This is a genomic window from Cytobacillus spartinae (assembly GCF_042865285.1).
Classification (GTDB): domain Bacteria; phylum Bacillota; class Bacilli; order Bacillales; family Cytobacillaceae; genus Robertmurraya_A; species Robertmurraya_A spartinae.
In genome coordinates, this window is record NZ_JBIACK010000003.1 from 1 (window position 1) to 115,343 (window position 115,343).

Annotated in this window: 110 protein-coding genes and 1 rRNA gene (1 of these 111 running past the window's edge); 39 read left to right on the top strand and 72 right to left on the bottom strand. The window is 37.0% G+C overall.

The genetic code is table 11. The features are described 5' to 3' along the window. A 16S ribosomal RNA gene (locus tag ACFYKX_RS07970) occupies nucleotides 1–109 on the bottom strand; the annotation flags it as partial. A gap of 247 nt (nucleotides 110–356) precedes the next feature. After that, on the bottom strand, nucleotides 357–1,229 hold the full coding sequence (locus ACFYKX_RS07975) for a nucleotidyltransferase-like protein (protein ID WP_389359849.1): 873 nt from the start codon (nucleotides 1,227–1,229) through the stop codon (nucleotides 357–359). A 149-nt stretch (nucleotides 1,230–1,378) separates the two neighbouring features. Between ACFYKX_RS07975 and ACFYKX_RS07980 the strand changes: the two genes are divergently transcribed. Next, on the top strand, nucleotides 1,379–1,726 hold the full coding sequence (locus ACFYKX_RS07980; RefSeq protein WP_389359851.1) for a YgzB family protein: 348 nt from the start codon (nucleotides 1,379–1,381) through the stop codon (nucleotides 1,724–1,726). 157 nt (nucleotides 1,727–1,883) lie between these two features. Here ACFYKX_RS07980 and perR read toward each other — a convergent pair whose 3' ends face one another. The 7 genes from perR to ACFYKX_RS08015 form a co-directional block, all read right to left on the bottom strand. Further along, nucleotides 1,884–2,321, bottom strand: a complete 438-nt coding sequence (gene perR / locus ACFYKX_RS07985; RefSeq protein ID WP_389359853.1) for a peroxide-responsive transcriptional repressor PerR — start codon at nucleotides 2,319–2,321, stop codon at nucleotides 1,884–1,886. A gap of 572 nt (nucleotides 2,322–2,893) precedes the next feature. Then, a complete protein-coding gene (locus ACFYKX_RS07990; protein WP_389359855.1) occupies nucleotides 2,894–3,469 on the bottom strand; it encodes a hypothetical protein in 576 nt (191 codons plus the stop codon). Between the two features lie 140 nt (nucleotides 3,470–3,609). Then, entirely contained in the window at nucleotides 3,610–4,074 is a 465-nt protein-coding gene (bcp, locus tag ACFYKX_RS07995) for a thioredoxin-dependent thiol peroxidase (protein WP_389359857.1), read from the bottom strand. A 72-nt stretch (nucleotides 4,075–4,146) separates the two neighbouring features. After that, nucleotides 4,147–4,554 (bottom strand): ion channel, encoded by a 408-nt coding sequence (locus tag ACFYKX_RS08000; protein ID WP_389359859.1) that lies wholly within the window; start codon nucleotides 4,552–4,554, stop codon nucleotides 4,147–4,149. Between the two features lie 165 nt (nucleotides 4,555–4,719). Continuing rightward, nucleotides 4,720–5,505, bottom strand: a complete 786-nt coding sequence (locus ACFYKX_RS08005) for an ABC transporter permease (RefSeq protein ID WP_389359861.1) — start codon at nucleotides 5,503–5,505, stop codon at nucleotides 4,720–4,722. Between the two features lie 3 nt (nucleotides 5,506–5,508). Further along, complete coding sequence (locus tag ACFYKX_RS08010) at nucleotides 5,509–6,300, bottom strand: ABC transporter permease (protein ID WP_389359863.1); 792 nt, start codon at nucleotides 6,298–6,300, stop codon at nucleotides 5,509–5,511. A 52-nt stretch (nucleotides 6,301–6,352) separates the two neighbouring features. After that, nucleotides 6,353–7,360, bottom strand: a complete 1,008-nt coding sequence (locus ACFYKX_RS08015; protein WP_389359865.1) for an ABC transporter ATP-binding protein — start codon at nucleotides 7,358–7,360, stop codon at nucleotides 6,353–6,355. Nucleotides 7,361–7,540: 180 nt separating this feature from the next. Here ACFYKX_RS08015 and ACFYKX_RS08020 point away from each other — a divergent pair, with 180 nt between their 5' ends. The 3 genes from ACFYKX_RS08020 (at nucleotide 7,541) to ACFYKX_RS08030 (ending at nucleotide 15,055) form a co-directional block, all read left to right on the top strand. Then, the gene (locus tag ACFYKX_RS08020; RefSeq protein WP_389359867.1) at nucleotides 7,541–8,836 is read left to right on the top strand and encodes a glutamate-1-semialdehyde 2,1-aminomutase; all 1,296 of its coding nucleotides are present in this window, start codon (nucleotides 7,541–7,543) and stop codon (nucleotides 8,834–8,836) included. A 438-nt stretch (nucleotides 8,837–9,274) separates the two neighbouring features. Beyond that, nucleotides 9,275–13,747, top strand: coding sequence for a glutamate synthase-related protein (locus ACFYKX_RS08025; protein WP_389359869.1), 4,473 nt, complete (start codon nucleotides 9,275–9,277; stop codon nucleotides 13,745–13,747). Nucleotides 13,748–13,981: 234 nt separating this feature from the next. After that, nucleotides 13,982–15,055 (top strand): FUSC family protein, encoded by a 1,074-nt coding sequence (locus tag ACFYKX_RS08030; protein ID WP_389359871.1) that lies wholly within the window; start codon nucleotides 13,982–13,984, stop codon nucleotides 15,053–15,055. Nucleotides 15,056–15,109: 54 nt separating this feature from the next. Here the strand turns inward: ACFYKX_RS08030 and ACFYKX_RS08035 are convergent, their stop codons facing one another. Then, the gene (locus ACFYKX_RS08035; protein ID WP_389359873.1) at nucleotides 15,110–16,702 is read right to left on the bottom strand and encodes a glutathione ABC transporter substrate-binding protein; all 1,593 of its coding nucleotides are present in this window, start codon (nucleotides 16,700–16,702) and stop codon (nucleotides 15,110–15,112) included. A 455-nt stretch (nucleotides 16,703–17,157) separates the two neighbouring features. Here ACFYKX_RS08035 and nikC point away from each other — a divergent pair, with 455 nt between their 5' ends. Genes nikC through ACFYKX_RS08055 form a run of 4 tightly spaced genes read left to right on the top strand, consistent with a single transcriptional unit; the run spans nucleotide 17,158 to nucleotide 21,053 of the window. Then, nucleotides 17,158–18,063 (top strand): nickel transporter permease, encoded by a 906-nt coding sequence (gene nikC, locus ACFYKX_RS08040; RefSeq protein ID WP_389359875.1) that lies wholly within the window; start codon nucleotides 17,158–17,160, stop codon nucleotides 18,061–18,063. Nucleotides 18,064–18,082: 19 nt separating this feature from the next. Further along, on the top strand, nucleotides 18,083–19,006 hold the full coding sequence (locus ACFYKX_RS08045; protein WP_389359877.1) for an ABC transporter permease: 924 nt from the start codon (nucleotides 18,083–18,085) through the stop codon (nucleotides 19,004–19,006). 15 nt (nucleotides 19,007–19,021) lie between these two features. Further along, the gene (locus ACFYKX_RS08050; protein WP_389359879.1) at nucleotides 19,022–20,047 is read left to right on the top strand and encodes an ABC transporter ATP-binding protein; all 1,026 of its coding nucleotides are present in this window, start codon (nucleotides 19,022–19,024) and stop codon (nucleotides 20,045–20,047) included. Next, nucleotides 20,040–21,053 (top strand): ABC transporter ATP-binding protein, encoded by a 1,014-nt coding sequence (locus ACFYKX_RS08055; RefSeq protein WP_389359881.1) that lies wholly within the window; start codon nucleotides 20,040–20,042, stop codon nucleotides 21,051–21,053. The genes ACFYKX_RS08050 and ACFYKX_RS08055 overlap by 8 nt, the downstream gene beginning before the upstream one ends. Nucleotides 21,054–21,228: 175 nt before the next feature. On the opposite strand, the gene ACFYKX_RS08060 is transcribed toward ACFYKX_RS08055, so the two are convergent. From ACFYKX_RS08060 to fabL, 5 genes are all read right to left on the bottom strand, one after another. Further along, nucleotides 21,229–22,977, bottom strand: coding sequence for an ABC transporter ATP-binding protein (locus ACFYKX_RS08060; protein WP_389359883.1), 1,749 nt, complete (start codon nucleotides 22,975–22,977; stop codon nucleotides 21,229–21,231). 106 nt (nucleotides 22,978–23,083) lie between these two features. After that, the gene (gene ntdP, locus ACFYKX_RS08065; protein WP_389359885.1) at nucleotides 23,084–23,614 is read right to left on the bottom strand and encodes a nucleoside tri-diphosphate phosphatase; all 531 of its coding nucleotides are present in this window, start codon (nucleotides 23,612–23,614) and stop codon (nucleotides 23,084–23,086) included. 264 nt (nucleotides 23,615–23,878) lie between these two features. Beyond that, nucleotides 23,879–24,133 carry a YgaB family protein gene (locus ACFYKX_RS08070; RefSeq protein WP_389359887.1) on the bottom strand — a complete coding sequence of 85 codons (255 nt, stop codon included), beginning with the start codon at nucleotides 24,131–24,133 and terminating at the stop codon, nucleotides 23,879–23,881. A gap of 365 nt (nucleotides 24,134–24,498) precedes the next feature. Further along, a complete protein-coding gene (locus ACFYKX_RS08075; protein WP_389359889.1) occupies nucleotides 24,499–24,693 on the bottom strand; it encodes a gamma-type small acid-soluble spore protein in 195 nt (64 codons plus the stop codon). 87 nt (nucleotides 24,694–24,780) lie between these two features. Continuing rightward, on the bottom strand, nucleotides 24,781–25,530 hold the full coding sequence (gene fabL / locus ACFYKX_RS08080) for an enoyl-[acyl-carrier-protein] reductase FabL (RefSeq protein ID WP_389359891.1): 750 nt from the start codon (nucleotides 25,528–25,530) through the stop codon (nucleotides 24,781–24,783). Between the two features lie 178 nt (nucleotides 25,531–25,708). Between fabL and ACFYKX_RS08085 the strand changes: the two genes are divergently transcribed. Beyond that, nucleotides 25,709–25,933 (top strand): hypothetical protein, encoded by a 225-nt coding sequence (locus ACFYKX_RS08085; protein WP_389359893.1) that lies wholly within the window; start codon nucleotides 25,709–25,711, stop codon nucleotides 25,931–25,933. Between the two features lie 40 nt (nucleotides 25,934–25,973). Here ACFYKX_RS08085 and mutY read toward each other — a convergent pair whose 3' ends face one another. Then, the gene (gene mutY, locus ACFYKX_RS08090) at nucleotides 25,974–27,065 is read right to left on the bottom strand and encodes an A/G-specific adenine glycosylase (RefSeq protein ID WP_389359895.1); all 1,092 of its coding nucleotides are present in this window, start codon (nucleotides 27,063–27,065) and stop codon (nucleotides 25,974–25,976) included. 180 nt (nucleotides 27,066–27,245) lie between these two features. Further along, nucleotides 27,246–27,548, bottom strand: coding sequence for a hypothetical protein (locus ACFYKX_RS08095; protein ID WP_389359897.1), 303 nt, complete (start codon nucleotides 27,546–27,548; stop codon nucleotides 27,246–27,248). 112 nt (nucleotides 27,549–27,660) lie between these two features. Between ACFYKX_RS08095 and ACFYKX_RS08100 the strand changes: the two genes are divergently transcribed. Continuing rightward, nucleotides 27,661–28,641, top strand: coding sequence for a metal-dependent hydrolase (locus ACFYKX_RS08100; RefSeq protein ID WP_389359899.1), 981 nt, complete (start codon nucleotides 27,661–27,663; stop codon nucleotides 28,639–28,641). 1,166 nt (nucleotides 28,642–29,807) lie between these two features. Here ACFYKX_RS08100 and ACFYKX_RS08105 read toward each other — a convergent pair. Then, entirely contained in the window at nucleotides 29,808–30,077 is a 270-nt protein-coding gene (locus tag ACFYKX_RS08105) for a YfhJ family protein (RefSeq protein ID WP_389359901.1), read from the bottom strand. A 141-nt stretch (nucleotides 30,078–30,218) separates the two neighbouring features. On the opposite strand from ACFYKX_RS08105, the gene ACFYKX_RS08110 reads away from it, so the two are divergent. Both ACFYKX_RS08110 and ACFYKX_RS08115 read left to right on the top strand, forming a co-directional pair. Next, nucleotides 30,219–30,395, top strand: a complete 177-nt coding sequence (locus tag ACFYKX_RS08110) for a small, acid-soluble spore protein K (protein WP_389360521.1) — start codon at nucleotides 30,219–30,221, stop codon at nucleotides 30,393–30,395. A 43-nt stretch (nucleotides 30,396–30,438) separates the two neighbouring features. Continuing rightward, a complete protein-coding gene (locus ACFYKX_RS08115) occupies nucleotides 30,439–30,609 on the top strand; it encodes a YpzG family protein (RefSeq protein ID WP_389359903.1) in 171 nt (56 codons plus the stop codon). Between the two features lie 21 nt (nucleotides 30,610–30,630). Here ACFYKX_RS08115 and ACFYKX_RS08120 read toward each other — a convergent pair whose 3' ends face one another. After that, on the bottom strand, nucleotides 30,631–30,954 hold the full coding sequence (locus ACFYKX_RS08120) for a YfhH family protein (protein ID WP_389360523.1): 324 nt from the start codon (nucleotides 30,952–30,954) through the stop codon (nucleotides 30,631–30,633). Between the two features lie 26 nt (nucleotides 30,955–30,980). Then, the gene (gene recX / locus ACFYKX_RS08125; RefSeq protein WP_389359905.1) at nucleotides 30,981–31,790 is read right to left on the bottom strand and encodes a recombination regulator RecX; all 810 of its coding nucleotides are present in this window, start codon (nucleotides 31,788–31,790) and stop codon (nucleotides 30,981–30,983) included. 148 nt (nucleotides 31,791–31,938) lie between these two features. On the opposite strand from recX, the gene ACFYKX_RS08130 reads away from it, so the two are divergent. The 3 genes from ACFYKX_RS08130 to ACFYKX_RS08140 all read left to right on the top strand — a co-directional run bounded on the left by ACFYKX_RS08130 (nucleotide 31,939) and on the right by ACFYKX_RS08140 (nucleotide 33,351). After that, on the top strand, nucleotides 31,939–32,841 hold the full coding sequence (locus tag ACFYKX_RS08130; RefSeq protein ID WP_389359907.1) for a TIGR01777 family oxidoreductase: 903 nt from the start codon (nucleotides 31,939–31,941) through the stop codon (nucleotides 32,839–32,841). Nucleotides 32,842–32,916: 75 nt separating this feature from the next. After that, entirely contained in the window at nucleotides 32,917–33,045 is a 129-nt protein-coding gene (locus ACFYKX_RS08135; protein ID WP_389359909.1) for a YfhE family protein, read from the top strand. A 114-nt stretch (nucleotides 33,046–33,159) separates the two neighbouring features. Continuing rightward, nucleotides 33,160–33,351 carry a YfhD family protein gene (locus tag ACFYKX_RS08140; RefSeq protein WP_389359911.1) on the top strand — a complete coding sequence of 64 codons (192 nt, stop codon included), beginning with the start codon at nucleotides 33,160–33,162 and terminating at the stop codon, nucleotides 33,349–33,351. A 467-nt stretch (nucleotides 33,352–33,818) separates the two neighbouring features. On the opposite strand, the gene ACFYKX_RS08145 is transcribed toward ACFYKX_RS08140, so the two are convergent. The 4 genes from ACFYKX_RS08145 to ACFYKX_RS08160 all read right to left on the bottom strand — a co-directional run bounded on the left by ACFYKX_RS08145 (nucleotide 33,819) and on the right by ACFYKX_RS08160 (nucleotide 37,498). Beyond that, on the bottom strand, nucleotides 33,819–34,004 hold the full coding sequence (locus tag ACFYKX_RS08145) for a hypothetical protein (protein ID WP_389359913.1): 186 nt from the start codon (nucleotides 34,002–34,004) through the stop codon (nucleotides 33,819–33,821). Nucleotides 34,005–34,096: 92 nt separating this feature from the next. Then, nucleotides 34,097–34,789, bottom strand: a complete 693-nt coding sequence (locus ACFYKX_RS08150; protein WP_389359915.1) for an HAD family hydrolase — start codon at nucleotides 34,787–34,789, stop codon at nucleotides 34,097–34,099. A 121-nt stretch (nucleotides 34,790–34,910) separates the two neighbouring features. After that, nucleotides 34,911–35,636, bottom strand: coding sequence for a ZIP family metal transporter (locus tag ACFYKX_RS08155; protein ID WP_389359917.1), 726 nt, complete (start codon nucleotides 35,634–35,636; stop codon nucleotides 34,911–34,913). 71 nt (nucleotides 35,637–35,707) lie between these two features. Then, nucleotides 35,708–37,498 (bottom strand): ABC transporter substrate-binding protein, encoded by a 1,791-nt coding sequence (locus ACFYKX_RS08160; protein WP_389359919.1) that lies wholly within the window; start codon nucleotides 37,496–37,498, stop codon nucleotides 35,708–35,710. A 98-nt stretch (nucleotides 37,499–37,596) separates the two neighbouring features. Here ACFYKX_RS08160 and ACFYKX_RS08165 point away from each other — a divergent pair, with 98 nt between their 5' ends. After that, nucleotides 37,597–38,862, top strand: coding sequence for an MDR family MFS transporter (locus ACFYKX_RS08165; RefSeq protein ID WP_389359921.1), 1,266 nt, complete (start codon nucleotides 37,597–37,599; stop codon nucleotides 38,860–38,862). Between the two features lie 89 nt (nucleotides 38,863–38,951). Here the strand turns inward: ACFYKX_RS08165 and ACFYKX_RS08170 are convergent, their stop codons facing one another. After that, nucleotides 38,952–41,726: a tetratricopeptide repeat protein gene (locus ACFYKX_RS08170; protein WP_389359923.1), complete on the bottom strand. Its 2,775-nt coding sequence runs from the start codon at nucleotides 41,724–41,726 to the stop codon at nucleotides 38,952–38,954. A gap of 377 nt (nucleotides 41,727–42,103) precedes the next feature. Between ACFYKX_RS08170 and pepT the strand changes: the two genes are divergently transcribed. The 3 genes from pepT to ACFYKX_RS08185 all read left to right on the top strand — a co-directional run bounded on the left by pepT (nucleotide 42,104) and on the right by ACFYKX_RS08185 (nucleotide 46,411). Continuing rightward, the gene (gene pepT / locus ACFYKX_RS08175) at nucleotides 42,104–43,336 is read left to right on the top strand and encodes a peptidase T (RefSeq protein WP_389359925.1); all 1,233 of its coding nucleotides are present in this window, start codon (nucleotides 42,104–42,106) and stop codon (nucleotides 43,334–43,336) included. Between the two features lie 403 nt (nucleotides 43,337–43,739). Next, a complete protein-coding gene (locus ACFYKX_RS08180) occupies nucleotides 43,740–45,047 on the top strand; it encodes an alkaline phosphatase family protein (protein WP_389360525.1) in 1,308 nt (435 codons plus the stop codon). Between the two features lie 86 nt (nucleotides 45,048–45,133). After that, on the top strand, nucleotides 45,134–46,411 hold the full coding sequence (locus ACFYKX_RS08185) for an MFS transporter (protein ID WP_389359927.1): 1,278 nt from the start codon (nucleotides 45,134–45,136) through the stop codon (nucleotides 46,409–46,411). A 40-nt stretch (nucleotides 46,412–46,451) separates the two neighbouring features. Here ACFYKX_RS08185 and ACFYKX_RS08190 read toward each other — a convergent pair whose 3' ends face one another. The 13 genes from ACFYKX_RS08190 to ACFYKX_RS08250 form a co-directional block, all read right to left on the bottom strand. After that, nucleotides 46,452–46,652, bottom strand: a complete 201-nt coding sequence (locus ACFYKX_RS08190) for a ChaB family protein (RefSeq protein WP_389359929.1) — start codon at nucleotides 46,650–46,652, stop codon at nucleotides 46,452–46,454. 71 nt (nucleotides 46,653–46,723) lie between these two features. After that, the gene (locus tag ACFYKX_RS08195; RefSeq protein WP_389359931.1) at nucleotides 46,724–47,185 is read right to left on the bottom strand and encodes a hypothetical protein; all 462 of its coding nucleotides are present in this window, start codon (nucleotides 47,183–47,185) and stop codon (nucleotides 46,724–46,726) included. A 137-nt stretch (nucleotides 47,186–47,322) separates the two neighbouring features. Then, nucleotides 47,323–49,965 carry a flavin-containing monooxygenase gene (locus tag ACFYKX_RS08200; RefSeq protein WP_389359933.1) on the bottom strand — a complete coding sequence of 881 codons (2,643 nt, stop codon included), beginning with the start codon at nucleotides 49,963–49,965 and terminating at the stop codon, nucleotides 47,323–47,325. Between the two features lie 181 nt (nucleotides 49,966–50,146). Next, on the bottom strand, nucleotides 50,147–51,802 hold the full coding sequence (locus tag ACFYKX_RS08205; protein WP_389359935.1) for an AAA family ATPase: 1,656 nt from the start codon (nucleotides 51,800–51,802) through the stop codon (nucleotides 50,147–50,149). Nucleotides 51,803–52,142: 340 nt separating this feature from the next. Beyond that, complete coding sequence (locus ACFYKX_RS08210; protein ID WP_389359936.1) at nucleotides 52,143–52,763, bottom strand: 4Fe-4S single cluster domain-containing protein; 621 nt, start codon at nucleotides 52,761–52,763, stop codon at nucleotides 52,143–52,145. After that, nucleotides 52,763–53,491 (bottom strand): ComEA family DNA-binding protein, encoded by a 729-nt coding sequence (locus tag ACFYKX_RS08215; RefSeq protein ID WP_389359938.1) that lies wholly within the window; start codon nucleotides 53,489–53,491, stop codon nucleotides 52,763–52,765. Before ACFYKX_RS08215 ends, ACFYKX_RS08210 begins: the two co-directional genes overlap by 1 nt. Then, nucleotides 53,492–53,701 carry a DUF2997 domain-containing protein gene (locus tag ACFYKX_RS08220; RefSeq protein WP_389359940.1) on the bottom strand — a complete coding sequence of 70 codons (210 nt, stop codon included), beginning with the start codon at nucleotides 53,699–53,701 and terminating at the stop codon, nucleotides 53,492–53,494. Between the two features lie 16 nt (nucleotides 53,702–53,717). Further along, nucleotides 53,718–54,038, bottom strand: a complete 321-nt coding sequence (locus tag ACFYKX_RS08225; protein WP_389359942.1) for a DUF1257 domain-containing protein — start codon at nucleotides 54,036–54,038, stop codon at nucleotides 53,718–53,720. 281 nt (nucleotides 54,039–54,319) lie between these two features. Next, on the bottom strand, nucleotides 54,320–54,772 hold the full coding sequence (locus ACFYKX_RS08230; RefSeq protein WP_389359944.1) for an OsmC family protein: 453 nt from the start codon (nucleotides 54,770–54,772) through the stop codon (nucleotides 54,320–54,322). Between the two features lie 14 nt (nucleotides 54,773–54,786). Next, nucleotides 54,787–55,944 carry a vitamin-B12 independent methionine synthase gene (locus ACFYKX_RS08235; RefSeq protein WP_389360527.1) on the bottom strand — a complete coding sequence of 386 codons (1,158 nt, stop codon included), beginning with the start codon at nucleotides 55,942–55,944 and terminating at the stop codon, nucleotides 54,787–54,789. A gap of 363 nt (nucleotides 55,945–56,307) precedes the next feature. Continuing rightward, nucleotides 56,308–57,021, bottom strand: a complete 714-nt coding sequence (locus ACFYKX_RS08240; RefSeq protein WP_389359946.1) for a sulfurtransferase TusA family protein — start codon at nucleotides 57,019–57,021, stop codon at nucleotides 56,308–56,310. Between the two features lie 14 nt (nucleotides 57,022–57,035). After that, entirely contained in the window at nucleotides 57,036–57,398 is a 363-nt protein-coding gene (locus tag ACFYKX_RS08245) for a DsrE family protein (RefSeq protein WP_389359948.1), read from the bottom strand. A gap of 19 nt (nucleotides 57,399–57,417) precedes the next feature. After that, the gene (locus ACFYKX_RS08250) at nucleotides 57,418–57,654 is read right to left on the bottom strand and encodes a sulfurtransferase TusA family protein (protein ID WP_389359950.1); all 237 of its coding nucleotides are present in this window, start codon (nucleotides 57,652–57,654) and stop codon (nucleotides 57,418–57,420) included. Between the two features lie 150 nt (nucleotides 57,655–57,804). Between ACFYKX_RS08250 and ACFYKX_RS08255 the strand changes: the two genes are divergently transcribed. Next, nucleotides 57,805–58,692: a selenium metabolism-associated LysR family transcriptional regulator gene (locus tag ACFYKX_RS08255; RefSeq protein ID WP_389359952.1), complete on the top strand. Its 888-nt coding sequence runs from the start codon at nucleotides 57,805–57,807 to the stop codon at nucleotides 58,690–58,692. Nucleotides 58,693–58,726: 34 nt separating this feature from the next. On the opposite strand, the gene ACFYKX_RS08260 is transcribed toward ACFYKX_RS08255, so the two are convergent. From ACFYKX_RS08260 to ACFYKX_RS08285, 6 genes are all read right to left on the bottom strand, one after another. Beyond that, complete coding sequence (locus tag ACFYKX_RS08260) at nucleotides 58,727–60,100, bottom strand: ABC transporter substrate-binding protein (RefSeq protein ID WP_389359954.1); 1,374 nt, start codon at nucleotides 60,098–60,100, stop codon at nucleotides 58,727–58,729. A 24-nt stretch (nucleotides 60,101–60,124) separates the two neighbouring features. Further along, entirely contained in the window at nucleotides 60,125–60,937 is an 813-nt protein-coding gene (locus ACFYKX_RS08265; RefSeq protein ID WP_389359956.1) for a carbohydrate ABC transporter permease, read from the bottom strand. Beyond that, nucleotides 60,934–61,800, bottom strand: a complete 867-nt coding sequence (locus ACFYKX_RS08270) for a carbohydrate ABC transporter permease (RefSeq protein WP_389360529.1) — start codon at nucleotides 61,798–61,800, stop codon at nucleotides 60,934–60,936. The genes ACFYKX_RS08265 and ACFYKX_RS08270 overlap by 4 nt, the downstream gene beginning before the upstream one ends. Nucleotides 61,801–61,868: 68 nt before the next feature. Beyond that, nucleotides 61,869–62,984 (bottom strand): ABC transporter ATP-binding protein, encoded by a 1,116-nt coding sequence (locus ACFYKX_RS08275; protein WP_389359958.1) that lies wholly within the window; start codon nucleotides 62,982–62,984, stop codon nucleotides 61,869–61,871. Between the two features lie 76 nt (nucleotides 62,985–63,060). Next, complete coding sequence (locus tag ACFYKX_RS08280; protein ID WP_389359960.1) at nucleotides 63,061–63,663, bottom strand: glycerol-3-phosphate responsive antiterminator; 603 nt, start codon at nucleotides 63,661–63,663, stop codon at nucleotides 63,061–63,063. A 255-nt stretch (nucleotides 63,664–63,918) separates the two neighbouring features. Next, nucleotides 63,919–64,854 carry an alpha/beta hydrolase gene (locus tag ACFYKX_RS08285; protein WP_389359962.1) on the bottom strand — a complete coding sequence of 312 codons (936 nt, stop codon included), beginning with the start codon at nucleotides 64,852–64,854 and terminating at the stop codon, nucleotides 63,919–63,921. Nucleotides 64,855–65,145: 291 nt separating this feature from the next. Here ACFYKX_RS08285 and ACFYKX_RS08290 point away from each other — a divergent pair, with 291 nt between their 5' ends. The 6 genes from ACFYKX_RS08290 (at nucleotide 65,146) to ACFYKX_RS08315 (ending at nucleotide 71,309) form a co-directional block, all read left to right on the top strand. Further along, complete coding sequence (locus tag ACFYKX_RS08290; protein WP_389359964.1) at nucleotides 65,146–65,562, top strand: ATP-binding protein; 417 nt, start codon at nucleotides 65,146–65,148, stop codon at nucleotides 65,560–65,562. A 30-nt stretch (nucleotides 65,563–65,592) separates the two neighbouring features. After that, complete coding sequence (locus ACFYKX_RS08295) at nucleotides 65,593–66,972, top strand: SpoIIE family protein phosphatase (protein WP_389359966.1); 1,380 nt, start codon at nucleotides 65,593–65,595, stop codon at nucleotides 66,970–66,972. Between the two features lie 97 nt (nucleotides 66,973–67,069). Next, nucleotides 67,070–69,088: a methyl-accepting chemotaxis protein gene (locus tag ACFYKX_RS08300; RefSeq protein WP_389359968.1), complete on the top strand. Its 2,019-nt coding sequence runs from the start codon at nucleotides 67,070–67,072 to the stop codon at nucleotides 69,086–69,088. Between the two features lie 2 nt (nucleotides 69,089–69,090). After that, nucleotides 69,091–69,393, top strand: a complete 303-nt coding sequence (locus ACFYKX_RS08305; protein WP_389359970.1) for an STAS domain-containing protein — start codon at nucleotides 69,091–69,093, stop codon at nucleotides 69,391–69,393. 91 nt (nucleotides 69,394–69,484) lie between these two features. Next, nucleotides 69,485–69,880 carry a hypothetical protein gene (locus tag ACFYKX_RS08310; protein ID WP_389359972.1) on the top strand — a complete coding sequence of 132 codons (396 nt, stop codon included), beginning with the start codon at nucleotides 69,485–69,487 and terminating at the stop codon, nucleotides 69,878–69,880. Nucleotides 69,881–70,097: 217 nt separating this feature from the next. After that, on the top strand, nucleotides 70,098–71,309 hold the full coding sequence (locus ACFYKX_RS08315) for a CynX/NimT family MFS transporter (RefSeq protein ID WP_389359974.1): 1,212 nt from the start codon (nucleotides 70,098–70,100) through the stop codon (nucleotides 71,307–71,309). Between the two features lie 64 nt (nucleotides 71,310–71,373). Here ACFYKX_RS08315 and ACFYKX_RS08320 read toward each other — a convergent pair whose 3' ends face one another. Then, nucleotides 71,374–72,138 (bottom strand): MerR family transcriptional regulator, encoded by a 765-nt coding sequence (locus tag ACFYKX_RS08320; protein WP_389359976.1) that lies wholly within the window; start codon nucleotides 72,136–72,138, stop codon nucleotides 71,374–71,376. Between the two features lie 314 nt (nucleotides 72,139–72,452). Between ACFYKX_RS08320 and ACFYKX_RS08325 the strand changes: the two genes are divergently transcribed. Then, entirely contained in the window at nucleotides 72,453–73,430 is a 978-nt protein-coding gene (locus ACFYKX_RS08325) for a nuclease-related domain-containing protein (protein WP_389359978.1), read from the top strand. A gap of 20 nt (nucleotides 73,431–73,450) precedes the next feature. On the opposite strand, the gene ACFYKX_RS08330 is transcribed toward ACFYKX_RS08325, so the two are convergent. The 3 genes from ACFYKX_RS08330 to ACFYKX_RS08340 form a co-directional block, all read right to left on the bottom strand. Further along, complete coding sequence (locus ACFYKX_RS08330; RefSeq protein WP_389359980.1) at nucleotides 73,451–73,894, bottom strand: VOC family protein; 444 nt, start codon at nucleotides 73,892–73,894, stop codon at nucleotides 73,451–73,453. Between the two features lie 15 nt (nucleotides 73,895–73,909). Then, nucleotides 73,910–74,341 carry an acyl-CoA thioesterase gene (locus ACFYKX_RS08335; protein ID WP_389359982.1) on the bottom strand — a complete coding sequence of 144 codons (432 nt, stop codon included), beginning with the start codon at nucleotides 74,339–74,341 and terminating at the stop codon, nucleotides 73,910–73,912. Nucleotides 74,342–74,439: 98 nt separating this feature from the next. After that, nucleotides 74,440–75,561, bottom strand: a complete 1,122-nt coding sequence (locus ACFYKX_RS08340) for an NAD(P)/FAD-dependent oxidoreductase (protein WP_389359984.1) — start codon at nucleotides 75,559–75,561, stop codon at nucleotides 74,440–74,442. A gap of 165 nt (nucleotides 75,562–75,726) precedes the next feature. On the opposite strand from ACFYKX_RS08340, the gene ACFYKX_RS08345 reads away from it, so the two are divergent. Further along, on the top strand, nucleotides 75,727–76,302 hold the full coding sequence (locus ACFYKX_RS08345; RefSeq protein WP_389359986.1) for a LysM peptidoglycan-binding domain-containing protein: 576 nt from the start codon (nucleotides 75,727–75,729) through the stop codon (nucleotides 76,300–76,302). 321 nt (nucleotides 76,303–76,623) lie between these two features. Beyond that, complete coding sequence (locus ACFYKX_RS08350) at nucleotides 76,624–77,328, top strand: TerC family protein (RefSeq protein ID WP_389359988.1); 705 nt, start codon at nucleotides 76,624–76,626, stop codon at nucleotides 77,326–77,328. A 78-nt stretch (nucleotides 77,329–77,406) separates the two neighbouring features. Here ACFYKX_RS08350 and ACFYKX_RS08355 read toward each other — a convergent pair whose 3' ends face one another. After that, entirely contained in the window at nucleotides 77,407–77,958 is a 552-nt protein-coding gene (locus ACFYKX_RS08355; RefSeq protein ID WP_389359990.1) for an HAD-IIIA family hydrolase, read from the bottom strand. Nucleotides 77,959–78,105: 147 nt separating this feature from the next. Between ACFYKX_RS08355 and ACFYKX_RS08360 the strand changes: the two genes are divergently transcribed. From ACFYKX_RS08360 to ACFYKX_RS08375, 4 genes are all read left to right on the top strand, one after another. Next, the gene (locus ACFYKX_RS08360; RefSeq protein WP_389359992.1) at nucleotides 78,106–78,636 is read left to right on the top strand and encodes a sigma-70 family RNA polymerase sigma factor; all 531 of its coding nucleotides are present in this window, start codon (nucleotides 78,106–78,108) and stop codon (nucleotides 78,634–78,636) included. 27 nt (nucleotides 78,637–78,663) lie between these two features. Beyond that, on the top strand, nucleotides 78,664–79,731 hold the full coding sequence (locus ACFYKX_RS08365; protein ID WP_389359994.1) for a DUF4030 domain-containing protein: 1,068 nt from the start codon (nucleotides 78,664–78,666) through the stop codon (nucleotides 79,729–79,731). 128 nt (nucleotides 79,732–79,859) lie between these two features. Further along, nucleotides 79,860–80,213: a secondary thiamine-phosphate synthase enzyme YjbQ gene (locus tag ACFYKX_RS08370; protein ID WP_389359996.1), complete on the top strand. Its 354-nt coding sequence runs from the start codon at nucleotides 79,860–79,862 to the stop codon at nucleotides 80,211–80,213. A gap of 154 nt (nucleotides 80,214–80,367) precedes the next feature. Next, a complete protein-coding gene (locus tag ACFYKX_RS08375) occupies nucleotides 80,368–81,567 on the top strand; it encodes an MFS transporter (protein WP_389359998.1) in 1,200 nt (399 codons plus the stop codon). Between the two features lie 58 nt (nucleotides 81,568–81,625). Here ACFYKX_RS08375 and ACFYKX_RS08380 read toward each other — a convergent pair whose 3' ends face one another. Beyond that, a complete protein-coding gene (locus ACFYKX_RS08380; RefSeq protein WP_389360000.1) occupies nucleotides 81,626–83,146 on the bottom strand; it encodes a DHA2 family efflux MFS transporter permease subunit in 1,521 nt (506 codons plus the stop codon). A 189-nt stretch (nucleotides 83,147–83,335) separates the two neighbouring features. Between ACFYKX_RS08380 and ACFYKX_RS08385 the strand changes: the two genes are divergently transcribed. Further along, nucleotides 83,336–84,238, top strand: coding sequence for a TetR/AcrR family transcriptional regulator (locus tag ACFYKX_RS08385; protein ID WP_389360002.1), 903 nt, complete (start codon nucleotides 83,336–83,338; stop codon nucleotides 84,236–84,238). 50 nt (nucleotides 84,239–84,288) lie between these two features. Here the strand turns inward: ACFYKX_RS08385 and ACFYKX_RS08390 are convergent, their stop codons facing one another. Further along, nucleotides 84,289–85,320, bottom strand: coding sequence for a VanW family protein (locus tag ACFYKX_RS08390; protein ID WP_389360004.1), 1,032 nt, complete (start codon nucleotides 85,318–85,320; stop codon nucleotides 84,289–84,291). 206 nt (nucleotides 85,321–85,526) lie between these two features. On the opposite strand from ACFYKX_RS08390, the gene ACFYKX_RS08395 reads away from it, so the two are divergent. Next, entirely contained in the window at nucleotides 85,527–85,928 is a 402-nt protein-coding gene (locus ACFYKX_RS08395) for a hypothetical protein (protein ID WP_389360006.1), read from the top strand. 57 nt (nucleotides 85,929–85,985) lie between these two features. On the opposite strand, the gene ACFYKX_RS08400 is transcribed toward ACFYKX_RS08395, so the two are convergent. The 5 genes from ACFYKX_RS08400 to ACFYKX_RS08420 form a co-directional block, all read right to left on the bottom strand. After that, nucleotides 85,986–86,462: a GNAT family N-acetyltransferase gene (locus tag ACFYKX_RS08400; RefSeq protein ID WP_389360008.1), complete on the bottom strand. Its 477-nt coding sequence runs from the start codon at nucleotides 86,460–86,462 to the stop codon at nucleotides 85,986–85,988. Nucleotides 86,463–86,928: 466 nt separating this feature from the next. Next, a complete protein-coding gene (locus tag ACFYKX_RS08405) occupies nucleotides 86,929–87,543 on the bottom strand; it encodes a histidine phosphatase family protein (protein WP_389360010.1) in 615 nt (204 codons plus the stop codon). A gap of 34 nt (nucleotides 87,544–87,577) precedes the next feature. Further along, a complete protein-coding gene (locus tag ACFYKX_RS08410) occupies nucleotides 87,578–90,163 on the bottom strand; it encodes a calcium-translocating P-type ATPase, PMCA-type (protein WP_389360530.1) in 2,586 nt (861 codons plus the stop codon). Nucleotides 90,164–90,483: 320 nt separating this feature from the next. Then, entirely contained in the window at nucleotides 90,484–93,090 is a 2,607-nt protein-coding gene (locus ACFYKX_RS08415) for a putative bifunctional diguanylate cyclase/phosphodiesterase (protein WP_389360012.1), read from the bottom strand. A gap of 206 nt (nucleotides 93,091–93,296) precedes the next feature. Continuing rightward, complete coding sequence (locus ACFYKX_RS08420) at nucleotides 93,297–94,376, bottom strand: diguanylate cyclase (protein ID WP_389360014.1); 1,080 nt, start codon at nucleotides 94,374–94,376, stop codon at nucleotides 93,297–93,299. Nucleotides 94,377–94,785: 409 nt separating this feature from the next. Here ACFYKX_RS08420 and ACFYKX_RS08425 point away from each other — a divergent pair, with 409 nt between their 5' ends. Together ACFYKX_RS08425 and ACFYKX_RS08430 are read left to right on the top strand one after the other, a co-directional pair. After that, nucleotides 94,786–95,217: a hypothetical protein gene (locus tag ACFYKX_RS08425; protein WP_389360015.1), complete on the top strand. Its 432-nt coding sequence runs from the start codon at nucleotides 94,786–94,788 to the stop codon at nucleotides 95,215–95,217. Next, nucleotides 95,205–95,492 (top strand): YxcD family protein, encoded by a 288-nt coding sequence (locus ACFYKX_RS08430; protein WP_389360017.1) that lies wholly within the window; start codon nucleotides 95,205–95,207, stop codon nucleotides 95,490–95,492. Before ACFYKX_RS08425 ends, ACFYKX_RS08430 begins: the two co-directional genes overlap by 13 nt. Before the next feature lie 51 nt (nucleotides 95,493–95,543). Here ACFYKX_RS08430 and ACFYKX_RS08435 read toward each other — a convergent pair whose 3' ends face one another. The 10 genes from ACFYKX_RS08435 to ACFYKX_RS08480 form a co-directional block, all read right to left on the bottom strand. After that, a complete protein-coding gene (locus ACFYKX_RS08435; RefSeq protein ID WP_389360019.1) occupies nucleotides 95,544–96,359 on the bottom strand; it encodes a serine hydrolase in 816 nt (271 codons plus the stop codon). Between the two features lie 15 nt (nucleotides 96,360–96,374). Further along, nucleotides 96,375–97,385 (bottom strand): ABC transporter ATP-binding protein, encoded by a 1,011-nt coding sequence (locus ACFYKX_RS08440; protein ID WP_389360021.1) that lies wholly within the window; start codon nucleotides 97,383–97,385, stop codon nucleotides 96,375–96,377. A 16-nt stretch (nucleotides 97,386–97,401) separates the two neighbouring features. Further along, nucleotides 97,402–98,343 (bottom strand): C40 family peptidase, encoded by a 942-nt coding sequence (locus ACFYKX_RS08445; RefSeq protein ID WP_389360023.1) that lies wholly within the window; start codon nucleotides 98,341–98,343, stop codon nucleotides 97,402–97,404. Next, entirely contained in the window at nucleotides 98,300–99,406 is a 1,107-nt protein-coding gene (locus tag ACFYKX_RS08450) for a mandelate racemase/muconate lactonizing enzyme family protein (protein ID WP_389360025.1), read from the bottom strand. Before ACFYKX_RS08450 ends, ACFYKX_RS08445 begins: the two co-directional genes overlap by 44 nt. After that, a complete protein-coding gene (locus ACFYKX_RS08455) occupies nucleotides 99,403–100,329 on the bottom strand; it encodes a S66 peptidase family protein (protein ID WP_389360027.1) in 927 nt (308 codons plus the stop codon). The genes ACFYKX_RS08450 and ACFYKX_RS08455 overlap by 4 nt, the downstream gene beginning before the upstream one ends. A gap of 152 nt (nucleotides 100,330–100,481) precedes the next feature. After that, complete coding sequence (locus ACFYKX_RS08460; RefSeq protein WP_389360029.1) at nucleotides 100,482–102,122, bottom strand: peptide ABC transporter substrate-binding protein; 1,641 nt, start codon at nucleotides 102,120–102,122, stop codon at nucleotides 100,482–100,484. Nucleotides 102,123–102,221: 99 nt separating this feature from the next. After that, the gene (locus tag ACFYKX_RS08465) at nucleotides 102,222–103,220 is read right to left on the bottom strand and encodes an ABC transporter ATP-binding protein (RefSeq protein ID WP_389360031.1); all 999 of its coding nucleotides are present in this window, start codon (nucleotides 103,218–103,220) and stop codon (nucleotides 102,222–102,224) included. Nucleotides 103,221–103,227: 7 nt separating this feature from the next. Further along, the gene (locus ACFYKX_RS08470; protein ID WP_389360033.1) at nucleotides 103,228–104,187 is read right to left on the bottom strand and encodes an ABC transporter permease; all 960 of its coding nucleotides are present in this window, start codon (nucleotides 104,185–104,187) and stop codon (nucleotides 103,228–103,230) included. Continuing rightward, on the bottom strand, nucleotides 104,187–105,119 hold the full coding sequence (locus tag ACFYKX_RS08475) for an ABC transporter permease (protein WP_389360035.1): 933 nt from the start codon (nucleotides 105,117–105,119) through the stop codon (nucleotides 104,187–104,189). The genes ACFYKX_RS08470 and ACFYKX_RS08475 overlap by 1 nt, the downstream gene beginning before the upstream one ends. 13 nt (nucleotides 105,120–105,132) lie before the next feature. Next, nucleotides 105,133–105,957 carry a M55 family metallopeptidase gene (locus ACFYKX_RS08480; protein ID WP_389360037.1) on the bottom strand — a complete coding sequence of 275 codons (825 nt, stop codon included), beginning with the start codon at nucleotides 105,955–105,957 and terminating at the stop codon, nucleotides 105,133–105,135. A 289-nt stretch (nucleotides 105,958–106,246) separates the two neighbouring features. On the opposite strand from ACFYKX_RS08480, the gene ACFYKX_RS08485 reads away from it, so the two are divergent. Further along, nucleotides 106,247–107,668: a cryptochrome/photolyase family protein gene (locus tag ACFYKX_RS08485; RefSeq protein ID WP_389360039.1), complete on the top strand. Its 1,422-nt coding sequence runs from the start codon at nucleotides 106,247–106,249 to the stop codon at nucleotides 107,666–107,668. A gap of 80 nt (nucleotides 107,669–107,748) precedes the next feature. Here ACFYKX_RS08485 and ACFYKX_RS08490 read toward each other — a convergent pair whose 3' ends face one another. From ACFYKX_RS08490 to ACFYKX_RS08500, 3 genes are all read right to left on the bottom strand, one after another. Then, nucleotides 107,749–109,218 carry a phytoene desaturase family protein gene (locus ACFYKX_RS08490; protein WP_389360041.1) on the bottom strand — a complete coding sequence of 490 codons (1,470 nt, stop codon included), beginning with the start codon at nucleotides 109,216–109,218 and terminating at the stop codon, nucleotides 107,749–107,751. Between the two features lie 13 nt (nucleotides 109,219–109,231). Then, a complete protein-coding gene (locus ACFYKX_RS08495; RefSeq protein ID WP_389360043.1) occupies nucleotides 109,232–110,539 on the bottom strand; it encodes a cytochrome P450 in 1,308 nt (435 codons plus the stop codon). Between the two features lie 207 nt (nucleotides 110,540–110,746). Further along, nucleotides 110,747–110,947 carry a DUF378 domain-containing protein gene (locus ACFYKX_RS08500; protein WP_389360045.1) on the bottom strand — a complete coding sequence of 67 codons (201 nt, stop codon included), beginning with the start codon at nucleotides 110,945–110,947 and terminating at the stop codon, nucleotides 110,747–110,749. A gap of 171 nt (nucleotides 110,948–111,118) precedes the next feature. Between ACFYKX_RS08500 and ACFYKX_RS08505 the strand changes: the two genes are divergently transcribed. After that, on the top strand, nucleotides 111,119–112,009 hold the full coding sequence (locus tag ACFYKX_RS08505; RefSeq protein WP_389360047.1) for a MerR family transcriptional regulator: 891 nt from the start codon (nucleotides 111,119–111,121) through the stop codon (nucleotides 112,007–112,009). 292 nt (nucleotides 112,010–112,301) lie between these two features. Here ACFYKX_RS08505 and ACFYKX_RS08510 read toward each other — a convergent pair whose 3' ends face one another. The 3 genes from ACFYKX_RS08510 to ACFYKX_RS08520 form a co-directional block, all read right to left on the bottom strand. Continuing rightward, complete coding sequence (locus ACFYKX_RS08510) at nucleotides 112,302–112,757, bottom strand: class F sortase (RefSeq protein ID WP_389360049.1); 456 nt, start codon at nucleotides 112,755–112,757, stop codon at nucleotides 112,302–112,304. A 139-nt stretch (nucleotides 112,758–112,896) separates the two neighbouring features. After that, nucleotides 112,897–113,703, bottom strand: coding sequence for a DUF4397 domain-containing protein (locus ACFYKX_RS08515; RefSeq protein ID WP_389360051.1), 807 nt, complete (start codon nucleotides 113,701–113,703; stop codon nucleotides 112,897–112,899). Between the two features lie 170 nt (nucleotides 113,704–113,873). Continuing rightward, nucleotides 113,874–115,343, bottom strand: partial view of a glycosyl hydrolase family 18 protein gene (locus ACFYKX_RS08520; RefSeq protein ID WP_389360053.1) — the 3' portion only. It continues 339 nt past the right edge of the window; 1,470 of the gene's 1,809 nt are visible here — the last part of the coding sequence; its start codon lies beyond the right edge, outside the window; its stop codon occupies nucleotides 113,874–113,876.

A 115,343-nucleotide genomic window follows, 5' to 3' on the forward strand; every position in this document is an offset into this window, starting at 1 on the left:
CCCGTCCGCCGCTAAGATTCAAAAGCAAGCTTTTAAATCTTCGCTCGACTTGCATGTATTAGGCACGCCGCCAGCGTTCGTCCTGAGCCAGGATCAAACTCTCCAATAAAGAGTAAGATTAGCTCTTGTTTAAAACCATTTAAAACTTACGTTGACGTATGATTTGTTTAGTTTTCAAAGAACAATTTGTTGTCATCGCTCAGAAGCGACTTTATTAATATATCACAAGGCGTTTTTGACGTCAACACCTTTTTAAAAATAAAATCCGCCTCACGAAAATGTTTTATGTTCATTTCGTGGCGACGGATACTAATATATCAAGTTTTCAAGAAAAGGTCAATACTTATTTTATTTTACTAAGATAACTTTTCTGCTGAGTAATTTCTATGATATACACCTTGACCTTTTGTTTCTACATTATTGATCTTCACAAGACCCTTTTCAATAAGATATTCAATTAATACTCCTAGATCTATCGAGTACTCTTTTAGCTCTACATGATTCATTATTTCATTAAAGGTCCATGAACTTTTTTCACTTAAGGTATCAATTATATGCGAGGCACCAACTTTTGTTCTTGAATGAATTAAGAATTCACTAGCTAAGAACAGTAGCTCTAACCTCTTATCTAGAGACTCTTCACTACTAACGAGTTCTTCATATAACTTATAGATTTCAGGCTCGATTTGTTTTACTTGATCCCAGACTGTCACTTCTGGATGAAATCCATTCTCAATAACCGCAAGCCTAGCTAAGTGGTGCAAAGAGTGAACTACATAATTATAAGCATCTAAATAATTCCGGTTATCAAAGAACGCTTTACCGTCTGTATATCTTCTAATTAGCTTAGCAAACTCTATGCCCATCTTTATTTTTCTACCATGGAACGGAAATTCCATAAGTTCAGTTCTTAAATCATTAATATACTCGTTACGATCAAACAAGATCTTTCCAATATATAACCACTCAAAAACTTTCCGATTGGATCCTAGCAAAAGCCATTTATTAAGCTGCTCTTGTGTTACGATGTGAAGAGCCGCTTTTTTTTCATCATATGTATAATGTTTGATGAATACTGGCTGTTCTGCTTCTTTTACGATGATAAGCAGTACCGCATCGAAAGTATCAGTTGTCATAATTGACTTTTGTTTCTTTTCTATTATAAGTACACCCAACGTGTTTGCCTGGCTAGCGCGTTCTTGATATATAGGACGAAGAATGTCTTCCATTATCATCCCTCCCAAATTAGTTTAAATTATTTCTTCGACAATAAAACAGAAAGTCCTCCTAATTTGCAAGACAAATTTCGACACAACTTCATTATATATTTATACTATAACAAGAGTTATGGTATAGTTATTCTTTAGGAGGGACAAGGATGGCAAAATACTCTAGTAAGATTAATAAAATACGCACATTTGCTTTAAGCTTAATTTTTATAGGTTTTATCGTTATGTACGGTGGGATCTTTTTTAAATCTTCACCTATATTAATGATGACCTTTATGTTACTCGGTATGCTTTGTATCATCGCAAGTACCGTTGTATACTTTTGGATTGGTATGCTCTCGACAAAGACAGTGCAGGTTGTTTGTCCGAACTGCGCAAGACAGACCAAGATGCTTGGAAGAGTTGATATGTGCATGTATTGTAATGAACCTTTAACACTTGACCCTAATTTAGAGGGTAAAGAGTTTGATGAAAAATACAATCGAAAATCAAATTAACAATGATGACTATAGATAATTTTAACTCGGCTTCTATAAGCCGGGTTATTTTTTTGATGAGTAATTACTTGTTTATAAAAACTCCAATAAATCTATGGGATAGAAAAAATAAAACTGATAGCATAGAACTATCAGTTGAATCTTTCTTACAAATAAATTAATGCGCTTCTTTACTCGCACAGTCTGGACATGTTCCGTAAATCTCCATTCTGTGATGACTTACCTTAAAGCCTGTAACATGAGAAGCAAGATGTTCTACTTCATCTAAACCAGGATAATGGAAGTCTACAATTTTCCCGCAGCTTTCACAGATTACATGGTAGTGATGAGTCGTAATAAAATCAAAACGACTTGAAGAATCTCCATACGTCAACTCTTTTACTAGGCCAACTTCACGAAATACTCTTAAATTGTTGTAAACAGTAGCCACACTCATGTTAGGAAATTTTCCTTCTAACGCTTTATATATATCATCTGCAGTTGGGTGTGACATTGAGTTTATTAAATATTCAAGTATCGCATGACGTTGTGGAGTTATTCGAACCCCAGTTTCTTTTAAGGTATCAAGCGCTTCTTTTAATTCACTATGCGACATCGCCATGCACCTCTTTTCTAGTAAAGATTATTACTTTATAATGTTTATAAATAGTGTACTTTGTGATTACTACTTTTGTCAATATTTCAACTTAGTTAATATAAAGAAATAGCACAAAACTCACGGTCTCTCTCCCTCAAAGAAGCTAGATGCTCTTAACGATCATAATATCGTTTGTTTTTAGGATGGACTTTCTTAAACGTATTATTATCATTAATTTTTCAGCTAATTTACATATTGACTTCTCACCGCAAGTACCAAGTTGTCCTTTTATGCCTTATAGCCCCCTCTCTTATGTTAGTTCACCATAGACTAAGCTTCTTTTTCTACTATGTATATGTAGGAATTGTTCAGATATTTCGAATGAACCTTATAATTACTTATCTTTTAGACAGAGGAATTTTGTCGCTACAGAATTTTTTAATAAAAAAAGCAGGCCTTCGAGAAAGACCTGCAAAAAAATATATCTGAGGAGGTATGCCCTAATAAAAGCATATTCAAAACTTGTTTGAGTGAATGGACAAAAGTCATGCGTTTATAAAAATAGGCTGATTTTTTTCAATCCCGTATCCCTATATTGCGTCAGGAACCCCATACAAAGATGTATCATCACGATCAGTTCGATATTCATGAAGTTTCCCTTCATAAATTAATTCCATCATTGGAACACACGCAAAATCATCAGGTCTGATTAATTCAGGGCACTTTTTCATTAATTCGATTCCACTCATCTTCAAAACAGTTGCTACAAATTGTGAGCAAGTATACGCATTTTGGCGCTTCCATCTCATATTCACCGCAATAGCAAATACACCAAGAAAATTATATTTATAATTCGTAGCAAAGTTCTCGAATTCATAGATTACGTTAATCATTTGGTTATATTGTTCTTGGTTCACTGTAAGTCTATATAGGACACATCTTGTATCTTGATGGTGAAAAAACACACCCTTGTCCATCCCTTCTTTTACAAATCCGCCTGAGAAAGGATTGTCATAAACAGTCCTTCCAAAGCTATATACACGATCCAACCTTTCATCTAGAGCAATGGAAGCATGATTATAAGGGGCCCTTGTATATAACTTGATCATTCTTGAGAACCATGTACCTGTATCAGTAAGAAGAATATAAATATGTTTATTATTCACAATTATCACCTAGTCAATGTTCTTATACTTATAGACGTATGAAATTGACATTTTACTTCAAAATTTACAAATTTTTATAATATTTTAAGAAAAAATTAAAGATTGACCCTAGTGAGCCAATCTTTTCATTATATTTTACCTTAATTTTGTTTTATAAAAGCCAACGCTTCTTCTACATGCCCTTTAACTTTCACCTTTCTCCACTCTTTAACTAATTTCCCTTCCTTATTAATAATAAAAGTGGAGCGCTCTATTCCCATATATTCTTTGCCAAAGTTTTTCTTCAACTTCCATACTCCGTATGCTTCGGATACACTATGATCCTCATCGGCAAGTAGCATAAAAGGTAGAGCATATTTTTCAATAAACTTTTCATGCTTCGCCACCGGGTCAGGACTTACACCTAAAATCACGGCATCTAATTCCTCAAAACTCTCATGTTGGTCTCTAAAATCACATGCTTCTGTTGTACAGCCCGGTGTCATATCTTTCGGGTAAAAGTACAAAACTACATTCTTACCTCTAAAATCGGACAACTTTACCGATTGTCCATTCGTAGCAGGCAGTTGAAAATCTGGGGCAATTTCTCCAGTAACCACTGACATATAAATACCTCCAACAACAAGTGTGTATAAGATAAGCGTATCGAAACTCATTCGAAAACACAAATGTTGTACTCAAGATTTTTCCTTATCAAACATCGCTTTTGCAACAAAGGCAGCAGGAAGAGTGTAGCCAATTAGCGCTTCGACAACTGCAATCCCTCTCCCAAACCCTACTGGAGCGATATCACCATATCCAACGGAGAACAATGTTACAGCACTAAAATAAAGACTTGTTTTTAACCTCTCAAAAAAGCTTTCATCTATATATACTGTATCTTCAACCATAACAGGGTAGCCATTGATCTCCAACAGGATATAAATCAACCCAAATCCAACAAGCACCGTCACATACGTAAATGCTAAATATAAGAAGTTCTCTAAAGAAATTCGCTTTCCTTTTATAACATTAGGGATAAAAAGGGTACGCAGGCTCATTATGATACAATAAATTGTAAACAGTAACGCTAGGAAAAAGATCATTCCCTTACCCTCTTTCATCATCCAGTCTGTTCATTTATACGCTATAAAGACAGGCTGTATGACTCCTCTATTATAGCTAGAGGAAGACTCTGTTTAGAATCCTTGGGGAACTTCGTTTTACTAACACTAAAGTAAAAAAACCAAGCGAAATCTCGCTTGGCCATATTAATTTCCTGCGCCTCTATATCTTTTGACACCTTCATTCCAAACAAATACCGATATACAAAAGAAGGTAATTCCGATGAAAGGTGTTAAAAACGCATATAAATACCATTCTGTTCGCCCTAAGAAAAACGCCGCAGGATATACTCCTACAAAAGCAAAAGGTAAAATCCAAGTCAACACAAAACGGATTATTTTGTTATAGATATCTACCGGATAACGTCCGTAGTTTCCAATGTTATACATCATAGGCATAATAGACGTTCTTGCGTCTGCCCAAAAACTTATACATGCAATCATCACAAAAATAGCCGCATACACAAGAGCTCCACCTAACACAAACACAATAAAAACAAACGGGTCGTACCAATTGATAGTCAACCCTAATTGACTCCCAGCATAAAACATAATCACTAATCCCGTGATGGCTCCAAATAACGACTCAAGCTCCATCCGCTCTAGAATAATTTGAAATAAGCTATGAATGGGCCTTGTTAAGATTCTGTCTAGTTCACCTTTTACAATGTATCTTTCATTAAAGTCCCATATATTAAAGAAGGAAGTGAACAGTGCATATGGGATTAGGAAAAATCCATATATGAAGATAATCTCATCGCGTGACCATCCACTCAAGAAACTCGTATGGCCAAATACAACGAGTATAAAAACTAAGTTTACTCCTTGAAAAAATAAATCAGAAACCATTTCCACTACCATATCTGTTCGATATTGAAGTCTTGTCTTCATATACTGGGCGACATATTGAAAAAACATCGATATGTAAAACATTCGTCACCCTCCTTGAATAATGAGTTGTTTTTTTGCCATTACCCATAATACTTGTACGGGAATGATTAAAATGAGAACCCAAACCCCTTGCAAGATAATCGCATTCCACGCCTCACTCGAAGTAAACCCGTTAGTAAAGATCATACTTGGAACATAGCTAATTCCTTGGAACGGCAAAAACTTTAATATATCTTGTGCCCAAAGTGGAAAAAACGTTAGAGGTAATAACAGCCCTGAAAATAAATCAATAATAACGCGCTTCGCAGCAATTAACCCTGTATTATTATATAGGAAGAAGGTTGTAATTCCAGTTAATAAATTTATTTGTGTATTGATAAAGAAACTTAATATAATTGAAAGCGCAAATAAACTCCATGTTTGAATACTAGTTGAAAATTCCATCGGAAAAATAAACGAGACAATAATCATTCCCGGTACCGAAAAGAAAAACAAGCGAAAGATTCCTTCCCCCAACCCTTGCATCGTCTTCATAATTAAATAGTTATAGGGACGAATTAGTTCTACAGCTACTTTTCCTTCCTTTATTTCCATCGCCATTTCTCGATCGATATTATTAAAGTAAAAAGCTCGAGCCATCCAAGCTACCGCAATATAGGTTGTCATTTGGATAACCGATAATCCTTCAATTTGATCCTTCGTACCGTATATAGCTTTCCACAGAAAATAATAAGCTCCAATATTTATGCTATAAATTAAAATGCCTGTATAATAGTTCGTTCGATACGCAAGCATCATTAAGAAACGAATCCTAATCATTTCTATATATTTGTCCAAACCTTTGTCCCCCTTTCATGTATGAATAGGCGTTATATAACCACAAATACAACTATACTTTCCCTTTTTCATAGATATTTCGGATAATTTCTTCAGTAGATACTTCCATAATTTTTATATCCTTTATTTTATGAACAGAAATCACTTTCCCGATCAACGCAGATATTATTTCATCATGATCGTCAGTGTAGGCAGTAAAAATCTGTTCTTTATCATCCAACTCCCATTTCACACCTAACTCTGAGGTTAAGCTTTCTAAGGCAAGTAAATCTACTTTTTCTAAAAATTGAAATTGAATCTCCTTACCTTCCCCCCATTTTTCTTTCAAACTTTTAAGAGCTCCATCGTATATGATGTTACCTTCATCTAACATAATCACTCGTTCGCACAATGCTTCAATATCAGAAAGATCATGTGTAGTAAGTAGTATCGTCGTATTATACTTTTGATTAATTTCCTTTAAAAACTCACGAATTTTCAGTTTTACTAATACATCCAAACCAATCGTTGGCTCATCCAAGAATAGTAGTCGCGGGTTATGAATTAACGCTGCTGCTAGTTCACAACGCATCCTTTGACCAAGAGATAATTTTCGTACAGGCTTATCTAATAAGGGTTCAATATCCAATGTTTTTATCACGTGATCCATATGTTCGTTGTAATCGGCATCAGAAACTTTATAAACCTTCTTTAGTAGACGGAATGATTCTTGTACGGCTATATCCCACCAAAGCTGAGATCGCTGGCCGAAAACTACACCAATGGTTTGAACAAAACGTTCCCTTTCTCTATGTGGGTTCATTCCATTTACCATTACAGCGCCAGATGTTGGGGTTAAAATCCCTGTTAACATCTTTATAGTTGTTGACTTCCCTGCACCATTTTCCCCAATATATCCAACCATCTCACCTTGCTTTACATTAAAACTAATATCATTTACAGCTGGAACCACTTTATAGTTACGAGTAAAAAGATCACGAAACGCACCTTTTAACCCAGATCTACTTGAATAAGACTTAAATTCTTTTCTTAATTCTTTTACAACAATTGCATCCTTCATGCTACTCTCCTCCTGCTCATCTGATGCCCTAAAGAATTAGTTTATCTAAAGATTTTGGTCAACTCAACTAAGATGCACAGTTTCATATCATGACTACTTCTCCTGTTAATATTTGTTTTAAAGAAATCTTTAGCCTAACATGTTAAAATAGGCTTGATTATCATTGAGGAGGCAATATCCATGCAATTCACAAATTCAGAACGTTTACATAAAGAAGCATTACAATACATTGTTGGCGGAGTTAACAGTCCTTCACGTTCCTACAAAGCTGTTGGAGGCGGAGCCCCCGTAGTAATGGAGAGAGCCCAAGGTGCTTACTTTTGGGATGTAGATGGGAATCAATATATTGATTATCTGGCTGCATATGGTCCTATTATTACAGGACATGCTCACCCACATATTACTGAAGCGATTAAAAAAGCGGCTGAAAATGGGGTCTTATTCGGCACCCCTACACCATATGAAACGAAGTTTGCCAAAATGCTACAAGAAGCAATGCCAAATTTAGAAAAAGTACGCTTTGTAAATTCAGGAACAGAGGCAGTCATGACCACTATTCGTGTAGCTAGAGCCTACACAGGAAGAGACAAAATCATTAAGTTTGCTGGTTGTTACCATGGCCACTCTGACCTTGTTCTCGTAGCAGCTGGTTCTGGTCCTTCAACATTAGGTACTCCAGACTCTGCAGGGGTCCCAAAGAGCATTGCGCAAGAAGTAATCACCGTTCCTTTTAACGACATTGAGCCTTTTAAGGAAGCATTAGAAAAATGGGGAGATCAAATAGCTGCCGTACTAGTTGAACCAATAGTAGGCAACTTCGGGATTGTTGAACCTAAAGAAGGGTTCCTCCAACAAGTCAATGACCTTACACATGATGCAGGAGCATTGGTTATCTACGATGAAGTCATCACTGCTTTCCGCTTTATGTATGGAGGAGCACAGGATTTGTTAGGGGTAACACCTGACTTAACTGCAATGGGTAAAATCATTGGCGGTGGCCTTCCGATTGGAGCTTACGGTGGGAAACAGGAAATTATGGAGAAAGTTGCACCACTAGGCCCTGCTTATCAAGCTGGAACAATGGCAGGAAACCCAGCTTCCATTCTTTCTGGAATTGCCTGTTTAGAAGTATTAAAACAAGATGGAGTGTATGAATATTTAGACAGACTTGGTTCCATGCTTGAAGAAGGCATTTTAGAGGCTGCAAAAAAACATAATACTCCCATCACCATAAATCGCTTAAAAGGAGCGCTCACCATTTACTTCACAAACGAAAAGGTCGTGAATTACGATCAGGCTGAAAATACCGATGGAGACATGTTTGCAAAGTTCTTTAAGCTTATGTTGAAACAAGGAATAAATCTCGCTCCATCTAAATATGAAGCATGGTTTTTAACAATCGCTCATACCGAATCTGATGTAGAAGCAACACTCCATGCAGTAGATTATGCATTTGAAGTGTTAAAAACCGAATAAATATTCATTATTTTATGCATGACGGAGTCCTCAAAAAGGGCTTCGTATTTTTTTGTTCACTTTTGAAAACGCTTACAGTATAGGTTTTCAACACTCAACCATGCTCGTCCTTCCTAAAAATCCATCCAAACTTTTGTATATTTAATTGATTTCTGAAAATTCTTATGATATTATAGAAATACTATTTTGAATTTTTTAAACCTTTCTACTTACTTTAAAATTGTATTAGCTTGACGAAGTCGTAGTCTTTTACCATATATTAGCTACACTTTCGATCCGTGTAATGCCAACCTCACTCTTTAACGCAACGCTACGTTAAACTGTTAACGAATTTAACACCCCACAGTTTAATCCTTCAAAAGTAAGAGTTTTTTTGTGAAATAGATTTTTATAGGAGGTGAAACGGCTATTAGGGAGAAACCCTTAAGGCCGAAAATTATGAGACAACAACAATGGAGTCCTTCTCAATTTAAAGACTTTTATCGCCAGGAACACGATGCTTGTGGAATCGTTTCTTGTATGGAAAAGAAAAAAACACCGACACGAGAAAATATCTTTAACTGTATAGATGCACTAGTAACGATGAATCACAGAGCGGGATTTATTAATGGTGAAGGTGATGGCGTAGGTATTCATGTAGATATTCCTAAAGCGTTATGGAAGGAAAAGCTTTCAAATGTTGGTGCTGATTCCAATGCTGTAGATCAAGAGGGCTTTGTTGTTGGCCACGTATTTATTAGTAGAAAAGAAAATTCAGAAGCTATTAAAACGAGCTTAATTAATAAACTCCAAGACTATAAGTTTGATGTTATTTTTCAATCTAGTGAAGTAACAGACTCTTCTGCACTAGGACCTATAGCAATTCAAGAAAACCCTATTTTCTTACAATTTGCCTGCTTATCAGATTTAACTGGCCAAGAACTTTCTAGTAAACTCTTTGAGATGATTGTAGAATTCGAAAAAAATGAGAATGTACATGTTGCATCCCTAAGTCAATATCATGCAGTTTATAAGGTAATGGGCGCTGGTGATATCTTACCTAAATACTACCATGACCTAGCAAACCCTTTGGTTGCTTCTACCATGACTTTAGGACATAATCGTTATTCTACCAATACCCTTTCAAGCTTTTTCCGTGTACAACCATTTAGTGTTTTAGGACATAATGGGGAAATTAACACGATTGCTAAACTTAGAGATGAAGCAAAAATGATTGGAGTACCACTTGTTAAAGATGGAAGTGACTCTCAAGATTTAAGCAGAACGATTGAGACCTTAATTTGCCGTGAAGGATATACTTTATTCGAAGCAATGGACTTAATTTTCCCACCTATTATTAATGAGATTAAGTCATACCCAGAACACCTACAAGATTTATATACTTATATGCGCGAAGCCTGGGGACATTTTGCACAAGGTCCTGCCGGGATAATTTCAAGATTCGGTGACGAAGCTGTATTCAGTGTTGATGCGCTAGGTCTTCGTCCTCTATGGATGCTTGAAACAGAAAGCTCTTATCTATTTTCATCAGAACCTGGAATCATTCCTTCAAGTGAGTATGTAAATGATCCAAAGCCTTTCGCACCTGGTGAAAAAGTTGGATTAAAATGGGATGGGGACACATTAAAAGTTTACGAACATGACGTATTCCAGGAAGCTGTTTACGAAAAGTTTGTTAATAGAACTAGTTTCCAAGATTCAAGAGAAAGACTAGTCATTCCTCAATTCGAAAAAACAGTTACCATGAAACATCCAAGTAAAATTCATAATGGTCAATATAAAGCATTTGGTTGGGAAAGGGATCATGTACAGCTTGTAGAACAGATGGCTGAAAAAGGTGTTGAACCTATTCGTTCTTTAGGTCACGATGCTCCTCTTGCTGCGATTAATCCTGAAAGAAAGAATATTGCAGATTTTATTAAGGAAAGCGTTGCTGTAGTTACAAATCCAGCAATCGACCGCGACCGTGAGACGGAACATTTTTCAACTAGAACCATTATCGGGGAACGCCCTTCCCTATTTAACAAGCAACCAGTTGGAACAGTTGTAGAGTTAACCACTCCTTTACTTATGGAAGGTGCTGTTGGCTATGAGTGTTCAAACACAATACAGCAGCCAAGTTACGACCAATTAACAAATCTTTTCCAAAAACAAAAGCTAGTTACTTACATTTCTACTACTTTTAGTAAAGATGAAGAAATTCGTGATGCTCTAGTCCGAATTCAAGATGAAGCAGTTACAGCTGTAAAAGATGGCAAAACCCTAATTGTTCTAGATGATAATAAAGCACATCATGATGATCAATTATGGCTTGACCCTCATCTAGTCACTTCTGCTGTCGATCAAGCATTAGTAAAAGCAGAATTACGTAGAAACTGTTCAATTCTATTAAGATCAGCTTCAATTCGGTCTTTACATGATATTATTGTTGCTTTTGGTCTTGGAGCAGACTTAATTAGCCCATATTTTATGTTCATGACAGTACTAGATGAATCTACAAAACCTTTATTGAACTTATATTCTGCCCTAACAAAAGGGTTAGAAAAAGTTATTTCTACAATCGGTATTCATGAACTACGAGGATATGGTCGTCTATTCTCTGCAATTGGTCTTAATGAAGAAGTCTCAGAAGTACTAAACATTGTAAACTTCTTTGGATCGCCAGAGCTCGCTTTCAACTTTGAATCTATGAAAGAAGATTCTATTCTTCGTGCAGCAGACTACCAAAACGACAAGGAAAGAGTCGGAAAAACATTCCACCTCTTCCCTCGTATTTGGAAAGCAATTGGCGAAGTAGCTTCTACTGGTGACTACAATGCTTATAAAGAGAAAATTAGTGAACAAGAGGAAAATAATCCGACGACGATCCGTCACTTAACATCACTGAAGCAAGTTAGCAATCCGGTTTCACCATCCGATGTTAGCATCAGTGTTGGAGAACATGATCTTCCTTTTGTCATTGCATCTATGTCATTCGGATCTCAAAATGAAATAGCCTTTAGAGCCTATGCTGAAGGTGCCGATCGTTTAAATATGGTTAGCTTAAATGGTGAAGGTGGAGAAATAAAGGATATGCTTGGAAAATATCCAAGAACGCGTGGACAGCAAGTTGCATCAGGACGTTTTGGTGTAAATGCAGAGCTCCTAAATTCATCAAACCTTTTAGAAATTAAAATTGGTCAAGGGGCAAAGCCTGGTGAAGGTGGTCACTTACCTGGTTCAAAGGTGACAGAAAAGATTGCAGAGGCAAGGAATGCGACAATTGGTTCTGACTTAATTTCACCTTCAAACAATCACGATATCTACTCGATAGAAGATTTAGCACAGATGATCCACGAACTTAAAACGGCTAATGACAAAGCAAAAGTAGCGGTTAAAGTTCCAGTTGTACCAAACATCGGAACCATTGCTGTTGGAATTGCCAAAGCTGGAGCTGACATTATTACCTTAAGTGGCTTTGATGGTGGAACAGGTGCAGCAAGAATTCATGCTCTTCAATATGTAGGGCTACCAGTAGAAATTGGCGTTAAGGCAGCCCATAATGCTCTATTAGAAGCAGGGATCAGAGACCATGTAGAAATCTGGGCTGATGGTGGAATCAAGAGTGCTCTAGATGTAATGAAAGTTATGCTACTAGGTGCTAACCGAGTTGGATTTGGAACACTTTCAATGATTGCTATCGGTTGTACAACGTGCCGTGGTTGTCACCTTGATACATGTCATGTAGGTATTGCTACTCAAATCGATTCTGAAGCTCAAGCAAAAGAACACGGTTTGAGAAGATTTGTTCCAAGACAATATGACTTAGCTGTTCAAGGAATTATGAACCTCTTCACTGCTTTCGGAAACGAGCTTAAGAGTTTAACCGCCTCTCTAGGTGTGAAAAACTTACAAGATATCGTTGGACGTTCAGATTTACTTGAGCAAGTAAAAGGGAATAACCAGCTAGACCTAACTTACCTATTAAAAACACTTGAAATTGGTCAATTCCGTCAACAAGAAGTATCCTCTTCTGCAGCTGCTGCTCAACTACAAATTGCTGTAGGTGCAGAGTATCTAGATTCTAGTGTAGAAGAGCTTCATGAATCACGTGAATATCATAGTGTTACTTCTGAGCAAAGAGTTCTAGGAAGTCGAGTATCTTGTCACCGCGTTCGCGGACGTCTAGATGGTTCCTATAAGAGCCTCCCTCCTGTTCAACTTAAGTACAAAAAAGGCTCCATTCCTGGTAATGGTTTAGGTGCCTACAACAGTGATGGAATCGATATTGAAGTTAACGGCGGAGCTCAGGATGGTACAGGTAAAACTTCTTTTGGTGGAAAAATTTTAATTTTCAAATCTGAAGGAAAAAATGGTCAATTCTATAATGGGTCTGTTGGAAAGGGCTTCGGATATGGAGCTCAACAAGGCCTTTTAGTTGCCCAAGGTAATGCAGATGCACGTGCTGGCATTCGACTTTCAGGTGCAGATATGATTATTGGTGGACAGCTAAAGCAACCAATTCCTGAGAAAGAGCACGGTAATGTTGGTTCAAAAGCAAATATTAAAGGATTTGCCTTCGAATACATGACTAACGGTAGAGGATTAGTATTAGGAGATCCAGGTCCATGGATTTGTGCAGGTATGACTGGTGGAGTTGTTTATTTACGTCACCAGCCTGAAATGGGTCTCACAAAAGAAGCCCTTCAACGAAGAATTGCAAAAGGTGCAAAGGTTTCTATTTCATCTCTAAGTGAAAAAGGAAAGTCTGATATCCTTGAGCTTCTTGGGACTTATGTACAATTGCTTAAAGAACAAGGTCAGACCGACGAAGCTAACAATCTATCTCTTCTCCTTGAAGAACCAGAGCAACATTTCGTTCAAGTGGTCCCAGTAAAAGAGCAAGCTGACCCGTCAGTTTCCACAGAATGATATGTTAATGTTTTAAAATGCCCAGGAGCAACCTCCTGGGCATTTTTTCGGGTAATTATTCTTACATTGTCTGAATATAATTATGCTCATGGTCAAAAGCCAATTAGCGAGAAAAATCCTATAAATATCCCTTGAACTTTGTCTTTAATCCCTGTATAGTACAATATTGTTTAACATCACCAAAATCAGTAAAAAGTATAAATAACTGCGTAACTAGAAAGGAATTTTATTTTTATGAAGCTAGGCGCCCGAATTTTTAAAACGGGACTTGCAATTATACTATCTCTTTTTATTGCAAGACTATTTGAACTCCCCTCTCCTGTATTCGCTGGGATTGCTGCAATCTTTGCAGTTCAACCAACTATTTATCGATCGTATTTATCAATCATAGAGCAAATTCAGGGTAATCTAATTGGTGCAATTATATCCGTCTTATTCGTTCTACTATTAGGAAACGATATCATTATTATTGGATTGGCTGCGATTATTGTTATTACTATTAACCTTAAATTAAAGATTGAAAATACCATCCCGCTTTCATTAGTTACAGTCATCGCGATTATGGAGAACCCTGGAGATGGTACCATTGAATTTTCCTTAATAAGATTTTCTACTATCATGCTTGGCGTGCTATCTGCTTTTATCGTTAATTTAGTGTTTCTTCCTCCTAAATATGAGACTAAATTATATTACAAACTTTCAAATACAACGGAAGAAATCACGAAATGGATACGGATGAACTCAAGACACGCTTCTGAGCATACCCTTCTTAAGAATGATATTGAGAAACTAAAAGAAACAACTATAAAGATTGACCAGCTTTTTATCATGTATAAAGAAGAACGAAACTACTTTAAGAGGAATGATATTGTAAAAGCAAGAAAGCTTGTCATTTACCGACAAATGATTTCTCTAACAAAGAGAGCCCTTGAAACCTTAAAAAGACTTCATCGTTTTGAAAATGAACTTAGTCATTTACCAGATCAATTTCAATCAGAAATTCAACATCATCTAGATTGTTTAATTGATCGACATGAACAAGTAATGTTAAAGTTTATTGGTAAAATCAAGCCACAAGTTCCGATTACGGAAGGAAGTTATTGCTTAAATAAAAAGGAGCTCTTCAACTTACTATTATCACAGCAAAAAGCAGAAGATGAGACAGCCTTTTTCCATACCATGCAAGTCATATCCGCTATGATTGAATACGATGAACATCTTGAGCATTTAGATGTCCTTATAACAAGCTTTTTATCTTATCATAAGGATGAAAATGAAGTAACGATTGAAGAAGAAATGAGAGAATAAAAAAAATCCCTTGTAGAATGTCTACAAGGGATTATTTTTGCTTATTGTAAATTCTTACTTAAGAACAACATCCTTGAAGAATGGAGTACCACTGAAGTTAGAGAAGAATCCAGAAGCAATTCCATTTGTTGCATGAACGAAGTCTTGGTGCTGTAAGAATACTTGTGGAGCATCGTCAATTAAGATTTGAGATACTTCTTTGTACATTGCTAGACGCTTTGCATCATCTGCTTCTTTACGAGCACTATCTAATAACTCATCTACTTTAGGGTTAGTGTAGAATGAGCGGTTACCAGCTGAACCATGTGCTGAAGAGTGGTATGGTGCATATAAACCATAGTCAGCATCACCAGTTACAGTAGTCCAACCAAGAACGATCATATCATGCTCACCAGCAGCAGTTTTCTCTAGGAAAGCACCCCACTCAATGATTTGAATTTCAACTTCAATTCCAAGTGGAGCTAATTGAGCTTGAATTAACTCAGCGATATCAGAACGCTCTTTACTTCCTTCGTTAGCCCAAAGTGTAGTTTTGAATCCATCAGCAAAACCAGCTTCCGCTAGTAATTCTTTTGCCTTGTCAACATCATAAGCAATTGGAGTTAGGTCTTCGCTATATCCATATACAGTTGGAGCTAACGGCCCGATTGCCGCAATACCTTGACCATCTAATACACCATTTACAATGTCATCTTTGTTAACAGCCATTGAAATAGCTTGACGAACTAATTTGTTATCAAAAGGTTTCTTATTTAAGTTAAATCCTAAGTAATCCATACGAGTAGACTTAACGCGGTCTAACTCTACACCAGCCATAGCTTCTACACGAGATACGTCAGAAGGTCCTAATAGCATAGCATGTGCTTCACCAGTTTCAACCATTGCAACACGAGTAGCTTGCTCTGGAACTACTACAAAGCTCATAGTATCAACAGAAGCTTTTTTCTCGCCCCAGTAATCATCAAATCTTGAGAACTTGATTTCAGCACCTGTGTTCCACTCATCTAACTTAAATGGACCAGTACCAACTGGGTTTTCAGATACAGTTTTTCCACCGTCTTTTTCCGCTTGAATAGCAGCAGGAGAAATAATTGAACCTGCATTATGTGCTAAATGAGATGGTAGTGGAGCAAATGGGAATTCAGTCTTAAGAGTAATATCGTATGGCCCATTAACAGTAATTTCAGTAATCATGTTAAGAACGAAAGCACGTGGTGATGCGAACTCTTCATCAAGAACACGTTCAAAGTTAATCTTAACAGCTTCTGCATTAAAGTCAGTTCCGTCGTGGAATTTTACGCCTTCACGTAATTTGAAATTCCAAGTAAGATCGTCAACACGAGTATATTCAGTTGCTAATGACGGAGAAGGAACTCCTTCAGCATTGAACTCTAGTAAACGATCAAAAAGTTGAGATGTAGCATTAGTAGTTGCAGTGTCATTTGTTCCGTGTGGATCAAGTGTTGGTGCATCTGCTCCTGTTACGAATACAAGATGGCCACCAGCTTGACCTTCATCAGTAGTAGTTTCTCCATCAGTAGATGAATCGTCTTCATCTTTTGGAGCACTAGTATTACCGCTACAAGCTGCAAGCACTAGTACCATAGATAGTAGAAGCATTAGAAATATATTTTTTCTAGCTTTCACTTACGTTTTCCCCCTTTTAACTTTGGTTAATTTTCACATGACTGACTCATGTAGTTTTTATAATAGTCTAAAAATTATAAAGTTACAAGACTATTTTGAAAAAAATAATTATTGAAATTGATATATCCGAAATAAGAATGTAACACCGCTGTTATATTTGTAATTTTCTAAAAATTTTAGACAAGTTTAATTAATAAACTTAAATTTAATATAACATTGGTGGAAGTTTTTTCTTATTAACCAAAAAATAACCGAATTAACCAATTTCTTCTTATTATTACAGTAAAAACCTAGAATACTAGACTACTTATAATATAGTTACAGATATTTATGCATAGTATTAATTTTTAAACTATTGTAATAATTTCATTAAGTCGCTATTATTAAAAATAACTGTGAAAATTTTATTACAATTATTAAATTTATTACAAACAAACGAAAGGATGATCAGTTGTATGACTCAACCACAACTACAAACAGAACCTTCTATTGGTGTTCCTGATAAAGTAAGAAGCACCAGGGCAACCCGTTGGTTAAACTTTTATAAGAAACTAGCAAAAAACAAAGCTGCTATTGCAGGAGCAATTATTGTACTTGTTTTTGTAGCTTTAGCCATTTTAGCACCAGTAATCGCACCATATGACCCAACTCACATGGAAATGAGCAAAAAGTTGCAAACTCCATCTGCTGAGCACTGGTTAGGAACAGATGATAAAGGAAGAGATATGTTAAGTAGACTCCTATACGGTGCTCAAATCTCATTAACCGTTGGAATTCTTTCTACTCTTCTTGGAGCAATTGTCGGAATTATTATGGGAGTTGTTTCTGGTTACTATGGAAGATGGATTGATACTTTCATTATGAGGGTTTGTGATGTGTTATTAGCATTCCCAGGAATTCTATTAGCTCTAGCTATTGTTAGTATCCTTGGGGCAAGTACAACGAATGTAATCATTGCCGTTGCATTCTTTGCTATCCCAACTTTTGCACGTATCGTTCGAGGCTCTACATTAAGTGTTAAGAAACTGGAGTACATTGATGCAATCCGTGCAATGGGATCAAGTGATATGAGAATTATCTTTAAGCACATTCTTCCTAATATAATGTCCCCTATTATCGTACAATCGACATTATACATTGCATCAGCCATTATCACAGCCGCAGCTCTTTCATTCCTTGGTATGGGAACTCAACCACCTGATCCGGAATGGGGAACTATGTTAGCACAGGGGCGTTCATATGTTGCTCAAGCACCACATTTAACACTATTCCCTGGTTTAGTAATTTTAATAGTAGTTATTGGATTTAACTTATTTGGGGACGGATTACGTGATGCACTTGATCCTAAAGCAAAAAAATAATAAAGGGATGGTGACTTAAATGCTTTTATATATCATACGAAGACTATTTCAAACAATTCCCGTTATGATAGGGGTAACACTTGCTGTATTTTTAATGATGCATTTAATTCCTGGAGATCCAGCTCATATCATGGCTGGAGAAAATGCGGACGAGGCTCAAGTTGAGCAAATGCGTGAAAACCTAGGACTGAATGACCCTTTACACGAACAATACATTCGTTATGTTGTAAATGCTGTACAAGGTGATTTAGGACAATCTATTAGAACCAAGCGTGACGTTGCAAGTGAGATTTTCAATGAACGTTTCTGGATTACCGTTCAGCTAGCTGTATTAGGTACAGCATTGTCGGTTCTTATTGGATTAGTAGCTGGTATCATATCTGCTACAAGAAAGTATTCATTTGCTGATGTAGGAATTATGATCGTAGCACTATTCGGACTATCGATGCCAAACTTCTGGTTAGGGATTATGTTAATTTACTTATTCTCTGTAAATTTAGGTTGGGTACCAGTAGCTGGATGGGGAACATGGCAACATATGATTCTACCAGTGGTAACTTTAGGAACAGGTGGAGCAGCTATTATTGCTCGTATGACTCGTTCTAGTATGCTAGAAGTAATCAATCAAGATTTCATTCGTACTGCTTACGCAAAAGGTGTAAGTGATAAACTTGTTATCTATAAACATGCTCTTAGAAATGCTTTAATTCCAGTTGTAACAGTTGTTGGTTTACAGTTCGGTGGCCTATTAGGTGGAGCGATTGTTACCGAAACGGTTTTTGCTATTAACGGCTTAGGGCGTTTAATCATCGACTCTATTAAGTCTCATGACTTCCCTATGGTACAAGGAACGATTCTTGTATGTGCGGTGCTTTTTGTTCTAGTAAACTTCCTTGTAGATATTACGTACCGTTTAATTAATAAACGAATTGACTTGAACTAAGGACGGTGAAAAAATATGAACTCAACAAATACTGAAAAAATACTAGAAGTTAAAGGTCTACGTACCTCTTTCTTTACTGACGAAGGTGAAGTAAAGGCAGTAGATGGTGTTGACTTTTCTATAGAAAAAGGTAAGACAATTGGGATCGTAGGTGAATCTGGTTCTGGAAAAAGTATCACCTCCCTCTCTATCCTTCGTCTCTTACAAGAACCTGTAGGAAAAATAGTTGGTGGAGAAATTATCTTCAAAGGTGAGAACCTTTTAGATAAGACAAAAAAACAAATGATGGACATTCGTGGAAATAACATTTCTATGATATTCCAAGAACCAATGACATCATTAAATCCTACTCTTACTTGTGGTGAACAGATTGCAGAGTCCGTTCGTATTCACCAAAAATTAAATAGAAGAGAAGCATGGATTAAAGCGGTTGAAATGTTAAAGCTCGTTGGTATTCCTTCACCTGAAAAAAGAGCGAAACAATATCCATTCGAGTTATCTGGTGGGATGCGTCAACGTGTAATGATTGCCATTGCCTTAGCTTGTAATCCTGAATTGCTAATCGCAGATGAGCCAACAACAGCTTTAGACGTAACGATCCAAGCTCAAATCCTAGAATTAATTAAAAAATTGCAAGAAGAACTAGGCACATCACTAATGATGATTACCCATGATCTAGGTGTTGTTGCGGAAATGTGTGATAAAGTTGCCGTTATGTACTGTGGGAAAGTCGTTGAGTATGCAGACGTAAAAACTATTTTCACAGATCCTAAACACCCTTATACAGTTGGTCTTTTAAATTCTGTTCCTAAGCATGACCAAGATTACGAAGGTGATTTATCTGTAATTAAGGGCTCTGTTCCAAGTCCGTTTAACATGCCAAAGGGATGTAGATTTGCACCACGTTGTCCACATGCTAGAGAAATTTGTCATAATGAGCTACCTGAACTTGAAACAGCTCCAGATGGAGATCAAGTTCGTTGCTGGATACACACAGATAAATGGGATAAACAAGAGGAGGTTGCGACAGGCCATGAGTAAAAAGACTTTATTAGAAGTAAAAAACCTTAAGCAATACTTCCCCATTAAAGGTGGAGTATTTGGCAGGACAGTCAACCATGTTAAAGCAGTTGACGACGTAAGTTTTACTGTTTACGAAGGAGAAACAGTTAGTATTGTAGGAGAATCAGGCTGTGGTAAGTCAACAACTGGAAGAGCTATCCTTCGTTTAGATGAGCCTACGTCTGGAGAAATAAATTTTGACGGTGAAAACTTATTAGCACTTAACAAGTCTAAAATGCGACAAAAGCGTAAAGATTTACAGATTATTTTCCAAGATCCTTACGCTTCACTAAACCCACGTCAGACTGTAAGTCAAATTCTAGAAGAGGCACTTGAAATTCAAAAAGTCGTTCCTCCTAGGGAGAGACGTCAAAAGATTGTTGAATTACTTGAAACGGTAGGGATTGGTGCTCACCAAATTGATCGTCACCCACACGAGTTCAGTGGTGGGCAACGTCAACGTGTTGGGATTGCTCGCGCATTATCAGTAAATCCTAAGCTTATCATTTGTGATGAAGCTGTTTCTGCTCTAGACGTATCTATTCAAGCCCAAGTATTAAATCTGTTAAAGGATCTTCAACGTAAGTTCCAATTAACTTATTTATTTATCTCGCATGACCTTGGTGTAGTTAGACACATCTCTGATCGTATTATTGTTATGTATTTAGGGAAAATCGTTGAAATTGGCGACAAACAATCGTTGTTTGAAAACCCTCAACATCCTTATACAAGAGCATTATTGTCTGCTATCCCAAGTACCAATATTGAAGAAAAGAAAGAACGTATTATCTTAAAAGGCGACGTTCCTTCTCCAATTGATCCGCCATCAGGCTGTCGTTTCCATACACGTTGTCCTTACGCTATGGACCGCTGTAAAACCGAAGAACCTAAATTACATGTTATTCCTGGCCAAGAACACCAAGCTGCGTGTCACCTTCTAGAAGAAGGAGCAGTTGATTATTCAAAGGTACTTGCCAATTATTAAGTGTAAAAAACCACTATTCCCTTTTTGGGGAGATAGTGGTTTTTTGTTTATCGTTGGAATGACAATGAAGGCACATAACCGGTATTCCGAAATTACGTTGATGAAAGTCAAAACCTAATGATTCCAAGAAGAAATGTCCTTCATAGCGCTATTATATGTCCCTAACTAAAGTTTATCAATGCTCCAACTGCTGAATTTGAAAAAGCTTAGCGTAATTTCCTTGTTTAGCCATGAGCTCCTCATGCGTACCAATCTCAACAATTTCACCATTTTCAATTAGTACAATTCGATCTGCATGTGTAATCGTTGATAAACGATGGGCAACGATAAACGTCGTTCTATCTTTTGCTAACTTTTCTAGTGCTTCTTGTATTAAGTGTTCACTCTCGAGATCCAACGCAGAAGTCGCTTCATCTAACACTAATATTGGTGGGTTTTTTATAAAGACTCGTGCAATCGCAACCCTTTGTTTTTGCCCTCCAGATAGCTTAACTCCTCGCTCTCCTACCTTTGTGTCATAGCCTTCTGGTAAATTCATAATAAAATCATGGGCATTAGCAGCTTTGGCTGCTTGTATCACTTCTTCATCTGTTGCTGACGGCTTTCCTAATAGGATATTTGCTTTAACGGATTCACTAAAAAGGATATTATCCTGTAAAACCATGCCGATTTTATCTCTTAATGACCTAACGATGAACGAACGTATATCCGTTCCATCTAGAAGAATACGTCCTTTTGTTACATCATAGAAACGTGGGATCAGACTAACGAGTGAGGATTTTCCGCCACCACTCATCCCTACTAAAGCGATTGTCTCCCCTTCTCTTACATCAAGATTTATATCTTTTAATACGGTCTCTTCTTTTTCATCATAGGAAAAACTAACATTTTGGAACTGAATATGGCCCTTTGCGCTCTTACATTCAAATGCCCCTGGCTGGTCATCAATATCATACTTCTCGTCAACAAATTCGAATACACGGTCCATCGATGCAATGGCTTGAGTTAATGTTGTCGATGAGTTTACTAATCTTCTTAACGGACTATAAAGACGGTCTATATAAGCAATAAATGCTGCCATTTCCCCAATGGTTAAGTTCCCTTGAATGACTTGATACCCAGAGAATCCAATAACTAAAAGCGGAGCAATATCCGTAATCGTATTCACGACGGCAAATGCTTTTGCATTCCACCTTGTATGATCTAGGGCTTTTGTTAAGAAATTCTTATTCTCTCGATCAAAATTGTTTTGCTCAACATCCTCTAATGCGAAGCTCTTAATGACAGGCATTCCTTGAACCCGTTCATGTAAAAAACTTTGTACCTCTGCAAGTGCTTGAGACCTGACTCTTGTTAATGCTCTTAAGTTCCCAAAAAAGTACTTTACTGAAAAAGCATAAAACGGGAATAGCACAAGCGAAACGATGGTTAGCGACACATCCATCGTTAGCATGATTGCAACAGCAATTAAAATCGTGGCAACATCCAGCCACAGATTCATCATTCCCGTGATAACAAAGTTCTTTGTTTGCTCAACATCATTAATAACTCTTGAAATAACTTCCCCAACTCTTGTATTGGAATAGTATTTAAAGCTTAGTTTTTGAATATGAGTAAATAATTGATTTCTTATATCGTACAGAATTTTACTACCAGTCCACTGAGCAAAATATTGACGATAGTATTCAATAGGTGGTCGCATAACAACAAACACGACAACCATAATGGACATAATCCAAATCAATTGCTCTGTTTTTTCTTCAGTACTCAAAAGGTCATTCCCGACAATATCATCTAGAACATACTTAATTAATAGTGGTATTAAGAGAGGGATAACAAACTTTATAATCCCAATCAGGATGGTACCAATTATCTGAAGTCGATAAGGTTTGACGAATTGAAGATATCTCCGTATACTTCCCAACCTATTCCCCCCTTTATTGCTTCTCTATATTATTTTGTCTTTTTATTCCATATAAAAACCTGTTGAATGATTCAACAGGCGTCTCTAGGCAAAGTGTAATCCAATATTAGCGTCTGTATGTTAAATATCTTTCGTACCATATATCAATAAAATCAGGTGCAAACGGACCTTTTCTTTGTCGTATCCAGCGAATAAGCTTTTCCACATTAGCTTTTAAAATTTGGTCAATGACATCAGGGTAATTCATCTCTTTACGGTGTCTCTCGTACTCATCTTCATCCAACAAATTAAATGTCATATCAGGATACACTTTAATATCTAAATCATAATCTATATACTTCAAGGCTTCACCATCAAAAATAAATGGAGAGCTTATATTACAATAGTAATAAACACCGTCTTCGCGAATCATCCCAATAATGTTGAACCAATATTGCGAATGAAAATAACAGATAGCAGGTTCCCTCGTAATCCATGTCCGCCCGTCCGATTCTGTTACAATGGTTCGATCATTTCCACCAATCACTAGACTTTGTGTACCTTTTAGTACAGTGGTTTCCTCCCACACGCGATGGATGTGTCCGTTATGTTTATAACTATGTATTTGTATTGGTTCACCTTCCATGGGTACCCCCATTATTCTCCCTACTTTCATTTCCCGAACGCTTTGAAACCTATTAGGATGAAAAAAATTATGTATTAACAATGACAAACTTTATATATAACTATTTTTTAAATTCATTGCTCGTCCTACAAATAAGGTTACAAAGAACATTTCCTATTTTCTACTATTATAACGGTTAAGTGAGGAATTTAAAACAAAGAGCCATTGAAATGTTCAATGACTCGCCAAAAAATTTAAAATTTATTGCATAATATCCTAAAGCTAATAAAAAATGTATTAATTCGCCGCCACGCCAACGCTTTGGTATGATCGAATAACTTCTTCCGTTTGACTTTCAAAGGTTTGATGTATTTCTTTAAGTTCTTTTTTCATACGGTTGATCTCAAGCTGAATGCTTTTCAATTGCGTTTCTTGTTGAAGTTCCTTCAATTCCTTCTCTATTTCCTTACAACGCTCAAGTTCACTTTGTATAAACAACAATTTATCCATCGTTACCATTTGCTCGCTTACCAAACGGTTAAAATTATTCACGTTATCCCACCGTCCTATTGGTTTATTTCACTTTAAATATATTCGCGGAGCAAGTAACGATTCCTTTGACAAGTTCTGTTGACTAAAGAGAACTTTTGTCGAATAAGATATAAGAAAAGCGGAAGCGCCTTGCTAAGCGCCGTATAAACTGGAGGACCATCGTATGAGATAAAGGAAACACGAAGAGCGTAGCGATTCGATGTTGACTTATCGTAAGGAGATGGGGTGAAGTTTACTACTAGGCGCTAGGCGCTGGAGCTAGACACCAATCTAACTTAAAAACTTATACTTTGTTACCTAATAAAAAAATATGTACAAAAATCCTCATGAAAGAAGGCACTCACATTAAGAGTGCCTTCTATTAATTAGAATTGACCAGAATTTTGACCTTTACGAGCTTCAGCTTGTTGGTTTTGTTGTCTTACCTCTTGAGCGTTAGTCTCGCTAGCAAATTCTGTTCCAAATTGCCCTTGTCCACCTTGACCAGCAGATTGAGCATTTTGTTGTTTTACATGTTGAACGTTAGTTCCAGATTGAGTTTGGTTTGGTTGTTTTGCCATTGTAATCACCTCCACGCTCATTAATTTAACCCAGCAAAGAGGTAACTATCCAACTTTTTTCAGGAAAAAAAATCCAAAAATATTATCCTAAACTAACAATGAGATTCCACCATCAACGATGATGGTTTGGCCTCTTATCATGCTTGCTTCCTCGCTTAAAAGAAACATCACCGTATTAACCATATCTTCAATTTCCACCATTTTTCCTGCAGGGGTTTTGGTTCGTGCTTCAGCTAATAACTCTTCCCTATTTGGGAAATGTTTTAATGCCTCTGTGTCTACTGCTCCACCTGAAACAGCGTTTACCACAATACCTTTCGGTGCAAGTTCTACTGCTAGGTATCTTGTTAATGCCTCAATTGCCGCTTTTGAAACTCCTACAGTTGTATAATTTTCAAGGTAACGAATGGCCCCTAATGAGCTGATGCTGACAATTTTTCCACCGTTGTTTTTCTCCATTAGCTTAGCTGCTTCTTGAGCGCAGAATAATAATGCCTTGCTATTAATATTCATCGTCCAATCCCAGTGAGATTCTTCTAGTTCCATCACAGGTCTCAACACGCCCGAAGCTGCATTACTAACAAAAACATCTAGACGTCCAAAGTGCTCATTTATTTCTTCAAACATTCCTCTAATTTTTTCTACATCACCGACATTAGCCTTAACTACTAGAACTTTTCTGCCTAGTGCTTCAATTTCTTCAGCAGTTTCTAAGGCTGCTTTTTTACTTCTTGCATAGTTGATGACAATATCATAGCCTTCCTTAGCCAGTCGAAGTGCAGTAGCTTTGCCAATCCCCCTACTACTACCAGTTATTAATGCAACTTTTTGTGTCATATAAAAATTCCTTTCTCTTTTCGGATCATTTTATGTACTCGTTTTTACTCATTTTTACTATATGAGTGGTTACATCACCAGTTATTATCATTTTAGCTTTCCTATGTATATATAGCAATTAAGATAAAAACACTACCTTTAGACAGTTATAAAAATGTGTTTGAAAGGAAGTAATGATATGTACGTAGGTCGAGATATGACTGAGCTTTCTATGATGTCAAAAAAAGACTGGAAAGATAGTGAGTTAGCTTTTTTTCATCATTCATTCCAGCAAATTGTTCCTTATCTAAATGCTGAGGGACAAACCATTCATCGCGAGATCGTTGAAGAAATTGAAGACCGCGGTGGATTAAAGCGACAAGAAGCCGACTGGACACACGGTACTAGAGTTCAATATGACTAAGTAATTAAGAAACCCCGCCTTATTGTGCGGGGTATTAAAATTATTCATTTATATAGTGTTTGATAATTTTTTGATAAGACACAGGAAATGCAAACTCTTCTAGTTCAGTTTTTGTAACTATTTTTACATCGTTTGCATGTTTAAAATCCGAAGTAAGTTTTGCCTCGTATATATTGATATTCCAAATTAAGTGAGAAAAAACATGTTCTAGTTGACCTAGTAGGTTGCCCATTTCAATGTCTAAATTATATGCTTGTTTTAGTTCACTTTTGATTTGGTCCTTTTCATTTATAAAAGGTAAATGGATTTCTGTATTTGGCAGTTCCCAAAGATTTGCCAACAATCCTTCTTTCGGTCTTTTATGAATGATGACATGATCCTCTTCATCTCTTATGATGACGGCTCCAATTTGAACTTTTCTTTGATTTTTATTTTTTGTTTTAATTGGTAATTCATTTTGTGTACCTTCATGAAAGGCATGACAATGGTCTCTTACGGGACATAATAAACATGAAGGACTTGTTGGTGTACATACTAGTGCCCCAAGCTCCATAAGGGCTTGGTTAAAGAAAGATGGATTATCATGTGAGATCATTTCTCTAATTGCTTCCTCAAAGACTTTTCGTGTTGCTGGCTTTGCAATATCCTCCCATATCGAAAGAATTCGGGATAAGACTCTCATTACATTTCCGTCTACTGCCGGTTCAGGAATTCCGTATGCAATAGAAAGAATTGCACCAGCGGTATAAGGTCCAACACCTTTTAGGGTAGATATACTTTTTAGTGTATTAGGCACCACCCCATCATATTTTTCATGAACCTCTCTAACAGCTGTTTGAAGATTGCGTACCCTCGAGTAATAACCCAATCCCTCCCAAGCCTTTAAAACTTTATCTTCGTCCGCACTTGATAATGCCTCAATGGTTGGGAATTGGTCAATAAAACGATTAAAATACGGGATGACCGTGTCTACGCGTGTTTGCTGAAGCATAATCTCTGAGACCCATACTTTATAGGGATCTTGATCCTTCCGCCAAGGTAATTCCCTTTGTTCTTCTTCAAACCATCCAATCAAGTCTTTTTGGAATCCAGCTATATCTACTTTTGTTAGATTTTCTAAACTACTTGCCATAATTGTGCCTCCAAGATGTTAAACATAGACCACATAAGGGAATATACTAATAAGGTGTAATTACACTTAGATTTAGCCTAGTGATAAACGCAAAAAATTTAAATAATGAGTTGTTGAAATAGGAAACATAATAGGATTGATAGTGCTACATTTTTCGAAGACTATAATGGTTTAATGCGGCTACTTTTTCAAAGCTAGGCATTCCATCTGCTTTAAACCACCAATAATAATCTGATCTAAGCAGCCAAATACAGAATGCTTTTCAGATTTACGTAGTTTTTTAAGGGCATGGTAATGAGCTTCTGTTGGTAACATGTAGGTCTCAATAATCTGATTTGGTTCCGCATCGGTTTGTATAACATTAAAGTCAATGGCTTCGTATGCTGGTAACATTCGAAAAATGTTTTTGACTACCTCTTGATACTGTGAAATAAAGGGTTGTTTCACTTCATATTTGACGATCATTTGAACTTTATGTTTCATTTTATTACAACTCCTTAAAAGTAGCTATTATAAACTATTTTTACAAGTAATTTACTGATAAAATAATATTAACAAGGTATATTTTATTGCCTAAAAAGGAGGTCCTTTCCATTTGGATACAGGTACTCACGTTGTAATGGGCTTAGCACTCGGAGGACTTGCTACCCTTGATCCGGTAGTTGCAAACAGTACTGTCACTGCATCCAGTGTTATGATCGCCACCATTGTTGGTTCACAAGCTCCAGATATTGACACCGTATTAAAATTGAGAAATAATGCTGTTTACATTCGAAATCACCGAGGGGTTACTCACTCAATCCCAGCTGTTTTGCTCTGGCCATTAGGGATTGTTGCGGTCATTTATCCGTTTTTTCCTGAAGCAAATTTACTCCACTTATGGATTTGGACATTTATAGCCGTTTTCCTTCATGTTTTTGTCGACATTTTCAACGCCTACGGGACCCAGGCTTTACGCCCTTTTTCGTCGAAATGGGTCGCATTAGGTGTTATTAACACATTTGATCCTTTCATTTTTGGGATCCATATACTGGGGCTTATTGCTTGGGCATTTGGAGCGCATCCCGGCTATACATTTTTAGGAATTTATGCGGTTCTTGTCGCGTATTACATCGTAAGGTTTATTACCCAAAAAGCAGTGCTTAGAGCTGTTAAACAATTAGTTCCTGATGCAACAGAGATCATCATTGCTCCCACTATGAAGTTTCACCAATGGCGGATTGCCGTTATGAATAAGCACCAATTCTTTGTGGGGCGCTCTCACAATAATAAGGTCACAATACTAGATCAATTTAACCGAGTAGCTGTTCCCGAAACACCCGTAATTGACGCTGCTAAAAAAGACAAGAATCTTTCGGCTTTCTTATCCTTTTCACCTGTCTATAGGTGGGAAGTAGATGAGTACGATGATTTTTATGAGGTGCGATTTATCGACTTAAGATATCGTAGTAATGGACACTATCCATTTGTGGCAGTCGTCCAGCTTGATACGGATTTAAATATCAAAACGTCCTATACTGGATGGATTTTTAGCGAGGAAAAATTAAGAAAGAAATTGGATATCATTCCAAATTAGGCGTGGCGTGCACTCATTTTTAGTGGGTGTGCGTTTTTTTGTGGTGTCTTAATTTGGTGGCTTGTTAGTTTTATGATGATTAACTTCTGACTTAGCACTTGCTATTTTCCTTGGTCCTGTCAGAAGTTCGATCTTCTTCTGACTTAACGCTTGCAATTCTCATTAGTCCTGTCAGAAGTTGAGGTAGCTTCTGACTCAACGATTGCCATTTGCCTTAGTCCTGTCAGAAGTTCAGGCACCTTCTGACTCAACGCTTGCAATTCTCCTTAGTCCTGTCAGAAGTTCAGGTAACTTCTGACTCAACGCTTGCCATTTGCCTTAGTCCTGTCAGAAGTTCGATCTTCTTCTGACTTAGCACTTGCTATTTTCCTTGGTCCTGTCAGAAGTTCGATCTTCTTCTGACTCAACGATTGGAATTCTCCTTAGTCCTGTCAGAAGTTGAGGTAGCTTCTGACTCAACGATTGCCATTTGCCTTAGTCCTGTCAGAAGTTCGATCTTCTTCTGACTCAAACGCTTGTAATTCACCTTGGTCCTGTCAGAAGTTCAGTCACCTTCTGACTCAACGCTTGCAATCCTCCCTTGGTTCTGTCAGAAGTTCGATCTTCTTCTGACTCAACGTTTACAATTTTCCCTTGGTCCTGTCAGAAGTTCAGTCACCTTCTGACTCAACGCTTGCAATTCTACCTTGGTCCTGTCAGAAGTTCGATCATCTTCTGACTCAACGTTTACAATTTTCCCTTGGTCCTGTCAGAAGTTCAGTCACCTTCTGACTCAAGGCTTACAATTTTCCCTTGGTCCTGTCAGAAGTTCAGTCACCTTCTGACTCAACGCTTGCAATTTTCCCTTGGTCCTGTCAGAAGTTCAGTCACCTTCTGACTCAACGCTTGCTATTCTCCCTTAGTCCTGTCAGAAGTTCAGGTAGCTTCTGACTCAACGATTGCCATTTGCCTTAGTCCTGTCAGAAGTTTAACCATCTTATGACTCAACACTTGCCATTTGCCTTAGTCCTGTCAGAAGTTCTACCACTTTCTGACTCACCCGTTGCTATTTCCCTTAGTCCTGTCAGAAGTTCAAGCGCCTTCTGACTCACCCCTTGCATTTCCCTTAGATTTGTCGAAAGTTCACATATTAACTAAAAAACGATGCCTCAAAACGACATCGTCTCTTAGTTAAGCTTCTTAGGATCTTGTTCTAAAAAGTGCTTATACTTCGGATTATTTGCAACAAACTCGTGAAGTCTCTCACCATAATTTTGAATCCATTGTCTTACAACTTTTTCTGTCATTTCACTACCTTTATATTCTCTACCAGCCTTGGCATAGGTTGTTTCAAAATCATCCCAAAGTAACTCTACCCAGGTTTGTGCCTCTTGAGCCGACAAATCTTTATTTTTCTCTAAAAGTAACTCAATTAATTTATTTTGGTAATCCTGCATCTAAATCACCTCTTTACCATATTTTTATCGCAAGAATTGATGATACTCATCTACTGGGTGGCCAATAATATGAGTACGTGATTAGCATTGACTTTCTTTGTTTTTCACGTTTTGCTATCTCTCGTTTGAGGAGGTTTGATGATGGTACGTAATAAAGCGAAGGGTTTCCCATATGGTAACGATAACAAATTTGAAGGCGAACCTCGTGCAAAAGCTGAATATGCTTCAAAAAGAGCCGATGGCAGCATTAATACACAGCCACAGGAACGAATGAGAGCATCAGCTAATCGTAAAAGTGATACATCAGAACTTCAATAGAACTGGAACTCACCAAGATGTAACCACTTAAGGAGGCTTTTTTATGGGCGGCAAAAACAAAAGTAGTAAAAAGTTTTTTGACAACAACCCTTATTCAAGTCCTTTTACAGCACCATGGTATCGACCAAAACACGCTCACGCGCAAGTAAATGGTGAAACACAACAAACTCAAGACCTCATTATTTTAGAACACCAAACGAGAAAAAGATCGTAAATGGACTCATCGGGAGCCAGTCTAATTCTGGCTCTCGTTTCTTTTAAGCATTGAAATCGGTAGTGCTTCTTCTTTATCACTGTTGACTCGACTTCCCCAGGCAAAGATTCCATTCATATAGTCGATTTTAAAAAATGAACCTGGGTCTCCTTCAATTTCGTACACTTCTCCAGCTTTGTATTCAGCCGGGTTTAATAGGTAAGCTTTGGCCATAATTGCTTTTCTTTCAAGTACGGCGAATTCACTTACCATCCCCATTTGTTCTGCTTTTTTCGCTTTATCATTTAAATTAGCTATTTCTTGTTGAAGCTCACTAACCGTCATATCACTATATCTTCTTTCCATTGCATTCACCTCAAGATTGTCTTTAATCAATAGTCTTCTCTCTCGTTTAAATATCGCTCAATCATATCGATAGAGAATCCTTTTCTATACAAAGTCTGTTTCATTTTTTGATTATATTCAAAACCAGTAAAATTTGAAAATTTCCGATGAGCTTTTTCTGCTTGATGGCGCAATGCTGCCATTTCTTCATCCTCTTCTTTTTCAAACGCTACTTCTTCTAGCGCTAGGGAAATTACTTGATGAGGATGGCCTTTACGTAATAGCAGTTGCTCCAGTTTTTGCTTTAGAATTCGTTCTGAATCTTTCTTGTATTTTTGAATATATTTATCGCATAACTGTTTGGCATTTTCTAATTGCTTAGTTAAAGTATACTCCATTAAGGCATTTTCAATAGTGGTGCTAGAAACTCCCTTTTCTCTTAATTCCCTTTTGATTAAGTCAGTACCTTTTTCAGAGGTATTCATTTGTGTTCGAACATAGGCTCCAGCAAATTCAGGATCGTTTAAAAACTGATACTCATATAACTTGTGAATAACCTCCTGAATGATAGGCTCGTCCACTTCTTTTGTTTTAAGATAATCACGTACTTCCGTTTCAGTTCTCATTTTTCGGGATAAATAATGAATACCTAGATTATATGCTTTTCGTATATCATCTTGAAAATTAATTTCAGTTAGCGAAAAGTCATCTAATTCCATTCCTTTTTTTAGATTAAACTTAATTAACACATCCTCGTCGACACTAAAAGCATACTCTTCACCTTTCCCATAGTCGACAAAAATACTATATCGGTCTAGATTATTTTTCTGTACCGCTATTTTTGTAATCACAGGCATCGTTTGTCACCTCGATATAAATGTAACATAATAGGGAGAATTTTAGCATATGTAAGGCCTTTAGAAATCTTGATGAGTTTTCATGAAGGATTTTGGCTATAAAAAGCGTAAGATATAACTAACAGTTTCATTAGACAGGAGGCACAACATGCGGATTGCGATAACCGGAGGAACAGGATTTGTAGGGAAAGCTTTGAAAGATGAACTACTAAGATGCGGACACACCGTTTTCATACTGACTCGTAACAAAAAACAAAGTAATCATCAGAATCTGTTTTATGTTCAGTGGTTAAACGAGGGTGATCATCCGGCTAACGAGATGAGGGAAATCGATGTTTTTATCAATTTAGCTGGAGAGTCCATTAATAGCGGTAGATGGACTGAAGAGAGAAAGAAACGGATTGTAAGTAGTCGAATCCAAGCGACCGAAGAAGTTTTAGACATCATACATAAACTCCAAAAGAAGCCAGATACTTTAATCAATGCTAGTGCAATCGGTTTTTATGGTACATCAACTTCTACAGTATTTACTGAGAGCAATAACGAAGCTGGAAGTGACTTTTTAGCCACAACGGTTGAAAAGTGGGAAGAGAAAGCAGCCGAAGCTAAAAAAGAAGAGATAAGAACGGTTTTTTGTCGTTTCGGAATTATCTTAGATAAAAATGAGGGGGCTCTCCCAAGGATGGTTCTCCCTTATAAGTTATTTGCAGGTGGGACTGTTGGTTCAGGTGAGCAATGGGTATCTTGGATACACTTAGAAGACGTAGTCTCCGCCATTTTATTTGCGTTAAGAAATAAGGATTTAATCGGTCCCGTTAATTTCACTGCACCTCAGCCCGTTAGAATGAAGGAGTTTGGAGAGATTTTAGGTTCAGTTTTACATCGTCCTCATTGGATTCCTGCTCCCTCTTTTGCCTTAAAGTTGCTTTTAGGTGAGATGAGCGACTTAGTGTTGAAAGGCCAAAAAGTCTTACCCAACAAATTAATTGACAGTGGTTATTCTTTTAAATATGCGAATTTAAGGAATGCTCTTTCAGATATTTATTCTTAAAGAGAGTATCTTTTCTTTCAATCTGGGAAAAATAAGGAAAGATTGTATTATTTTCTTTTTGAAAGGAAGATTTAAATGGCTGATAAAAAGAGAAAAGACAAGTCTAAAAGTACTTTATCAAGTATGCAAGAAGTAACTTATTCTAGGGAGTTTAAGTTGGCAGATCAAGCTGGTGGATTTTCAGAGAAAAAATCTAGGCACTAAAATCGCTTTTCAACAAACATAACTTTTCCATTCATAACAATTTAAGATGAGGTAAACATAAAAGTACGGAAACATGGTTTTCCGTACTTTTATTTCTGAAAGGGGTTATGTAGGTTGGGTCGTTCACACGGACATAAAACACGTGATCGAAATAAAGGCAAACTTCCACAAGTACCGAAAAATATGAAATCTGATGGTATTGATGTTGAATTTGATCGTGACTTAGCTGATCACGAAGATTTAGAAGCGATGGCTCGCTCGAAAGCCGCTGATGCTCGGGCTAAAAAGAAAATGAACCTTGACTAAAGATTCTATCTCTATGATGTAATTGTAATGTTATCCACAACTATTCTTTTAAAAAGCAGGGATAAATTTCTCCCTGCTTGATAATAACTTGTAAAGATGTGTTTGATGTTGCGTAGCTTTGATACATATTTAATAGATCATGTGCACTTATGTAAGTTGTGAACATATTTATCCACATAGTTGTGGATAATGTGGATAAAATTAATAGGTTCTTTATCCCACTTACATTTTCCTATAATATTTTTTGTTGATAAAATACTGTGAATAATTACAACTGTTTCTGTGGATATTGTTGATAAGTATGTGGATTACCTTGAAATATGCATTTTATCTATGGATAAAACGGTGGATAACTTTTAAGACCCTTCTCGTTTTTCTAAATAGATGCCACACAAGTTATTAAAGTATGGGCTGAAATATACACTTCATAGAATAAAAAAACGTGGAACAATTTGTCCCACTTAGTTTTATAATTCGATTTCAATCACTGATTGTATGTTTAACATATTTGGTTTTAAACGATACTCATGCAACTTTTGAGCAAATAGTTCCTCTAAAGCTTTTTCCTCATCATCCGCTCGAATAAGGCTTCTTCCCTCTAAAACAGAATCATCCTCCACAACTGCAAACCACGAAATGCGAAAAGTCTTCATATGTCCACCTCAATGCTGTAATAAAGCCAATTTTCCTATGACTCTATCATACTCCTTTTCTTATGGTTGTAGAAGGTAATAGAAGAAGCTTTTTAAAATTTTTGGTGTTGATTCGCTGATGTTATTTCACATCTTTCAAGCAATAGTTCTCCGATTTCTTTAACAGTATGGACGATATAAGTAGGTTCTGAATCCATGAGCTCACTATGCGATCCGTAGCCATAGGTGACTCCGATTGAATCAATACCCGTATTATTGGCACCGATTATATCATGTTTCCGATCACCAATCATAATAAAATCTTCTAGTGTACAGTCTTTCTTTACATCAAGTATGTATTGAATAATATCTGTCTTAGCTGATCTAGTCCCATCCAGGTTACTACCTACAATTAAGTCAAAATAGCTGTCTAATTTAAAGTATTGAAGGATCTTTTCTGCAAACACAGTAGGCTTAGATGTAGCAATGACCAGACTCTTACCTTGACCCTTTAAAGAATGAAGCAGCTCGGGAATAGACTCGTATACTTCATTTTCATACATCCCATGCTCTACAAACCTTTCTCTGTAAAGCTGAATAGCTTGTTCCACTTCTTCTGAATTAAAATGATAAAGCTCACTAAAAGAGTCTTTCAATGGTGGCCCAATAAAACTATCAAGTTGGTCTAGTGTTGTAACAGATATCCCCATTTTCCCTAGAGCATATTGAACAGACTTCGTAATTCCAACTTTGGGATCTGTAAGTGTCCCATCCAAATCAAATAATATCACTTTATATTTACTCATAACCATCACCTCATTTCTTATCTAAACAGATTTACCTTTTAAAAACTAGTAAAAAATTCCTTAAAATTAAACAAAAGACAACAACTCCCATGAGCTGTTGCCTTAGCAAATTTTTAATGTACTATAAATGACTCAATATAAGTGAACTAAGTAACCCTAAAGCAGCAATGAACCCGACAGCAGGTCCACCCTCTTCATATGCTTCTGGCATCATAGTTGATGAAACCATCGCGACTACACCACCAGCTGCAAATGCTCCAATTCCGGCAATCAATAAAGGAGACGCTTCACTCAAGAAAAGGTAGCCCCCAAGCGAGCTAATTGCAGATAAAACCAATACAATAAACCAAAGAAAGAGTATTTTCCGATTGGAGTAGCCATCTTTCTTTAACCCTACACTACTTGATAACCCTTCTGGAAAGTTGCTAATAAAGATTGCAACGACTAACAAAAGGCTGACAGTATCAGACTTTAGAAGGCTTAATCCAATAATAACCGATTCTGGAATTGCGTCAAAAACGGTACCAAAAAATATAGCAAGACCAGCAGATGCTTTTGTCCCTTCTTTGGATCTTTTACGCTCTTTTCCACCTTTTCTAGCTATGAAAAAATCGACTAGTGTGAATAGCAATGCGCCAAATAAAAATCCAATGACAGTTGGATAAATTCCGCCTTCTGTAATAGAATCTTCAAGCAGTTCAAACGACGCGGCACCGATTAGAACACCTGTGCCAAAAGCCATGATCATACCAATCCATTTCTTTTTGATGCGAACCAGGATCCCCAATAAAGCACCTAAAAAAACAGCGGATCCAGCCACTCCGCCCCATAAAGCAGCATTCAACATCGTGTTCGCCTTCCTTTAGAAGGTAATATAGAGTTAGTATGTATAGTTTATCCAACTACCATTCCATTCTATTACGGAATATAAATCGAGTAACTAACTAGTTCTGACCCACTCTCTTCTCTGCTCCTCTTAACCCATAGACGACGAAAATTCGGCATTCCATACCCGGAAAATTCGATACCACTCAACGCTTGATGATAGTTCTGTTCCTCTAGTGTATGATAGGTCAAAATGATAACAGCCTCCTTACATAGCCACTCTTCAATCAATAAAAATTGCTGAATACGATTGAGGAGAGTTGATTCACCAGCTACTTTTTCCAACATCAAATCTAGCTTTTTTCGATAAGGTTCATTTAATATCATCCGTAAAACACTGTTTTCACTCTTGTACATAATAAATAGACTTAATGCTTCATTCTCTTCAAACGTTTCCCCTACATAAAAAGCATCATATTTGTTAACCTCATTCTTACTGTAAATCATAGATAGAGGGACTGTGGTGACATTTAAGCGGATTCCTACCGTTTCACACATCCCTTTCAGCCAGTTCATATCCTCAATGCCCTCTTTGAACCTAAATGTTGCAACTTCAATCACTTCACCTTTATATCCACTCAAAAATAAGTGCTCTAAAGCTTTATCAAGGTTAAACAAGCTACGATCCTTACTCTTATAATCAAGAAAGCTACTGGCTGCTTGACGTCGTGGTAAGCCCAGCTCAGAAACAAGCCGCTTTCCATCGAGTAAATGCTTTAAGGCTAAACGAAAATGTTGATCATGATGAATGCCGGGTTTTTGCAAATTAAATGCGAGGAAAAAGCTACCTAGTTCCTTGTAAGTAGTTTTTTTATGATGATTCTCTTTTAATGGAACATTCGTCTCTTCTGTTAAAGATTTTGGAATATACCAGTATTCAATTTGGTCAAGAAACGCTCTACCTTCAAAATAACTTTGGAAAGCATCCAAAATTAATAAATGTTCCTCATGACGATTTACTTTAAAAGGCCCCGTTCCAATTGGTTTCTTTTCGGTAAAATTCACATCAAACGGAAGAATGGATGCATAGAAGCTGCTGATTAAATCTAGAAAAAGGTAGCTTGGTTCCTTCAATACAAAATTTACAGTGATATCATCATATACTTCTACTTTTTCAATACAATCAAACATCTCTCTAGTTGGGATGGTTTTATCAGATCGTAACCGATTAAAGGTATATTGGATATCCTTAGATGTCATCGTCCTTCCATGGTGAAAAAGTACGCCCTTTCTTAAGTAAAATGTCCACTCTTTGCCACTTAACTTCTCTTCCCAGGCCAATGCTAATCCGGGCTGAAAGGATTGGTTAGCTTTATCATAACGAATGAGTGTATCAAAAATTTGGCTAGCAATATGTGCTTCATGAACGATGGCAATTTTGGTAGGGTCTAAAGTATGGATTTGCGCATCTGTGGGGATTTTTAAAATATCTAGCCTTTGATTCGTTTTATTCGTTGACTGAAGACCAAAGTGATCCTGTAATAAACTTACTAACACCTCTTTTACATAACTAGGAAAGTGAGAGGATGTAGCAAAGATATAAGCCTCTTCAATCCTTTTTTCCTCTGTTAGTTGGTCAAGATACATACGAGCAGCTTCTAATAAAGATAGCCTAAATTTTAGAGGTGACTTTCTACCTCTCCCTTTCTGTGGGCTCCAACAAACCCACTCCTGTTCCAAAAATTTCTTAACAATGAGATTTGTATTCCTCATGGTACAAGAAAGAATTCCTGCCAATTCCCCTGTTGTTGTGTAAACCTCTTCGTGTTCCTTTACCTCTGAAAAAGATAATCTCATATTGATATAGTGCTCTAATATATCCATTCTTCTCTCCTAAAATACGAAATTACTTATTATCTGTTTACAGTTTTTCTTCTTATTTTCTTCATTATAATTTAAAGAGAAGAAGGAAGGTAGATAATATGAAATTTCGCAATTTACAACGTAATATTAAGATTAGATTATTTACGGATTTTGCTACAGATCTTACACAAATGGCCATCTTCCCGTTCATGGCTATCTATTTCTCAATAGAAGTAGGGCAAGGGTTAGCTGGAATTTTATTGATGATTAATGTTCTATGCTCCATCCTTGCAGGGCTCTATTCTGGATATTTGTCTGATCGATTAGGAAGAAAAAAAGTGATGTTGTTTGCGTTAACGATTCAAGTGTCCGCACTAACCGTTATGGCATTTGCCAACTCACCTTTTTACACCTCAGTTTGGCTAACCTATGTCATGTTTCTCATCAGCAATGTAAGCTCTGGAGTTATTAACCCAGCTGCTAGTGCCATGATTATCGATAGTAGTTCAGAGAAGGATCGGCCCTTCATTTACGGCTTACAGTACTGGTCAGGAAACATTGCGATAGCGATTGGGGCAACACTCGGGGGCCTATTTTTTGAAAGTAATCGATTCCCCCTTTTCTGTTTCTTTGCGGTGGTTAGTTTAACGACTTTACTTATCATCCTAAAATTCATCCATGAAACACTCCCTGTGAAAAGTGAGGAGTTAGTAACGGAGGTTGAAAAACCAGAACGAAAGAAGAGTTTTCTTTCAAACTACTTAAATGTACTTAAAGATGGAAGGTTCATGGTATTTGTATTAGGCACTATTTTTGTTATGTCATTGGAATTCCAATTGGATAAATATATCGCGGTCAGATTAAAACAGGAGTTCCATGCGGAATTTTTCGGGATGGACATTAGTGGGGTTAGAATGTTTAGTATTATTATTTTAATCAACACCATTTGTGTCGTTGTAGCCACTATTCATCTTTCAAAATGGCTGAGTAGATTTAATCGTCAAACCGTGTTAACAGTTGGACTGATTATTTATTCAATTGCTTTTGGAACACTTGGTTTTAGCAACAACTTCACCATTCTAATTCTAGCTGCTTTTATGTTTACGTTAGGTGAACTGATTTATTCTCCTACGAAGCAAACTATTCTTGCTGGTATTGTTCAGGATGATTCGAGGGCCTCTTACATGGCAATCAATGAATTATCATTTAATGTTGCAATGTTAATCGGAAGCTTAGGGTTAACAATCGGCGCATTTGTCCCGTCTAGTGTCATGGCAGCTCTTTATTTTATAATTGGAATCGCAGGTTTAATTTGTTTCAGGTCTGCCGTTAGTTATGGGAAAGCTAAAGAAGTGAAGATTTCTCATGAAGTTACTACCAGATAGTGCGCAATCTAGTAACCTTATTGCGGGTAAAAGGAAAGTTGTTTATTAATATAGAAACCTCAATATCATGATGATATTGAGGTTTCTTTTCATTTAGCATTTCCTTTCATTACGCTTTGTTTCTCTTTTATGTTTTCTATCCTTCGTATCGGCTCTCTTAGTTTTGGTGCCTTTTCTAGCATCTTGTCATACTGTTCAAGTGCTAGAGTGTAGTTCTTATCTGCTTCACTTCGGTCATTTAACTTTGCATAGTAGTCACCTAAAAGCTCGTACGTTTTCCCCATGCTATTGTGCACATAAATATATTGTGGAGAAAAGGCCAGTACATCTTCGCTTAGTTTTAACGAACGACGAAGAGCCTCAGTCGCTTTAGCATTCTGTTCTTGATTCATGTACATCTTTGCGAGTTCTCGATAAGCTGATGCCAAGCGGTTCCTTGATCCTCCTTGTGTAGGAGCTATCTCTAAAACCTTTTCAAATGTCTCCACAGCTTCATAAAAACTTCCCAGCGCATCATCATATAACTCTAATTCCGCTTGCAGAGCCATATAGTCAACAAGAGCATGACCTTTTTTCTCTAAGGCATCGACAAATTCAGGCGATTGACTCAAAACTTTATTATAAATAGAAATAGCTTGTCTAAAACTCTTAAGTTTGTCTGCTGGATTTTTCGTAGTTTTATAATGTTCCGCTAACCTTTTATACGCTAGCCCTTGATTCGTAAGGATACGCAAATAATGATTCTGTTGTTTATTTTCTAGAGCCTTTTCGTAAAAGTAAATAGACTTCTGATAACATTCGCCCTGTTTTTCGTAATGGCTACTACCATATAGCTCTCCAAGTTTTTCATAAGCGAGTGCTTTCATAGCTAGAACCGTAGAATGATCCTGGTGAAGTTTCAAGGCTTCATCACATGAAGCTAATGCGCTTTCGTAATTTGTCATAGACTCATCATAATTAGAAAATCGAATGTTTAATTTTCCAAGCCTAATATAGATAAGGGCTTGATTGGAGTAAAATTCTACGTCCTTTACTCCCTTATATGTTTGGTATTGAATCAATGCATCAGACAAATATTGAAAAGCAGCTTGGTATTCCGTTGTATGAATCATTACCTCGGCCAAATCCATACTGCTTTTCCCTAAATCTTTCAGTAGCTCTTGATTTTCCGTTGCTTTTACAGAGAAGATCTCTACAGCTTTTTTATAAGCCTTAATAGAATCATCATATTTACCCTGTAATAAGTGAATTTCTCCAAAATATTGATGAATATAAGCATGAAGCTCGCTATGTTCAAATTCTGATGAAAGGCTCATAAGATCGTTGTAACAGGATGCAATGAGTTGGAATTGACCAGCTGCTTGTAACATACGTCCTTTCTCTAAAAACCACTTAAAGAAATTCTCCCTAGACAGAGCAATCCGCCCATGGAAAAATGCCTCACGAAACGCTTCTTGATCTTTGTCTAAAAATAAATTCAGTTTTACATTTAGCAACTCTTGATTGTAATAGTTAAAAAGATAATGGTGTATCTGAGTATACAGATAAGGGTTGCTACTTTTTATCTCCTCTTGTAAGCTAGTCCTCATAATGGAATGCATATCCCATTTGTTCGTCTCAATTTCATTAATAAAGGAGAATCTAAATAGCTCTGTATAAGCTGTTGATGGATAACCCGTTTTAAACTCAACAATAAGCGATTGAAATAATTTAGTATCCCAATACCTTGTGAAAGATAGGACTCTTAATGTTTCTTTTTCCGAAAGTTCGAGATACCTTAAGAACCGATTTAAAATTTCCTGAGGAGCTTTAGAAAAATCATCTGGTTGGGCTGCCCGTTTCTCTTGAATCAAATTATATGTATCTACCATTAAATCTAGATAGTAAGGAAGACCTTGACTCGCTTGAGTAATAGTTCCAGCGATTTCTTCATCCTCAATTCCACAAGATTTTAGAAATTTTTCAGAGTCAGTTTGAGATAATTCTCCCATAAGATGTTGTTCCAGAACACTGTAGTCACCCCATGCTGGATTTGTTTTTGCCCATTGAATTTTCTCCCTCCCACATATTACCCATAGAACTTCTGGGAGCTGCAAAACAAATTCTTGCACCCAACTATCTTTTTCATAAAAGGAGCCTTGTTGACGATTCTTCTCCCAAATGGCTTCATAAGTATCTATAAAAATAACAACAGGAGGATGGTCATGCTTTTCAATATAATCCTTTAAATCAGCAGCCCAAAAAACTGGTAGCATGTCTTCAATTTCACTTGGAAGAGATTCCTGAAGAATGGACATGACTTCTTTTCCTCTACTACTCCACCAATCTAGCATGTCTTTATACTTTGAAAACCCATTAATTAGTCTCAGTGTTTTAGGAACCCATTGTGCTAAAGGCACATCTTCTAAATGATGAATCAGTTCCCCAACAAAACTTCCCTCTTCAATAAAAGGTAGTTCTTTATTGTTAGATTTTAGACTTAATTGAGGATTTAACTTGCTCCAGTAAATCGTATAAGCAAGATCAAAAGTTGTAAATTTGATTTTGTTTTTCTTTTTTAATTCCTCTCTTAACCAAAGCAATCCTTCTCCTGGATATCGATGCTTCTCTTCTTTAAAGTCAAGTATCGCTTTAATTGTACTAGGGTTTACCCTTTCCACCTTTTGAAAAAGTTCTCTTAAAAGCCTTGATTTCCCTATTCCACCTACACCGTAATACGTAAGTACTTTATATTGAGAGCTATCCTTTAGCTGAAAAGCATCGAAAAACGCCTTCGTAGGTTCCTCTCGATCGGTAAATTCACGAATAGCGGACTGAGTTTTCTTTTTCAAGGAATTTAAAGAGTATTTAGGTTTTAAATCCATGTCATCCCTCCACTTAATCAATTAAATTAGTATCTTTTACATGTGTGCAATATACCTTATTTTAACAAATAATTTAATTTTAGTTCGGTTACGTTATCACTTTATATGCTCGCCTCTCAGCATATTCAGAACATGGAATACAGACATTTATCTTTTTACCGCGGTCATCCTCATATTTTCGTAGAGGCTTAATTTTCCTTTTACATATGGCACATTTATTATTGAAAAAATTAAAATTGAACATGAATCTCTTCACCTCTTAACCTATACTTATTTACCTTTTATCATAAATGTTCATCTTGAAAAGTTAAAATTCATTGATTTCCACTAATTATGATAATATGAAAACATAATATTCCAAGGGAGATGAATCGAAGTTGAAGAATGAAATCATTGAACGTTTTACCTCTTATGTAAAAGTAGACACACAATCTAATGAAGAAAACCAAACATGCCCTTCTACTCAAGGCCAACTAACACTTGCTAATATGCTAGTGGAAGAGCTAAAAACGATTGGTATGCAAGATGTAACGATGGACGAAAACGGATATGTGATGGCTACTCTTCCTTCAAACACTGACAAGGAAGTACCCACGATTGGTTTCTTAGCGCATCTTGATACGGCAACAGATTTTACTGGTACGAATGTAAATCCACAAATCGTTGATCAGTACGATGGAAAAGACATTGTGTTGAATAAAGAATTACATATTACACTTTCACCTAATGATTTTTCAAGCCTTAAGAAATATGTTGGTCATACCCTTATCACAACAGATGGAACCACGCTACTTGGTGCCGATAATAAGGCAGGTATTGCTGAAATTATGACGGCGATGGCGTACCTCATTAACAACCCAGACATTAAACATGGGACGATTCGAGTTGCTTTTACTCCGGATGAGGAAATTGGACGTGGACCGCATAAGTTTGATGTTGCTGCATTCAATGCAAAATATGCTTACACGGTCGATGGTGGACCACTGGGTGAGCTGCAATACGAAAGCTTCAGTGCTGCGGCAGCAAAAATTGTGATTAAAGGAAACAACATTCATCCAGGGACTGCTAAAGGGAAAATGGTGAATTCAACTAAAATTGCGATGGAACTTAATAGTAAATTACCAGTGAACGAGGCGCCTGAGCATACAGAGGGCTATGAAGGTTTTTATCATCTACTTTCTTTTAATGGAGATGTAGAAAAAACAACTTTAAGCTACATCATTCGTGATTTTGACCGAGACAGCTTTAATGCGAGAAAAGCTACTCTTGAGAAAATTGTACAGGAACTACAAGCTAAATACGGAAAAGACACTATCTCTCTTGATCTAAATGATCAATACTACAACATGAGAGAAAAAATTGAACCAGTAAAAGAAATTGTAGATATTGCCTACCAAGCAATAGAGAACTTAGATATTAAACCAATCGTTGAACCTATTCGTGGTGGTACAGATGGCTCGCAGTTATCTTATATGGGACTTCCAACACCAAATATTTTTACAGGCGGAGAAAACTTTCACGGCAAATATGAATATATTTCCGTAGATAATATGCTAAAGTCTACAAAAGTAATTGTTGAAATTGCAAGATTGTTTGAGGAGAGAGCTTAGTTTTTATGGTTGGAGGCTCGGCCTAACTGTGGCTTTCAGACACACTACATGGAAGAGCTTTTTGAATGGCGGAAGGTAACTAAACTTAATGGTTAGTTACCTTTTTTCTATATTTTTTAAAAAAACTCTCACTAAGAGCACCACTTAGTACCAAGAATCTGCTCTAATTCTCAAAAACGTGTATTAACTTTTTAGGTTAATACCAATTTAAGTTTGTAACCAAGAAATCGGGTACTAAGAACGTCCCTTAGTACCAAAAGTTTGTTCTAATTCTCTAAAACTGGTACTAACCCACTCACATACACGAGGTAACACACTACGATGTTCCCTCTTTTTATACTCTCTGTTGGAAATATCTGATATATTAGTATTTACATAGTACTTTCTAAATATGGAGGTCATGATGACTCGTCTTACTGAACATTTAGTGGTCATTTCATTTGATTGTTTATCTGCTCTTGATTTTTCAATGCTAGAAGAGCTACCTAATTTTAAAGAGCTTTTGAAAAATGGTTCCTACTGTAAGAATGTAGAGACGATCTATCCTTCAGTTACTTACCCATGTCATGCCACGATTGTAACTGGGAAATACCCTAAAAACCATGGGGTAATTAACAATACTTTTATCCAGCCTGGTAGACTATCTCCTGATTGGTATTGGTTTCGTCACTATATTAAGTCTACTACCTTATATGATGAAGCGAAAAAGAAAGGAATGACAACGGCTGCGTTATTGTGGCCTGTTACTGGGAAAGCAAATATCGATTTCAATATGCCTGAAATCTTTGCTAATCGCCCTTGGCATCATCAAGTAGCAGTCTCGTTACGAAACGGAACACCCTTTTATCAACTAGATATGAATTATCGGTATGGTCATATGCGAAAAGGGTTAAATCAACCAGAGCTAGATGATTTTGTTTTGGAATCAACCGTTCAAACGATTAAAACGAAAAAGCCAAATCTACTTCTCGTTCATTTTACGGACTTAGATTCACAAAGACACTATCATGGTTTCTCGTCTGAACAAGCTATGGCTGCCATTAAACGTCATGACATTCGACTTGGACGAATTTTTCAAGCATTAAAGGAAAGTGGAATATACGAAAACTCCACCATTATTGCTCTAGGCGACCATAGTGCGCTAAATCATTCTCAAGTGATTAAACCGAATGTGCTTTTAAAAGAAAAAGGACTTATTCAAGTAGATAAAAATGGGAAAGTAGTAAATTGGAACGCATACTGCAAGAGCTGCGATGGTTCTGCATATATTTATGTAAAGGATTCCTCTGATTCAACAACAAAAGAAACTGTTACAAAGCTTTTCTTAGATTTAGCTTTAGATAAAAGAAATGGGATTGAAAGAGTATTTACTAGTGAAGAAGCTAGTAGTAAAGGTGCTGACCCGAATTGTCTTTTTATGATAGAAGCTACTCAAGGATACTATATAAAAGATGTGCTTGATGGAGAATTTCTCAATGAAATCACTGAAGAAGACGCGGAGTCTAAAGTATACACTCTAGCATCTCATGGATACTCACCTGAAAAAGAAAACTATGGTACAGTTTTCATGGCAACTGGAAAAGGAATTAAACCGAATGTCGTTGTGCCTCGAATGCACCTAGTTGACGAAGGTCCTACCTTCGCTCGTTTACTAGGTTTGGACCTTGGAAATACAGATGGCGAGGTTGTAGAAGAATTATTAAACATGTAAAGTTTATGTAAAATCTTAAGCGCTTTCAACTTTATCAAATCTTTCCTTGTACAATAAAAGATAAGCTATTTAGGGAGGCCACATGCATGAAAGGTTTTTCAAAAGAAGAAAAGAGTTGGGTTTTCTATGATTGGGCTAGCTCAGCTTATTCAATCATCATATCAACTGCCGTTTTTCCACTTTTCTATAAAGCTGCAGCTACAAATGCTGGCGTTAGTGGAGCCGATTCAACAGCTTATCTTGGTTACACGATTGCAATAGCAACATTTATTCTAGCAATGATTGCACCCATATTAGGGACGATAGGTGACTATCAAGGCTATAAAAAGAAGTTTTTTACCTTCTTTTTCTCTATAGGTGTTGGGGCAACTGCTGCACTTGCTTTTATTCCTAGCGACCAATGGCTTCTTCTATTAGCGTTTTATACGATTGCCGTGATTGGTTCATCGGGTTCTAACGTATTTTACGATGCATTTCTCGTTGATGTAACAACAGAGGATCGAATGAATCGGATATCAGCCCGAGGATATGGATTTGGTTATATCGGTAGTACGATTCCTTTCATAATTAGCATTGCAATCATCGTTTTATCACAAAATGGAATCTTACCTATTTCAACAACCGTAGCTAGTAAAATCGCATTTATTATCACTGCTCTTTGGTGGGGATTATTCTCAATTCCACTGTTTAAGAATGTTCACCAACGATATTATATTCAGAAAGAACCGAATCCTGTTGTAAATAGTTTTAAACGTCTTGGAAAAACCATTAAAGAAATTCGCAAATATCGTGCACTATTCCTATTCTTAATTGCATACTTTTTCTACATTGATGGAGTTGGCACCATTATCACAATGTCAACAGCTTATGGTACTGACTTAGGAATTAGCTCTATTAATCTTCTTATCATCTTATTTGTCACTCAAGTTGTGGCAGGACCATTTGCTATCCTGTACGGAAGATTGGCAGAGAAGTTTACTGGGAAAAAGATGCTTTATGTCGGGATCATTGTTTATATTATCGTTTGTATTTACGCTTATTTCTTAAAAACAACATTAGATTTCTGGATTCTTGCTATGCTAGTTGCCTCCTCGCAAGGTGGTATTCAAGCATTAAGTCGTGCTTACTTTGCAAAGCTTGTTCCGAAAGAGAATTCAAATGAATTTTTCGGTTTCTATAATATCTTTGGAAAATTTGCCTCAATCATGGGTCCACTACTAGTTGGGGTAACGGCACAGGTTACCGGAAACTCAAACAGCGGTGTATTCAGTCTCGTTGTCTTGTTCATAATTGGAATTACCATTCTGGCTTTCGTTCCAGAGCCAAAATCTGAAAAGGTTGTTAAAGAGCCAGTTACAAATTAAACATTAATCGTTGTGCCCTCCTAATGGAAGGGCACTTTTTCTACTCTTTCTTCTTCCAACGTCCTTCTTCTGCTTTCTCATACTTCTGTTCAACTGCACTCCAAGCAACCTTAAACGCTGTCTCTTCTTTTTCATATTGTTTCTCAGCAGAGTTAAAAGCCTCTTTAAATATTTCTTGCCCATGCTTTGGTAAAACATTGCTTACTTGTTTTGGCAATTCCTCTAAAGATGAATAAGGCATGTAATGACTCCTTTCTATTTAAAAATCAACAGATAAAATTAAGCCCTCCACCTTAGAGGGCTTAATTTTTGTTAAGAGGACACTTGCGAAAGTAGAGAGAGATGAATGAACCCAATGTTTTCTGTTTCAATATTCATAACCTTCGCTTGAGTTACATCAGTTTCCAATACCTCAAATTCTGTTCCCTCTTCTAATAGTTGGATCTCATTATCAGCCACCATGTCCCTAAACTCTTCAGTAAAGTTACGAATATCATAGATATCATATATTTCATTATATGCATCCTCATTATAGGCAATAAAGGCAGTCGTACTTAATTCAGCTGTCTCACCTTCTGTGACAAACGCTTGATCTACCGTAGTTTCTACTTCATTTATTTGGTTCTCAATACCAGTAGCTATACTCTCAAAGTCCTCTTCTACCATCTCAACTGTCTCATTCGCGGTTTCCTCTATAGCATTTTCATTGTTACTACATCCAGCAAGAATAATGAAACTTGCAGATAGAACGAATAAATATTTTAGTTTACCCAAGTTGAACGCCTCCTCTAGTTTAGTAGTTCAAAATTCTTGTCTTACTTTGTTGTTTCCACGACAGATTTAAAATAAACATTTTATTAGAGGCCACAAAAAGACCCTTTATCATTTAAGATAAAAGGGCCTGAATTAGTTTATTTTACAGTACTTTTACTAGTAGTAAAAGCTTCCTTCAGAGCATTAGCCGATTGTTCAATGACTATTCTAGCTTGTTCTAAAATCCCTGGCATCCAAAAGAATCCATGAATCATTCCGTCATAGCGAGTTGCCTCAACTGGGACTCCCGCTTCTTTAAGACGTGCAGCATATGCTTCTCCTTCATCACGCAGTGGATCGAAACCAGCTGTAATAACAAGTGCTGGTGGAAGCCCTGTAAGATCCTCTGCTCTTAAAGGGGATGCGTACGGGTTTTTCCCATCTTCATCATTACGGAGATAGTGATTCCAGAACCAAACCATGGTGTTCTTAGTTAGTAGATACCCATCAGCATTTTCAGTATATGACGCAGTGTCAAAGGAATAATTGGTTACCGGATAGACTAGTAACTGATAGGCAAGGTTAGGGCCTCCCTTGTCTTTTGCCATTAAGGCAGTAACAGCTGCAAGATTGCCACCAGCACTGTCACCCCCTACAGCAATGCGTGACGTATCCACATTAATCTCTGCAGCATTTTCGGCTACCCATTGAACAGCGGCGTAAGAATCTTCAGCAGCTGTTGGGAATTTGTACTCTGGTGCTAATCTGTAATCAACAGATACAACAACACAGTTCGCTCTGTTTGCCAACATTCGGCACGGAACATCCACAGTATCAAGGTCACCAATTACCCAGCCACCACCGTGGTAGTAAACCAATACCGGGAATGGTCCTTCCCCATCAGGAGTATAGATACGGACTGGAATATCCCCACCTGAGACAGGAACTTTTCTATTCTCTACTTTTGCTACCTCCTCAGGCGCACCCGCTAATAGACTGAAGTCAGACGAAGCTCTAGCTTGCTCTGGTGTAAGAGTTTCCATTGGAGGTGCACCAGCAGCCTCTAATTGTTGTAAAACAACTTTTGCTTGTGGATCAAGATTTAACATTACCCATACCTCCTTTTTCAATTGTTCTATTTGCTGACGTACAGTAGAATCTAATTCAGTTGGTAAAGGTTTTGAAGTAGCAACCTTTGAAAATCCTTCATACTCGCTAGCTGCAACAAGATCGCAAATCTGGCGGTAGACTCCTACACCACCAGCAAAAGCAAGGAATCCTCTAGGTTTACCATCGATATTTGCCCCCATATACCAGGAATCCGCATGTGGAAGGAGAGTCATGGCCGCAGTCGCCCTACACTGTTCACTCCAAGCTTCTTCCGCTTCAGGCATTGCCTCGAATTCTTGTAGATTATTAGTTTCTAGGTAATTAATACAATCTGTCACCCAGTCTATGTGCTGCTCAATCGAAACCATCATATTACTAAGAACAGATGGACTTTGTGGTCCAGTAAGCATGAACATGTTCGGGAAACCAGCAGTGGAAAGGCCAAGATAAGTCTTTAAATTAGCCCCACCGCCCCATTTTTCCTTAAGCCCCAATCCATCTTTTCCACGGATATCGATCTTAAACAGTGGTCCCGTCATGGCATCAAATCCAGTGGCAAAAACAATCATATCAAGCTCATATTCAGCATCGGATGTTCGTAAACCATTTGGTGTAATCTCCTGAATAGATGTCGCTCTTACATCTACTAGTTTTACATTTTCGCGATTGTATGTTTCAAAATAGTCCGTGTCAATAATAGGACGTTTCGTACCAAAAAAGTAGTTAGGCATTAATCTTTGGGCTACTTCAGGATCCTTGACAGTAGAGCTAATTTTCGTACGTATAAAATCCGCTACTGTTTCGTTTGCTTCAGGTATAAAGCCAATATCACTATAGGAATACAGTAGTGTGAACAGCCCTCCCTGATTCCATGCTTCTTCATACACTCTTTCTCTTTCTTCAGGTGTATCTTGAAGCGCTGAGATTTCACGTGGAGTCTGTGGAACACCATGCATAGAAGTATACATTTGCTGTCTGATTTCCTTGTAATTCTCCCTTGTCTGTATTAGAACGTCTTGATCATAAGCATGGTTTCGGGCAGGAGCACTATACTGCGGCGTGCGCTGGAAAATAGTCAGATGTCCAGCTTCCTTTGCAATAACAGGAATAGCTTGGATTCCGCTTGATCCTGTTCCAATCACCCCAACCCTCTTTCCTGAAAAATTTACTTTTTCGTGTGGCCACCTTCCGGTATGATACATCTCTCCTTTGAAGGTTTCTAACCCCTTGAAATTTGGAATGTTCGAAGCAGACAGGCAGCCTATCGCTGGAATGAAATATTTCGCTATAATGATAGATTTGCCAGCCTGTAGCTTCCAATTATGCGCTTTTTCGTCATAATGGGCCGCTGTAATTCTAGTCTGAAACTGAATATCCTTGCGTAAATCCAGCTTGTCTGCCACAAAATTGATGTAGCTTAAAATTTCAGGCTGCTCAGCATACCTAGAGGACCAATTCCAATCATTAAGTATTTCTTCAGAAAATGTATAGTTATAGTAGATACTTTCAACATCACAACGCGCTCCTGGATAACGGTTCCAGTACCATGTACCACCTACATTATCTGCGGCTTCAAAGACACGAACAGAGTACCCCGCATCCCTTAAGCGGTGAAGCATATACAACCCCGAAAACCCAGCCCCAACAACGACAGCATCGAACTCTTGAATAAACTTCTGTTCAGATTTCAACACTTATCCCCCCTAAATTAGCTTTCTAGCAAACACATGTAAGCGTTTACATTATATTCGTAGTTTGTGGGCTTAATTCCATTTTGTTCTATATTTTCAACGTAAAAAAGAAGCTTGGATATCCCAAGCTTCCTTAAATTACTTTGCAGGAAACTATAATTCAGGTTAATCTATGCCCGAATTAAAAGTCAATTGTCCTTCCACCACGGTTAAATTTAATATCATCCCCATCTGAACTTGTCCCCACTGGACTAAGACTCTTTGTATAGTCTTTAATATCTTCTTTCGGAGTAGCTGTTACAGCCCTTACATTTGCCCAGTCCCTGATACTACGGATTTGTTCTGACTGAGTAATTGAAAGTGGTACTGTGTTATTAATAGCTTTTAAGAAATCATCTAGTCTAATGCTCCGATCCTCGGCAAATGCTTCAAATAGAGCATCTATTACTAGCTGTTCAATTTCGGCTCCAACAAACCCTTCTGTCTCATCAGCTAAAAGATCTATTACCTCTTCATTAAGTTCAAAGTTCCCTAGTACATTTTCATTTCTTAAGCGCTTTTTCAAGTGCACTTTAAGAATTTCTCTTCTTTCCCTTTTAGTTGGAAGGTCAACGAAGAAAATCTCATCAAATCTTCCTTTTCTCATTAACTCTGGTGGGAGACTAGAAATATTATTGGCAGTCGCTATTACAAAAACAGGACTGGTCTTTTCCTGCATCCATGTAAGGAATTGACCAAAGATTCTAGATGATGTACCACTATCACCACCGTTATTAATTCCACTAAACCCTTTTTCGATTTCATCAATCCACAAGATAGATGGAGCAATTGCTTCGGCAGTTTTAATTGCTTTCCTCATATTCTCTTCACTGCTTCCTACAATTCCACTAAAAATACTACCTAAATCAAGTCTTAATAATGGAAGCTGCCACATGGAACTAATCGATTTACTAATTAAACTTTTACCACAACCTGGTACACCTGTAATAAGAACTCCCTTTGGTGCAGGTAAACCAAATTTTGCTGCAGAGTCTAGCCACGACTTGTTTCTCTTTAATAACCAGCGTTTTAAGTTTTCTAATCCACCTACAGAATTTATATCTAAGTCACTAGATATAAACTCTAGGATTCCAGTCTTTTTAATAATTTGTTCCTTCTCTTCCAAGATGACTTCTACATCATTTTTATCTAGCCGACCGTCTTCTACCATAGCACGGGCAAAGGCATTTTCTGCCTCTGATAAGGTTAAGCCAAGTGCTGCTTTTGCTAATCTCTCTTTTTCTTCTTCGCTTAAATCAATAACAATTCTTCCACTATGTTTATTAACACTAATCATTTCATCAAGAATGTTTTTAATTTCTTCAAAAGTTGGTAGGTCAAAGTCAACAATCGTAATATCTTTTTGTAAATCATCTGGCAAAATTAGATACGGGGATGTAAAGATTATATTCTTAGGATTCGGGCTTCTTTTAATATTGGATAACATATCTCTTAATTTTCGAATGACCTGATAATCTGGAAGCTTACCTTGTCCACCAAAATATATATGAAAATCTTGTAATATAAATATGGCTGGTTCATCATATTGTTCAATGAATTCTAAGGCTTTTAATGGGGCTTTCGTTTCACCTAATTTTTGACCCGATTGATCTTGAAATCCAGTTGTCACCCTCCAAGTAATAACATTTCTAGTCGTTTTAATTAATTCAGCATTACTTGCAACAGAACGAATAACGGATAAGGCTCTATCTTCTTCCCACGTCTGAAAATATAGATAAGGAAACCTTGCTTTTAAAAGATTAGCTAATAGTTTAGTAGTATTATTTTTTGTTCTCAAAGTATATCCCTTCTCCTATAAATATTTAATTTAGAATATGTATGAGTGCTGTGACATCATTGTTTCCAAAGAACTTATCATAGTAGTATACAATTCTTATGAAAATCCACCTTATTACTCTAAATACAATTCTTAAGATGAATCCTAAGATTCCTATTCTCCATAATATAAAAGCAATAATTATGAAAAATAGACACCCTAAAAAATTCATGTCTAATTTTGCACAGATAAAAAATAAAATGATGAGACCACCTATGATGTATAACATGCTTCCTCCTGCTTAAATAAAAGCTTATTTGAAAATAAAGAGCCCTGCATATTTGATACAGGACTTTTACCTTTAACAAAACTTTCTTTCACCCATGTCTTTTGTTAAAAGCTTTAAATTTTCTTGGGTAACCATCCCATTTATAGCGATAGTACCATCTCGTTCGAGTCGAATCTCTATCTTATTTGCGATACTTGATAAGTTATTTTCCAAGTATTTATAACGATCTGTTAGAAAGCGATATTGTTGGTTAGAGGAACCTACCCATGGTCTACTTAAGTCCAATTGGGCCTGAATAAATGGGCCATCGATTAACAAATCAACATGAGTCAACAATTTGTTCCAATGTGGTTTATTCTGTTCAAGAATATGTTCATATGTGTAGCCACTAAATGACATTATAGATAAACCAGTATTCTTAATCTTCTCTGCTAATAAAGCTAGTGGCCCAGCTTGATCAAAAGGCTCCCCTCCTAAAAAGGTGACTCCTTCAATCTCGTTATCGTGCTTACTCTCTAAAATTTTTTCAAATAAATCATCTACTAAAATGTCTGAACCTCCAGACACTGACCATGTCCAAGGTACTCCACAGCCCCTACACCTAATTGAACAGCCTTGTACCCATAAACACGCTCTTTTTCCTGGTCCTTCAACAGTAGTTAATGGAAGAAAACGATGTATTCTGAGATTCATTAAAAGTCTACTAATCTTCCACTTTGTTCACTAGGAGAAAGAGTTGTCGATTTTTCGATGGTAGAAAATACAACAAATGGCTTAATGCGTTCACGTACATGTGGTTTTATGTTTAGTGCTTCCGTAAATTCATCTAAAGAAGCAAATCCTCCTTTTTGCTCTCTTACTGAGACCACCTTTTTAGCAAGAATAGCCCCTAAAGAAGGAATGTTGGCAATTTCCTCTTCACTTGCAGTATTAATGTCTATTGGATTGACAGTTTCTGTTACTGTTGGAACAGGGACTTGCTTTGTTTCAGCTAACTTTTTTTCTGTTTGTGTTGGTACATTTTTACTATTCTGTTCATATTCCTTTTGAATAGATGACCTTAATTCTTCAATCTGGTTTTGACTAACTCTAGATTTCTTATGTTGCTCTAATCGTATTAAGTACTCTGCTCTAATTTTAAATACGTGAAAAATTGACCCGAACCAAGAAATGATAATTGCAGCAAACATTAAATTATATAGTAAGCTATCTTCCCTAACGGAACCTTCAAAGGCCATATACATAATAAAAGGTATTGAATAGACAATTCCCCAAATAGTCCACTTTCTTTGTTTTACTCTATAAGCTATATAAAAGAATGAAATATAATTAAAAAATCCAATTGTAGCAATAGCCCAGAGCATCCAAATTGAATTCATTAATTCCCAGAGTTTCCCCTTAGAGGTTATTTTTTTTGCCACTTAAATCTCCCTCACTTTTTGTATTAATTTCTCGTCTGTTTTAATATTTGTTTCATAATATTCCGATAAATAATTGGAATCTATCGTTTCTGCGTCCAATAATTTTTCAAGTAACTCTATATACTCAAGACATGCTTTCCCTTTAATACCAACTGTTTCTGCCTTAACTTTTCCATCAATACCTATCTCAATTACTAATCTTTTTTCCATATTCACAATTCCTCGCTTATACTTTAAAGGTTAATATAATAGAATTACTTTCGTTAACCTCTTCGGTTTCTAAGATTAATCCTTGCTCCTTTGCCCTATGTAATAGTTTTTGATATGTTTCCTGCTGGAGTATATGGGTATATTCTTCCTCAATATTCTGCAAGAAGCGTTGTGCATCTTCGAATTTAATATCAATATCAAAAACAGCCTCAAAAATCCCTACATCATTTTTCAAGAAACCAATCTTAAAATCTTCAACATTAAGAGTCTTCTCATCTTTTTCAAAGGAACATCCATATTGTTCTAACGCTCTTTTCAAAAGATTTTCATCGTTCATGAAACTTTCCAGCTTATAACTAGTTTGTTGTTCAATTTTTCTTTGATATCTATCACTAACGAGCTGACTAGCAGCAATGGCAATCGGAATTAAAACAAGTTCTATACTAATGAGAAACGCCCCTCTCTGATTGTTCTATAAGCCGAAAGTATACGCGACTAAAGCAATACAATATTGTAATATTATACAATAAAAAGAAAAATTTGTTTTAAAATTCTGGTAAAAAAATACTCCATAAAAAAAGCTAACTCAAGTTAAATTGAGCCAGCTTCATAAATTAGTTACACACTCACTTCTGCCTTCACCCATTGGTTTTCAATCGGAATTCCAGCATCCTTAATCGTTCTAAACACTGGGCAGCGTAAATCTACTTGTTCCTTCATTTCAGTTATCCGCTCTTGAGTCTCTGAGGTTTTTACGGATGCTTTAACCTTCACCTGTTCAAAATAAGGCTTCACTTCTAAATTCCCCATCAGACCACTTAGATCAAGGTCTCCTTCTACTTCAAAAGAAATACCTTGTAGGTCAAATTTCATTTCTTTAGCAATGATTTGAGCCATAACGTTTTCACATGCTATTAAAGAAGCTAAGAAGGTAGAAAGTGGGTCTGCGGCAGTGTCTCTTCCACCTAATGTTTCAGGTTCATCTATAACAACCGTATGCTTACCAGCTGTTGCATCTAGCCTCATTCCATTACCAATACCGTTTACTTTAAAATTAATATTTTGTCCCATGTTAGGTAGCCCCCTTAAATTAATACCTTTTCTCTTAATCTATTTGCAGCCTCTGACATCACTTTCAGTTTTTCAAAAGCTATTCGGTCACTATTCATAGGTCTCTGAGCAAACGTTCCAAATCCACAATCGGGATTTAAGAAGATTTTTTCGTCTGGTAAAAATGCTCTTACCTCTTCAATCCTAGACATGATTTCTTCTACAGATTCGACTACTTCTGTCCGTGGATTTACAACACCAAATCCTAACTCTTTTTGACCAAACTCACGAACAGCATCGATTTCTCCAGCACGAGGTGTAGCATATTCAAGAATAAGTTGATCGACATTCACTTTTGAAAGGTAAGGAATCAACGGATAATATGGTCCACGAAGTAAGACTTGCTCTTGTGTACTCCAGTTTCCACGGCATACATGGACACCAATTCGAGAATCTCTTCCTAACATACCTTCAGTAACCTGATTCATTAAGTCTAGTGCAAAAGCAATCTCTTCCTCTGCATCTGCTTTAGCTGTTAAGGCCCCACACATAAATGTCCGGTTTGCATTTTTCTGAGTAAAAACAAGCTCTGTAAGGACCGGCTCGTCAAATTGGATAAACTCCACACCTGCTGAGATTAAGTCCTCTAACTCTTCTCGTAAAACAGCAATAATATCTACAGCTAAATCTTCTTTTGTCGGATAGGCTTGTTTGGATAGCCCTTCGACCCACATCGCCCTTGTTAAAAGATATGGACCAGGTAAAGCAACTTTTACAGCTTTATTCGTATGTCTTTTCAAAAACAAATAATCATTTAAAGCTAGAGGCTTCTTTCGACTTATTTTTCCCTCTGCTGCCGGATTAGACATAGAAAAAGCAGGTACATCTAGGGTACCTAGTATTTCCTCGAAGCTTGCTTTGTCTTCTACATAATCCAGAAGCTCTGATACCATTAACATGCGAACATTATTTAAATGTTCTGCTACGAATGAGATAAAGTTATCTCGTCGTTGTTCACCATCGGATACGATATCTATACCGGCCTCTTCCTGCCATTTAAGGCATTCTATAACAGCTTTATCTGCAATGAGCTGAAACTCCTCTTCAGTGATTCTCCCAGCTCGCTTATCTCGCATTGCGCGTTGAACCTCTTTTGATCTTGGCCAACTACCGATAACAGTAGTTGGAAACAAAGGTAATTTCATTTGTACTGCCTCCTGTTAATAAAGGCTGATATTTAATAGAAAAGATGAAAGCTTTTATAAAAACGTTTATTGAACGATTTCCCAAATCATAAAATAGATGATTATTGGTACACTTTGAATCAATTTTACTCATTATGCAAAAAAATATAGTTTTTGTAGGAATCCATAAAATCTCCTATCAACCCAAATATCCCTTTATCACCTAATCTAATTTCTTATTGTCCATCCAAAAGAGAGTAGTCTATTTACCGTCCAAACTTCTTAGCTAACTGTCCATAATTTGAACTCTATTGTCCAAAATTGAAAATGTACTGTCCAAACAGTAAAAAGTCCTTCCAAGCTAAACCCTAACTAGAAAACAACAGAAAACTTAATATCCATTTTTACAGCGGAAAGTAGAGTCTGATAAATTGGTGAACGCTTTATAGTATTTTCCCATAAATCTTCAAGTACTTCCTCGTCAGCAGGTGAGGAAACATAGAACGTCCCAGAGATTCTATTAACCTTCGGACTCCCTTTCTCCTCTAGTTCCATGTGGTATAACACATTCTCCAATCCACCCTTTAACGATAGCTCTAGGTGATCAATCTCTATATTCCTTTTCGAAGCCTGTGCTCTAAAACCAACCGTTAGACACGCAGAAAGAGAGCTCAAAAAATAATCTATTGCACTTGGCGCAGGAACACTGTGGCTAAAATCTGCAGGCTGACCAACCATAAACGTATGATTACGCGAATGGACTTTTGCTGTTAGATTTTGATCCCCCTGTACACGAACACTCCATTGATATCCTTGTGCTGCCTCCAAGTCTGCTTTTAGTTCAACCTGCTCAGAACCTTTTCTAATAAAATATCGGGTCGTATTGTCACCTAGCTTTGATCCCAAAAACTCGTGTTTTACCATTCGACACCAAGCTGGTAAATCTTCAGAAACAGTCCTTTCCCGACTTCGCACCTCTAGTACTTGCCCATCCAAAAGTGGATCCATTGCTTTTTTTATAATTAAAAGCAAACCAGAACCACAATCTAAATCTCCACCATCACATACTCCATGAGGATTTTCCATTTCCATCACCTTGATTAATAGGTAATAGAAGCTGCACCTTGGCTTAAAAACTCCACTAGTTTCGCTCCACCAACAATCGTTGCACCTTCAACTAGATTTTCCTCTTCTAATCCACGTTTTTTATAGCATGGGCTACAAACCCAAAGCGTACCACCCGCTTCAACAAACTGATCCATTAATTGTTTCAAAGGAGCAAAACCCTCCTCGTGAATGTCTTCTGCATACCCCTTTGAGCCAAGATAGGCGCCTTCAACATTTAAGAAAACAACTGTTTCTTGACCAGAAGCTACAGCCGCATTTGCTACAACAAAACCTACGGTAGCTTTATCAGGGTTATTGTTTGCATTTGTAAGAGATACTAAAAATTTGTTAGTCATGATACATTCCTCCAACAATTTAGTTTTTTTTAATAAAATAATAGCATGTACTTCCTTCATCTCTTCGTTCAAGGAGAGTGTGTTTTTGCATTCTACACCAAGCTGGTAAATCTTCACGAGCTCCTGGATCATAGGAAATTACCTCAATGATCTGTCCAATCTCCATCTTTTTCATTGTTAAAAACAAATTCATGATTAACTCTCCACAGCCTGTTGGGCCGGCGTCATAAAGGAGGTCAGGTTCGTATTGAGTCATAGATTCTATCCCCTTTATAAAATCAAATGTCATAAACTATTAAGATTTTGACGTCTATTACATTATAAAAAAATGATAATCTTATATAAATTCAACTTATCGATAATATGAATAAGTATTAATCGTTTTTATGAATGAAAGGAGATTACGATGGACTTACATCAGCTATACGTGTTTACAAAGGTTGTTGAACACAAGAGCTTCTCCAAAGCTGCGGATGATATTTTTCTCAGCCAATCCACAGTTAGTTCACATATTCAGGCATTAGAAAACATGCTGAACGAAAATCTTTTTGATCGGGTAGGAAGAGAGAGTGTCTTAACACCTTCTGGAGAACGCTTATATCACTGGGCATCAAAGCTCCTATTATTAAAAGACGAAGCACTCCTAGATTTAAATAACAATAAGAAGGATCTAAAAGGTGTGATTCGAGTTGGGGCAAGCTCCGTTCCTGGTCAATTCATCTTGCCTGATATGATTAAAGAGTTTAGAGAGGACTACCCTCAAGTCACCTTTCATATTACGGAATCACCATCAAAAGACATTGCAGATAAAGTCTTACATGGAACTGTTGACATAGGAATCATTGGTGAAAAACTGGAGAATGAACGGCTGCAATATACCCCTCTTATGAAGGAAAAACTAGTCGTAATTACTTCTAGTAGAATGAATTTAGAAGGGGCAGTTACCATTGAAGAAATCATCAAATATCCAATTATAATGAGAAATGCTAATTCGGGTACAAATACGTTCATAAAAACCTATTTAAAATCAAAATGTGTTCCGAAGACTGACTTAAACGTAGTTGCCTATACAGATAGCGGTCAAAGCTTAATCCAACTCGTAAAAAAAGACATCGGGATAGGAATCATTTCTGAAATTGCTGCAATGGAATATTCAATGAATAGCGACTTTAAGATTTATCCTATTGATGATTTTATGGAAGAACGATATTTTTACCTCATATACAATAAGAACAAAACACTATCCATGGTATCTAAACTATTTATTAATACTTATAATAGTCTAAAATATTAAAACGACTGACCCCTAACTAGGGTCAGTCTCATTATTAATTACCAGCCTTTTTATTCGCTACTTCTAAAGCACGGTTCGTCTCTTCTGCTGCTTGGTCAAGAGCCTCTTGTGGATCAGCACCTTGATATAAGCTTTCCATTGCAGCTACTACCTTTTGTCTTGATTCAGGGAACACAGAGATTAGTGCACCTTGTGTAGCAGTCGATGTTTTTGTATCGTGTAGCTGATCAACTGTTACTTTTAATTGTGGGTACTCTTCCCAAACTTTCTTTACACTGTCTAATTCATATGCAGCTGGGTTGATAGCAAAGTAACCTGTTTTTTCATGCCATTTAGCTTGAACTTCTGGAGTTGTTACATACTTCATGAACTCCCATGCAGCTTTTTGCTTGTCTTCGCTAATTCCACTAGACATCCAAAGTGAAGCTCCACCAATAACTACTCCGTGTGGATCTGTATCATCTGCAACTGGAAGGTATGCTACCCCAACTTCAAATGGAGCGTTATCAACAATTGCCCTTACACCAGCAGAAGAATCCAGGATCATCGCTGATTTTCCAGATTGGAATGCAGCACGCATATCATCCCAGTTTGTTCCTACATTAAAGAAAGTACCTTCTTTATACATTTCACTAATCCAATCAAAAACCTTTACCCCTTTTTCATCGTTAAAAGTTGCTTCAGTTGCCACACCGCTACGACCGTTATCTTCATTCACATATAGTCCACCTTGTGTAGCCAATAATTGTTCAAAGAACCAACCATAGTTAAGAATCGATAATCCGTATTGAGATCCATCTTCTTTTGTTAACTTTTTAGCAACTTCTTTTACTTCACTAAATGTTCTTGGTGCTTTATCAGGATCTAAACCAGCTTCTTTAAAAGCATCTTTATTGTAAATCATAACTGGAGTTGATGAGTTAAATGGCATTGAGTATTGCTCACCATTTACTGTGTAATAATTAGAGATATTTTTTTCCCATTGAGAAATATCATAGTTGTCTTCGTCAATAAACTTTTGAACCGGTTGAATTTTCTTACTGTCAATCATGTATTTCGTTCCAACTTCAAATACCTGCATAATGGTAGGTGCATCATCAGTACCAGCAACCGTATTAAATTTTGTTAATGCCTCTTCATATGTACCTTGGAACACTGGCTTTACTTCAATCTCTTCTTGTGAAGCATTAAAATCACTTGCAAGCTCATTAACTGTTTTTTCTAATTCTCCACTCATGGCATGCCAAAATACTACTTCTGTTTTTTCAGCTTTTTCTTCTGTTTTAGGCTCTTCTTTTTCTTTATCATTGCTGGCATCATCAGTATCTGACCCTGAGCTTTGGCTATTAGAACAAGCTCCTAATATTAATAAAAAGAATGCAGACATCACTAAAAGTAATTTTTTCATGGAATAAATACTCCTCTATGTTTATTATTTTATTGCACCTTGTGTAAGACCTTTTTGAAGGTGTTTTTGCCCTAAGAATAATAAAAGCAATGCTGGAAGAATGACGATGACTACTGCTGCCATAACCACCCCCCATTCAGTAGAAATTTCTTGAGACTGCATTTGCTTTAGACCAATTTGTACAGTTCGATGTTCTTCGTTGTTGGTTACTAGCAATGGCCACAAATACATGTTCCAGGTTGTTAGAAAACTATAAATACCTAATGTAATTAAGCTCGTTCTCGAAACAGGAAGAACGATGTTCCAGAAAAAGCGAAACTTACTAATGCCTGCAACCTGTGCTGCCTCATAAAGCTCGTATGGGATTGTTTTAAATTGCTGACGTAACAAAAAGATACCGAAAGCTAACGCGAAAAACGGAATGGTTAAGCCTGAATAGCTGTTAATCCACCCTAACTTCTGGATGGTTAAAAAGTTTGGAATCATCGTTGCTTCCCATGGAATCATCATCGTAGAAATAAACAAGAAAAAAATGAAATCACGGCCCTTAAACGTTATAAATACAAAGGAGAATGCTGCTAAACTAGAAATCACTAACTGTCCAATCATGACAATTAAGGACACATAAAAGCTATTCCACAAATAACGTAATAGAGGGACTCTCTCAAAAGCAGCTTCATAGTTATCTAGCGTGATTTTTTCTGGTAGTAGCTTCCCCATGAGAACTTCTCCCCCACTCATGAGACTAATCATAAAAGCATAGAAAATCGGAAAAATCATAATTAGTCCAGAAATGACGAGTAAAGAGTAGGTAATGATTTTTTTTGGTAGACTCATTGATAGTGAACCTTCCTTTCGCCAAGCTTAAACTGGATAATCGTGATCATTAAAATACAGAAGAATAGGATAGTAGCTTGAGCGCTCGCTGATCCGACATTGTAATTAATAAAAGCATCCTTATAAATCGAGTAAACAATGACATTGGTAGATTCCATTGGTCCACCTTTTGTCAAAATATCAATTTGCCCGAAGGTCTGAAACGAATTGATTAATGAAACGGTAATAATGAAGAAAAGTGTAGGAGATAACATTGGAATCGTAATCTTTCTTAATTGATACCAGTACCCTACCCCTGCTATTTGAGCATTCTCATATAAATGCTCATCGATATTCTGTAATCCTCCTAAAAGAATTAGGAAGGCAAAGCCAGTATTCATCCAAATCGTAGAAACCGAGACTGAGATAAGAGCATATTTAGGGTCCAAAAGCCATTGAATCTGTGTAAGTCCTAGTTCCAGAGCTACTTTATTAATAATTCCAATTGCTGGATTATACATAAACATCCAAATAACCGAAGACGCCGCTACACTCATTCCCATCGTGGAGGCGAAAATGGTTCGAAAAAACCCTATTCCTCTTAACTTTTCATTTGCTAATAACGCTAAAAATAACGCTAGAATAACACCTACAGGAACGGTATAGAGTACAAAAAGCAATGTGGCTTTTATACTTTCTTGAAAACTAGTTGATTGTAATAAATAAGTAAAGTTTTCTAATCCAACAAATGTAATTGGAACTCCTTGGCTATCTGTCAAAAACAAACTTAAGTAAAGGGTTTTTGCCATAGGATAGAATAGGAATACAACGAACAAAATAATTGAAGGAATTAAGTACAACATCCCGTTTACAAATGACGGCATGATCCTTTGTCTAGTAGGCTTGTAGTTAATTTGTTCAGATGAAGAGGATGTCGATAAAGGTAAGTGACTCACACGTATACCCCCTCAACCGTCAATCGATCTGAATCTTTAGGTGGTGTGAAAATACATTCACCATTCTCAGCATCAAAAACAAATAGATCCTCTTCCCCAATAGTAATAGGAACAGCGTCTCCCACCTGTACATTCCATTGTCCATTCCATCTTGCTATCCATTGGTGTTGATCCATTTCAATCGTAAGTAGCGTTTCCGTACCTAGAACCTCAACGTTCAACACTTTTCCAATAAAGCTAACTCTACTATTATTAGCAAGACGTACATTTTCAGGACGGACTCCTAGTAGAACCTGCCTTAAGGACCTATGAGAAAATCCTTTTGGGCAATCAAATGCAATATTTTCCCCTAGTAAAAAGTTTGTTTGGTTTACAGTTGCTTTTTCCAGATTCATAGGAGGGGAGCCAATAAATGATGCTACAAATGTGTTCTTTGGCTGATTATAAATCTCTAACGGCTGACCGATTTGTTGAACAACACCCTTATCTAGTATCATCATCCGATCTGCCATGGTCATTGCTTCTGTCTGATCATGTGTTACATAAATCATCGTAATCCCGAGCTTACGTTGAATTTGTCTTATTTCCGATCTCATTTTGGCTCTTAATTTAGCATCAAGATTTGATAAAGGTTCGTCCATTAAACAAATAGGAGAATGTGTAACAATGGCTCTTGCCAATGCGACCCTTTGTCTTTGTCCCCCTGATAAATTTCGTGGCTTGCGTTTTAAGTAGTCGGATAAACCAAGCATTTCAGCCGCTTCTTTGCAACGTTTCATCTGTTCTTGCTTGGATATTTTTTTAGTATGTAGACCAAATGTAATGTTTTGCTCAACTGTTAGATGTGGATAGAGCGCATAGTTTTGAAAGACCATGGAGAGATTACGTGAACTGGGTGGCAATTTGTTCGCCTTCTCATCCCCGATGTATAAATCACCACTCGATACGTTTTCTAATCCTGCAATCATTCGTAACATCGTACTTTTTCCACAGCCTGAAGGGCCTACTAGTACAAAGAATTCTCCAGGATGAACAGTAACTGATGCATCGTTAATGACCGTTAGCTTTCCATCATATGTTTTGCTAACATTTTTCAATTCGACTTTTTTCAACTATATCGATTCCTTTCGTAGTAAGTTCAAATATTCTATTTTGGGTACCTTAATAAGCTTAGGAAATTGCTTGCTATTAAAAATGGATTAATTCGCGTGGTTGTATAGTATCCACTTTCCACAAACCTACTTTTCCCGTTGAAACGGCGACGGCTCCACTTTCTAAGGCAAGGTTTATCTGTTCCTGATCTTTGATTAATCCACCTGTTATGATAGGGATTTTGGTTTGTTGGTGAATATCGCGAATTACATTAGGGATTACTCCAGGCATTACTTCTAGGAAGTCCGGTTTACTGTCATTAATTTGCTCAATTCCATTTATAAGAGCTTCTGAATCTACTAAAAAGAGTCGTTGAATCGTTAATAACCCTACTTTGTTGGCTAATTGTATAAGTGAACTTTTTGTACTCACAATTCCTGTTGGCTTCACATAATTGGCCATAAACTTTAGTCCTTCACGATCACAGCTAATTCCACCAATCTTTTCTAGATGAAGGAATACATATCGGTCATTTCGTTTTATTTCATCTACATATCGCTTAATCACGCTAATATTCCCTGTTAGTAGAATCGCAATTTTAAGTTCTGATTTTAAGAATTGATCCAAGCTTTTAGGATCTCTTATTGCGGCTATCTTTCTTGTTTCACATAAAGACTTATAAAATGCCTGCTTGTCCATATAACGCTTCCTTCCCTCATGGCAAAACAAAAAACCATAAAAAAGAACAAGTGTATATCATCCACACACCTAGCTGTTTTTTATGGTTTCTCAATTCTACCTGGTCTCTATTCACTTTTACTAAACCCATCTTATCTATTAATCTTTAATACGGTATTAACATAATGTTGAATAATTGTTAATTATTGTAACAATTATGTAAATAGTGCTTATCCTGTCTCGCGAAAAAAAAGAGCAGCATCTCTGCTGCTTTCCCTACTTGCATAAATGTTGGATGATCCATGCCACAATATCCTCGTACACTTCTTCACGATTGGTTTCATTTAACATTTCGTGTCGTCCCTCTTCATAAAACTTATACGTAACATCCTTCAGACCAGCCTCTTTGAATGCATGATAAGTACTGAGCACTCCCTTTGTATGATTCCCAATAGGGTCCTTTGCCCCTGATAATAGAAAGATTGGCAGTTCTTTCGGGATTCTTCTAATGTTATCTTTTCTATTAATCAGCTCTAGTCCATCAAACAAATCTCTAAAAAATCCTGCTGTAAAGACTCCTCCGCAAAGTGGATCCTCCATATATTTATCTACTTCTATTGTGTCTCTGGTTAGCCAGTCAAATTCCGTTCGATTGGGTCGAAAAGATTTATTGTTACTCCCAAAGGTGAGTTTATTTAAGAGAGGACTTGGAGTTTCTCTCCCATGCTTTTTAATCTCCCGAGAGGCAATCACTCTACCGATTTTCCCCAAAATTCCTGGGTCTCCACCTGTCCCTGATAAAATAACACCCGCTATTCTCTCTCCATATAATTGAATATACCTTCTTGCAAGAAATGAACCCATACTATGTCCAAAGAGGATAACAGGTACCTCCGGATAATCCTTTTCAATGATATCTGTTAAGTTGGACATATCCTCTACTACAAAATGAAATCCCTCTTTGTCTGCAAAATAACCTGGACGATTTCTTTCTTGTCCCGTTCTACCATGACCCCGGTGATCATTCCCATAAACAAAAATTTGCTTTGAAAGGAGATACTTAGCAAATGCGTCATATCGCTCAATATGCTCTGCCATTCCGTGAGCAATTTGTACGATCACTTTAGGTTTTACCGTAGGTTCTCCAATCCACTTCTTTGCATGAATTTTTTCTCCATCAGTAGCCAGGTAAGTAAAGTCCAAATCAATCATCCCCTTTTTTTGAAACCGCTTACTTTATTCTCTCAGCGATACACTCTATATTTCAAGTATGAATCAAAGGTTTTTTCATAGGTTTCTACATTTTCTTTTAATCCATGACTTAAAGACCAGTCCATAGTAATTCATTTGTAACAAAACCGACATGAATCGTTCAACAAACGTTCATTCTTTAGACCTATATCTTTGCTTAACCTAAATTAAACTTAAATTAATACATTTATACACTGATTAACTACTTATTTCCTTTAGGCCCTATTTTTGAAAGGAGTGTTTTCAAGAATTATGCAGCAGGAATTAAAGCTCACATTTAATGATTTAGAGGTGTTTAGTTATTTAAGGTCAGGAATAGGATCGTATCTTTCAGATTTCATCCCAGCTGATCCAATATTTGTTGAAATTGCATTTAACGAGGCCGTTAATAATGCAATAAAACATAGTAAAAATAATGACGATCCAACGGTCACGATTAAATTAAAAGCTGAGAAGGGAAAGCGCTTACTCATTCGAATTAAGGATAAAGGTAAAGGCTTTGCAGTTGAAGATACTTTTGCAAGGCTTGATAAGGCTTATCACGCTGATGTACCATCCGATGTTCTAATGAAGGAATCTGGTAGAGGGCTTATGATTATGAACCAGGTTATGGATAAAGTGGTTTATAACCAACAAGGCAATGAAGTACTACTAATGAAAAGGCTTTAACCTTTAACAATTAAGAAAGGAAGGCCTTTGATGAACATTCAAAACCTTAGTTTAAATTTTAAACTAGGAATTATTTTTACTATATCTATATCATTAAACTTTATTGGATTTGCTGTCATGTTGGACTTTATAAATGATCATAAAAGAGATGGACATCTTATTAATCTAGCTAACTCTCAATTATCCCTTTCTCAGCAATTTGTTTACGAAACTATTCTTATTGCAGAGGGACAGGAATCCATTAAAGAAAAACTTACTACTACCGCCAATCGTTTTGAAGAAAACCAAAATAAATTGATTGATGATATTTCTAATACGAAAGATCGTCAGCTACAAACACAAACAGTCATCGTCATGAATCAATGGCAAGGGTTTAGAGGCCAGGTAGATATCCTTCTCTCCGGAAGTGGTCATCAAACGTTAAGCCCCGTTGCCTATATTCAGGGATATCATACTTCATTATTACCGGAGATTAATAGAGTCATTTCATTATTAGAAGAAAACTCAGAAAAAAAGGTAGAAATGATTTATTCCCATCAAATTCTAATTATGCTTGTTAATTTAAGCACCTTCTTATTTGGGCTTTGGGCTAGTAAAAACCATATCGTTGCTCCTCTTACGGAAGTCATTGAAAAAATGAATATGGTTTCAAAAGGGAATGTTCATGTAAAAAAAATTGAAGTTGAACGCCAGGATGAGGTTGGGCAACTCTCTAATTCCTTTAATGTAATGATTTCCACACTAAAGCATTTAGTGACCACAGGTAAAATGCAAAAAGATTTCCTGCCTTCAGATATTTCTAATGAACTTTATGAGGTCAAAACGATTTATCGTCCCTCTGAGTATGTTAGTGGAGATTTTTATAATTACATCTGGATGAAGGAAGAGAATCGATTATATGGATATTTAATCGATGTGATGGGACATGGATTAGGAACCGCCCTTCAAGCATCCAAGTTACATGTTCTTTTTCAACAAGCTACTTCTAAAAGGAATCTTTCTTTAGCCGAGAAAGTTAAATGGGTCAATGAACAATCCGTAGACATTTTTTCAGATGACACATTTGGGACAGGAATGTGCTTTGAATTTGATTTTAATCAAAAAAAGCTGACGTATTGTTCATGTGGAATTAATTACTTAATGGCTAAAACAACAACGTACGACGGCTTGATTAAGACTAAAGGAGCTTTGCTTGGGATTTTAAAAACGATGGATTTTCACCAAGAAACGATTGAGTTTACATCAGGGGATCACTTTTACTTTTTAACCGATGGTCTCTTGGATACTTTAGATGTGAATTTAATCGATTTCAACCTTGGCTTTGAGTCTGTTTTTACCATCCTTCAAAAAGAAGCCGAAAGTGAAACTGTAAAAGATGATGCTTCGGCTATATGCCTGAAAGTACTATAAGGATTATTTCAGAATTATAGACAGTGCTTATTACTTTGTCATTATATTAATCATGTTTCTTCATCAAGAGAAGATACACTAAGCGGAGGGGATTATCTTGAAATTTAAACTAAAGGGGAAATTGATTACAAGTTATATCGTACTTATATCTATTCCATTATTGGTTTTAGCTGTTCTTTCTTATAATATGACTGCGAAATCAATAGAGAAAACGATTGAAAAACAAGTCGATGAAACGACGAAATTAACAGCTGAGTCCATTAATCAAACATTAGATACCACTAAAAGTATTTTAACTCTCTTAAGTCATACACCTGTAATACTTAATGTTTCAGAATCACCGGATGACCAAAAGATCAGTCAAGAAGCTTTTGATTATCTTAAAACTTCAAAAGCAGATAATGGTTCTTTACTAGAGAGTCTTATTATTACAGATACGAAGGGAATCGGTTTTTTAACTGATACAGAGAGCAATGCCTCTTTGGATCTCACTGAAAGAGACTATGTGAAAGAAGCACTGACAGGAAAGCTTGCAGTTAGCGGTGTCATAACTTCTAAGATTTCTAATGAACCCGTTATTGCAATAGCTGCTCCAATTGTTAAAGACAATATGATATATGGCTTGCTTATTGGAACAATAAATTTTAGTAGTATCACTAAGAATGTTGAAGCTATAAAAATTGGTACGTCAGGCTATGGATACATGATTGATCAAAGTGGAATGCTCATCTCTCACCCGGTAAAAGAGAAAATCTTAACAGAAAACCTCTCAGAAACTAGTAGCAGCGAGCTAAACGCATTAGTAGGAAAAATGAAGGCCGGTGAAATAGGTCATGGTTTCTACACTTATGAGGGGGTTTACAAGTACTCATCTTACCACCCTGCTGGAAATGGCTGGACAGTAGCAGCAACTGCTGACTTTGATGATTATATGTCCACTGCTTATAAGATTAGAAATAATTCCATTATTATTACTATCGCTTCACTAATTGTTGCACTTACGATTTCATATTTTATTGCTGTGAGTATTATTAAGCCTATTCGAAAAATGCAGCATGCCATGGAGCTTGCGGGTAACGGAGATCTCTCTATAAAAACAAACATTCAATCAAAGGACGAGCTTGGTGATTTGAGCAACTCGTTTAATTCTATGATCGCTAATCAATTAGGCATTATTAAACAAGTAAAATCTGCTTCAGAGGAGCTTGCTGCTTCTTCAGAAGAAATGGCTGCTTCCACAGAGGAGGTTACAACAGCTTCTAACGAGGTAGCGTTAAATACTCAGCAATTAGCTCAAGATGCTGAAGCAGGAAATCAACATGTGCTAGAGGCTTCTCAAGCATTACTAGAATTGTCTTCCTTAATTCAAATTGCTAAAAACAAAGCCACTACAGCTGACGAGCATTCCCAAGTGACATTTGCCTCTGCCAACGAGGGGAAAGAAACGGTCATTAACGTTATTCATAAAATGGAAAATATTAAACAAAGAACAGAAGAAACAAAGAATCATATCTCTACTTTAGAAAAATATACAACTGAAATTTCCGTTATCACAGACACGATTACACAGATTGCTGACCAAACAAATCTATTAGCACTGAATGCTGCCATTGAAGCAGCTCGTGCTGGAGAAGCAGGAAAAGGCTTCGCGGTAGTTGCGGATGAAGTCCGTAAGCTAGCGGAACAATCGAATAAAGGTGCTACGGAGGTTGCTGCTCTTGTTAAAAAGATTACCGAAACAACCGTTAATACGGTTGTAGCTACAGAACACAACCGTACGGAAGTAGATGAAGGTGTGATAGCTGTAAAGAGAGCTGGCGATGCATTAGAAAAAATCGTATTAGCTGTTCAAAATACTGTAAAAGAAGTTACCGGAATTGTTACGGTAACGGACAATGAAGTAGCTACTTCTGAGAAAATTGTGGAACTTATTAATTCTTTAGCATCCTTTATTGAAAACACCGCTGCAAATGCAGAAGAGGTATCTGCTTCTACAGAAGAAACATCAGCTGCTATGGAAACCATTGCGGCCACGACGGAACAGGTTAACGCAATGGCCCTTGAGCTAAAAGGATCAATTGAAAAGTTTAAACTAGAAGATGGAGAGGACGCATAACCATGAAAAAAGAAATTTCCGTTCAAGACAACCAAGTAATCGTCAGATTGTCAGATTCCATTTATGTAGAAGAAGCCTCTACTTTACGAGATAGTGTACTATCCTACATTGATAAAGGATACTCGAACTTCTTATTGGATTTAACCAACTTACGTTATATTGATAGCTCGGGTCTAGGAGTACTGATTGCCATTCAAAAAAGAACGGCTCAACAAAACGGAACCCTAGTCATAAAAGGACTTAACGGAGCTGTTAAGGAGCTGTTTGAACTAACGCGTTTAACACAGGTGTTTGATATTCAATAGCGATAAGCTGCAAGGTATAATTCCTTGCAGCTTTTTCTTTTGCTTTTACCTTTTAAGGAATTCATGATATGTTAAATAATGGGTGATTCATTTGGAATACATGTTTCTTTATCTAATGGTCGGTGCGATTCTGGCTTTCGTTATCCAAAGCAAGATGATTAACCGGTGGATAAAAGGATTAATTAGTACGTATTATCTGGTGATTACGTTTGTATTTATTAATGGTAGGAGAAATATTGAAGAACAGTATTACGCTGTACCAGTTCCTGATGAATACTGGGATCGGAACTCAGGGTGGGTGTATTTTATCGATGGATTTTTCTTTTGGCCATTAATAGCCATCCTTCTGTTTTCTTATGTAAAATGGATTTTGAACAGTAAAGATACATTCAAAAGGGTATGGATCATCATTAGCATCCTTCCGGTAGGCGGAATTCTGCTCTTCTGCGCATTTTTGTTTGGATTTGGTTACGGATACAGACCTTAATGAGGCTGTGTCTTTTTTTAAAGCTGTTTTCGCATAGTTTGTTGCTATTCGTAATTGTCTCAAACACTTTTTCTATGCTGCTTCGTGGCATCTTTTCTCCTCAATACAAAGAAAACAGCACTATAATCGGTTTAGGAAACAGTTCAAAGTATTTATATTGCAACGAAGTTTACGAAAAGAGCCTTTTTTAAATAGTTGGATAGGGGCCTACATACATATGAAAAACAAAAATAGAAATATCCTCTTGCTAATCGGTATCATCTTTGTTGCCTTTAATTTAAGACCTTCTATTACATCCGTCGGTCCAGTCATTCGCTTTATTCGTGAAGATACTGGAATTTCTAACAGTTTAGTAGGGTTGCTAACGACACTTCCACTTGTAGCCTTTGCCCTACTCTCCCCTCTTGCTCCAAAAATTGCGAAAAAACTTGGAATGGAGCGAACGGTTTTAGTTGCGCTTTTTGTATTAGCTATAGGAATTTTTATTCGCTCGATTGATTTTCTAATATTATTATTTGTTGGTACTGGGTTAATGGGGATAGGAATTGCCATTTGCAATGTGTTGCTTCCAGGGATTGTAAAACAAAATTTTCCTACAAAAGTTGGGATGATGACCGGTTTATATACCGTATCATTGGCCATATGTGCAGGAATTGCACCTGGGATTAGTGTACCTCTTTCACAGAGCCTTGGAATGGGCTGGAAAGCCTCCCTGGGTGTATGGGTTTTTCCTGTTGTAGTAGCTATAGTAATTTGGATTCCACAGATTATAAAGAAAAATTCCGGAAGGCAAAAAACCAGATTAACTGTTACTAACGGTGATTCACTATGGAAATCTCCACTAGCTTGGCAGGTTACCCTATTTATGGGTCTGCAATCGACGGTTTATTTCTGCTTCGTTGCTTGGCTTCCAGAGATATTAAGTGGACACGGAATTAGCATGACGACTGCTGGGTGGATGGTATCCTTGCTTCAGTTTTCAGGTCTCCCAGTGAATATCCTAATTCCTATTCTTGCTGATCGACTTCCTAATCAGAGAGCCCTTGCATTCTGGATTGGAACGGTTTGCTGCTTAGGCTTACTAGGGATTTTACTTGGAGGAAATATGATCATCTTAACTGCGAGTATTATCTTAATTGGAGCATCAACTGGAGCTGCACTAAGCCTTGCACTAACCCTTATCGGTCTACGCTCGGCAAGCTCTTCTCAAGCTTCTGACCTTTCTGGAATGGCTCAATCCATTGGATACCTTTTAGCTGCACTCGGTCCCATTGTACTCGGAGTCCTATTTGATGTTTTACAATCATGGACACTCCCACTTGTATTATTAATCGTTATTTCCATTGTCATGACCATGGCTGGTGTTGGGGCAGGAAGAAATGAGTTTGTTTTGCAAAAGTCAGAGTCTAGCAATCTGCCTATGACATAGGGTAGCCCCTTGGTAGTAAAAAAAGCGATTGGGTTTTGTTCCCAAACCGCTTTTTTTGGCACTATTAGTTTTTAAAGCCTGTATAAATGTGAATGGCATCTCTGAGGAATTCTGCTGTACCGGGCTGCTCCTTATCGTAGTAAGCAGTAAATCTCTCATCATCTACATACATTTGAGCAAGACCCGCATGTGCCTCTTTACTATACTCAGTCCAGTATTGTGAGATCCACTGTCTATGGAGATCAGCCGCTTCCTGAGCTAGGCTACTTCCCGGATCTCCTGTCACAAAAGCTTCTGCTAACCTTTCATGTATTTTATTAGCTAGTTCCGTCGCCTTATCAAATTGCTCCTTAGACATGTTCTTCATTTTCGCATTAGACTGGTCAACTTTCTCGTTTCCATACTTCTCTCTAATTTCTTTCCCATATTTTTGTTCATTATCTTCTATTAACTTCTGTTTGAATCCTTCAAACTTTTCTTGATCACTCATCGTTATTCTCCCTTCTGATGAAGCTATTGTCTTTTCTACATTTTCAATGAGTAAATTAAGCTGTTCCCTTTTCTGAAGCAGCTCTTTTCGATGTTCCTGGAGGGCATTTACTCGATCAAAGGAGGGTTCCGTGATGATTTTTTGAATACTATCAAGACTAACACCTAATTCTCGATAAAATAGAATTTGCTGCAAACGGTCCACTTCTGCTTCTCCGTATACTCGATACCCTGATGAGTTGATTCTCGCCGGCTTGAGAAGTCCAATCTCATCATAATATCGAAGGGTTCGTGCACTAACCCCAGCTAATTTTGCTAACTTTTGAACGGTGTATTCCATGTGTTTCCCCTCCTCTTAATTAGTAGGATAAACGTTGACGTTGCGTGAAGGTCAATGGGGTTTTGATATTTTTTTGTTTTATTTTTTTAGATATGTATTTGTAGTGAATATTGGAGTTTAACCCTCGTATTTTGTCGAATAATCGATATATCTTGAAATTCGTGCATATATTTAGGAATTTGTTACATATAATTTCTTTTTTGTTACATATATGTTCAAATTCGTGCATTTCCCAAGAATTTTTGCAATTTATAGAAGGATTTCAATATCAGATTAACGAATATCTACTAAAAATTCAGATTGGAGTGATGTAAATGATTATAAAACCAAAGAGAGTTCCACTTTTTTTAAGGAAATTAAGAGCCCTTCAAAAAAGACTCCCTCAAAATCATCCAAAACTGCCACTTATTTTAGAAGAACTCAGCAAAAGAGAAGCTGGTTATAAAGGTGAATCATCATTAGATTACCACCTAAGCTTCTTAGACCCAAATCAATACTTTATTTTCCACGATTTACGCCTTCGCTTTCAGACTCACTATTTCCAGATGGATATTCTAATAGTATCAAGAAGCTTTATCGTTATATTAGAGGTAAAGAACATCGCAGGCTCACTATTCTTTGATACAATTTTCAACCAACTTATTCGAACAAAGGACGGTGTTGAAACAGCATTTCAAGATCCTTTAATCCAAATTCAGCGCCAGGAATCAAATCTAAAGAACTGGCTTTTAAATAAGCAAATCCCCGATATGCCAATTTTCTCTCTAGTCGTCATTAGTAATCCTCATACCATCATTCGTACTCCACCAAAATATCATTATCTTAATTACAAAATAATTCGCCCAGAAATAATTTCCAATAAAATCAACCACTTTGAAATCACTTCTGAGGAAGTCATTCTAACAGAAAAAGAGCTAAAAAAATTGGCAAAAATGATTAACAAGGAGGATACTGTTTTAGATTCTCCAATATTAGAAAGATTTCAAATTGATTCCTCCGAGCTAAGAAAAGGTGTTTTCTGCAATAGTTGTGGATTTCTCCCTATGATCAGAACACATGGTAGTTGGTATTGTCCAAGCTGCAAAACATACTGTAAAAACGGACATTTACAAGCTCTGAATGACTATCGACTACTTGTAAGTAATGAAATAACAAATATGGAGATGAGAAAATTCTTAATAATCTCATCTCGTGCTAACACCACAAGATTGCTACAATCAATGAACCTATCCTTTATTGGAAATAATAAAGGACGTATCTACCAACTCCCCTACTTCAATGACTCCAAATAAAAAGAAGCCCACCCGGACTTCTACTCATACTTCCTATCTTCCTCCAACAACCCTTGAGACCACTGTTCTTTTGGTAATGGAGTGACAATCTCGATTAGGTTTCCTTCTGGGTCGCGAAGGTGAGCGGTTCGGATCCCCCACTCTGGTCGATCATTTACTTCAGCCACTAAGGAAACGCCCTTTGCCCTAAGCCTACCAACAACTGCTTCCATATCATCAGTTCTAAAAATTAGCGCAAAGCGGTCTTGAGCTTCTACATTCGAAGGGAGATGCTCTGTCCCTAAGGTTTCAGCCATTTCGTCCTTGCTAAAAATTGCAAAGGATCCACCGTCTTCTGCTTCAAAGCTAGCATAGCCACCGCCTAATTCTCCCCATGAAACACGGAACTCGAGAATATCCCTATAAAATAAAAAGCATTCATCAAAGTTTGTAACTAACAGACGAACATTATCCAGCTTTAGCATGAGGAGTCCCCTATTCTATGTATTGTTTTCGAACTCTAGAATTCTTTCCCGAACAAATGCCGGAACGGGTTGAGATTTTTTCGTATGAGGGTTATAACTTACATAAATAATTTCCGCTAGTAAAAGTGGATCTGTCTCACCCTCCCGAGTAATTTTGAAGTTCATCGTCATACTCGAACTTCCAATTTTACTTACACGACACCAGATTGTTAACCAATCATTCAACTGTGCAGACCTTTTGTACTCCAAAGTGGACTTTGCTAGTACAAAGTCAAACTTCCCTTCCTCTGCAAGCTTCACAATATCAAACTGCAACCCCTCTTGGAAATACTCTGATACTGCTGCATCTATATACGTTAAGTAATGGGCATTAAAAACGATTTTTTGCCCGTCGATTTCTGAATAACGAACTTTAAGCTGATGACTAAAACGGTAAGTATCTTCCACTTTCCCACCTCACTTTTTATCACTATTATAAATTATTCTAACTTTTCAGACAACTAACCTCATTCGAAAAAAAGCCCCTTCTATACGAAGAGACTTGGTCAATCGTTGCCCATAGCACCTTTGACATCATATAGACTTAGATCTAGTTCTGTATCTAAACCCAACGAGAGTTTTGCAAATTCCGAACCAAGATAAGGACCACTTGTTAACCCGGAAGCACCTAGACCATTTGCTACTAGCAGATTTTCTACCTCTGGAACAGCTCCGATTACAGGTAAAAAGCCCGGCGTAAACGGTCGGAATCCTACTCTTGTTTCAAGTAGGGTACTATCAGATAATCCTGGTGCAACCTCTAACGCTTTACTTAAAATCCCACTGACTCCTCCTGCTGTAACTCTAGTGTCAAACCCCTTTTCATCCTCATGCGTTGAACCTACTACCACTCTTCCCTCATCAAACGCAAGGATATATTGATTATTAGGAGGCATGACAACTGGCCACTTGCTCGTATCCATCTTTTCTATTTCAAGGTGAATAATTTGTGCTTTTTGTGGATTCACCTTAAAGTGAACTCCTAACGGCTCCAATAGTTCTTTGGACCATGCACCGCCCGTAACAAGAACCTTTTCTGCTACAAACTTCCGGTCATTTACTGAAACACCGATTACATTTTTTCCCTCAAGCAAGAGATTTGCATCCCCCTGAATGAAGGTTGCTCCATGCTTGATTGCCGATCGAACAAGGGCATCGCGAAGAGATCTTCCATTTACCCGGGCACCCCCACTCACGTAAACAGAGCCAAACTCCTCTGATAATGGCGGAAATAGCTCTTTCGTTTCCATCGGGGTAAGTATTTTAACCTCTCCAATTTCAGGTGCGTCTTCACGTCTTTTTATGGCTCGTTCCGCCATTTTCTCTAATTTGTCTGTATCGGTAAGAAGACTTATTGCCCCCACTCGCCTATAACCAGTTTCCGTTTCACCGTCTTCTTCTAACTGCTTTATTAATACTGGATAGTATCTTGCTCCACCTTTTACTAATTCGTACCACGCTTTGTTACGTCGCTGTGAAATCCATGGACAAACAATCCCGGCTGCGGCATCTGTAGCCTGTCCACGATCTTGGCGGTCAACAAGAGTTACACGAACTCCAGACTTCGCTAGATGGTACGCAGTAGACGCACCTAGAATTCCTGCTCCAACTACAATCATATGTTTCATTCATAACACCTATTTCTTTTTCTATTCATGTTAAGTCTACACAAACTTATAAGGAAAGAAAAACTCTACTAAGAGAAATGTATAAAATTCTTTTCTAAAATGTTTAACAAGTCTATTAAAAGGTATACAAATAATAGAACGTTACAATTACAAGGAGGAGTTAAGATGAAAAAAGCAACAAAACTTTTAGCACCTACTCTAGCACTTGGAATGGTTTTTGGAGCAAGTAGCTTTTCTGCCAATGCCGAGACAGTAACGATTGAATCTGGCGACACGCTCTGGGGTATTGCTCAAGAACATAATGTCACAGTAGATGAATTAATGTCTATGAATAGTGACTTAGATCCTCGTGCTATACCAGCTGGTACTGAAATTCAAATTAGTGAAAGCAAAAATAATGATAATGAGAATGTAGTTAGGCACGTTATTCAGCCTGGAAATACACTAAATGATATTGCGGCAATTTATGAGGGAGTTTCAGTAGATGATTTATATGCATTAAATCCAGATATTGACCCTTACGCATTGGTAGTTGGTGATGAAATCGTAGTGGTGGACTATACTAGAGAATCTACTAACGACCCTAATGTTGTGTATCATACCGTACAACCTGGAAATACTTTTTACAATATAGCTAGTGTCTATGATGGTGTAACGGTGAACGATTTAATAGAAGCTAATCCAAATGTAGATATTTACTCATTAACCATTGGCTCAGAGATTGTTATTCCACTAGAGTAATTCTATTAAAATCCTGTATCTTTGATACAGGATTTTTTCATGTAAAGGCTTCTTTCGTAAACTTTGTTGCTATTTAAGTACTTTAAACTGCTTTTAAACGGATTATGGTGCTGTTTTCTTTATTTCGGGAAGAAAAAAAGTCACGGAGCAGCTTAGAATCCGTGTTGAAGACACTATACGAATAGCCGCAATTTATTCGAAAACAGCCTATGTAAAAAAAACTTTCATTTAGAATCTCGAAATATATCAAGTATTAACAATTTATGTTAATATAGATTAGCTAGAATCATATTGTTTTAATATTAGGAGGAACGGACTTATATGGATTTATTATCATCTGGCGCATTGATTGCTCTATTAAAAATCATTGCGATTGATATTATCCTTTCAGGGGACAACGCCATTGTTATTGCGATGGCAACGAGAAATCTACCGAAGGATCTTCAACACAAAGCGATTCTTTGGGGAACTGCTGGAGCTGTCTTTTTACGTATTTTCTTTGCAATGATTATTGTTTATTTGTTAAAAATACCTTTTGTAACGCTAATAGGTGGCGTTTTACTATTATGGATTGCATATAAGGTACTTGTCCAGGGTGAAGAGGAAACAAATATTGAGTCTCATAGTGGATTAAAGCAAGCGATTTGGACAATCGTTCTTGCTGATGCAGTTATGAGCCTTGATAACGTTGTTGCTGTAGCAGGTGCTGCTCACGGTCATATCGGGATGATTGCACTTGGAGTATTTATTAGTATTCCTATCATGATTTTCGGTTCAAAGTTTATTGTAAGAATGCTAGAGAAATATCGTTGGATTGGATATGTTGGATCAGGGATTCTAGCTTTTACTGCCGGTGAAATGATTATGGGTGAAGAAAAATTATTACACCTTCTAGGCATCTCACATGGACCAATTACTTATTTGATTATATCTGTGTTAACAATTGCTGTATTACTAGTTGGATATCTATCAAATAAAAAATCTGCGGTGGTTCATGAAGAAACTCAACAGCAACAAGCTCAGTAAAGTTTTAAAAGTGCTTAGTCATCTAAGCACTTTTTTTACACTTTAACAGCCCTTTTTTTTAGCTACAGTAAAACTAAACTAGCTATCACTTATCCTTAATACCCAATCAACAGCCTCTTCCAAGTTCTCCGCCACAAAGTCGGGGGCAATCTCGCTCCATTTTCCGTAATATTCATCATTCCTGTATCTTTCATATGTTACTGTTCCTACTCCGGTCTTGACTAATACTTTCAAACAACCGGCTTCATTGGCAGCAAGTAAATCAGTCCACCTATCCCCTATTACGACGCAGTTCCTCAAGTCTAACTTATATTCTCTAGCAGCTTTCTCTAACATTCCTGCAGATGGTTTTCTACAGGCGCACCCCTCATGATGCTGGTGAGGGCAAAGGTACACGCCATCAAAACCAAACGCTACTAATTCTCTTTCAAAGTCCTCCCTTTTAGCTTCTCCTTTCGATATGACAGGTTGATTGGTAAACGAGAAAACAAGCTTTCCGGCACCTTTTAATTGATTAATAGATGCCTTAGTAAATGAGAAAATCTGAAACTCACCTGGAAGAATGACCTCTTCATTGCCACCGATTGTTCCATCACGGTCTATAAATACTGCTTGAATAGAATTCACCATACTTTCCACCTCATAACTACGTTTATTCTAGATTCTCTAAAAAAATCCCCCTTTCTATGTTTAAAATAAAGTGCGAAACTTAATTTAACTATTAATGGAACCATATTCCATACGTAATCGTCTAACGTTTGGAATGGAGGGAATTGAATGTATATAGAAAAGAGTAAAGATTATTCATCTTCAAACAAAGTAACTCTTTTACCAAAGGAGGAACAGCTCGTTTGGCTAATGGAGGAATATGGGGATATGGTCATACGACTAGCTTATACGTACGTTAAACAGCAGCAACTAGCAGAAGATATATCCCAAGAAGTTTTCATCAGTTGTTATCAAAATTTGAATCGATTTCAGAATAGATCTACTTATAAAACATGGTTGTATCGAATTACAGTCAATAAGTGCAAGGATTACTTAAAAAGCTGGTCTTTTAAAAATATCCAATACAAGGACATCATAAGTTCATTTTTAATGAGTACTACTCCTTCAGCAGATTCAGCCTTTATATATTTGGAAGAGAAAGAAGATCTATTTGAAAAGGTATTAACTCTCCCGGTTAAATTTAGGGAGATCATTATTCTTCATTACTATGAAGATCTTTCAGTCAATGACATATCTGAACTGCTGGGCCTTAATTTAAATACAGTTAAGACGAGGCTTCATCGAGCAGACATTCATTAAAATTGACTTTTGAGGAGGACCTTCTTTATGAAAGATAAACTTAAATATCCTGAAAAAATTAACAGCCTTCATTTTAAAGAGAAAAATAAAGAGAACGTTTTAAACGCTGTTCGAAATGAAGTTTCTGAACAAAAAGGGATTAAGACACACTCCTTTTTTCGTAGAAAGAAAATAGCTTATTCAAGTATTGCTGCAATTGCATTATTTGCTCTATTTATAGGCGCCTCCTATTTTTCACCTGCAATGGCAAAGGTCACTGCAAAAATTCCTTACTTTAGCCTTTTCATCAAACAGGAGGAATACAAATATGCGGTAGATGTAGTCATAACCAATGTAATAAATGATCATAAATACAAAGTCCGTGATTTAGAAACTTCGGTTAATAAAAGAGAAATTACGCTTGAGATTGTTGGAACTAAGAGAGAGATTAAGCAACTGGAAGACGAAGTGATTCATAATATTAATGAAGCCTTAGTTGCTAATAATTTTGGGAAATTTAATATTGCTGTAAAAAAATATGATGGACCTGTTCAAGTACCATATGAATATACAGAAGAAGATAAGAAAAATATCAAAGATACCGAGGAACTACAAAGTAAGCTTAGCAAATTATTAGAGAAAGAAAATTACGTTATGGCCTTCCCAATGGAAGTAAGAATTAATAGTATTGAAAACTATATCTTTGTTGCGATACCAAAAACAGAAAAAAGAATCGATGAGTTAGAAGAATTGTTACTAACGACATCCAAAGAATATGGAGATGATTTTAAGCTAGACATTCGAAGAATCGATATGGAAGCTCGCGCTCAAGAGGAAAGATGGGATAAAACTGGGGTTATTCATATTATTAGCTCAGGACTAATGCAGAACGAGAGCTTTAAAGTAACGGGGTTCTCATACTCCTTCCATCCCCTTCCGCTACAAATTAAAATCAAGACATCTGTAAAAGCTTCAGACCCAGAAGCGAAAGAGTTGGTCGAACGAATTGAAGAGGAGATTCATGAATTCATACAAAATGATGAGAAAAATAAAGACATACGTAACGATCCTTATGAGGTAAAGATTTATAGTAAGGATAAGAAGAGAATAAATTAGACTACGGTGACAAGCACATCGACCAGTGTGCTTGTTTTTTTAATACGGTTATATCTTATAATGACTAAAAAAGGAGGTATTTCGTTTGCTAAAAAAAATTCACATTACATACCATAAATCGTGACCAAATGATCGAAGTGACCCAACAGGTTCAAGATTTTGTTTCTGAGTATCAAATAAAGAGTGGTGCAGTCATTGTATACTGTCCTCACACAACCGCTGGAATCACCATCAATGAAAATGCTGATCCAGATGTAAAGCGAGACATGCTAAGAAGGTTTGACGAGGTATACCCTTGGGATCATGAACTAGATCGACATATGGAAGGAAATACAGCTGCACATATGAAAGCAAGTACGGTCGGGGCATCCCAACATATAATTGTTACAGACGGTAGATTATTGCTAGGGACCTGGCAGGGAGTGTATTTCTGTGAATTTGATGGTCCTCGAACTCGTAGCTTTTATGTGAAACTTACATAGGTTTTAACTCCTACCTCACTACAAGTGGGGTTTTTGTTTTGCTGAAGCATAATAATTGGAATCCACTTCAATTTTTTGTAAAATAAGAACATATATTATTTAGAAAACCGAAATAATTAGACAGGTTTTAGCCAAAAAAAGAGGGGATTTTAAAATGAGTGCACCATTAGTAAAAGAAGCACCTCAATTTAATGCGAATAAAGAAAGAATATGGACACGGGATTTTGTCCTGATCTGTTTGTCTAACTTTTTTATTTTCTTAGGATTCCAGATGACACTGCCAACAATTCCTCTTTTTGTCGAACAATTAGGAGGCAATGATCAATTAATAGGTGTGGTTGTCGGGATCTTTACGTTTTCTGCATTATTGATAAGACCATATGCTGGCCACGCGCTAGAATCCAGAGGGAGAAAATTTATCTATTTACTCGGGCTCGGAATATTTGTTATTTCAGTTGGCTCATTTGGGGTAGCAGCAAGTCTGGTCTTTCTATTTATGATGAGGATTGTCCAAGGAGTAGGTTGGGGACTTTCCACGACAGCTTCTGGAACTATTGCAACAGATTTAATTCCGCCTTCAAGAAGAGGTGAAGGCATGGGATATTATGGCTTGTCAGGAACATTGGCTTTAGCATTTGGTCCATCACTTGGGCTAGCTCTAACTGGGTATATTTCGTTCACACAATTATTTATCATTTGTGCAGCATTAGGATTAATGGCATTGTTTTTATCATCAAGGATACGTTTCCAAAAGACTGAGAAAAAAGAAACAACACAAAAAAAGAAATGGGACATTTATGAGAAATCAGCCCTCCCTCCTTCTATTCTGTTATTTTTTATTACCGTAACCTTTGGTGGGATTGCTTCCTTTTTGCCCCTATTTACAGCGCAAAAAGGAATCGAAGGAATAGAGTGGTATTTCTTTTTATTCGCTATTAGCTTAATGGCTTCAAGGCCGTTCGCTGGTAAGATGTATGATCAAAAAGGACATAAAGTGGTTTTTCCTTTTGGAGCAATATGTATTTTTATAGCTATGATCCTTCTAGCCTGGATTCCAAACAGCTTCGTTTTATACATAGCAGCAGTCTTATACGGTCTCGGCTTTGGTTCTGTTCAACCAGCCTTACAAGCATGGTCCGTCCAATCTGCTTCCATGAATCGTAGAGGAATGGCAAACGCGACTTTCTTTTCTTTCTTTGATCTTGGGGTTGGTGTTGGTGCAATAGTATTTGGGCAAATTGGCTATTGGTTTGGGTATAGTAGCATCTACATGACAGCTGCAGCATCTGTGTCTATATCCATTGTCCTCTACTATACAACTCTAGGAAAGAATCGGTTAAAGGCACAAAGTTAGATAAAACTACAAGAGAACCCCTAGGCAACTTAAGCCTAGGGGTTCTTCTTTTTTACTATTATGATTCTGCTGCAACTTTCGGTGCTACTTGATTTCCTGTAGGTAGTTCTTCCTCTTGCTTCGCTCTCTTGATAAAGAATGCTAGTGCTAGTGCTACACAAGATATGAATGTAGCGACAAAGAAAGAATAATTAATTCCGTCTAACATCGCTTTCATCATAATCTCTTGCTGCATTTGGGCCATTGCTGCCTCAGTAGGTTGGCCTGTTAAACCTTTCATTGCCTCTTCTCCCAATATAGTAGCTTGGGATTCAGTTCGATTGGACATCACTGTAACTAATAAAGCAGTACCAATTGCTCCTGCAACCTGGTTTAACGTATTATTCATGGCTGTACCGTGTGGATAAAATCTTGTTGGTAATTGGTTTAAGCCATTTGTAGATACCGGCATCATAACCATAGACATCCCGAACATTCTCACAGCATGCAAAATCATAATGAAATTATAAGTGGTTTCTTGTGTTAACGTACTGAAAATATAAGTGGTTGCCGTTGTAATGGTTAAACCAACGATGGCTAATAATCGTCCACCGAACTTATCGAATAGTTTCCCCGTAATCGGAGACATAATGGCCATAGCTAATGCTCCAGGAAGCATCATTAACCCCGCATCAAAAGGAGAAATCCCTCGGATGGTTTGAACATAAATCGGAATTAATAGCATTCCTGAGAACATCGCCATATTCATAAACATCGTAATCGCTGATGATAAAGCAAACATTGGGTACTTATAGATCGTGAAGTTAAGCATTGGTTTTTCTTGTTTTAGTTGACGTAGAATAAACCATATTAAAGAAATAAAGCCAATTACAGCTGTTAAGTAAACATGAGGACTATCCCATCCCTTACTCCCAGCAGAACTGAATCCGTACAAAATCCCACCGAACCCTACACTAGACAATACAAGTGAAAATATATCCAGTCGAAGATCCACTTTTTCCTTTTTATCTTTTAGTAAAAAGAATCCGATTAATAAAACTGCAAAAGCAATTGGCGTAACAAAGTGGAAAAGCATTCTCCAATAGTAGTGTTCAATAATCCATCCAGACAAAGTTGGACCAATAGCTGGTGCAGCCATTAAGATTAGTCCGAAAATACCCATTGCTGTTCCACGCTTCTCAATTGGAAAGCTAACTAACATTACGTTCATTAAAAGAGGCATCATAATCGCTGATCCAGCTGCCTGCAGCATTCTTCCTGCTAAAAGAATTGGGAAGATATGAGCTGCACCTGCAATTACTGTACCCAATGTAAATAAAATCATGGCCGCTAAGAACAGTTTGCGAACAGAGTACTTTTGAATTAAGTAGGCAGTGGTAGGAATTAAAATACCATTTACAAGCATAAACCCTGTTGTTAGCCATTGAACTGTCGCAGCTTCAATATTTAAATCTTCCATAATGGAAGGTAATGCAATATTTAATAATGTATTATTTAAGAACGCAATAAAAGCACCAATCATCAACACAGCAATAATGCCGTATGGTGGACGATCAGTCTGTTTTATAGACTTATCCATTGTTGTTTCCCCCTGTATACTGTTGGTTCATATTTTTATACCTATATTCCACATAGACAATATAATATACCAACAGTTCAATTTATGCAATTAAAAAAATATCCCTTATTTTCGGGGTTTGTATAATGTGAGGAAATCATGTAATATAATTTTTATACAGGTAGTTCAACTTAAATGATAGGTGATGAAATGAACGATAGGAAACAGCATGTAATAAAAATGTCACATCAATTATTTATCGATAAAGGGTTTCAGGCAACGTCCATTCAAGATATTTTAGACTATAGTGGAATTTCAAAGGGAACGTTTTACAATTACTTTTCATCAAAAAATGAGTTATTCATTGACCTTTTTAAGACCATCTACAGACAAATGGAAAAACAACGAAATGAGTTACTTATTGGTCAGCAACCTTCTGATATAAATATTTTTGTTAAGCAAATTGAATTGCAGCTTCAAAGCAATCGTAGAAATAAGTTAGTAACTCTTTTTGAAGAAGTACTTGTTTCGAATGATGAAGACCTTAAGCAGTTCATAAAAAATGGTCAACTCAGAATGATTCGTTGGTTATACAGTCGGTTCATTGATATCTTCGGTGAAGATAAAAAACCATACTTACTAGACTGTGCTGTAATGTTTATGGGGATTCTTCATCATAATATAAAATATTATTCGATGGCATATGATTCGAAAGTTGATATCTATCAAGTTGTTCAATACAGCGTCAATCGAGTTGTTACCATCGTTAGTGATGTGTCAGCTTCACGTGAACAGTTACTACAGCCAGATGCACTTTACAACTGGTTGTCAGATTGCATTAAAGCGGATCAGCATTTTCATCAAAAAATGAATGATACTATTATTACGTTAAAAAAATCCTTTATGCAAAACGAAGAACAGGACAGATTTATTGAGTTATTAGACTTCATAAATGATGAAGTGTTTCATGCAAAGAAACCTCGTAAGTTCCTAATTGAAAGTGCAATTTCTTCATTAAAAAAGGAACAGAGTTTAAATCAAAATGAAGTCTCTAATCTTGAACAACTCATCACTGAGTATTTTGGTCAACTGGAGAAGTCTGTTGAAGCATAAAGAACAAAAAACTGAGCCTAATTTGGCTCAGTTTTTATATTATATGGATTCTATAACAATCCTTGATTAGCCTGTGAAGTTCTAATTTCAACTGTAAGAGAACCATTTTTGGTATAAGCTTTGATTAGTAAAGGAACTCCCGTTGTATTTTCAAATCTAAAGTCAAGTCCCCCATATGAAACAGTCGCATCTCTACCTTCAGGGACATACCCAACTGATAAGGAATGGTTGTGATGTTCAATGTAGGATACGCCCAGCTTATCAATGGCATTATATAAAGTGGATGATGTTTGACAAATGCCTCCACCGATTCCCATGACAAGTTTTTTATTTACAATTTCTTCTGCTGGTTGATACCCATGTGCTGCATCGCTTGGCCCCACCGTTGTATTAAAAGAAAAGGCATCTCCAACTCCAAGAATAACATTGTTGATTGCTTCCGCAGATAACTCGATATTCTTTGTTCTACCAGCCACTCCACTATTAAAGTAGGTTGTATACGAGGCTACCACCACTTCATTTAATTGTGGGACTTCTTCTTGCTTATAACCGCTCTCTTTTACATAAAGAGGCAGTTTTACATCCCCACCTTTTAACGAAGCAGTCATAATCTGCTCAACTAATTCTGCCTCTTCCAAGATTACTTCAGGGTTTCCTTTTATGACCTTACCATCAGCGCCAATCTTATCTAGGACCATTCGTTGGTCATATCCAGACTCTGTTTGGGTCCCTCGAGCTAGTTCCCTTGCCCAATTCGTTATCTCCTGTTTATATTTCTCACTATCGGCTAAAAAACCTAATTCAGCCGGCATAAAAGTCCTTACCAATTCATTGGTAATAGGATCAAACACATTAACAACAGCTGGTTTTTCTGCTTCCTTTTTGAGTTCTGCCCTCTCTTTATTCCATTGTTCTTCCTTCTGTTGATACGTATCGATCTGTTTCTCTAAGTCAGCCACCTTCTCCTCAAGCTTTTCCAGCTTTTCTAACTGCTCTACTTTTTCCTCATCCTCTGCACAACCGGTTAATGCCAATAAACAAACCATTGAAAGTGAAAAAAAGATCCATTTCAGTTTCCCCATTTTTCCCCCATCTTTTCTATATAATCTTTTAAAACAACCTTTATATATTATTGATCTCACCTCTAAAAGGTGTGAATCACATACCTAGATTGTATTCGGATGGGGATTTCCATATTACGCCATTTTTATTTTAAACAAGTTATTTTTTTGTTAAATACAGGTAACAAAACTTTCGTTGTCTACGACTAATATAGTGGAGGTGTAAGATGAGAAAGCTTTTCGTTATTTTAATACTAAGTACTTTTTATTTATATGGTTGTGTTCAGTCTAATTCTGAGTCACAGGTAGAACCTAAAACGAAAACTGTAACTACGAAGAATCCAGATGCAGAAGAAACATTAAGACTTAATGAAAATGCTGATATTTTTCAATGGGATGGGTTAATTTATCAAACGGGTATTACCTGGGTTGATGACCTTCAATTAACGAAAAATGAGTTAGTAGGAGAAATTACGAGTATTTTTGAAGACGATCCAAAATCCTTTAAAAACGGGATGGCAAATCAATTACCTTTGGGGACTAAGATCTATTCAACAAAAGAACAAGGGATTTTGATTGTTGAACATGACGGGAAAACAAAGTATTATTTGGCTTTAGTAGAAGGTTAAATAGAAAAAATGCACTACTGTGAGCTTGAGTAGTGCATTTCGTGGGTCCAGATGAAGTTATTTTAAGACTAAATTCATTTTTCGACTGAGGTTTTTCATTCCCTTCTTTTCGTAAAAGGAGATTGCCTTCTCATTAAATTCCCATACATTTAGTTCTAAATCTGACGCACCTACTGTTTTAGACCATTCTACACAAGCGTCAAAAAGGGCCGAACCTATCCCAGTCTTTTGCACATTGCTACTTACTCCAAAATCACTCATATAAGCATATTTTCTGGGAGTCATGGAGTCAAACGGAGGGGAAACCTTAATATCCATAATGGCAAAACCTACTATTTCATGATTTATTTTCGCAACAAAGATTTCGGCATCTTGACTCTCCAATAACTCTTTAAAATAACTCCTTGGCATGACCGGATCCACTTTTCTAAAAATGTACGGTAATGCTTCAGCGTGCAAGTCTTGTCCTTCTTTAACAATACTATTTACAGCATCAAAATCTTCCGGCTTAGCAACATCAATCGTTATATTCAACTTTCATTCCCCCATGTTAACGAATATGTATTGTATTTATAATAAACTACAAAAGGGAATAATTGGAGATATGTTTGAAGGCCTCGACCTTATATGTTGTAAAATTGCTTTATAGTATGGATGAAGGTCAAAGCTTGGCTATTTACATATAGGAATATCCTTCAAATCGAGGATGAAAGACAAAATTTGCTTCTCAGCTTAATAATTGTCTTTCACGGCTTCGATGAAGGACAAACTTTACTAAGATCACGTTCGAATTGTCTTTCATAACGATGATGAAGGACACACCCTACTAAAAATCACATTAAAATTGTCTTTTATAACCACGATGAAAGCACACAGCCCATCTATAAGTAAAAAGATGTCCTCCATAACTTGCATGGAGAACATCTCTTATATCAAGAATATATATAAATCGGCCTTCAAAACCATTAACGAGAAAGTCACTTAAGAATTTCTACAACACCTAACCCAAATCCCTCTCCCCTAAATGCTCCTGCCTGTTCATAAACCTTACGACCCGACTATTATCTTTAATCTGTAGGAGGTGAAATCCTGTATCTCCTGTTGGAAAGACAAATTCAGAATTAATCGGTTGTTTTAAGAATGCTTTTATGAAGTTTGAAATGAGCCCTCCATGCGACACAATGGCGACTCTATTCAAACCACTATACTCAGTTACAATTTTACTAAAAACAGCTTCTGCCCGATAACGGAACTGTAACTCTGATTCTCCATCCTGAATAGGTATATGCGCTGGTCTTCCGCCTTTAGGTATTGGAAACTTTACCAGGGCTTCATCTTTCTTTAATCCCGCAAGTATTCCGTTGTTATACTCCATAAGATCCTGTTCTTCAACGCACTCACATCCGACGATGTCTTGTAAAATGAATGCTGTTCTGCGTGCTCGAATCAAAGGGCTTGTTAAAATGACATCTGGCGGAAAATGTTTGTAAATATATTCCGCCATTTTAAAAGCCTGACGCTCTCCTAAAGCCGTTAAAGGATAGTCTGCCCTACCTTCATGTACTCCTAACAAATCTGCTTCAGACTGCCCATGTCTTATGACTAATAATTCCAATGTTCATGTACCTCTTTTCTTACACTTCTATCGATTATTTTCCAAAAACAGTTCTGTATAATTGAATAACAACAATTGGAACTAAAGCTAAAACATAAATAGTACCGAATTGTGTAGCATTTAGACTCGCAATTTCAAATACCCCCATCAGCGGTGGTAAAAGTAAGACTAAGTGTAACAGTACGACTCCAATAATGACTGCAAACCATAAATACTTATTTGAGAAGAATCCGATTTTAAACAACGATTGGTTACTTCTAGAGTTAAACCCGTGGAATAACCTCGCTAAGCATAGTGTCGAAAAGGCCATCGTACTAGCCACCATCGAATCTCCCGAAGATAGTCCAATGTGAAAAGCAATTAAGGTTGAGATAGCAATAATAATCCCTTCAATCGTTACTCGTCTAGCAAAGGACTTGTTCAAAAGTGGTGTTTTTATATCTCTTGGTTTTTCCTTCATAATCTTTTTGTTGTGTGGTTCAAGACCGATCGCAATAGCCGGTAAACTATCTGTTAAAAGGTTAATAAATAACAGGTGGACTGCTGCGAACGGAACGGGCAACGCTAAAAAGGAAGCATAAAGGACAGATAGAACTCCCCCCATATTTCCCGCTAATAAAAACTTAATCGAGTTTTGAATATTAGCGTAGATGCTTCTACCGTTCGAAATAGCTTTTACAATCGTTGAAAAATTATCATCTGTAAGAACCATGGATGAAGCTTCCTTTGCTACCTCTGTTCCTGTTATCCCCATCGCGATTCCGATATCAGCCTGTTTCAGGGCAGGTCCATCATTTACACCGTCACCAGTCATTGCTACGACATTTCCTTTTTCCTGCCAAGCTCTTACGATTCTAATTTTATGTTCAGGAGACACCCTTGCATAGACAGAGATATTAGCTACCTTCTCTTTTAGCTCATTGTCGCTCCATTTTTCAATTTCTGATCCTTCTACTGCCTCAGATTCGTCCTTTAATATACCAATTTGTTTAGCAATGGCGGAGGCGGTTATTTTATGATCTCCTGTAATCATAACTGGTTTAATTCCTGCTTCAATACAAGAAGCAACTGCCCCAGCTGATTCTGCCCTCGGTGGGTCCATCATTGAAGTCAGACCAACAAAGGTTAAATCAGTTTCATCTTCAAAGTGAATAGTCTTTCCTTCTTCCACTTCTTTGTAGGCAAAACCTAGCACTCTTAGGCCACTCATTGAAAAATCTTTATTTACTTTCTCAATCTCTTGTCTATGCTTCTCTGTAAAATCGATAATTCCATCTGACGTTTCCATCTTTGTAACTCGTGATAAGAGAACATCTAATGCTCCTTTTGTGACCATCAGATTTTTTCCTTCATATTTATTAACAGTGCTCATCATTTTACGATCTGAATCGAAAGGTAATTCTTCTATACGTGGGTATTCTTCTCTAATAACTAGCTCGTCTAATTGATATTCTTCACCAAAATCAACAAGTGCTATTTCAGTAGGATCGCCTATTTCTTTTTTATCAATCGTCACTGAATCATTACACAATAAAGACATTAATAATATTCTTTTTTGTATAGGATTCTTTAAATTTAATTGATCGTGCTCCATTACTTGTTGATCTACAAACACTTTTTGAACCGTCATCTTATTTTGAGTAAGTGTACCCGTTTTATCGGAACAAATAACGGAAATGCTACCTAAGCTTTCTACTGCATGCAACTTCCTAACAATCGCATTTTCTTTTGCCATTTTTTGAGTTCCAAAGGCAAGTACAATCGTCACAATTGAACTTAGTGCTTCTGGAATGGCCGCAACTGCAAGTGCAACGGCAAACATAAACGAGTCAGCGATCTCATTCCCTCTAATAATGTCTAAAACAAAAATGAGAATAGCGATGGCAATAATAATACCAGCGAGCTTTTTTCCAAATTGATCTAGACTTGCCTGGAGCGGGGTCTTTTTTTCTTTAGCAGACTCTAGTAGGTTCGCAATCTTTCCAATTTCAGTATTCATACCTGTATTCGTTACGACAACTACCCCTCGCCCATATGTAACAAAGCTTCCGGAGAAAACCATATTCTTCTTATCACCAATCGGTACATCCTCTGCAGCAATTGGAGAAATATCCTTCTCTACACTTAATGATTCACCCGTTAGTGAGCTTTCATTAATTTGTAGGCTGTGGTTTTCTATGATTCTTCCATCTGCACTGACGAAATCCCCTGCATCAAGAAAAAGAATATCTCCTACTACAAGCTCTCTAGAAGGAACTTCCATCTTTTGACCATCTCTTAGAACCTTTGCGGTTGGTGAAGAGAGAGCCTTTAGGCTATTAAGGCTTTGTTCTGCTTTAAGGTGCTGAACGGTCCCAAGGATAGCATTTAGAATGATCACCACTAAGATGACGATCGTACTCTCAAACTTTCCTAAAAAAGCAGAGATTACTGCAGCTGCTATTAGTATAATGACTAGGAAATCTTTAAACTGCTCGAAAAAAACTTGGATAGCTGTTTTTCGTTTACCTTCTGCTAATTCATTAAAGCCATATTGTTCACGTCGTTTAGCAACTTCCTCTGAAACGAGCCCTTTATCCGTAACATTTAATTCGTCCAATACTTCTTTAGATGTTTTCATAAAAAAATGACTCAATAATTTCCCTCCTTCAGAAATAGCTTCACTATGTCTAATTGGTATACTTTTCTAGTATATAAACATTTTACCTATACATACGTTATTTTCATATACGATTTTATATGGCTTTATTAAAACTTTGTTACATTTTTACAGATAAAGTAATATACTAATAGACTTATTCACAAGTTCTTAGCATGTTAAACTATAAAAAGAAGAGTCTTGCTAAGGTAGTTACCCCAAAAAGTTAGTTTTTCACTCTAACTTTTGAAGGTCGATACCTAATTGCAACTACTCTTCTTTTAGTACATGAATAACCTACCTTAAATCTTCATTCGATCTTTTGATAGTAAAAATTCAACCATTTGATCCTTTTTCAGCGGTCGACTAAACAAATAGCCTTGAAGCTCATCACACCCCATTTTCTCTAACACATCTCTTTCAGCCTCTTCTTCTATTCCCTCAGCTACTACATTTAAATGAAGTCCATGTGCAAGTTCAATAATAGATTTTACTAAAAGTGCTTTCTTTTCGTCCTGGTCAATCGCTTGAATAAACTGACGGTCAATCTTAATCTCATCGATTGGAAGGTACAGGATATGGTGTAGAGATGAGAAACCTTTTCCGAAATCATCAATTGAAATTCTTACTCCCAAATCTCTCAATTGATGTATGATACAAGCAACATGGTCCGGATCCTTGATAAATACACTCTCTGTAATTTCTAATTTTAAATATTGTGGTTCCAAGCCAGATTCATCTAAAGCCCTTTTTATTAATGGTACTAAATAATCCCTCTGGAAATGTTTTGCGGAAAGATTTACAGAAATCGGAACAGTAAAAAGTCCCTCTTCTTGCCACTTTTTATTTTGTATGCACGCATGTAATAATGACCATTCATCAATCCTAAGGATTAATCCGATATCTTCTGCGACAGGAATAAATGTAGAAGGTGAAACGAAACCTAGCTCCGGATCATCCCATCTGATTAAAGCCTCGACGCTCGAGACCTTTCCAAGCTGAAACTTAGGTTGATAAAAGAGTTCAAAACCACCTTTCTCAACTACTTTTCGTAGGAAGTTCTCAATGATCAGACCTTCTTGGAATTGGTTCCTCATCGACTCATCAAAGAATTGGGCTACATTCCCACCTTTTTCTTTTGAGATGTACATCGCGATATCCGCACATTTGACGAGTGTATCTAAATCTTCCCCATCATCAGGGTAGACACTTACACCTACACTGGCTGTAATATACAGTCTTTGTTCTTGGATGATGATAGCCCTTGAAAATTCCTTCATTATACGATCAATGGTCTTTAGTATTTCTTTTTTATCTTCTACACTGTGAACGATGACAAACTCATCTCCACCAAGTCTAAATACCTCCCGATGGCATTCATTTAAGCGACTAAGTTTTTCTGCAGTTAATTGAAGCAGCGAATCCCCTGCATCATGGCCAAGTGTATCGTTTATTTGTTTGAATTGATTCAAATCAATGAAGATGATGGCTATATGCTTTGTAGCATTTTTCGTTATTATGTTTCTCACATAGCTCTGGAAATGAAGGCGGTTAGGCAATCTCGTCAGCACATCATAAAACGCTAATTGATGTAGTTGATCCTCCGATTTCTTTAGCTGCTCTGTTTGTTCCGATAACTTCTTGTTCATATCAATACTTTCTTCAAAAAGCTCTTTCAACTTATCAGCCATCTTTACCATGTTTTGGGTAAGGACTTTTAAATCCGCTACATAACTTTCTGGCCATTCAATGTTCTCAAGTTTAACCAACCTTTTTGGTAGACCTGTAGTCGCAATCGTTAATCGCTTGATATTATTCATAAATATCCGACTTACAATTCCCACCAAAAGCATAATTCCCATTGCAAAAAAGATAGAAAAGCTCAATTGAACTAAGAAATCATGATAGATATGTTCTTGAAATTGTGAAATTGGGAATTGAATCGTCATCTTTATTGGCAACTGATCAATAGTCCTTGCATATATGTAATGACCTTCTGCCCATTTATGAATAGACAGGTTATACGGTTCTCTCGGCAAAGCTTGAAAAAGGTGATTAGTAACCTCTTCTATATGGTAAGTATGAGGGGTATACGAATTAGTTTCACCAACACTACTTAAACTTCTGGCTAAAACATGATCATCTAAATCAGTAATAATGATGTTGTACTCTTCCGTTTCATTCCGCTGTACAAATTCATTTAAAGTATTTATTTCTTGTGAAGCTTGATTATCTCTTCTCCACTCTCTTTCAAATCTGTTTATTAGATTCTCTGACTGTCTAGTGATATCTTCAGCAATCACCTTATGGGTATTCCAAGTATGGGTCGATACACTAAGAAAAAAGGGAATTAAAACAGATATCAAGGTTATATGGGAAAGAAATTGATGAATGGACAAGCTATTTTTATTTAACGATTTATGTAGCTTATAAAAAGGGAAGTATGCCAGAAGCATATCCGCTACAAGGACATTAAAGAGTGCATTAATGAATTCCTTGCAGATGTGAAAATAAAGGGCTTCGCCAGTTAAGGTTTGTTGATTTAAAAGGAATACTAATGCTAGTCCAATTGTTATCCAGAATAGTGCGTCCACATAGAACATTTTTGCTTTTCTACCCTTATAGAAAAACGCACCAACAAACATTACTTCTAAAAGATAAATGCCACCAGATGCTATACTAAAAAAATTATGAGGGATAAATAAAAAGGTTAGTATTACTGATAATATAGCAAAGGGTATTCCAAATAATCGTAAAATTAAAAGTATGAATACACTAGTAAAGGTAAACGTAATTCCATAGGCCAGATCTAGTTTAAAGCTTGAAGACACCAAAACTAATCCTATTAAAGTTGATAAAAGGAAAATTTCACTACCTAATCGTAACGATAAATTCTTCAATCCTAACATGCTAATCTCCCAATCTATCAAAATAATAATTCTGTACTAATTAACATTTTACTTATCTTTAACTTATTAATGGAATAAACAATATTAATAATATCATAACGTTACAAACTTGGATATATTTGGTTCATAGGAGATAAGCACGGTGAAGAAGAAGAAGAGGAACTATGAGGAAAAAGGTGGTGCCTCCTCTTACATAGATGAAAGGATTAGGCACCACTAATTTGATTTCTTCCATTTCTTTTAGAATGATAAAGCCATTTATCTGCTTTTTCTATTGCATGATGTAGATGATTGCCTTGTGACAATTCTGAGACGCCAATAGATACGGTAAGACTCTTTATTGGTTTATTGTCTTCTGTATAGAAAGTGGTACGTTCTATTTCTTCTCGAATGGATTCAACTGCATTCAACATCTCTTTTCGAGAATGTGCTTCCATAAAGAGAATAAATTCTTCACCACCGTATCTACCTAATATGAAATTCTCCTTAACAAAGCGAGATGTTTGACCTACAATCAAATCTGCAACACTTTTAATAATTAGGTCTCCATTTAGATGCCCATATTTATCATTAATAGCCTTAAAATGATCAATATCAATCATAATGATAAACATTTCTTTCGTAGATTCTGGGAATGACTTTATTTTTCTTTCGAATGTTCGAATGTTAAATAAATTCGTTAAGGGATCGCGTTCTGCATAATACTGAAGTTGTTCTTTCAAGCTTATTTCTTTTTCTGTGCTAATAATGAAGAAATATAAAACAAATGCTGTTAACTGAAACGAGAAAAACCGCATGACTCCAATTTCCTTAAAAACGCTCCCTCCTTCTGGAACAAGAAAGATAATAGGAAAGTCAGAAATGAGCCATGAAACACTAATTAAAATAAACAAAGTAAAAGGGTTTAGGGTTGAATTTTTAACCCTTCTAATAACAAGTGCGAATAACACGGGTAAAATCATGCCAAAAATAATACCAGGTACAGCTCCTTCTCCACCCATTCCAAATCTCCAACTACATGTAACGAATAAAGCAAGAGCAGCATATTTAGGCCCCCATTTAAACGCTAAGAAAACTAATGGAATAAGCCTTAAATCAAACTGAAATCCTCCAAATTTAATTGGCAAATAAAACATGATAATCACAGCTGCTGAAATAAAGGATACCATTCCGAGCCATAATTGGTTCTCCGATAGATTGCTACGCTTGAGAAATATATCGATACATAAATGCATTAAAAAGATAATGGCTATATTAGATAAACTTGACTGTACCACCATATTCATTATTCCACACCCCATTCTATCTGTGTGGCTTGTTCACAAAACAACAAGCTGTATACATCCAATGTAAATCTTTCCCTTTTATTCTATCTTATTGTATTTGTATTTTGCTAGTAGGTCTTTTATCAATTTATTGACTAAAATGTAAACAAACATTATTATATAATTATAGCTTTTTGAAATAACTCCAAAGGGGAGTAGCTAACAGTTATGTCGTCATTCCGTGATGAATAAATCATCACCGGCCTAACTGGCAACGTAATGTTGTTTGCGAGACCTTTGCCAATTGGTAAAGGGACAAGTCTTGTTGATATAACCTTTACCGTGATTGGTAGAGGTTTTTTTATTGGGAATTGGGTTGTTTCCCATTTAATACAGCCTAAATTTTAGAAACTACACATTGGAGGCAAACATGAAAAAAATATTAGCAGCTATACTCACAACAGCACTAATCTTCTCACCAGTTGGGAACACCGTTTTTCAAGACAATGTAACTACGGTTGAAGCAAAGGGATATAAATCAGGAAAGAAAAGCTTTAAACCTAGCACCAATACTACAAACAATTCAAATATCCAAAAAGATAATTCTGTTACATCGAATAAAGCTACATCTCCAGCAAAAGGTGGATTCTTTTCAGGCGGACTTATGAAGGGGTTAATGTTAGGTGGTCTAGCTGGATTATTATTTGGTAGTTTATTTGCGAACATGGGAATCCTAGGTTCCATCTTGGGGCTTATCGTAAATGTTCTAGCCATTGTCGTATTAATTTCAGTCGTTCGTAAAATCTTTACGATCATTAAAGAGAAGAAGAAAAAAGAGGAAGCTAACACATGGAGAAATTAATAATTTCTGAACAAGACATTATTAATGCTGTTTGTGTTTATATCTCTCGTAAAAAGCAAGTTAAACCAGAAGACGTTGAAGTAGAACTCATGTATGACGACGATTATGGATTTTCTGCGGAAACTTATGTAGATGGTCGAAAACAAATTTTAATTGCAGCTAATCTAATTGAAGCGTTAAGGCTATGGCTGGACGAATTCCTGAACAGAGATCCCTTCTCTGGAATTAAGTTAGTGTTAGATGATGAAGAAGGAATTATTGCTATCATTAGCTAATACGATAAAAGGCTGAGAGAAATTATTTCATTCTCTCAGCCTTTATTCTGTTCACATGGATACGAGTTTATCGTATACCATTTTACCAATCTTGTTCATAAAATAATTGCTATTTTCTTCAAGTGGTAGTTGATCTATTAACATTGCCATGTATGCGTGCCTGCCATTATAGCTAACAATAGCACAATCATGATTGACCCCAGGGAGTTCTCCAGTCTTATTTCCAACATAAACTTTCTCAAGGTCCATGAAGGCAGGAAGCTTTTGGTTAAATTGTTGGAACCCAAGGATTGATTTTATTTCTTTTCTACTATTTTCAGTTAGGAACGGACTTTCATTTATAAACTTTAGGGATTTTGCCATATCCTGAGCACAAGTAAGATTATCTATTCCTTGTCGAAGAGACTCAAAGTCCATCATTTTTCGATTTAGCTTAGTACCATTTAAGCCTAAATCATCCATGCATTGATTGATCGATCCTTTTCCCAGAGTGTCAATGAGTATATTAGTCGCAAAATTATCAGAAACAATCATCATTAACGTCAATAAATCGCGAATGCTATAACTAGGATTACTTGATAAAGCTTGAAGAACACCAGCACCGCTCACCTTTTCATCAACTGGTAAATGAACGATTTGATCAAGATTAATAATGCCATTTTGATGTTGGCGGTATCCTTCTATTAATATAGGAATTTTTATTAAACTCGCTGAAGAATAAATATCATCACTATTATGTTCGAAAATATTCCCGTTCATCTCAAGATAAAAGCTCACTCTTCCAGGACATTGTTTTAGTTGTTCAGATAATCTTTGATGTAGTTCCAATTGATTCAAACCTTTTTCTTTCATTTCTACTTTATTCAAATCCTACACCTTACCTTAGTTTGTAACTAATTTTCTCGCTCCACCCTCGCGTCCAGATATCTCTTTATTGTATAAATGACAAGCAACAAAATGGTCCTTATCAATCTCTTGCCATTCCGGTTTCGATTCGGCACAAGCCTCCATTGCTGCAGGGCAACGAGTTCTGAACACACACCCGCTAGGTGGATTAATAGGGCTTGGCAGTTCACCCTGTAAAATTATTCTTTCGCGTTTATCCTCTATATCCGGATCTGGAATAGGAATCGCCGATAACAATGCCTGTGTATAAGGGTGAAGAGGATTTTTATATAACTGATTACTAGCTGTTAGTTCCACTAAATGTCCTAAATACATGACCCCGATACGATCGCTGATTTGTTTTACCATGGAAAGATCATGGGCAATAAATAAGTATGTTAAGCCCTTTTCCTCTTGTAATCTTTTTAAAAGATTAACTACTTGAGCTTGAACAGATACATCTAATGCAGAAATTGGCTCATCTGCAATGATAAACTCTGGATCTAAAGCAAGAGCGCGAGCAATTCCAATCCTTTGTCTTTGCCCCCCACTAAATTCGTGAGGATAACGGTTAGCATGATCTCTGTTTAGACCCACGTCCTCTAGTAATTGATACACTCTCTCAAGTCGTTCCTTCTTATTCGGATAAAGTCCATGAACCTCCATCGGCTCACTAATAATTTCTCGTACCGTTGATCGAGGGTTCAAAGATGCATAAGGATCTTGGAAGATCATCTGCATTTTTCTATGAAATTCAAACTTTTCCTTATTGGACATAGAGTGTACATCATTTCCATCATAGATTACTTCTCCGTCTGTTTGATTGTATAAACCAATAATGGTTCTACCTGCTGTTGATTTTCCACAGCCTGACTCACCAACAATCCCAAATGTTTCACCTTTATAGATTTCAAAGGAAACTCCATCCACAGCCTGAAGAATTTCTTTTCTTCCTAAATCAAAATATTTCTTTAAATTATTTACTTTAAGCAATACTTCTTTTTTCATTCTTTTTTCCCCCGCTCTACCAGTAACGTCTTGCTGCACAAAGCTCTTTCTCGTATATCGTTCCCTCTAATGGAATAATCTCAATTACTTTCCCGGTGTTTGGTGAATGCAATAATTTCCCATTTCCATAATAAATTCCTACGTGGTGTATACTTCCTTTGCCTTCTTCGTATGCAAAAAATAACAAATCTCCAGGTTGAATATCACTAACCTCTACAGATTTTCCTGCTTTTGCTTGATCATGAGCATCCCTTGGAATGATGTATCCATTGGCTTTACACATATTATAGCTGAATCCAGAGCAGTCGTACCCGTAGCTACTCATGCCGCCCCACAGATATGGTAGGTTTAAAAATTGCTCTCCATCAACAACAATGTCCTTGCCATTTCCTTTTCGTTTTTCTGAAAGAGAAGGGTAGATTTTTACATCTGTGGATTTTAAAAATCCTGAACCTGCTGGAAGCTGTACTTTCACGAATTCCCCTTCTTCTAGAACAGGAAGCATCGTTTGATAGCTTACCTCTAATAAAGGATCATGGTTCTCTCCTTCTAACGTTGCTTTTTTACTAGTTACTACAGCGATTGGACCCTCATCTAAATTCCGATTCGGCGTTGATTCTATTAGTTGATCCCTAGGAACCCAACCAGGATATCCTCTTTCATCTTTTGATGAAGGCTGGTTTAAGACAATAACAGAAGCCCAACCTTCCTTCTCTTCTATCACAAGTACTTCTTCACCATATAATGCTTGCGTCTGAACAAGATTTGCATTGCATAACTCTAAACGAGTTTCGTACGTTAGTGATTCAAGCCATGCCTCAATATTTGATGGATTTGTTACAGCATCTTTATCTAGTTCTCTCGCAGAATCATAGGAAGTCCAAACCGTTGCAACAGGAACATTTACGATGAACTTATTTTCCAAGAGAAACCCCTCCTTCTTGTAATGCAATTTCATTTATTCCTAATCCTGGTGCTTTAGGAAGTGTAATGTTTCTACCATTGTATAAAATTCCACCTGATACAATGTCCTTCACTAACATGAGTGGGGCATCGAAATCAAAGCGTGTAATATTTTTCTTGCTTGCAGCAAAATGTGCTGCTGCTGTGATTCCAAGACGAGTCTCAATCATACTACCAACCATACACTCCATCCCTGATACCTCAGCAAGCTGGTTAATAATGGTCGCCTGATAAATTCCACCAGCCTTCATTAGCTTGATATTAATAAGGTCAGCACTTCTTGTTTTTACTACCTCAAGTGCCTGCTTTGGTGTAAACACACTTTCATCAGCCATGATTAAGGTGTCAACTGCATCTGTTACTTGTTTAAGTCCTTCTAAATCATTTGCTTTTACAGGTTGCTCAACAAGCTCAATATCTAAAGATTGATCTTCCATTGCTCTAATAATTCGTATGGCATCCTTAGGTTTCCAGCCTTGGTTAGCATCCAGTCGAATTTTAATGTCTTTTCCTACACGCCTTCTTATCTCTGCAATGCGTTTCAAATCTGTAGAGGGATCATCTTTCCCTACCTTTACCTTCAACACATTGAAGCCTTGTTCAACATAGGAAACTGCATCTTCCCCCATCTCTTCTGGGCCATTTACACTTACTGTAAAATCGGTTTCAATTTCGTCGTTATAGCCTCCTAGAAATTGATAGAGTGGTAGACCACAATTTTGTGAGATACAATCATACAGGGCCATATCGACAGCCGCTTTTGGACTTGAATTTCCAACTAGAATTACCTGAAGACCTTGAAAAATACTTTCAAAGTTTAGAAGACTTTTACCTATTAAAAATGGTTTAATGGTATGCTGGATAGCTGAATCAATACTTGTTAGACTATCCCCAGTTATGACTAGTGTTGGAGGCGCTTCTCCCCATCCTACAATCCCGTTATCACAAGTGATTTTTACAAAAATAGAATCAGCAACTTCGACTGTTCGGAGTGCAGTTTTGAATGGCTTTATTAATGGTACAGCTACTTTAAATGTTTCTACATTAACGATTTTCATACCGAATCAACTCCGCTTTCGAAGATTACCTGTTTTTTCGATGTACTAAACTTCACATTTACACCTAAAGGAACCCCTATATTTGGTGAACAATGACCAATATTAAATCCTTTCATAGCTGGTTTCGCAGCTTTTTGGATGTAATGTTCAATTACCTCCTCCAAGGTTAACGATTTCTCTCTTTCTGGTACACAATTATTGAAATCACCTATTATGAAACCAGCTGCTTCCTTCAATTTTCCCGCCATATATAACTGATTTAGCATACGGTCAACTGCTCTTGGCTCTTCATTAATATCTTCAATAAGTAGGAGTTTATCTTTTGTATCGATTTCGAAAGGTGTCCCAAGTGAACTCGTAATCAAACTTAAATTTCCACCAACAAGGATTGCCTCAACTTCTCCTTCAACTAACACCTGGAGTGCTGAAAATTCTTCTGTATAGGTAATGGTTTTGGGTTCAAACAGTTGTTGAAAGTACTGTTTTGATAACGCATGAGCATCTTCTTTTCCGATATCTGAGGCAAGCATGGGTCCATGAAAGGTCACAAGGCCTGTTTGTTGGTAGATAGACATATGTAGGAAGGTAATATCACTGTACCCCCAGAGTATTTTGGGATTATTTTTAATTAGGTCATAATCAATTTCAGCTGCAATTCTCGCTGTCCCATATCCTCCACCAGCACAGATAATCCCTTTAACTTCTTTATCTAAAAACATATTATGTAAATCTTCTAGTCTTTCTTCGTCCGTACCTGCTAAATACCCGTATTCATTCTTAACATGCTGACCAAATTTCACATTAAGACCAAGTTCACGTAAGAATTCTAAAGATCGTTCTAAATTTTCTTGGTTCGGAGGACTTGCTGGAGCAAGTATTCCGATTGTATCTCCTCTTTTAAGAGACTGAGGTTTAATCATCATCTGTGCACCTACTTTTATAAGAAGATTTGTCACTGTAAATTTTATGTATTCTGATAGTGCTTAATTCCCCTAAGTACCCTATGTACTTAATAGATGAAAAGGGATGTTCACCGGAACACCCCTTTTCATATTTTCAAAGAATAACCTCTAATTTAGTTCTTATCTGCCCATTTTAATTCAATATAACCTACAGGGTGACGAACAATTCCTGTAACAGCATCATTTTGTAATGTTGTTTGGTTATAGAAATGAACGTTGAAGATTGGAGCTTCATCAAGAAGAATCTTCTCAGCTTTATACATTAAGTCAAAACGTTTTGCTTCATCAGACTCAGCAAAAGCATCCTTAATTAGCTTGTCGTATTCTGCGTTACTCCAACCAGTACGGTTCATAGAATGACCAGTTTGGAAGCTTTCTAGAGCGTTAATTGGATCCGCGTAATCATTTAAGAATGAGCTACGAGATAATTGGAAATTTAATGCAGATTGTTCTTGAGCAAAAACAGCCCATTCCATGTTTGCAAGCTTAACTTCTACACCTAAATTATCTTTAAACATTTGTTGAAGTGTTTCAGCAATTTTCTTATGTGCATCACTTGTGTTGTAAGTTAAAGTAACTTCTGGCAATGTTTCATAGCCTTCTTCTTCCATACCTTTTGCTAGCAATGCTTTTGCTTCTTCAATGTTTGTCTTCATTAAATCTCCGTTTGTTTCACGGAAGTCATTACCATTTGCATCATTAAATCCATATGAAACAAATCCATATGCCGGTTTTTCTTTTCCTTTTGTTACATAGTCAACAATTTGTTGTTGATCTACCGCTAAAGCAAATGCTTTACGGATATTTTTGTTTTGGAAAGGCTCCATTGTTACATTAAAACGGTAGAAATATGTTCCCGCTTGGTCAACAATATCAACTTTTCCTTCAGAGAATAACTTTTCACTAAGTTCTGATGGTACATCCGAAGTATCAAGTTCTCCAGATTCGAACATTTGATATTCTGTGTTTGTATCGTCTACCATAGCCCAGTGGACTTTATCTAGTTTTACTGAGTCAGCATCCCAGTATTGATCGTTCTTTTCCATTACGAAATGGCTATCATGCTCCCATTCAGTTAAGTTGAATGGTCCATTACCAACGAATGTATCAGCATTCGCGAACCACTCTGGGTTATCAGTTGCAACCTTTTCATTGATTGGGAAAAATGCCGGTAAAGAAATGATATTTAAGAAAAACGGTGATGGACTTGTTAATGTCACTTCAAGCGTCTTCTCATCTACAGCTTTAACAGCTACATCATCTGCACTACCTTCATTGCTGTTATAAGCTTCTCCACCTTCAATAAAATACCCTAGGAAAGCAGCAGGTGAACCTGTCTCAGGATTTAAAAGTCGTTTCCATGCGAATACGAAGTCTCCAGCAGTTAAATCGTCACCGTTTGACCATTTTGCATTGTCACGAATATGGAATGTGTAAGTCTTTCCATCTTCGGAAATATCCCACTTTTCAGCAATAGCTTCAGATGGATCATGATTTTGATCTAGTCGAGTTAAACCTTCCATTAAGTTGTTTAAAGCAGACCAAGAAACTGAATCAAATCCGATTGGTGGATCAAAAGAAGATGGCTCTTGACCATTATTCATATACAATACTTTTTCTTCAACAGTTTCTTCTTCTGTAGTTCCTTCATCATCATTTTTTTCGGGTTCTTTTCCTGCGTCTTCACTTGCTGTACATGCAGCGAGAACAAAGACTAGAAGTGCTGTCATTAAGATTGACAAAAACTTTTTCATTTGTGTTTCCCCCTTTATTATTTCCCGCCTAGTAAACTATAAATTTATTAAAGCGGATATTTAACTTCAAGAAGAGCATTAATCTCCTCCTAAAGAAGTTTAAGTATTCATAGCGAGCATCTTTTTAGCTCGCTCATCCTGTAACCAACAATCTACCTGATGGTCTTTCGTTAGTTTCGTGTTCAAAGGATAGACTCTATCACATATCTCCATTGCATATGGACATCTGGATACAAACGCACAGCCCAATGGTGGTAAAAACAAGTCAGGTGGTGACCCATCAATTGGAATGAGTTCTCCCTTTTCAACATCCAAGCGTGGTACGGAGTTTAATAGTCCCTTTGTGTATGGGTGTTCCGGTTTGTAGAAGATATCTCTTCTTGTTCCGGTTTCAACAATCTTTCCAGCATACATAACTACGATACGGTCAGCTACTTGTGCAACTACTCCTAAATCATGCGTAATCAGAATGATCGAAACACCTGTCTTTTTTTGTATATCTCTAAACAAGTCTAAAATCTGAGCTTGTATAGTTACATCTAATGCCGTTGTCGGCTCATCAGCAATAAGGACCTCTGGTTCGCAAACTAAAGCCATCGCAATCACGATTCTTTGTCTCATTCCTCCGCTGAATTGATGCGGATATTGCTTTAAGCGACTTTCTGGACTAGGAATTCCAACTAAGGATAGCATTTCAAGAGCCTTCTTCCTTGCATTCTCTCTTGAAATTCCCTCATGCTGAATAATTCCTTCCATGATCTGTTCGCCTATGGTCAAAGTCGGATTAAGCGCTGTCATAGGATCCTGAAATATCATTGATATATCAGCCCCACGAATCGACCGCATTTCCTTTTCAGAAACCTTTACTAAATCCTTATCCTTAAAACGAATGGAACCTTTTGTAATTTTCCCAGGAGGATCAGGAATAAGACGCATAATACTTTGTGAAGTTACACTTTTACCACAACCTGATTCACCTACGATTGCTAGAGTTTCTCCTTTATATAAATCAAACGATACTCCTCGTACTGCTTTAACTGTTCCTCCATAAGTATTAAATGCGACATGGAGGTCCTTAACCTCAAGTACTTTTTCCAAGATGTGATTACCTCCTTAATTTCGGATCTAGCGCATCCTGCAGGCCATCACCTAGGACGTTAAAAGAAAACATCGTTAAAGAGATGAAGAAAGCAGGAAAGAATAGTCGCCACCAATCACCGGATAAGATAACTGGTAGAGCATCACTAGCCATCGATCCCCAACTAGCAAGTGGAGGCTGAATCCCTAATCCAAGGAAGCTTAAAAAAGCTTCAGCAAATATAGCAGCAGGAACCGTTAGTGTCATTTGAACAATAATGGGCCCCATTGTATTGGGTAAAAGATTTTTCCGAATAATTCTCGGCGTCTTTGTTCCAAAAGTTTTAGAGGCTAAAACGAACTCATAGTTTTTCACCTGTAAGACCTGCCCCCTCACAATCCTGGCCATTCCTACCCAACCTGTGACAGATAAGGCAAATATGATGGAAAATAATCCTGGTTCCATTACAACGCTGATTAGGATAACTACAAGCAAGTATGGCAATCCATATAGAATTTCAACAAAGCGCATCATATAGTTATCAGTTCTACCGCCTTTGTAACCAGCGATCCCCCCGTAAACTACCCCAATCAGGAAGTCTATTAAGGCTGCAACCACCCCGACGAAGAGCGATATTCTAGCACCATGCCATGTACGAGTAAACACATCACGACCTAACTCATCCGTACCAAACCAGTGTTCGGACGATGGTGGCAAGTTTTGTTTAGGAAGGGATCCTTCATCCGCCTCATAGGGTGAAAAGATTGGGCCAAAAATAGCCATTAGCACTAGTAGCACTAAGAAGATTAAGCCCATCATGGCGAGTTTATTTTTCAAGAGACGTAACCAGGCGTCTTTCCAGTAAGATAGACTTGGTCGTACAACAGCCTCTGCCTCAGAGGAATCTACTTTTTTGGGAACGAACCATTCATCTGGGATGGAACTAGCTTTGTCTATATTTGGATCATGCTGTTTTCTAAGTTCCATTAATTACCCTCCTTTTTGTGTAGCTTGATTCGAGGGTCTAAAATACCGTAAGCCACATCCACTAAAAATAGCATAAATATTAAGAAAGCACTGTAGAATATGGTGGTCCCCATAATAACCGGGTAATCACGTTGATTAATACTTTCCACGAAGTATTTCCCCATACCTGGAATAGCAAAGATTTTTTCGATAACGAAAGTACCTGTTAATATCCCAGCAGTTAGTGCTCCTAAAATTGTTACAACCGGTAATAATGCATTTTTCAAAGCATGCTTGAAAACAATTTTAAAAGGAGTTAACCCCTTTGCTTTTGCAGTCCGAATATAATCCTGTGTTAAAACCTCTAGCATACTAGAGCGAGTTAAACGAGCAATAATTGCCATTGGCCCAGTAGCAAGTGCTAAGGTTGGCAAAATCATATGCTTCCAGCTTTTCCATGTAGCTACAGGTAATAGTTCCATATTGACGGCAATCTGCTGAATCAAAAAGGTTGCCATAACAAAGTTTGGCACTGATATACCAAGAACGGCTATGGTCATAGCAAAATAATCAATTATCCCATTATGTCTAAGAGCTGCCAAGACTCCCAGAGTAATACCGGAAATCACTGCTAATACAAGAGAGATGATTCCTAACTCAAATGAAACAGGAAACCCTCTTCCCAACATTTCGTTAACCGTTTGGGAGGACCTTTTAATGGATGGCCCAAAGTCAAATTGTATAATTGATTTAAGATATGTAACGTATTGGACTGGAACTGGCTTGTCCAGATTGAAGTGAGCCTCTAGATTACGCTGGACAGCTTCACTTGTGGAACGTTCTTCATTAAAAGGTGATCCTGGGATCGAATGCATGAGGAAAAAAGTTAATGTAATAATGAGCCACAGCGTGATGACCATGGCAAATAGGCGTTTAAGTAAGTATGTAGTCAAACAAATTCACTTCCTAACAGAATGAAGTTCTCATTGCTAATTCCGTCATCACAAGCATCGCTTGATAGGCTTCTAGTATATCCTTCGCCTGATAACGTACAGTTGTAGTTCCTGGCTCAATCTCTGTTCCTGGCATTAAATTTGCCCATTCTGCTTGACCATAGTTTGCAAATTCAATCCTAAGAACAGGATGGTCTGGTGGAGTGAGTGGTTTTACAAGATCTTTGTTTTTTAATGCTAAGGCTGTTTTTTCTTGAAGTAATTTTCCTGCTTTTGCCGGTGTTAATGATTTTGCTGATGAACGAGAGATGGATTCCTTCACAACAGCAGTTGTAACATTTGGGATTAGATTCTCTGCTTCTTTCGCAGCTTGGTCATCACCAGCAACCATAATGACAGGTACACCGAAATACCCCGCAACATATGCATTGAAGCCTAACTCTCCAACCTCTACATCATTTATGTAAAAACGACGAACACCAAAAATCATTGAATGGGACATGACACCTGGAGTAGATGCTCTCGAGTGATATCCTACAAAGATAGCCCCTGTAAAACTATTGTCCAGACCTTGAACCATTGAAAATGGCTTTACACTCCCAGTAATTAATTGCGTTTCAGGATGAAGCTTTTCAATTAATAAGTTATTCATTTTGGAATGACTGTCATTTACGACTACCTCTGAGCACCCTTGCTCAAAAGCTGTGTTAATAACATGATTCGCTTCCTCCGTCATAATTAGGCGAGAGCGTTCATAATTGTGCTTCCCTGAGTCAACATGAGTGTGATCAACTAATCCTGTTATCCCCTCCATGTCGACCGACATGTATAATTTCATCTTATGCCCCCTGTTGTATAAAAAGAATTTTCTCAATATTTTAAATTATAGCATATTCCTTCAAAATTTTACATCAAATTTACAGAATTGTTCGCAACATACATTTTTAACAGATAATTTGTAGATTAGGATATTAATAGAAACCTTTATTTTAATAGTATGTAAAAATAATTAAGTATATTAGTTCACTGTTAATTTTTTGCTTCGAAACTTAATTTGAGTAACTTTTGCAAGACTTTTGTATAATAGTTTTGTTACTTGTTATCAAATAGTTTAGGAGAGGTTAAGTTTGCAAAAGACCATTGTTTGGTTTAGAAAGGACCTTAGGCTTCATGACCATCAAGCATTATGGGAGGCTTCACAGAATGGAAGCGTCATTCCTATCTTTATTTGGCCTCATGAGGAACATCACTTGCTTTCAGGTGAGGCATCATTATGGTGGTTACATCATTCTTTACTTGCTTTACAAGAGGAATTTAAAGAACATTACGGAGTAGATCTCATTATTAGAAAAGGAAATAGTTTAGATATTTTAATAGAAGTAATGGAGGACACTGGGGCAAATGCATTGTATTTCAATGAGAGATATGAACCGTTTGCTATAAAGCGAGATCACTATGTTATTGAATCTCTTAATAAAATCGGAGTTGATATTCGCACGTTCCATTCAAACCTCTTATATAACCCATTTACGATAGCGAATCTTAGTGGGGATCCTTATAAAGTGTTTACTCCCTTTTGGAAGAGATGTTTAAATGAGTCAATTTCCCGACCATTGCCTCGACCTTCATTACTAAATGGTATAGATAAAGTAGTTTCTACTATAGAAGTAGCTGAGCTTGGTCTGCTCCCAACCATTCGATGGGATGAAAAGCTCCATTGCTATTGGCAACCTGGAGAAAAGGGAGCCATTTCCGTTTGGGAGTTATTTATTCAGAAGGACCTTCACTCCTATAAGACTGGGAGGGATTATCCCTCTTTACAGGCTGGTTCTAGATTATCACCACATCTCGCATGGGGAGAAATTAGTCCAAGAGCAATGTGGTATTCGCTAGAAATGGAACAAAGTCACATTCCAATGAATGAGCAAATCGAGGCATATAAACGGCAGCTAATTTGGAGAGAATTCGGTTACTATCAGCTTGTTCATTTTCCAACCATATCGAAGGCACCACTTCGTCCTGCATTTGAACATTTTCCATGGGACGAAAATCAAGATAATCTATTAAAGTGGCAAAAAGGTGAAACTGGCTATCCTTTAGTGGATGCAGGAATGAGAGAATTATGGGAAACAGGAACAATGCATAACCGTGTTCGAATGGTTGTGGCATCTTTCTTAGTCAAACACTTATTAATTCCATGGACATATGGAGCCAAATGGTTTCAACATACTCTAGTTGATTTTGACTTAGCTAATAATTCAATGGGATGGCAATGGGTTACAGGAAGTGGGCTTGATTCCGCACCTTATTTTCGCATTTTCAATCCAATCACACAGGGTGAAAAGTTTGATAGAGATGGAGAATATATTCGAAAGTGGGTACCAGAACTAACGAAACTCCCTAATCCATATATCCACCGACCTTGGACAGCTCCAAGTGAATTACTAAAGTCTGTTGGAATCAAGCTTAATGAAACATATCCTTTACCAATCATTGACCATGACTTTGCACGAAAACGAGCCCTCGCTGCATATGATAAAATTAAATAACAGGGTTGACCACTTTTTAGGTCAACCCTGTTGTTTTTTCAAATTATTGGTTTTGTGCATTTTTAGTTCAATGATACAAGTTATCCCTTTATAACCGCTCGAGCAGCATAATAACCACTTAATGCGGATGACAATGTACCAGGGCCAGGAAAAACTTGTTCCCCTACAATGTAAAACTGTGGAAGGGACGAACGTACACCTTTAGGCTTGATAATCGCATTTTTTACTGTTAAAGGAAAGCCCCCTACCTCTGCTTTCCCAATAAATTTCTTATACGTAGAAGGGCTACCTGCCTCCATATAGAGTAAGTATTTTCTAATTGGGATTACTTTTTCAATTACAGATATGATCATGTCCGTTATTTCATTCTTTATATCCTTGTAATCATCCCTTGAATATCCAAGCCATTCTTCAATGTTCGTATGAACGGATACCGTCATCGTAATTTCCCCGCTAATCTTTTCACCATTTTGATCAATGGTTTCATGAAAGGTTACATAAACGGGGCCGTGTATATTTCTTAAAGTCGCTTCATTGTCAGGGACAATTTGGTAAGCATACGGAAGTGCTATCCCCTCTAATGGTCCCTTTCTAATTTGATCCGACAAGATTGTATCAATTCGAAAAGCTCCCCAAGAAAAGTTTCTCGAGTCTGCATAGCTTGTATTTGGTCCAAGAGATATTCCAGAGTTATTAATCACAATATCAAAAGATGTTGAACATTTCTTGCTGTAGACATTCCAAACTTTTTCTTTGTCATCATAACTAATCTTCTGTACAGGTGAAGCTAATAAAACCTCTCCTCCTAGTTCATTGATTCGTTCAGCCAACAGTTTTGATATTTGTCCCATCCCATTTTGAGGAGCATAGCTTCCGTTTCGATATACCGTTAGAGCCAAACTCGAAGGTAGCAAAGCTGCTTCAGATACATCAGTTTGAACAGCATCAATCAGCTGTGCATTTAAAAATTGCCGAAGTGGAGTATACGAGACTAAGTTGAACTTTTTCATTAAGTCTTCAACGGTCCATCTTGCGTAACGTGCAAGGCGTAGCACAGTGTTTGGCTTTCGCATAATAAATTTTGGCAAATTCCCCAGCTCATATACTCTTGTAACAGGTAATGATACACCACTTTTCGTTACACCTAGCACCCCTTCACCAATGTAAACAAGTTCATTCCAAAATCTAACCACATCTTCTGCTCGGTCTGAAAAAGCTTTCCGGAGCTCATTTTCCCATAAAGTCGGATCTTTGCAGATGGAAATCTTACGGTCTGGTAATATTACATCCATTGGGTGTAGCAAATCTTTTGCCGTTAGTTCAATCTGTAACTCATCCAACAATGTTTTTAACAACCCGTTCTCTTCTAGTCCGAAAGCAATTGTAGCTCCTGTTGGAAACATACGTTTATTTCGGATATACCAACCGGCTGAACCTCCAACAGTTGTAGCCTTTTCTAATACCGTAACCCTATAACCGCTCTTTGCTAAATAAGCCCCTGCCGTTAATCCACCTATGCCGGCTCCAATGATACAAACTAATTTCAACACCTCTCCCCCTCCTCTATCTTCTAATAGCCCTCATCGGTAGACCACCTCTTAAACGAAGGGATACCAATGGTTCTGGTATAGCTTTTTCCTGACTTACACTACGAAATTTATATCTTTTACCTAGGACAGCTAGGATAAACGCTGCCTCCATTAGAGCAAATTTAGAACCTATACAGCTTCTAGAGCCTCCCCCGAAAGGGAAATAGGCAAAGGCTGGCCAGGTAGGATTCCCAAAGAATCTTTCAGGTTTGAATGACTTTGCATCTTTAAAAACATATTCATTTCGATGAATGGCGTATGGTGAGATCATGAACGAGCTTCCCGGACGAAAAGTTTCACCTAATAACTCCACTTTCTGTGGTGCTTCTCGATAAATCAACCATGCTGGAGGATACAGTCTCAGACCCTCTTGTATGATATTTTGAGTATACGGAAGAGCTCGATAAGTATCGAATGGATCCTTCGAAAAATCTACTTGATCAATCTCGTTATGAAACTGCGCTTCAACCTCTGGATTTCGATCTAACTCATAGAATATCCATGTTAATAAATTTGCAGTTGTTTCATGTCCTGCTAGCAACATCGTAAGCATCTGATCTCTTATCTCTTCGTCAGAAAATGTTTTTTCGTATCCTTTTCCTAAAAATATATTTACTAATGTATTCTGATACAAATTAGGTTTATTTTTTGCATCCACAATTACACGGTAAATCATTTCCTCTAATTTCTTAATTGCGCTCTTATGCAATTTATTACCCTGTGTTGGTACAGAAAGAGGCAGGATAACAATGGAAAATAAATCTTTAGCAGATTGCTCAATAATTTCACTTACAGCAATTGCGAGCTCCTGTTTTGACTCTTCTAAGTCTGTAGCAAACATTGTCTTAGAAATGATGGATAATGTTAATTGCATCATTTCATTTTGAATGGAGTAAGTGTGATTTTCTTGGAGCTTAGCCTCCAGTAGCTGAGTCTCTTCCTTAATCGTCTGAACATAGGAATGAATACTTTCCTTATAAAATAGAGGTTGGAGATGCTTCTTTTGTATTTCATGCTCCTCTTTTTCAGAAGTTAATAGGCCGTCACCAATGGTTCTCCTTAATACCTTAGAAGTACGTCCTTTTACGAAAAATCGATCTTTCGCTACCAAAATTTCTTTTACAAAGTCAGGAGAATTAACAATATAAGAAGGTTTAAATCCTGTTTTTAAAGAAATGATTTCCCCCTGATAAAGCATTTTTTCAAAAAAGGAGAGTGTATCTTTTCTAAAATCAATATAGTTCTGTATACGTGATGTTTGAACATTAGACACTCTGCTCATGTTATTAAGACCTCCATTAACATGCACTGATATAGAATCATCATTTCCAATTTTGAGTAAAAGGAAAAGGACACTCTAGAGAATGTCCCTTCATCACAGCGCCTTACTTACTTACTTACTTACTTACTTACTTACTTACTTACTTACTTACTTACTTACTTACTTACTTACTTACTTACTTACTTACTTACTTACTTACTTACTTACTTATTTACTATTTATATGAGAGAATAGACGAATTCCATAAAGGGCAGCTAAACCAACTAAGATATATACAATCTTTGCAATAACGGAATCCATTCCACCGAATAATCCTCCTACAAGATCCCACTCGAACAGACCAACTAACAACCAGTTTAAGCCACCAATAACTAGTAATGCTAAAGCAACTAAGTTTAAAGTCTTCATAAGAATCCCCTCACCTTTGTATATACTTTGTATAACTAATTTCTAATTAAATTATACAAAATCTATACAAAATAAACAATAACTTTGTTTAGAAAAACATAAAATTTACATTTTTACTCTTTGATTAAAGTTTTGTATAATTTATGTATAAATTTACTGAGGTGAAGCTTCATGTACAACATTAAAAAGGTCTCCGAGCTAGTGGACATTCCTACCGTAACGATTCGAGCCTGGGAAAACCGCTACAAGGTGATTTCCCCCACCCGTACTGAGGGAGGTCATCGTTTATATAGTCAAAAGGATATTGAAACACTTAAGTGGCTTAAGGTTCAAATACAAGAAAACAATATGAAGATAAGTGAAGCCGTGAGATCATTGTCACAGAATGCAACTGCACAAAAATTAGAGTCACAAACAGCCAAGATTGAGACTCCAGGTTTTGATGGTCTAATCAATCAGTTATATGATGCATTAGTTGATTTAAATACTGAAAAGGCGAATACCATTACAGATTTAGCCTTCTCTATGCATGACTTTGAGGATGTCTTTCAAAATCTATTTGTACAGGTTTTATATCGTGTGGGTGATGAGTGGAAGATGGACAATATAACGGCTGCACAAGAACATTTTGCCTCTCAATTTATCATTCAAAGATGCACCCAGTTTCTAAGGATACTCCCTATTAACCAGCAGCTTCCAAAAGTAGTGGCTTTCTGTCCAGAGGGTGAGCACCACCATATTGGATTAATGCTCTTTAGCTTGTTCCTTAGAAAAAAAGGGATGGACGTGATTTATCTTGGGCCAAATACTCCATTTAACGGGCTGATTGACTTAATTCATTTGAAAAAGATCTCAATTATCGCGATATCCATTACGGACCCTGTTTATTTTGAAGGAGTTAAGAGGTGGGTTAAAGATTGCCTTGAACAAGATAATACGCTTAGTTTCGTATTGGGTGGAAATTTTCCTCATCAAAGTGAATTGTATGATTTACCGTCCGTTTCGTTACTTAATCATGTTGAATGGAACGATTGGTATCAGGGGACTGTACTTAAATCATAGGGTTCACTTATTATTAGAAGCGTGGATCGATTAATAACCAAGAGGCTTAAAATGCTAAAAAGGGGAATTAACATGCCGCTTTGGTTACCCATTTTATATAAATCAGGAGAAATCGGAACTACCTTTATCATTAACCAGAAATAGGCTAAACGCTAGAAATCGGAATTAATAGGTCACATTAGTTACCTTTTTTAGCGAAAACCAGTAAAATTCGGTACTAACATCGTGGATGGTCAGAGAAATCCTTTTTCAAACAAAAATGCAGCTGGCACAATTGACCAGCTGCATTTTTTTACCCTTCGGCGATTGCTGTAACGACTAGCCTCTCTGCATGATTATCAGTAAAAGGATTATATCTCCCAGTACACGTAATTAGATGTAATCGTTTCTGTGATGTGTAACCGAAAATCTCCTCAATCGGCCCTTGATCGTAAGGATATGCTTCCTTTTTAACTATTCTATATTTAACAATTTCCTCACCATTCGAAATGATAATTTCATCATCAATTGAAACATTCTTTAGGTTAAAAAATATACCTGGACCTAGGTAACTGTCCACATGTCCTGCTAACACAACGTTTCCATTCTGACCTGGCTTTGCACCGTTAGTGTACCAACCCACTTCCATTACATCCTCCGGAACCTCCATAATACCATCTTCTTGAAGACCAACCTGAAGGATATTTGCCTCAACACCTATGGATGGGATAGATACACTGGTAGGAATAATGCCTGATTCAAATTTCACAACTTTTTTCTGATTAAAAGACTTAGTGTTATCAGCTTGCTCTATTTCTATAGAATTCGTGTTTAATTTAATTGTCTCAACTTCCTTCGCTGGTTGCGCATAAGACTGACAACCAACTAGAAACAAGACTAGTAGAAAATTAGGATTGAAATAAGCCTTTTCTTTTAAATAGAAAGTACCCTAAACCTGCAGCTAAAACCAAGAAAGGGAATACTGTTGTTAATAGACCAACTAAGCCACCTGTACCTGTTTTCGGCATTTCTGTTGGCATTGTAGAAGATGAAGGATCAGCTAATACAATTACGTCTAATGCTGGCTCTCCACTTGCTAAGCCTACAGCCAGAACAGTATAAATCATATCTGCTTTAAGTTCAGTCCCTGGTAATGAAAGAACTACATCTTCTGTTCCCGCTACTCTAACTTCTAAATCCAATGTAGCTGGATCCACTTCTGCATAGTCTGTTACCGCTTTAAATGGAGCGTTTGCAAACAACACATCTCCACCAGTAACTGCAACATCAACTGCCGGTGCATCAGGTGAAAAATGCCCAACACGAACTTTTGCTTTCCCAGAAGTTGTTGTCATGTCATCACTTAAAGCTGTCACTTCAAGACTTTCTAACTTATTAATAGCAAGTGCTGTATAAGCTTTGCCAGCTTCTACTGCTAGAGTAGTAGTTAATACTGGATTCCCGTCAGCAACTGTTCCTGCGGCATAAATACTAACTTCATGTTCTCCCGCAGGTACCATTAAATAATCTGTTACTGCTTTAAACGCAGCATTTTCAACGACTGTTTCACCATTTACAGTAATATCTACCGCTGGTGCATCAGGTGAGGCGTGACCGATTCGAACTTTAGCTTGATCATGATCATCTGCTAATACTGTTCCTCCAAACATGGCAAAGATTAGTGTGAAAATCAAAGCACCAATAAACTTCTTCATCTAAAATCTCTCCTCTAATGAATATTTTTATAACGATATGTACAACAAAAACAATACATATGTTATACAATATTTATACAAATATTATATATAATCTGTCAACTAAAATACTTTATTAATTTTCGACAGCAGAAAAAAAGCATCTGCACGTTTAGCAGATGCTTTCATAACTATTTCAAATCATTGTCTATTTTCGTTAATAACACTTTATTTGGATCTTGAGCAAGCTCCCACATCATCGCTCCACCTAAGCCCATCGACTTGATGTAGGAAGTTTTGTAACCGATTGACTCTGTGTCATCATAACTGATAAATTGAGTTCCATTGAACAACCAAGGTACTTTCGAATCTGATTCCCAATGTCGAATAAAGCCATTTTTATTAATATAGTTCGCTGAAAGCTCTCCATAGCTAATCGCTTTTCCCCCACCTGTAAATGGTTGATACAAACCATTATTTGCATTGGTAACCTGGTTAAAAGATCGACCGTAAAATGGTATTCCCATTACGATTTTATTAGCTGGAACTCCGTGATTCACGTAATTTTGAATAGAATCTTGTACACTCCAAACATAGTAAAATCCTGTTTCTGAGTCCTTATGTAATGGAGCATTCATACCTGTAATCGTGTCCCATTCTCCGTGGAAATCATAAGTCATAACTTGTACATAATCTAAATATGGGTGTATTAAGTTAAGTTCAGTATTATTTACGTAGCTTTTACTTGCTCCGCCTGCTATCGTTAATAAATAGTTTTCACCATCTTTTGAACTCTGTGCATCAAGAGTCTCTCTTATTTTCTTTAATAAAAGCGTAAAGTTCTGCTTATCCTCTGGCCTATTAATATTACCAGCTAGACCACCACCAACTGGATATTCCCAGTCCAAATCAACTCCATCAAATCCATATTTCAAAATGAATTGAAGAGCACTCTCAGCAAAGATGGTTCTTGACTCTTCTGTAAGTGCAACATCAGAGAATTTTCCTGACCAAGTCCAACCACCAACACTTATTAACGTCTTGAGGTGAGGATGTTGCTGTTTAAGTTTTGTTAGTTGATAAAAATTTCCTTTATAAGGCTGGCCTGAAGTGTCTCCAGGGAACGGTTTTTCAATGTCCGCCCATGAATCACCTACTATCATTTTTCCATCCGGAGAAATATTTGCAAACGCATAGTTAATATGCGTAAGTTTACTAGCATCTATATTACTAACTTGAAAGTTTGAATAAGTCGACCAACCTGTATAATATCCAACTCTTTTAAAATCATTAACTATAGGTGTCGCTGTATTTTTAACTGTGACGGTCTTGGTAGTCTGAGCTGTTTGATTTGCTGAATCATAAACGACTACTTTTAAAATCTGCTCTCCATCTGGAACCCACGGGTCAGTAGACCAATCCACACTGTATGGTCCAGATGTTACTGTTTTTAGCAAATATCCACCGTTGCTCGTATAGAACTCAACTTTGCTAATACCCTTATCATCAGTAGCACTGACAGATAGGTTTACAGTGCCATTAACTGTTTTACCATCACTTGCTATCGGAGAGACTTGAATCTCACTAATTTGGGGTGCTTGATCAATAACGGTTTGTGAAGATGTCGTTACTTTTATTGTATTACTAGATGTGGATAGATT

Bases quoted from the DNA above. Each gene is read 5' to 3' on its own strand.
- ACFYKX_RS08375 (WP_389359998.1), top strand. From the start codon at position 80,368: ATGAGTGCACCATTAGTAAAAGAAGCACCTCAATTTAATGCGAATAAA.
- ACFYKX_RS08225 (WP_389359942.1), bottom strand. From the start codon at position 54,038: ATGAACGATGAAAATCTTTTGAAAAGAGCGTTAGAACAATATGGATGT.
- ACFYKX_RS08185 (WP_389359927.1), top strand. From the start codon at position 45,134: ATGAAAGGTTTTTCAAAAGAAGAAAAGAGTTGGGTTTTCTATGATTGG.
- ACFYKX_RS08155 (WP_389359917.1), bottom strand. From the start codon at position 35,636: ATGTTGAATGCTGCTTTATGGGGCGGAGTGGCTGGATCCGCTGTTTTT.
- ACFYKX_RS08255 (WP_389359952.1), top strand. From the start codon at position 57,805: ATGGACTTACATCAGCTATACGTGTTTACAAAGGTTGTTGAACACAAG.
- ACFYKX_RS08165 (WP_389359921.1), top strand. From the start codon at position 37,597: ATGAAATTTCGCAATTTACAACGTAATATTAAGATTAGATTATTTACG.
- ACFYKX_RS08495 (WP_389360043.1), bottom strand. From the start codon at position 110,539: ATGAGCAGAGTGTCTAATGTTCAAACATCACGTATACAGAACTATATT.
- ACFYKX_RS08350 (WP_389359988.1), top strand. From the start codon at position 76,624: ATGGATTTATTATCATCTGGCGCATTGATTGCTCTATTAAAAATCATT.
- ACFYKX_RS08410 (WP_389360530.1), bottom strand. From the start codon at position 90,163: ATGAAAACATCTAAAGAAGTATTGGACGAATTAAATGTTACGGATAAA.
- ACFYKX_RS08220 (WP_389359940.1), bottom strand. From the start codon at position 53,701: ATGGAAAAAAGATTAGTAATTGAGATAGGTATTGATGGAAAAGTTAAG.
- ACFYKX_RS08210 (WP_389359936.1), bottom strand. From the start codon at position 52,763: ATGAATCTCAGAATACATCGTTTTCTTCCATTAACTACTGTTGAAGGA.
- ACFYKX_RS08105 (WP_389359901.1), bottom strand. From the start codon at position 30,077: ATGCAGGATTACCAAAATAAATTAATTGAGTTACTTTTAGAGAAAAAT.
- ACFYKX_RS08230 (WP_389359944.1), bottom strand. From the start codon at position 54,772: ATGGGACAAAATATTAATTTTAAAGTAAACGGTATTGGTAATGGAATG.
- ACFYKX_RS08415 (WP_389360012.1), bottom strand. From the start codon at position 93,090: ATGTTAGGATTGAAGAATTTATCGTTACGATTAGGTAGTGAAATTTTC.
- ACFYKX_RS08145 (WP_389359913.1), bottom strand. From the start codon at position 34,004: ATGAAGACTTTTCGCATTTCGTGGTTTGCAGTTGTGGAGGATGATTCT.
- ACFYKX_RS08260 (WP_389359954.1), bottom strand. From the start codon at position 60,100: ATGAAAAAATTACTTTTAGTGATGTCTGCATTCTTTTTATTAATATTA.
- ACFYKX_RS08500 (WP_389360045.1), bottom strand. From the start codon at position 110,947: ATGAAGACTTTAAACTTAGTTGCTTTAGCATTACTAGTTATTGGTGGC.
- ACFYKX_RS08050 (WP_389359879.1), top strand. From the start codon at position 19,022: ATGAACTCAACAAATACTGAAAAAATACTAGAAGTTAAAGGTCTACGT.
- ACFYKX_RS08030 (WP_389359871.1), top strand. From the start codon at position 13,982: ATGAAGCTAGGCGCCCGAATTTTTAAAACGGGACTTGCAATTATACTA.
- ACFYKX_RS08460 (WP_389360029.1), bottom strand. From the start codon at position 102,122: ATGAAAAAGTTTTTGTCAATCTTAATGACAGCACTTCTAGTCTTTGTT.
- ACFYKX_RS08290 (WP_389359964.1), top strand. From the start codon at position 65,146: ATGCAGCAGGAATTAAAGCTCACATTTAATGATTTAGAGGTGTTTAGT.
- ACFYKX_RS08355 (WP_389359990.1), bottom strand. From the start codon at position 77,958: ATGGTGAATTCTATTCAAGCAGTATTTATAGACCGTGATGGAACAATC.
- ACFYKX_RS08370 (WP_389359996.1), top strand. From the start codon at position 79,860: ATGATCGAAGTGACCCAACAGGTTCAAGATTTTGTTTCTGAGTATCAA.
- ACFYKX_RS08120 (WP_389360523.1), bottom strand. From the start codon at position 30,954: ATGGAAAGAAGATATAGTGATATGACGGTTAGTGAGCTTCAACAAGAA.
- ACFYKX_RS07980 (WP_389359851.1), top strand. From the start codon at position 1,379: ATGGCAAAATACTCTAGTAAGATTAATAAAATACGCACATTTGCTTTA.
- ACFYKX_RS08385 (WP_389360002.1), top strand. From the start codon at position 83,336: ATGAACGATAGGAAACAGCATGTAATAAAAATGTCACATCAATTATTT.
- recX (WP_389359905.1), bottom strand. From the start codon at position 31,790: ATGCCTGTGATTACAAAAATAGCGGTACAGAAAAATAATCTAGACCGA.
- mutY (WP_389359895.1), bottom strand. From the start codon at position 27,065: ATGGCAAGTAGTTTAGAAAATCTAACAAAAGTAGATATAGCTGGATTC.
- ACFYKX_RS08470 (WP_389360033.1), bottom strand. From the start codon at position 104,187: ATGGAACTTAGAAAACAGCATGATCCAAATATAGACAAAGCTAGTTCC.
- ACFYKX_RS08130 (WP_389359907.1), top strand. From the start codon at position 31,939: ATGCGGATTGCGATAACCGGAGGAACAGGATTTGTAGGGAAAGCTTTG.
- ACFYKX_RS08505 (WP_389360047.1), top strand. From the start codon at position 111,119: ATGTACAACATTAAAAAGGTCTCCGAGCTAGTGGACATTCCTACCGTA.
- ACFYKX_RS07975 (WP_389359849.1), bottom strand. From the start codon at position 1,229: ATGGAAGACATTCTTCGTCCTATATATCAAGAACGCGCTAGCCAGGCA.
- ACFYKX_RS08325 (WP_389359978.1), top strand. From the start codon at position 72,453: ATGATTATAAAACCAAAGAGAGTTCCACTTTTTTTAAGGAAATTAAGA.
- ACFYKX_RS08180 (WP_389360525.1), top strand. From the start codon at position 43,740: ATGACTCGTCTTACTGAACATTTAGTGGTCATTTCATTTGATTGTTTA.
- ACFYKX_RS08245 (WP_389359948.1), bottom strand. From the start codon at position 57,398: ATGACTAACAAATTTTTAGTATCTCTTACAAATGCAAACAATAACCCT.
- ACFYKX_RS08115 (WP_389359903.1), top strand. From the start codon at position 30,439: ATGGGCGGCAAAAACAAAAGTAGTAAAAAGTTTTTTGACAACAACCCT.
- ACFYKX_RS08315 (WP_389359974.1), top strand. From the start codon at position 70,098: ATGAAAAACAAAAATAGAAATATCCTCTTGCTAATCGGTATCATCTTT.
- ACFYKX_RS08450 (WP_389360025.1), bottom strand. From the start codon at position 99,406: ATGAAAATCGTTAATGTAGAAACATTTAAAGTAGCTGTACCATTAATA.
- ACFYKX_RS08190 (WP_389359929.1), bottom strand. From the start codon at position 46,652: ATGCCTTATTCATCTTTAGAGGAATTGCCAAAACAAGTAAGCAATGTT.
- ACFYKX_RS08110 (WP_389360521.1), top strand. From the start codon at position 30,219: ATGGTACGTAATAAAGCGAAGGGTTTCCCATATGGTAACGATAACAAA.
- ACFYKX_RS08345 (WP_389359986.1), top strand. From the start codon at position 75,727: ATGAAAAAAGCAACAAAACTTTTAGCACCTACTCTAGCACTTGGAATG.
- ACFYKX_RS08280 (WP_389359960.1), bottom strand. From the start codon at position 63,663: ATGGACAAGCAGGCATTTTATAAGTCTTTATGTGAAACAAGAAAGATA.
- ACFYKX_RS08270 (WP_389360529.1), bottom strand. From the start codon at position 61,800: ATGCCGTCATTTGTAAACGGGATGTTGTACTTAATTCCTTCAATTATT.
- ACFYKX_RS08170 (WP_389359923.1), bottom strand. From the start codon at position 41,726: ATGGATTTAAAACCTAAATACTCTTTAAATTCCTTGAAAAAGAAAACT.
- ACFYKX_RS08295 (WP_389359966.1), top strand. From the start codon at position 65,593: ATGAACATTCAAAACCTTAGTTTAAATTTTAAACTAGGAATTATTTTT.
- bcp (WP_389359857.1), bottom strand. From the start codon at position 4,074: ATGTCAGTGGTTACTGGAGAAATTGCCCCAGATTTTCAACTGCCTGCT.
- ACFYKX_RS08095 (WP_389359897.1), bottom strand. From the start codon at position 27,548: ATGAAACATAAAGTTCAAATGATCGTCAAATATGAAGTGAAACAACCC.
- ACFYKX_RS08135 (WP_389359909.1), top strand. From the start codon at position 32,917: ATGGCTGATAAAAAGAGAAAAGACAAGTCTAAAAGTACTTTATCAAGT.
- ACFYKX_RS08240 (WP_389359946.1), bottom strand. From the start codon at position 57,021: ATGGAAAATCCTCATGGAGTATGTGATGGTGGAGATTTAGATTGTGGT.
- ACFYKX_RS08395 (WP_389360006.1), top strand. From the start codon at position 85,527: ATGAGAAAGCTTTTCGTTATTTTAATACTAAGTACTTTTTATTTATAT.
- ACFYKX_RS08250 (WP_389359950.1), bottom strand. From the start codon at position 57,654: ATGACTCAATACGAACCTGACCTCCTTTATGACGCCGGCCCAACAGGC.
- ACFYKX_RS08480 (WP_389360037.1), bottom strand. From the start codon at position 105,957: ATGAAATTATACATGTCGGTCGACATGGAGGGGATAACAGGATTAGTT.
- ACFYKX_RS08015 (WP_389359865.1), bottom strand. From the start codon at position 7,360: ATGAAGGATGCAATTGTTGTAAAAGAATTAAGAAAAGAATTTAAGTCT.
- ACFYKX_RS08380 (WP_389360000.1), bottom strand. From the start codon at position 83,146: ATGGATAAGTCTATAAAACAGACTGATCGTCCACCATACGGCATTATT.
- ntdP (WP_389359885.1), bottom strand. From the start codon at position 23,614: ATGGGGGTACCCATGGAAGGTGAACCAATACAAATACATAGTTATAAA.
- ACFYKX_RS08425 (WP_389360015.1), top strand. From the start codon at position 94,786: ATGAAAAAAATATTAGCAGCTATACTCACAACAGCACTAATCTTCTCA.
- ACFYKX_RS08420 (WP_389360014.1), bottom strand. From the start codon at position 94,376: ATGAATATGGTGGTACAGTCAAGTTTATCTAATATAGCCATTATCTTT.
- ACFYKX_RS08305 (WP_389359970.1), top strand. From the start codon at position 69,091: ATGAAAAAAGAAATTTCCGTTCAAGACAACCAAGTAATCGTCAGATTG.
- ACFYKX_RS08330 (WP_389359980.1), bottom strand. From the start codon at position 73,894: ATGCTAAAGCTGGATAATGTTCGTCTGTTAGTTACAAACTTTGATGAA.
- ACFYKX_RS08005 (WP_389359861.1), bottom strand. From the start codon at position 5,505: ATGTTTTACATATCGATGTTTTTTCAATATGTCGCCCAGTATATGAAG.
- ACFYKX_RS08340 (WP_389359984.1), bottom strand. From the start codon at position 75,561: ATGAAACATATGATTGTAGTTGGAGCAGGAATTCTAGGTGCGTCTACT.
- nikC (WP_389359875.1), top strand. From the start codon at position 17,158: ATGACTCAACCACAACTACAAACAGAACCTTCTATTGGTGTTCCTGAT.
- ACFYKX_RS08360 (WP_389359992.1), top strand. From the start codon at position 78,106: ATGTATATAGAAAAGAGTAAAGATTATTCATCTTCAAACAAAGTAACT.
- ACFYKX_RS08020 (WP_389359867.1), top strand. From the start codon at position 7,541: ATGCAATTCACAAATTCAGAACGTTTACATAAAGAAGCATTACAATAC.
- ACFYKX_RS08000 (WP_389359859.1), bottom strand. From the start codon at position 4,554: ATGATCTTTTTCCTAGCGTTACTGTTTACAATTTATTGTATCATAATG.
- ACFYKX_RS08045 (WP_389359877.1), top strand. From the start codon at position 18,083: ATGCTTTTATATATCATACGAAGACTATTTCAAACAATTCCCGTTATG.
- ACFYKX_RS08025 (WP_389359869.1), top strand. From the start codon at position 9,275: ATGAGACAACAACAATGGAGTCCTTCTCAATTTAAAGACTTTTATCGC.
- fabL (WP_389359891.1), bottom strand. From the start codon at position 25,530: ATGACACAAAAAGTTGCATTAATAACTGGTAGTAGTAGGGGGATTGGC.
- ACFYKX_RS08445 (WP_389360023.1), bottom strand. From the start codon at position 98,343: ATGAAATTGCATTACAAGAAGGAGGGGTTTCTCTTGGAAAATAAGTTC.
- ACFYKX_RS08440 (WP_389360021.1), bottom strand. From the start codon at position 97,385: ATGAAAAAAGAAGTATTGCTTAAAGTAAATAATTTAAAGAAATATTTT.
- ACFYKX_RS08430 (WP_389360017.1), top strand. From the start codon at position 95,205: ATGGAGAAATTAATAATTTCTGAACAAGACATTATTAATGCTGTTTGT.
- ACFYKX_RS08055 (WP_389359881.1), top strand. From the start codon at position 20,040: ATGAGTAAAAAGACTTTATTAGAAGTAAAAAACCTTAAGCAATACTTC.
- ACFYKX_RS08365 (WP_389359994.1), top strand. From the start codon at position 78,664: ATGAAAGATAAACTTAAATATCCTGAAAAAATTAACAGCCTTCATTTT.
- ACFYKX_RS08160 (WP_389359919.1), bottom strand. From the start codon at position 37,498: ATGGATATATTAGAGCACTATATCAATATGAGATTATCTTTTTCAGAG.
- ACFYKX_RS08085 (WP_389359893.1), top strand. From the start codon at position 25,709: ATGTACGTAGGTCGAGATATGACTGAGCTTTCTATGATGTCAAAAAAA.
- ACFYKX_RS08285 (WP_389359962.1), bottom strand. From the start codon at position 64,854: ATGATTGATTTGGACTTTACTTACCTGGCTACTGATGGAGAAAAAATT.
- ACFYKX_RS08075 (WP_389359889.1), bottom strand. From the start codon at position 24,693: ATGGCAAAACAACCAAACCAAACTCAATCTGGAACTAACGTTCAACAT.
- ACFYKX_RS08515 (WP_389360051.1), bottom strand. From the start codon at position 113,703: ATGAAGAAGTTTATTGGTGCTTTGATTTTCACACTAATCTTTGCCATG.
- ACFYKX_RS08320 (WP_389359976.1), bottom strand. From the start codon at position 72,138: ATGGAATACACCGTTCAAAAGTTAGCAAAATTAGCTGGGGTTAGTGCA.
- ACFYKX_RS08150 (WP_389359915.1), bottom strand. From the start codon at position 34,789: ATGAGTAAATATAAAGTGATATTATTTGATTTGGATGGGACACTTACA.
- perR (WP_389359853.1), bottom strand. From the start codon at position 2,321: ATGTCGCATAGTGAATTAAAAGAAGCGCTTGATACCTTAAAAGAAACT.
- ACFYKX_RS08455 (WP_389360027.1), bottom strand. From the start codon at position 100,329: ATGATGATTAAACCTCAGTCTCTTAAAAGAGGAGATACAATCGGAATA.
- ACFYKX_RS08390 (WP_389360004.1), bottom strand. From the start codon at position 85,320: ATGGGGAAACTGAAATGGATCTTTTTTTCACTTTCAATGGTTTGTTTA.
- ACFYKX_RS08265 (WP_389359956.1), bottom strand. From the start codon at position 60,937: ATGAGTCTACCAAAAAAAATCATTACCTACTCTTTACTCGTCATTTCT.